This is a genomic window from Pseudomonas sp. COR18 (assembly GCF_048568395.1).
GTDB lineage: Bacteria > Pseudomonadota > Gammaproteobacteria > Pseudomonadales > Pseudomonadaceae > Aquipseudomonas > Aquipseudomonas fuscovaginae_B.
Genome location: NZ_CP183808.1, coordinates 4,616,164 through 4,731,506 on the forward strand (window position 1 = coordinate 4,616,164; position 115,343 = coordinate 4,731,506).

At 65.6% G+C, this 115,343-nt stretch carries 61 protein-coding genes (2 of these 61 only partly in view); 23 read left to right on the forward strand and 38 right to left on the reverse strand.

The window, feature by feature from the left end:
- The 4 genes from ACM62G_RS21385 to ACM62G_RS21400 all read right to left on the reverse strand — a co-directional run.
- Positions 1–382, reverse strand: partial view of a hypothetical protein gene (locus ACM62G_RS21385; protein ID WP_419735485.1) — the 5' portion only. The gene continues 350 nt to the left of window position 1, outside the view; only the first 382 of its 732 coding nucleotides appear in the window; its start codon is at positions 380–382; the stop codon falls past the left edge of the window.
- 40 nt (positions 383–422) lie between these two features.
- Positions 423–1,787, reverse strand: coding sequence for an addiction module component (locus tag ACM62G_RS21390; protein ID WP_419735486.1), 1,365 nt, complete (start codon positions 1,785–1,787; stop codon positions 423–425).
- A 578-nt stretch (positions 1,788–2,365) separates the two neighbouring features.
- Positions 2,366–4,264 carry a hypothetical protein gene (locus tag ACM62G_RS21395; RefSeq protein ID WP_419735487.1) on the reverse strand — a complete coding sequence of 633 codons (1,899 nt, stop codon included), beginning with the start codon at positions 4,262–4,264 and terminating at the stop codon, positions 2,366–2,368.
- A 426-nt stretch (positions 4,265–4,690) separates the two neighbouring features.
- On the reverse strand, positions 4,691–5,092 hold the full coding sequence (locus tag ACM62G_RS21400) for a hypothetical protein (protein WP_419737594.1): 402 nt from the start codon (positions 5,090–5,092) through the stop codon (positions 4,691–4,693).
- Here ACM62G_RS21400 and ACM62G_RS21405 point away from each other — a divergent pair.
- A complete protein-coding gene (locus tag ACM62G_RS21405; protein ID WP_419737544.1) occupies positions 4,992–6,863 on the forward strand; it encodes an autotransporter outer membrane beta-barrel domain-containing protein in 1,872 nt (623 codons plus the stop codon). The two genes, ACM62G_RS21400 and ACM62G_RS21405, sit on opposite strands and share 101 nt — an antisense overlap.
- 70 nt (positions 6,864–6,933) lie before the next feature.
- Here ACM62G_RS21405 and ACM62G_RS21410 read toward each other — a convergent pair whose 3' ends face one another.
- From ACM62G_RS21410 to acnA, 4 genes are all read right to left on the reverse strand, one after another.
- Positions 6,934–8,358 carry a hypothetical protein gene (locus ACM62G_RS21410; RefSeq protein WP_419735488.1) on the reverse strand — a complete coding sequence of 475 codons (1,425 nt, stop codon included), beginning with the start codon at positions 8,356–8,358 and terminating at the stop codon, positions 6,934–6,936.
- Between the two features lie 768 nt (positions 8,359–9,126).
- On the reverse strand, positions 9,127–10,692 hold the full coding sequence (locus tag ACM62G_RS21415) for a methyl-accepting chemotaxis protein (protein ID WP_054060390.1): 1,566 nt from the start codon (positions 10,690–10,692) through the stop codon (positions 9,127–9,129).
- Positions 10,693–10,863: 171 nt separating this feature from the next.
- Entirely contained in the window at positions 10,864–11,658 is a 795-nt protein-coding gene (locus ACM62G_RS21420; RefSeq protein ID WP_419735489.1) for a CPBP family intramembrane glutamic endopeptidase, read from the reverse strand.
- 120 nt (positions 11,659–11,778) lie between these two features.
- Entirely contained in the window at positions 11,779–14,520 is a 2,742-nt protein-coding gene (gene acnA / locus ACM62G_RS21425; RefSeq protein WP_419735490.1) for an aconitate hydratase AcnA, read from the reverse strand.
- A 219-nt stretch (positions 14,521–14,739) separates the two neighbouring features.
- Between acnA and rlmM the strand changes: the two genes are divergently transcribed.
- Positions 14,740–15,807 (forward strand): 23S rRNA (cytidine(2498)-2'-O)-methyltransferase RlmM, encoded by a 1,068-nt coding sequence (gene rlmM, locus ACM62G_RS21430; RefSeq protein WP_419735491.1) that lies wholly within the window; start codon positions 14,740–14,742, stop codon positions 15,805–15,807.
- Positions 15,808–15,833: 26 nt separating this feature from the next.
- Complete coding sequence (tusA, locus tag ACM62G_RS21435) at positions 15,834–16,085, forward strand: sulfurtransferase TusA (RefSeq protein ID WP_017905604.1); 252 nt, start codon at positions 15,834–15,836, stop codon at positions 16,083–16,085.
- Positions 16,086–16,254: 169 nt separating this feature from the next.
- Here tusA and ACM62G_RS21440 read toward each other — a convergent pair whose 3' ends face one another.
- Positions 16,255–17,649, reverse strand: a complete 1,395-nt coding sequence (locus ACM62G_RS21440; RefSeq protein WP_419735492.1) for an MATE family efflux transporter — start codon at positions 17,647–17,649, stop codon at positions 16,255–16,257.
- Positions 17,650–17,841: 192 nt separating this feature from the next.
- Here ACM62G_RS21440 and pdxB point away from each other — a divergent pair, with 192 nt between their 5' ends.
- The gene (gene pdxB / locus ACM62G_RS21445) at positions 17,842–18,984 is read left to right on the forward strand and encodes a 4-phosphoerythronate dehydrogenase PdxB (protein ID WP_054063117.1); all 1,143 of its coding nucleotides are present in this window, start codon (positions 17,842–17,844) and stop codon (positions 18,982–18,984) included.
- A gap of 95 nt (positions 18,985–19,079) precedes the next feature.
- Here the strand turns inward: pdxB and ACM62G_RS21450 are convergent, their stop codons facing one another.
- Complete coding sequence (locus ACM62G_RS21450; RefSeq protein WP_054060385.1) at positions 19,080–19,256, reverse strand: PA1571 family protein; 177 nt, start codon at positions 19,254–19,256, stop codon at positions 19,080–19,082.
- Positions 19,257–19,495: 239 nt separating this feature from the next.
- Between ACM62G_RS21450 and ACM62G_RS21455 the strand changes: the two genes are divergently transcribed.
- Positions 19,496–21,289 (forward strand): ABC transporter transmembrane domain-containing protein, encoded by a 1,794-nt coding sequence (locus tag ACM62G_RS21455; RefSeq protein WP_419737545.1) that lies wholly within the window; start codon positions 19,496–19,498, stop codon positions 21,287–21,289.
- 59 nt (positions 21,290–21,348) lie between these two features.
- Here the strand turns inward: ACM62G_RS21455 and ACM62G_RS21460 are convergent, their stop codons facing one another.
- The 8 genes from ACM62G_RS21460 to ACM62G_RS21495 form a co-directional block, all read right to left on the reverse strand.
- Positions 21,349–21,630, reverse strand: a complete 282-nt coding sequence (locus ACM62G_RS21460) for a pyrimidine/purine nucleoside phosphorylase (RefSeq protein WP_054058295.1) — start codon at positions 21,628–21,630, stop codon at positions 21,349–21,351.
- Between the two features lie 234 nt (positions 21,631–21,864).
- Positions 21,865–22,407 carry an exonuclease domain-containing protein gene (locus tag ACM62G_RS21465; RefSeq protein ID WP_273825432.1) on the reverse strand — a complete coding sequence of 181 codons (543 nt, stop codon included), beginning with the start codon at positions 22,405–22,407 and terminating at the stop codon, positions 21,865–21,867.
- 69 nt (positions 22,408–22,476) lie between these two features.
- Positions 22,477–24,438 carry an acetyl/propionyl/methylcrotonyl-CoA carboxylase subunit alpha gene (locus ACM62G_RS21470; RefSeq protein WP_419735493.1) on the reverse strand — a complete coding sequence of 654 codons (1,962 nt, stop codon included), beginning with the start codon at positions 24,436–24,438 and terminating at the stop codon, positions 22,477–22,479.
- A 134-nt stretch (positions 24,439–24,572) separates the two neighbouring features.
- Positions 24,573–25,364, reverse strand: coding sequence for an enoyl-CoA hydratase/isomerase family protein (locus ACM62G_RS21475; RefSeq protein ID WP_419735494.1), 792 nt, complete (start codon positions 25,362–25,364; stop codon positions 24,573–24,575).
- Positions 25,361–26,518, reverse strand: a complete 1,158-nt coding sequence (gene atuD, locus ACM62G_RS21480; protein WP_273825411.1) for a citronellyl-CoA dehydrogenase — start codon at positions 26,516–26,518, stop codon at positions 25,361–25,363. Before atuD ends, ACM62G_RS21475 begins: the two co-directional genes overlap by 4 nt.
- Positions 26,519–26,540: 22 nt before the next feature.
- The gene (gene atuC, locus ACM62G_RS21485) at positions 26,541–28,157 is read right to left on the reverse strand and encodes a geranyl-CoA carboxylase subunit beta (protein WP_273826453.1); all 1,617 of its coding nucleotides are present in this window, start codon (positions 28,155–28,157) and stop codon (positions 26,541–26,543) included.
- 3 nt (positions 28,158–28,160) lie between these two features.
- Complete coding sequence (locus ACM62G_RS21490; protein ID WP_419735495.1) at positions 28,161–29,030, reverse strand: SDR family oxidoreductase; 870 nt, start codon at positions 29,028–29,030, stop codon at positions 28,161–28,163.
- A 12-nt stretch (positions 29,031–29,042) separates the two neighbouring features.
- Positions 29,043–30,833, reverse strand: a complete 1,791-nt coding sequence (locus tag ACM62G_RS21495; RefSeq protein WP_419735496.1) for an acyclic terpene utilization AtuA family protein — start codon at positions 30,831–30,833, stop codon at positions 29,043–29,045.
- Between the two features lie 166 nt (positions 30,834–30,999).
- Here ACM62G_RS21495 and ACM62G_RS21500 point away from each other — a divergent pair, with 166 nt between their 5' ends.
- Together ACM62G_RS21500 and ACM62G_RS21505 are read left to right on the forward strand one after the other, a co-directional pair.
- Complete coding sequence (locus tag ACM62G_RS21500) at positions 31,000–31,623, forward strand: TetR/AcrR family transcriptional regulator (protein ID WP_419735497.1); 624 nt, start codon at positions 31,000–31,002, stop codon at positions 31,621–31,623.
- 164 nt (positions 31,624–31,787) lie between these two features.
- Positions 31,788–32,540: a substrate-binding periplasmic protein gene (locus ACM62G_RS21505; RefSeq protein WP_192842677.1), complete on the forward strand. Its 753-nt coding sequence runs from the start codon at positions 31,788–31,790 to the stop codon at positions 32,538–32,540.
- Between the two features lie 33 nt (positions 32,541–32,573).
- Here the strand turns inward: ACM62G_RS21505 and ACM62G_RS21510 are convergent, their stop codons facing one another.
- Positions 32,574–33,122, reverse strand: a complete 549-nt coding sequence (locus ACM62G_RS21510) for an RNA polymerase factor sigma-70 (protein ID WP_054057587.1) — start codon at positions 33,120–33,122, stop codon at positions 32,574–32,576.
- A gap of 306 nt (positions 33,123–33,428) precedes the next feature.
- On the opposite strand from ACM62G_RS21510, the gene ACM62G_RS21515 reads away from it, so the two are divergent.
- Both ACM62G_RS21515 and ACM62G_RS21520 read left to right on the forward strand, forming a co-directional pair.
- Positions 33,429–34,187: a thioesterase II family protein gene (locus ACM62G_RS21515; RefSeq protein ID WP_419735498.1), complete on the forward strand. Its 759-nt coding sequence runs from the start codon at positions 33,429–33,431 to the stop codon at positions 34,185–34,187.
- A 211-nt stretch (positions 34,188–34,398) separates the two neighbouring features.
- Positions 34,399–47,412 carry a non-ribosomal peptide synthetase gene (locus ACM62G_RS21520; RefSeq protein ID WP_419735499.1) on the forward strand — a complete coding sequence of 4,338 codons (13,014 nt, stop codon included), beginning with the start codon at positions 34,399–34,401 and terminating at the stop codon, positions 47,410–47,412.
- A gap of 212 nt (positions 47,413–47,624) precedes the next feature.
- Here ACM62G_RS21520 and dsbG read toward each other — a convergent pair whose 3' ends face one another.
- From dsbG to dsbD, 3 genes are read right to left on the reverse strand one after another with little or no spacing between them, the layout of a single operon-like run.
- Positions 47,625–48,401, reverse strand: coding sequence for a thiol:disulfide interchange protein DsbG (gene dsbG / locus ACM62G_RS21525; protein ID WP_054060501.1), 777 nt, complete (start codon positions 48,399–48,401; stop codon positions 47,625–47,627).
- Entirely contained in the window at positions 48,377–49,246 is an 870-nt protein-coding gene (locus tag ACM62G_RS21530; protein ID WP_273826427.1) for a TlpA disulfide reductase family protein, read from the reverse strand. Before ACM62G_RS21530 ends, dsbG begins: the two co-directional genes overlap by 25 nt.
- Positions 49,246–50,997, reverse strand: a complete 1,752-nt coding sequence (dsbD, locus tag ACM62G_RS21535; RefSeq protein WP_054062869.1) for a protein-disulfide reductase DsbD — start codon at positions 50,995–50,997, stop codon at positions 49,246–49,248. Before dsbD ends, ACM62G_RS21530 begins: the two co-directional genes overlap by 1 nt.
- 180 nt (positions 50,998–51,177) lie before the next feature.
- Here dsbD and ACM62G_RS21540 point away from each other — a divergent pair, with 180 nt between their 5' ends.
- The 5 genes from ACM62G_RS21540 (at position 51,178) to ACM62G_RS21560 (ending at position 55,676) form a co-directional block, all read left to right on the forward strand.
- Positions 51,178–51,852: a response regulator transcription factor gene (locus tag ACM62G_RS21540; RefSeq protein ID WP_054060514.1), complete on the forward strand. Its 675-nt coding sequence runs from the start codon at positions 51,178–51,180 to the stop codon at positions 51,850–51,852.
- Complete coding sequence (locus ACM62G_RS21545; protein WP_192842781.1) at positions 51,849–53,174, forward strand: sensor histidine kinase; 1,326 nt, start codon at positions 51,849–51,851, stop codon at positions 53,172–53,174. The genes ACM62G_RS21540 and ACM62G_RS21545 overlap by 4 nt, the downstream gene beginning before the upstream one ends.
- 98 nt (positions 53,175–53,272) lie before the next feature.
- The gene (locus ACM62G_RS21550; RefSeq protein ID WP_419735500.1) at positions 53,273–53,749 is read left to right on the forward strand and encodes a GNAT family N-acetyltransferase; all 477 of its coding nucleotides are present in this window, start codon (positions 53,273–53,275) and stop codon (positions 53,747–53,749) included.
- 212 nt (positions 53,750–53,961) lie between these two features.
- On the forward strand, positions 53,962–55,374 hold the full coding sequence (locus ACM62G_RS21555; protein WP_054060511.1) for an aspartate aminotransferase family protein: 1,413 nt from the start codon (positions 53,962–53,964) through the stop codon (positions 55,372–55,374).
- 83 nt (positions 55,375–55,457) lie between these two features.
- Positions 55,458–55,676, forward strand: coding sequence for an MbtH family protein (locus ACM62G_RS21560; protein WP_017905458.1), 219 nt, complete (start codon positions 55,458–55,460; stop codon positions 55,674–55,676).
- Positions 55,677–55,878: 202 nt separating this feature from the next.
- Here the strand turns inward: ACM62G_RS21560 and ACM62G_RS21565 are convergent, their stop codons facing one another.
- From ACM62G_RS21565 to ACM62G_RS21600, 8 genes are read right to left on the reverse strand one after another with little or no spacing between them, the layout of a single operon-like run.
- Positions 55,879–56,841 carry a metal ABC transporter substrate-binding protein gene (locus ACM62G_RS21565; protein ID WP_419735501.1) on the reverse strand — a complete coding sequence of 321 codons (963 nt, stop codon included), beginning with the start codon at positions 56,839–56,841 and terminating at the stop codon, positions 55,879–55,881.
- Positions 56,842–57,741 (reverse strand): metal ABC transporter permease, encoded by a 900-nt coding sequence (locus tag ACM62G_RS21570; RefSeq protein WP_054060509.1) that lies wholly within the window; start codon positions 57,739–57,741, stop codon positions 56,842–56,844.
- On the reverse strand, positions 57,738–58,490 hold the full coding sequence (locus ACM62G_RS21575; protein ID WP_419735502.1) for a metal ABC transporter ATP-binding protein: 753 nt from the start codon (positions 58,488–58,490) through the stop codon (positions 57,738–57,740). Before ACM62G_RS21575 ends, ACM62G_RS21570 begins: the two co-directional genes overlap by 4 nt.
- Positions 58,487–59,416, reverse strand: coding sequence for a metal ABC transporter substrate-binding protein (locus ACM62G_RS21580; RefSeq protein ID WP_054060507.1), 930 nt, complete (start codon positions 59,414–59,416; stop codon positions 58,487–58,489). The genes ACM62G_RS21575 and ACM62G_RS21580 overlap by 4 nt, the downstream gene beginning before the upstream one ends.
- Before the next feature lie 41 nt (positions 59,417–59,457).
- Complete coding sequence (locus tag ACM62G_RS21585) at positions 59,458–60,033, reverse strand: DUF6162 family protein (RefSeq protein WP_419735503.1); 576 nt, start codon at positions 60,031–60,033, stop codon at positions 59,458–59,460.
- Positions 60,030–60,386 (reverse strand): hypothetical protein, encoded by a 357-nt coding sequence (locus tag ACM62G_RS21590; RefSeq protein ID WP_054060505.1) that lies wholly within the window; start codon positions 60,384–60,386, stop codon positions 60,030–60,032. The genes ACM62G_RS21585 and ACM62G_RS21590 overlap by 4 nt, the downstream gene beginning before the upstream one ends.
- A complete protein-coding gene (locus ACM62G_RS21595; protein ID WP_419735504.1) occupies positions 60,383–60,922 on the reverse strand; it encodes a thiamine pyrophosphate-binding protein in 540 nt (179 codons plus the stop codon). The genes ACM62G_RS21590 and ACM62G_RS21595 overlap by 4 nt, the downstream gene beginning before the upstream one ends.
- The gene (locus ACM62G_RS21600) at positions 60,919–62,127 is read right to left on the reverse strand and encodes a PepSY-associated TM helix domain-containing protein (protein ID WP_419735505.1); all 1,209 of its coding nucleotides are present in this window, start codon (positions 62,125–62,127) and stop codon (positions 60,919–60,921) included. The genes ACM62G_RS21595 and ACM62G_RS21600 overlap by 4 nt, the downstream gene beginning before the upstream one ends.
- A 288-nt stretch (positions 62,128–62,415) precedes the next feature.
- Here ACM62G_RS21600 and ACM62G_RS21605 point away from each other — a divergent pair, with 288 nt between their 5' ends.
- The 7 genes from ACM62G_RS21605 (at position 62,416) to ACM62G_RS21635 (ending at position 99,921) form a co-directional block, all read left to right on the forward strand.
- A complete protein-coding gene (locus tag ACM62G_RS21605) occupies positions 62,416–63,399 on the forward strand; it encodes a TauD/TfdA family dioxygenase (RefSeq protein ID WP_054060502.1) in 984 nt (327 codons plus the stop codon).
- Positions 63,400–63,566: 167 nt separating this feature from the next.
- On the forward strand, positions 63,567–66,980 hold the full coding sequence (locus tag ACM62G_RS21610) for an amino acid adenylation domain-containing protein (protein ID WP_419735506.1): 3,414 nt from the start codon (positions 63,567–63,569) through the stop codon (positions 66,978–66,980).
- Positions 66,977–74,809: an amino acid adenylation domain-containing protein gene (locus ACM62G_RS21615; RefSeq protein WP_419735507.1), complete on the forward strand. Its 7,833-nt coding sequence runs from the start codon at positions 66,977–66,979 to the stop codon at positions 74,807–74,809. Before ACM62G_RS21610 ends, ACM62G_RS21615 begins: the two co-directional genes overlap by 4 nt.
- A gap of 38 nt (positions 74,810–74,847) precedes the next feature.
- A complete protein-coding gene (locus tag ACM62G_RS21620; RefSeq protein WP_419735508.1) occupies positions 74,848–78,258 on the forward strand; it encodes an amino acid adenylation domain-containing protein in 3,411 nt (1,136 codons plus the stop codon).
- Entirely contained in the window at positions 78,165–81,404 is a 3,240-nt protein-coding gene (locus tag ACM62G_RS21625; RefSeq protein ID WP_419735509.1) for an amino acid adenylation domain-containing protein, read from the forward strand. Before ACM62G_RS21620 ends, ACM62G_RS21625 begins: the two co-directional genes overlap by 94 nt.
- A 1-nt stretch (position 81,405) precedes the next feature.
- Positions 81,406–89,343 carry an amino acid adenylation domain-containing protein gene (locus tag ACM62G_RS21630; RefSeq protein WP_419735510.1) on the forward strand — a complete coding sequence of 2,646 codons (7,938 nt, stop codon included), beginning with the start codon at positions 81,406–81,408 and terminating at the stop codon, positions 89,341–89,343.
- A gap of 15 nt (positions 89,344–89,358) precedes the next feature.
- Positions 89,359–99,921, forward strand: coding sequence for an amino acid adenylation domain-containing protein (locus ACM62G_RS21635; RefSeq protein ID WP_419735511.1), 10,563 nt, complete (start codon positions 89,359–89,361; stop codon positions 99,919–99,921).
- A gap of 293 nt (positions 99,922–100,214) precedes the next feature.
- Here the strand turns inward: ACM62G_RS21635 and ACM62G_RS21640 are convergent, their stop codons facing one another.
- From ACM62G_RS21640 to pvdM, 5 genes are all read right to left on the reverse strand, one after another.
- The gene (locus ACM62G_RS21640; protein WP_419735512.1) at positions 100,215–102,713 is read right to left on the reverse strand and encodes a TonB-dependent siderophore receptor; all 2,499 of its coding nucleotides are present in this window, start codon (positions 102,711–102,713) and stop codon (positions 100,215–100,217) included.
- A gap of 248 nt (positions 102,714–102,961) precedes the next feature.
- Positions 102,962–104,626 carry a cyclic peptide export ABC transporter gene (locus tag ACM62G_RS21645; protein ID WP_419735513.1) on the reverse strand — a complete coding sequence of 555 codons (1,665 nt, stop codon included), beginning with the start codon at positions 104,624–104,626 and terminating at the stop codon, positions 102,962–102,964.
- Positions 104,627–104,708: 82 nt separating this feature from the next.
- Positions 104,709–105,608 (reverse strand): formylglycine-generating enzyme family protein, encoded by a 900-nt coding sequence (locus tag ACM62G_RS21650; protein ID WP_419735514.1) that lies wholly within the window; start codon positions 105,606–105,608, stop codon positions 104,709–104,711.
- A 56-nt stretch (positions 105,609–105,664) separates the two neighbouring features.
- Positions 105,665–106,954: an aminotransferase class V-fold PLP-dependent enzyme gene (locus ACM62G_RS21655; RefSeq protein WP_273822571.1), complete on the reverse strand. Its 1,290-nt coding sequence runs from the start codon at positions 106,952–106,954 to the stop codon at positions 105,665–105,667.
- A gap of 89 nt (positions 106,955–107,043) precedes the next feature.
- Positions 107,044–108,375 carry a pyoverdine-tailoring dipeptidase-like protein PvdM gene (gene pvdM, locus ACM62G_RS21660; protein ID WP_054060704.1) on the reverse strand — a complete coding sequence of 444 codons (1,332 nt, stop codon included), beginning with the start codon at positions 108,373–108,375 and terminating at the stop codon, positions 107,044–107,046.
- A gap of 179 nt (positions 108,376–108,554) precedes the next feature.
- On the opposite strand from pvdM, the gene ACM62G_RS21665 reads away from it, so the two are divergent.
- Positions 108,555–110,174 (forward strand): hypothetical protein, encoded by a 1,620-nt coding sequence (locus tag ACM62G_RS21665; RefSeq protein WP_054062857.1) that lies wholly within the window; start codon positions 108,555–108,557, stop codon positions 110,172–110,174.
- A gap of 159 nt (positions 110,175–110,333) precedes the next feature.
- Here ACM62G_RS21665 and ACM62G_RS21670 read toward each other — a convergent pair whose 3' ends face one another.
- The 3 genes from ACM62G_RS21670 to ACM62G_RS21680 are packed head-to-tail and all read right to left on the reverse strand — an operon-like array spanning position 110,334 to position 114,864.
- Positions 110,334–111,707 (reverse strand): efflux transporter outer membrane subunit, encoded by a 1,374-nt coding sequence (locus tag ACM62G_RS21670; RefSeq protein ID WP_419735515.1) that lies wholly within the window; start codon positions 111,705–111,707, stop codon positions 110,334–110,336.
- Positions 111,708–111,714: 7 nt separating this feature from the next.
- The gene (locus ACM62G_RS21675) at positions 111,715–113,688 is read right to left on the reverse strand and encodes a MacB family efflux pump subunit (RefSeq protein WP_054062855.1); all 1,974 of its coding nucleotides are present in this window, start codon (positions 113,686–113,688) and stop codon (positions 111,715–111,717) included.
- On the reverse strand, positions 113,689–114,864 hold the full coding sequence (locus tag ACM62G_RS21680) for an efflux RND transporter periplasmic adaptor subunit (RefSeq protein WP_419735516.1): 1,176 nt from the start codon (positions 114,862–114,864) through the stop codon (positions 113,689–113,691).
- A 280-nt stretch (positions 114,865–115,144) separates the two neighbouring features.
- Here ACM62G_RS21680 and ACM62G_RS21685 point away from each other — a divergent pair, with 280 nt between their 5' ends.
- Positions 115,145–115,343: the beginning of a sigma-70 family RNA polymerase sigma factor gene (locus tag ACM62G_RS21685; protein ID WP_273822595.1), read on the forward strand. 281 nt of this gene lie beyond the right edge of the window; 199 of the gene's 480 nt are visible here — the first part of the coding sequence; the start codon lies at positions 115,145–115,147; its stop codon lies beyond the right edge, outside the window.

A 115,343-nucleotide genomic window follows, 5' to 3' on the forward strand; every position in this document is an offset into this window, starting at 1 on the left:
TACCGCCGGGGATCTCCAGTTTTACCCGGATTTGGGTGATGTCGGAGTCTTGCCAGGCTCCGCCCGGAAACGGTGTGAAGCGAAACCAGACGGGTATGGGCTCCCTGCCGGACTGGATATCCCGGATGTCCACCGCCAGGGTGACGAAGTCGCTGATCGGTGGCTCGTCCATGGGGTGTTCGTAGGTGCTGACGGGACGGGCGGCATCTTTCCAGTACAGGTCGATGCGATCCCCGGGCTCGAGGTCCAGGGGGCCAGCCAGCACTGGCAGCGGTTTCGCCGGATCCTGTGTGTCGACTGTACCGACACCGCCTGGATTGGCGCTGAGTACGACCGGTTGATCGAATTTTTTCAGATTTTGCGGGTTGATGTTCACGGACATGATCGTGTCTCCGTAAGTGATGGAATAGTGAGTCAGGGGCTCAGGCACCTGTCGGGCAGGCACCGCTCACGCGCATGTCCACGTAGGCGCTCTGGCGTTGCGAATGGCCGGTTCCGGTGATGCTGTCGACGCTGAAGGTGGCCTCGGCGTGGCCGTAGCAATGGTTGTCCAGCACTGCCCTGGGCACGCGCAGGTCATAGCCGTTGCGGACCTGCTCCTCGGTCAGCGGGTTGGAGGTGTGCGGCCACCGGATCTTCCTGTTGCCGCCCACCAGACGGTCGAAACCTTCGTAGAGAAAGTGGATGACATCGCCCTGCCTGATATTGAGATAGGGGGCGATATGCACCGGTGCGCCGTCACGGCCGTTCACCGTATTGATGGCGCCGTGTTCGTTCAGGTCGGTGAACTCCGGCGCGTCGGGCCCCGGCCGGCCACCGGGCAGTTCATCCCAGTTGCGCACGATGATGCCTTGCTCGGCGGATCTGGAGGTGTTCGGATTGCCGGCCTGGACGATGCTGTAGTGGACACGGATATCGGTGCCGGTGCCCAGTGGCCGGAAACGTTCGCCGGGCACCGTCAGGTTCAGGTCACGGCCGGCGCTGACATCGCTGGCGGTGATGCGATAGGCAGGCTCGAACATCGCCTGTCCGCGCCAGTACAGCTGCAGTTCCTGTCCTTCGATGAAACCGGTGTTCCAGGTAATGACGGCCTTGGCATCGCGCTCGAAATCGTCCGGGGAAATGAGGTTGTCCTCCCCATCGGGCGAGGCACCACGGATCAGCGGCTTGCGCAGCTCACCGGGCACCGGCAGTCGGGCCTTGACCACGATATCCTTTGGCCGCGAGTAGCCCATCACATGTCCCTCGCGACTGAGCTCATACTCCAGGCGGATATCCCCATCGCCGGCTTGCTCGATGCTTTCGAAAGGCACGTCGATGTGCAGGATGATCGGTTGTCCAAAGGCATCGAGGGGGAAGGGACCCAGCTCCACGCTGCCCCAGTGCAGGAGAATCCGGTCATCGGCCTGGACCGGTTCCGAGGTAGGAATCGTCACTTCGACACCGGCTTGTGCCTGTTCGTGGTCGATAGGCTCGAAGTAGCCGTCGATGATCGGTGCCGGCAGGTCGGTGACCGGCTCGTTGAGCAGCAAGCGGACGTTGACCGCGACCGAGTCCCTGGAGAGGTTTCCGGCCCGGTCGGTGACGCTGTAGTGCACCGGTCCGTTGAAGTCTCCCAGGGATTCGAGAAAGGTGCGGGGAAACTCGACGATCACCTGCCGAGGTTCCATGTCATCGTCCTCGACCTGGGCATCGGGACCCTCGGTGGCTCCCCAGAAGGTTCTAACCCGGTCGCCGATGGCGAAGCCGGTGTAACCGTGGACGGTGCCCGGTAGTACATCATCCATGTCGGTCAGCTCTTCGGAGGTGAGGCCATCGCGGACCTCGGGCGGGAACTCCAGGGGGGCGAGGGAGGGGAGGCCGGGGGCGGTGGTGTCGATTTCAATCGAGGTAGGAAAAGATGAGGTCGTACTATTGTTGTCGGTATTACGTACCAGATAGGTAAGTTGATATTTTCCTTCTTCCAGTGCGTCGACTGGAAGATAGAGCGTGAGTATCTTTCCGGGGACGTCATCTTCCTTGATCGGAGTTGGTTTGCCTATGGGGGTATCGTTCCAGTATAGCTGATAGTCCTCTTTCGTATCGGCGTTATCCCATACCGGGAAGTTTACAGGAACAGGTGCGTTCAGGACGTCTATGGGCAAGAGGCCTTCACCGTCGTCAAGTGCGGATTCGACCCTGGGTTTTTCCAAGGCTGGTTCAATGGTTTTCTGATCGGATGGATTATTCATATCATTTTATCCTGAGTGGTTTTTGATCAAGTACTGCGTGGTGCAGGCACGGGCAGGTTACGAAACCTGCCGCGTACTCTTGATGGTTCTTTATTTAAGAAAACGGCTGTTCTAGATAACTTGCTGTCTGGCCGTTATCGACAGCCGAGACCTGGGCGGCTCATGTCTACTCGCACGTCGGCAACCGCGGAAGTTGCAGGTCCCTGATTGTGCTCCGGCTTGGGCTCGACACGGAAAATGGCTTCTGCCCGACCTACGCAAAGAGCGCGCAATATTGTGTCTGGTATCTGGAAGCTATAACCGTTGACGATGTCCCATTGGTCCAGTTCGCGTTGAGCGGTATGGTGAGCTTCCGGAATCGGGTTATTGCTCTTGTCATAACCGTCAAAGGTCATGTGGATCGTGTGCCCCTGCTTGATGTTGTCATAAGGGTCGACGTGCAATGGCGTACCATCCGGGTTCTCGATAGGGCCCACGACACCGCCAGGGGTTGTCCGGGTGAAGCGAGGAGGCGGCAGCCCGAGTTCTCCGCCGGGTTGTTCGAGTTTTGAACGCACTGCCACGTTTTGCGTGGGCGCCCCGGCGGGGTTCGGATTGCCAGTGCGGGTCACGGTGTAGCTGACGGGAATGGCGGGGCCGGTGCCCTGATCCTTGAGTATCTGGTTGAGAACCGGGATAGTGAAGTCCACTCCAGCGTCGAAGTCGGACTGCTTGATTTCATACCAGCGCAGAACCTCCTGCTCTCCCCATTTCAGGTTGAGGTAGTCCCCGGCACGTAAACCCGTTACCCAGCGGAAGATGGCTCGCGCATCGAATTCGTAATCATCCGGGTCGATCAGGTTGTCCTCGACATCAGGGTTGCCGCTGGTGCCCTGGATGGTCAGTGGCCGAAGGTTTTCCTCTGGCACAGGCAAGGTCAGGAATACCTCCACCTGCTTGGTGAGAGAGGTTCCCACCAGTTCGTTCTCGCGACGGACCTCGTACATGACGTTGACCTGTCCTTCCGGAATCAGGTTGATCACATCGAACTGCAGAACGGGCTCCAGAACCGGATCATTGTTTTCGTCGCCCTGGCGCAGTTCCAGTTCCGGCAACGGGTTGCCATCGCCCCAGAACAGCCTGATCCGGTCACCCGGAGCAGCCCCGTCGTAGTGTGGAATGCCTACGGTTACGCCAGTCTTGGCGTCCTGGTAATCAATCAGACCGTCGTCGGCCTGTGCCACAATCGGAGCTGGCAGGTCGTCCGGGATGTCGGCCAGCAGGAGCCTGATATAGGAAGGTTCGGAACGAGGGGAGATATTCAGCGCGCGGTCGGTCACGAAGTAGGTTACTTCGGCTTCGTTGCTGCCAATCTGGGCTTCGACCTGTTCGAGAAAGGCACGGGTGAAGGACAGGGTGACCCGTTCATCTTGCACATCGGCCCAGCGCACCAGGACGCTGGGGCCCTCGATATTGCCCCACCAGGTCTGGATGGTATCGCCGTCGGCCATGGTGCTGTAGCTGGTGACCAGAACGTCCAGCTTGTTGCCCAGTGCGGTCAGCTCTGCGGAGGTCAGCCCACCTTCCACTTCCCGCGGAAAGATCATCGGGCCGTGGAAAGGCAAGCCAGGTGCGGTCTGGTCGATCTCCAGCAGGTATTCAAAAGAGGGCTCGGCTAGACCGTTATCGTTGTTCTTGAATTCATATGCCAACCTGTATTTTTTGTCGGTCGGGTTGAACGGATCTCTTTTTTCTACCAGGTATTCCTGTGGGACTTGCAACTTCAAACGTCTTGTTGGGTTGTTAAGGTCATCTTGCGTTACATCTTCCCATTCATCGGTCAGTTCTTTGCCATCCCACAGCAATCTATAGGAATAGTGTAGTCCTGCATCGTCTGGAAGCGGGAAAGTGACATCCAGCGGAGAGTTCAAGGCAGTGATTGGTAACAGGCCATCCGTAAATGCCAGCGGTACGTCTGGTTGCGGATATCGTTCGAGTTCGCTTCTGGTATAGCCATCGAGGTTCAGGCTGATATGGGTCTTTGTATTGCACATTTTATGTTTCCTTATTAAATGGAAAAGATTTAATTTTTTGAGCGAAGTCGTGCCGCCCGCCGTAGGTGAGGTTTTTAGGCTTTCCGCAGGTGAGCGGACTTCTCGATGGAGTAAGTAAGTGGGCTCTATGTGGTTTTGAAGTAATCGATTTTTTTGAGTGGTGTCAATGATTTTTTTGCAGAGGGGTGGGTATTTTTATATGAGGATTTTCTGTAGGAACTTGCTTATGTGTTTTCGGGAATTTGCTTGTGAAGTGTGGGGAGAGGTTTCGTGTTAACGCTGTTTTTCCCTGAGCAGAATGCTTCTCTCCAAACTCATGCGAGGGAAGTATATGTTGTATCGGAGAAAAATGAGCACGGGCTTTATTCATAAAACCGGATTGAGGGTCATAGGGTTGTCCTGTGGTGCAAGCCTGAGCTTTCAGGTTCACGCGACCCAAATCGACAATAGCAATGGAACAGACGGTACGGTAAGCAATCGCATTGAAACCCTGAATGCCTCCAGCCCGGTTGAGTCCTGGCAGGTAATCAACCGTGGCGTGTTGCAGATATTCGATGGCGCGGTTACCAACTCGGTCAGCGTCACGGGAAATAGCAGCGGGTTCTCCGATGTCCAGATCAATAATGGGACGGTGAATGGAGCATTATCGTTGTCCCATGGCCGGGCGACGATCGTCAATGGGACGATCAACAATGCCAATGGCAGGGCATTGCAGGTCGGTACCATCATGAATGGTGGATCGCCACTGAGTTCCAGGGCGAGTCTGCGGGACAGCAGCGTCTCCGGCATGGGAATCGGTGCGATCGTATCTCCTCTGGGTGAACTCACGCTGGATCACTCAACGGTGACTGCCGTGGCCGGGGCAGGGAATGATGGCGAGGCTATCAGGCTGGCGGGCAGTACATTGCAGATGACCAATGGCAGCTATGGGCGAGGGGAGTCGGTTGGCCTGCACATCATAGGTGATACCAGCGGCCCTGGAGCACCGATACCGATTGATGCGACATCCCAGGTTGTCCTCGACAATTCAACGCTGGAGGGGCTGATCGGGCCGGCCATCCGGGTCGTCGATGGGGCGGAAGCAGAGATCGTTGTCCAGAACGGTTCCAGTCTGCTGGCCGGAAACGGCCTATTGCTGGATGTCAGGGAGAACAGCACCGTCGGTTTCAGTGTTGGCAATTCAGTCCTGAGCGGCGACCTGGTCGCCGATGACACCAGCACCCTGGACGTTACCCTGCAGAACAACGCCCAGCTCACCGGCAATCTGGTCAACACCAACAGCGTGGCCATCAACAGTGGCGCGAACTGGACCCTGGTCGCCGATGCCGAGGTCAAGTCGTTGTCCCTGGGCGGCGGTAGCGTGACCCTGGGTTCGGCCGACCAGTTCCGCACTCTGTCCCTGGGCGAGCTGTCGGGGACCGGCATGTTCAACATGCACGTCAACCTGCTGGACAATACCGGCGACCTGCTGAGTGTCAATGGCCAGGCCAATGGCGAGTTCCTGCTCAATATCGAGAACACCGGCCAGGAGCCGAACTCGCCGGAGATCACGCCATTGCATGTGGTGCATACCGAAGGCGGCGATGCCTGGTTCGATGTGGTCGGCGGCAGTGTCGACCTGGGCGCCTATTCCTACCTGCTGGAAAGGCAGGGCGACGATTGGTTCATCGTTGGCTCAGGCAAGACCATCAGCCCTTCGAGCCAGGCGGCTCTGGGACTGTTCAGCGTCGGACCGACGATCTGGTATGGCGAATTGGCGACCTTGCGCAGCCGCATGGGGGAAATTCGTACCAGCGGCGAGGGCGGCGGCTGGATCCGCGGTTACGGTAACCAGTACAACATCACCGCGGATGCAGGGTTCGGTTACAAGCAGCGTCAGAAGGGCTTGTCCCTCGGCTTCGACCTGCCCGTGCCGGTCAGCAACGGGCAACTGCTGGTCGGTGCCATGGTCGGTCACAGCGAGTCCGACCTCAGTCTCAGCCGGGGGACCGCCGGTTCGGTGGACAGCGGTTATATCGGGGCCTATGGCACCTGGTTGATGGACGAGGATTATTACCTGGATGCCGTCGCCAAGTTGAACCGCTTGCGCAACAAGGCGGATGTGGCGATGACCAACGGCGTCAAGGCCAAGGGCAGCTACGACAACTTTGCCTATGGCGGCTCGCTGGAGTTCGGTAAACACATCAAGCTGCAGCAGGATGTGTTCATCGAACCCTATGCGCAACTATCGACGGTCATGGTCAAGGGAGAGCGTTATACCCTGGACAACGGCCTGAGAGCGCAGAACGATCATACCCAGTCGGTACTCGGCAAGGCGGGAGCGACGCTGGGGCGTAACCTGCAACTGGCGGATGGCGGCTTGTTGCAGCCCTATCTCAAGGCAGCCCTGGTCCATGAGTTTTCCCGTAGTGGCAATACCGTGAAGATCAACGACGTGTCGTTCGACAACAGCCTGTTCGGCAGCCGCGCCGAGCTGGGGACGGGTGTTTCCGCCGCCTTGTCGAAGAACCTGCAATTGCATGCTCATGTCGACTACATGAAGGGCGAGCACATCGAGCAGCCTTGGGGGGTGAGCGTCGGCGTGCGCTACGGATTCTGATTCCTGGCCTCTCCTGACCCATGAAAAACCCTCGACGACGCCTCGTCGAGGGTTTTTTCATGGCCGACGCTCAGCGCACCTTGACCGGCGTGCGGGACGAGATATACACATCAGCCGGCAACGAGGTGGCTCGTCCCAGGCTGTTGCTCACCTCGTAATGGGCCCGGCCACGGCCGTGCTCCACGGCCATCAGGCGTGCCAGCGGCACCCGGAAGCGATAGCCGTAGCGCAGGTCGCGGCCGGTGACCACGTGTTCGCTGGTGTAGGTGGCCTTGTCGATCGGATTACCGCCCGTCAGGGCATCGAAACCGCAGAAACGCAGGAGGATACGGTCACCTTCCTTCATGTTGCGGTAGGGTGCGACGTGTACCACGGTGCCTTCCGGATCCTTGCGCGGGTCGACCACATTCAACACGCTGGCACCGCTGAACACCGGTTCCATCAGCCCCTCCTCACCGCCCGGCAACTGGATCTGGAAGATCACCGCCACCAACTGCTTGGGGGAATAGGAGGTATTCGGGTTGCCCTCGCGGGTCACAGTGTATTGCACACGGATATCCACCCCGCAGCCCTGCTCGACGATCAGGCTGTTCGGCACGTTGATCACCAGGTAGCAGCCGCTGTTGACGTCCTGCTGGGTGATGGGGCGAACCAGCGGATGTTCCGCCTTGCCCCAGAACAGGTTGATCCGGTCACCGGCCCGGAAGGCGTCGCGCCAGGCGATGACGACGTCGGCGGCCAAGTGTGCACTGTCTTCGTCCAGGTAGTTGTCCAGGGTCTGGACGTCCGGATTCTTGCTCTTGACCACCGGTGCGGCCAGGGCCTCGTTGACCAGGGTCTTGGGCGTCGGGTCCTGGGGGCCGGGCAGTTGCAAAAAAACCTCGAGCTCCAGGTCCGGGGAGACGAAGGTCTCGCCATTGCGGCAGACTTGGTAGGTCACCCTGGCCGGACCATCGCCGTGGCGGGAAATGGACAGGTAGGTGACCATGACGTTGAGCAGCAACGGCTTGCCCAGCTCATGGACGCTGATTATCCGCTTGCCGCCGACCGGTTCGCCATTCCACAGCACGCGGATTTCGTCGCCGATGGCGACATGGTCATAGGTCGGCACGCCGATCTTCACCCCCAGGCGCGCATGCAGGTCGTGAACCTGGCCGTCCTCGATCTTCAGCGGTACGGGGGCCGCCAGGTTGGCCGGCAACTCTTGCAGTTGCAGCTTGAGCAGCACCGATTGCGAACGTACCGAAACGTTCCCGGCCCGGTCGCGAACGCTGTAGCTGATGGCGAACTCGCCGTTGCCCAGTTGCTCGAGGAAGTTTCGCTCGACGGTGAGTTGAACTTTTCCGCTACCGAGTTCCTCGGGCTGGACCGTGTGGCTGGGACCGGCATGTTCGCCCCAATAGCTGTGTATGACATCTCCCCACTTCATATCGAAGTAGCCCGGGACAGTGGCGGTGAGTTGGTCGCCAAGTTCGATCAGTTCGCTGTTGGTCAAGCCATCGAGAGCGATACTGGGTAGGATGACTGATGCAAGAAGTTCACCTCCGGGCGGTGTGCGGTCTATAAGGATCGGAGTGATATGAGAGTCACTTGATAGCTCGCTATAAATATCATACGCCCTATACTGAAGCTCGTTTCTACCCTCTTCGGACAGGTATTCACTTGGTAATGCCAAGGTGAGTTTGTCGCCTGTCTGGTAACCGGGCAGAGGGGTAGGGGTTCCAACCAGCACCCCGTTCCAGATCAATTGGCAGGTTTCGTCGGCACTGACATCGTTCCAGAGAGTCACCGTGACCGCCAGCGGTTTGTCCAGGTCCGTTGCCTGCAAGAGTCCGTCTTCGGGGGCCGCAGCTTCCACATATGGAGCTTGCAGAAAAATGGGTGAGCTTTGAATCTCCAAGTCCTTCATTAGGATAGTCCTTTTATCTGATTGAGTGTTGTCAGGCATTTCCCACGATCAGACGCGTTACAGATTGTTTTGAGAGTTCTGCGCCGATACGTGTGCTTTTGGCAAATAATGCATTCAGGTCTGAAACGCTATCAGTTGGTTATGCGATATAGTGCCAGGTACTCAACGAATATTAAGTCTTGGGTGTTGTCAAGAGTTTTGAATTTTTTGTTTGATATGTAGTTTTTCTGTAAGTGCCAAGTTTGTTTCTTTGAGGAAATTTCTTACTTATAAAAGAGAACTATTTAATGTTATTGCGGGCAATAAAAAACCCGATGCCTTTCGGTCATCGGGTTTTCTCTGTTTTACTTGAAACTATCGGTTGAAACGCTCTACCAGCGAATATTGCGTATGGGCCGTGTGGGTCAGTTCCTCGCTCAGTTGCGCCGAGTTGTGCGCCTGCTCCGAAGTCTGGTCCGCCAGTTGCGCGATGGTGCTGATGTTGCGGCTGATCTCCTCGGCCACCGAGCTCTGCTCCTCGGTCGCGGCGGCGATCTGGGTGGTCATGTCGGTGATATTGGCCACCGCTTCGCTGATCCCCACCAGTGCCTCGTCAGCTTCCAGTACCCGTGCCACGCCTTCCTGGGCCTGGCGATGGCCGGCGTCCATGGTCTGCACGGCGGTGTTGGCGGTCTGTTGCAGCTTGGCGATCAGGGCGTGGATCTGCCCGGTGGATTCGCTGGTGCGTTGCGCCAGTTGGCGTACCTCGTCGGCCACCACCGCGAAACCGCGGCCCATCTCGCCGGCACGGGCCGCTTCGATGGCAGCGTTCAGTGCCAGCAGGTTGGTCTGGTCGGCTATGCCCTTGATCACGTCGACCACGCCACCGATTTCATCGCTGTCCTTGGCCAGTTGGGTCACGGTGCCGCCGGTTTCACCGACCACCACCGACAACCGCTCGATGGCTTCGCGGGTTTCCCCGGCGATATCGCGGCCGCGACTGGTCAGGCGGTTGGCTTCCTGGGTGGCGTCGGCCGTGCGCTGGACGTGGCTGGCGACTTCCTGGGTGGTGGCCGCCATCTGGTTGACGGCGGTCGCCACCTGCTCGGTTTCCTGGCGCTGGCGATCGAGGCCGCTGGAGCTCTTCTGGGCCAGGTCGTCGGACTGCCTGGCCTGGGCGTTGAGGTGCTCGGCGGTGTCCTGCAGGCGGGTCAGGCAGGTTTTCAGACGCGCTTCCTGGCTGAGGATCGACATTTCCAGGCGAGCCTGGGCGCCGCGGCTGTCGGTGTACATCTGGGCGATCAGCGGGTCCGAGGTGGTCTGCTCGGCCAGGCGCAGCAGGCGCTTGAGGCCGCGTTGCTGCCAGCTCAGGCCCAGCAGGCCGAGCGGTACCGAGAGCGCGGCGGCAAGAGCGAAGCCCCAGTGGGAGTTGAGCCACACGCCGATCAGGAAGCTGACCTGGCTGACCAGGATGAAGGGCAGCCAGTCCTGGACGATCGGCAGCCACTTGTCCCGGCGTGGAATCGCCGACTTGCCCTGGTTGATGCGCAGGTACAGCGCTTCGGCCCGGCGGACCTGTTCGGCGGTGGGCTTGACCCGCACCGATTCGTAGCCAACCACCTGGTTGCCTTCGAAGACGGGTGTCACATAGGCGTTGACCCAGTAATGGTCACCGCTCTTGCAGCGATTCTTGACAATGCCCATCCATGGCAGGCCTTGTTTCAGAGTGTTCCACATGTGCTCGAACACCGCCGTCGGAACATCCGGGTGCCGCACCAGGTTGTGCGGGGCGCCGATCAGTTCGTCACGGGAGAACCCACTGATTTCGACGAACGCGTCGTTGCAGTAGGTGATCACGCCTTTGGCATTGGTAGTGGAAATCAACCGTTGCTGAGCGGGAAAGGTGCGTTCACGTTGGGTAATGGGTTGGTTATTCCGCATGGTTTTTCAATCCGCAAGGCTTTGACAGGTTGTCGGCATGACAGGGGAAATATTAAATATATTTTTCAACTTTCATGACCGTTTCACAATTTGGCTCTTGCGTACTCGCACTCGTCCTTGAATACGAGTCGAACACGCTGGAGATTAACGAGTTCAGCCGTTCATCCGGCTTTAGAACGGTTGCAACATCGGATAAGTAAAGAATACGAAGTGCACGGTATTAAGCGCGACATGGGCCAGGACGGCTGCGGCCAGGCCCCCATAGCGATAGGCCAGACCATAGCCGATGCCAGCCAGTGTCGCCAGCAGCACCCATTGCCAGCCCGCACCGGCGTGCGCCAGCCCGAAAATCAGCGCAGCCCCCGGTAAGGCCAGGGTTTCGCCCCGTGGAAAGGATTTGAAACAGCGGCTCAGCCCGCCCTGAATATAGCCACGAAACAGGATTTCCTCGACCAGGCTCACCAGCAGCAGGTTGTTCAGCAGCCACCAGCCACCTTGCTCGGGCCATTTCGGCGCCCAGTTGACGATGCCCAACAGGCAGGCGCACCCCAGGGCGAGCAGCGAGTTCATGGCCCAGGCGCTGGTCGCACTGAGCAGCACGCGTCCCGGCGTACGGCGATTGACCAGCCAGGGACAGACCAGCAGCAGCCAGAAGCCGATCAGCGGTTTATCCAGATTGAGGTACAGGGTGAACGGCACGGCGTCCGGGGTCAGGCGCAGGGCGCTGATCACCCGGCCGTTCTGGAAGCCCGGCAGCCAGTGCAGGGCCAGGGCGACAGCCAGCAGTACGAACAGACCATGGCCCAGATAGCGACCCACGCGGCTGCGAGGTTGCAGGACGGCTGCGGCACTGATCAGCAGCAGGGCGAAAGCGAGGAGGCTGGGCAGGCCCAATTGGCCAACGCTCAGCGCCAGCGCATAACCCAGGGAAAGCAGGGCCAGATAAGGCCAGGGTAGGACGGACATGCGGCTCCTTGGAGAATCAGGCGGACAAGGCGGAGCATGATAACCCGCCCTCCAGTCCCCCTGACCAATGAAAAAACACTGGCCAGGCCAGTGTTTTTCCACGTGTTGCCTTCGCAGTCCTCAGGCGGCGATCAACTGCCGCAGAACGTAATGCAGGATGCCTCCCGACTTGAAGTATTCGACCTCATTGAGCGTGTCGATGCGGCACAGCACTTCGATCTCGCGCGACCGGCCATCTTCACCCTTGATGACCAGCCTGAGGTTCATGCGCGGTTGCAACGGGGCGCCGCCCAGGCCTTCGATACTCAGGGTTTCCTTGCCGGTCAGTTGCAAGGTCTTGCGGTTTTGCCCGGCCGGAAACTGCAGCGGCAGCACACCCATGCCCACCAGGTTGGAACGGTGGATGCGTTCGAAGCTCTCGGCGATCACTGCCTTGACCCCCAGCAGGTTGGTACCCTTGGCCGCCCAGTCGCGGCTGGAGCCGGTGCCGTATTCCTGGCCGGCGATCACCACCAGCGGCGTACCCTCGGCCTGGTAGCGCATGGCGGCATCGTAGATCGCCAGCCTTTCCCCCGAAGGGATATGCAAGGTATTGCCGCCTTCCTCGCCGCCCAGCATCTCGTTGCGAATACGGATGTTGGCGAAGGTGCCACGCATCATCACCTCATGGTTGCCGCGCCGTGAGCCGTAGGAGTTGAAGTCCCGTGGCTCCACGCCCTGATCGCGCAGGTAGCGTCCGGCCGGGCTGTCGACCTTGATGTTGCCGGCGGGGGAGATGTGGTCGGTGGTCACCGAATCCCCCAGCAATGCCAGCACCCGGGCGCCCCGGATGTCCTCGATCAGCGGCAGCGGGCCGTCGATGCTGTCGAAGAACGGCGGGTGCTGGATATAGGTCGAATCGGCCTGCCAGGCATAGGTGGCGGCCTGCGGCACCTCGATGGCCTGCCACTGGGCGTCACCGGCGAACACTTCGGCGTATTCCTTGTGAAACATGTCGGTGTCGACCCGGGCCACGGCATCGGCGATTTCCTTCTGGCTCGGCCAGATATCGCGCAGGTACACCGGCTGGCCATCGCTGCCGGTGCCCAGCGGCTCACGGCTGAGATCGATGCGCACGCTGCCGGCCAGGGCGTAGGCCACCACCAGCGGTGGCGAGGCCAGCCAGTTGGTCTTGACCAGCGGATGCACCCGGCCCTCGAAGTTGCGGTTGCCCGAGAGCACCGAGGCGACGGTCAGGTCCGATTGCTGGATGGCCTTCTCGATCGGGTCCGGCAGCGGCCCGGAGTTGCCGATGCAGGTGGTGCAGCCGTAGCCGACCAGCGCGAAACCCAGCTCATCGAGGTAGCGGCTCAGGCCGGCGGCCTGGTAGTAATCGGTCACCACCTTGGAGCCGGGTGCCAGGGAACTCTTGACCCAGGGTTGGCGCTTGAGGCCCTTTTCCACGGCTTTTTTCGCCAGCAACCCGGCGGCCATCATCACGCTGGGGTTGGAGGTGTTGGTGCAGGAAGTGATGGCGGCGATCACCACGGCACCGTCCTTGAGGCGATGGGTCCGGCCTTCGTAGCTATAGTCCACGCCGCCGACCAGGTCGGCATTGCCGACCGCCACGCCACCGCCGCCCTCGCTTTCCAGGCGGCCCTCCTCCTTGCTGGCCGGCTTGAGCTGCAGGCCGATGAAGTCGCTGAAGGCCTGTGCCACCTTGGGCAGCGGTACCCGGTCCTGCGGGCGCTTGGGCCCGGCCAGGCTGGCTTCGACGCTGCCCATGTCCAGTTCCAGGCTGTCGCTGAACAGCGGTTCCTGACCCGGCAGGCGCCACAGCCCCTGGGCCTTGCTGTAGGCCTCCACCAGATCGACGGTAGCGGCGGGGCGGCCGGACAGGCGCAGGTACTCCAGGGTGACCTCGTCGACCGGGAAGAAACCGCAGGTGGCCCCGTATTCCGGGGCCATGTTGGCGATGGTCGCCCGGTCCGCCAGAGGCAGTTCGGCCAGGCCGTCGCCGTAGAATTCGACGAACTTGCCGACCACGCCCTTCTTGCGCAGCATCTGGGTGACGGTCAATACCAGGTCGGTGGCGGTGATACCTTCCTTGAGCTTGCCGGTCAGCTTGAAGCCGATCACCTCGGGAATCAGCATCGACACCGGCTGGCCGAGCATCGCCGCCTCCGCCTCGATGCCACCCACGCCCCAGCCGAGTACACCGAGGCCGTTGATCATGGTGGTGTGGGAGTCGGTGCCGACCAGGGTGTCGGGGAAGGCATAGGTGCGGCCGTCCTCGTCACGGGTCCAGACCGTGCGGCCGAGGTATTCGAGGTTCACCTGGTGGCAGATCCCGGTGCCCGGCGGCACCACGCTGAAATTGTCGAAGGCGTTCTGGCCCCAGCGCAGGAAGGCGTAACGCTCGCCGTTGCGCTGCATCTCGATATCGACGTTCTCGCCGAAGGCCGCGGGGCTGGCGAACCGGTCGACCATCACCGAGTGGTCGATCACCAGGTCGACCGGCGACAGCGGGTTGATCCGCTGCGGATCGCCGCCGGCCTTGGCCACGGCGGCGCGCATGGCGGCCAGGTCGACCACTGCTGGCACGCCGGTGAAGTCCTGCATCAGCACCCGGGCCGGGCGGTACTGGATTTCCCGATCGGAACCGCGCGTCTGCAGCCAGGCGGCGAGGGCCTTGATGTCTGTGTCGGTGACGGTCTTGCCGTCCTCCCAGCGCAGCAGGTTTTCCAGCAGGACCTTGAGCGACATCGGCAGCCTGTCCAGGTCGCCCAGTGCGCGGGCGGCCTCCGGCAGGCTGAAATAGTGGTAGGTCTTGGCGCCCACCTGCAGGGTTCTAAGGGTTTTCAGGCTATCGAGAGATGACATGAATGACTCCTTGAGGCCCGCACGGCACGGGCCGGGTGGTACAAGCAGAGCCTTGAATCTAGCCCTGTTCGAGTGATCTGGCTAATCACTGGACTGTCGGGGGGAGTCCAAGGTTCCAAACTCGGCTATCATGCGCGGGTTTGCAGGCGCCGTCGTGCGGCATCCGGGCCTGCCGATCGCCAGGCCTCCTCGTTACAGTTGTCCAGCTCAGGAATTTTTGTGAACACCCTCTTCATGCACTGCCGGCCCGGCTTCGAAGGCGAAGTCTGTTCCGAAATCGCCGAACAGGCCGCGCGCCTCGATGTGGCCGGTTATGCCAAGGCCAAGCCGAACAGCGCCTGCGCCGAATTCGTCTGCGCCGACGCCGCCGGCGCGGCCCGGCTGATGGCCGGCCTGCGCTTTGCCGAACTGATCTTCCCGCGCCAGTGGGCCCGTGGCCGTTTCCTCGATCTGCCGGAAACCGACCGGATCAGCGTGATCCTGGAAAACCTGGCGGACTATCCGGTGTGTGGCAGCCTTTGGCTGGAAGTGCTCGATACCAACGACGGCAAGGAGTTGTCGAATTTCTGCAAGAAGTTCGAGGCACCGCTGCGCAAGGCCCTGCTCAAGGCCGGCCGGTTGCTGGAGGACGCCGGCAAGCCGCGCCTGCTGCTGACCTTCAAGAGTGGCCGGGAAGTCTTCCTCGGCATGGCCGACGCCGGCAATTCGGCGATGTGGCCCATGGGCATTCCGCGCCTGAAGTTCCCCAAGGATGCGCCAAGCCGCTCGACCCTCAAGCTGGAGGAGGCCTGGCACCACTTCATTCCCCGTGACCAGTGGGAAGAGCGCCTCAACGGCGACATGACCGGCGTCGACCTCGGTGCGGCGCCTGGCGGCTGGACCTGGCAGCTGGTCAACCGCGGCATGCTGGTGACCGCCATCGACAACGGCCCGATGGCCGAAAGCCTGATGGACACCGGCCTGGTCCAGCACCTGATGGCCGACGGTTTCACCTACAAGCCGAAGCAGCCGGTGGACTGGATGGTCTGCGACATCGTCGAGAAACCGGCGCGCACCGCGGCCATGCTGGAAAGCTGGGTCGGCGAGGGGCACTGCCGGGAAGCGGTGGTCAACCTCAAGCTGCCGATGAAGCAGCGTTATGCCGAGGTCCGTCGCCTGCTGGACCGCATCGACGAAGGCTTCAGGGCCCGCAGGATCAAGGTGGCGGTCGGCTGCAAGCAGTTGTACCACGACCGCGAGGAAGTGACCTGCCATCTGCGTCGACTGGACGTGAAAAAGCCGCGATAATGCCGCATCGGTTTCAGGAGTTAAGAATGACCCAGCCTTACGACCCCAACGTTGACGGCACCCTCGACGCCACCGGGCTCAACTGCCCCGAGCCGGTGATGATGCTGCACCAGCATATCCGCGACCTGCAGCCTGGCGGCCTGCTCAAGGTGATCGCCACCGACCCGTCGACCCGCCGCGACATCCCCAAGTTCTGTGTGTTTCTCGACCATGAACTGGTGGAACAGCGGGAAGAGGCGGGCACCTACCTGTACTGGATTCGCAAGAAGGCCGAATGACCCCTGGCCGCTGTGCAGGCGTGAAACCTGCGCAGACCCTTGTAGGAGCCTGGCTTGCCAGCGAAGCCTTCAGCGCCCTTGAGGCCGCGTTCGCTGGCAAGCCAGGCTCCTACAAGGACCGCGCCAGACCGTTGGCTCCCCGTCACAGGTCCTGTGGCGGCCCCGGCAGCTACGCCCGGCTCACCCTGATCCGCTTGCGCGAACTGCGCGCCAGGCGAATCGACAGCATCACTGCCGCACACGACAGCCCGACGATCAGGCCTTCCCACAACCCGCTCGGGCCACTCGGCGCGCCGAACCAGTCGGTCAATCCCAGTGCATAACCCACCGGCAGGCCGATGCCCCAGTAGGCGAACAGGGTCAGGATCATCGTCACCCGGGTGTCCTGGTAGCCGCGCAACGCCCCGGCCGCCGTGACCTGGATCACGTCGGAGAACTGGAACAGCGCCGAATACACGATCAGCATGGTCGCCACCTGGATCACCACCGGATCGCTGGTATAGATGGTCGCGATATGCTCGCGAAACAGCAGCATCAGGCTCGCGGACACGCAGCCATAGGCCAATGCCGTCGCCACCCCGACCCCGGCGGTGAAGCGTGCCGCGCGCGGTTGCTCGCGGCCCAGGGCCTGGCCGACGCGAACGGTGATCGCCATGCCCAGGGAGTAGGGGACCATGAACACCAGCGAACTGATGTTCAGGGCGATCTGGTGTCCGGCCACTACATGGGCACCGAGGCTGCCGATCAGCAGGGCGATCACCGCGAAGATGCTCGATTCGGCGAACACCGCGATACCGATCGGCAGGCCGATGCCCAGCAGGCGCTTGATCACCGTCCAATCCGGCCAGTCGAAACGGCTGAACACCTGGCTTGGCCGATAGACCTCGGCCCAGCGCACCCAGCCGGCCATACCCAGCAGCATCACCCACATCACGATTGCCGTGGCCCAGCCGCAGCCGGGACCGCCGAGGGCCGGTACGCCGAGATGGCCATAGATGAACACGTAGTTCAGCGGAATGTTCAGCGCCAGCCCACACAGGCCCAGGACCATGCTCGGCCGGGTGCGACCCATGCCGTCGCTGCAGCAGCGCAGCACATGGTAGAGCGCCACTGTCGGCAGGCCGGTGCCGATGCCGCGCAGGTAGTCCATGCACGGCCCGATCAGTTCCGGGTCGACCTTCATCAGGTGCAGGATCGGCTCGGCGTTGTACAGGACCGCCCCGGCGCCGAGGCCGACCACCACGGCCAGCCACAGCGCCTGGCGCACGATCGGGCCGATCTGCTCCGGCGTCCCGGCGCCGTAGCGCTGGGCGACCTTGGGCGTGGTGGCGAGCAGGATGCCGGTCATCAGCAGGAACACCGGTACCCAGATCGAGTTGCCCAGCGCCACCGCGGCCAGATCCCGCGGGCCGACGCGGCCGGCCATCACCGCATCGACGAAGCCCATGGCGGTGTGGGCCAGTTGGCCAATGATGATCGGCAGGGCCAGTCCCAGCAGGTTGCGCATTTCCAGCAGGGCTTGTGCCGGGCGGCCGAGGGCAGGGGTATCGGTAACGGTGCTCACCAGTGATGTATCCAAGTATTGCGGGGAAAACCGCGGAGTTTACGCCTTGACGCAACGGTCAGGAAATTTCCTCTGTAGGGCATTTGTAATGACGCTGGCCGTAAGCCGGGATTTTCTCTGCCGATGATCGCCCACCGACTGGTGGCGGCGGGCGATCTGCGCCAAACTGCCGGCCTGCCAAAGGAGCCCGCCATGCTGATTGTTGCCGACGAGAATATTCCCCTGATCGATGCGTTCTTTGCCGGTTTCGGCGAGATCCGCCGTTATCCGGGGCGCGCCATCGATCGCGCGGCGGTGGCCGAGGCCGATGTGCTGCTGGTGCGTTCGGTGACGCCGGTCAGCCGCGAACTGCTCGAAGGCAGCCGGGTGCGCTTCGTCGGTACCTGCACCATCGGCACCGACCACCTGGACCTGGCGTACTTCGACGAGGCCGGCATTCACTGGTCCAGTGCGCCCGGTTGCAACGCCCGCGGGGTGGTCGACTACGTCTTGGGCAGCCTGCTGACCCTGGCGGAAATCGAGGGTCTTCCTTTGGCCAGCCGCACCTATGGCGTCATCGGCGCCGGCGAGGTCGGTGGGCGCCTGGTCAAGGTGCTGCGTGGCCTGGGCTGGAAGGTGCTGGTCTGCGACCCGCCACGCCAGGCGGCCGAAGGTGGCGATTATGTCGACCTGGAGCAGATCCTCGAACACTGCGACGTGATCAGCCTGCACACCCCGCTGACCCGTACCGGTGATCTGGCGACCTGGCACCTGCTCGACCGGGAACGCCTGCAGCGACTGCGCCAGGGGGCCTGGCTGATCAACGCCGCCCGCGGTCCGGTGGTGGACAATGAGGCCCTGCGCGAGGTGCTGCTGGACCGCGAGGACCTGCAGGCGGTCCTCGACGTGTGGGAGGCCGAGCCGCAGGTGGATGTCGAGCTGGCCGCGCTCTGCGTGCTCGGTTCGCCGCATATCGGCGGCTACAGCCTGGATGGCAAGCAGCGTGGCACGGCGCAGATCTACCAGGCCTACTGCGCCTTCAGCGGCCAGCCGCCGGTGGTTCGCCTGGAGGACCTGCTGCCCGCACCGGGCCTGGCGCAAGTCACCCTCAACGCCGACAGCGACCCGGCCTGGGCCATGGCGATGATCTGTCGGGCGGTGTACGACCCGCGCCGCGACGACGCGGATTTCCGCCGCAGCCTGGTCGGCAGCGTCGCCGAACAGCGGGCGGCGTTCGACCTGTTGCGCAAGCATTACCCGCAGCGTCGCGAGATCGAGGGGCTGGCGGTCAGGATCAACGGCGAATCCGAGGAACTGCGGCGCATGGTGCTGGCGCTGGGCGCCGTGCTCGTCTGATCTTGCCCACGACCCCGGAGCGCGGTGCATCTCACCGCCAGGCAGGCAGAAAAAACCCGGCCTCAGGGCCGGGTCGATAAAAAGAGTTCGGGCTATCAGTCTTGCTGCGCAGGCTTGACCAATCGCTGTTCCAGTTCGCGGCAGGCGTTCTGGATCATTTCCTCGGTGATCGGGACTTCACGTCCGGCCGCGTCGATAATCGCACAGCCCAGTGCCTCGGGCTTGGGATGACGAATCACCGGGATCTGGTTAGTGCTGTGTTGCAAGTCCATGGCCTGTCTCCTCATCAGGTGCCTATCGAGTTTATATCCGCGGCATGACCAGGCTGTGACACCGTCGACAACAGCGGGCCGCGTGATTTCAGTGCAACAGAAACCACAGGTTCCCGCCAGCCGCACGTTAGACCGATCGTCTCTAGGCCCTAGTATTCCCGGTCATAATTAACCTGACTGATTGCGTTTCACGAAAGTTCACTCGAACTTGGGTGTAGGCTCTGTGCATCGCACAACGGATTCCCATCATGCTTTCTGCTCGTCAACGCCGGGCCATGCGCCTGGCCAGCCAGTTCGTCGCCCCCTATCGCTGGCAGACGGTGGCGGCGCTGCTGGCGCTGATCGTCACCGCCGGCATCACCCTGTCCATGGGCCAGGGCATCCGCCTGCTGGTGGACAAGGGCTTCATGACCCAGTCGCCGCACCTGCTCAACCAGTCCATCGGGCTGTTCCTGTTGCTGGTGCTGGGGCTGGCGGTGGGCACCTTCACCCGGTTCTACCTGGTGTCGTGGATCGGCGAACGGGTGGTCGCCGATATCCGCCGCCAGGTGTTCAACCACCTGATCTACCTGCATCCGGGCTTCTACGAGAACAACCGCAGTTCGGAGATCCAGTCGCGGCTGACCGCCGACACCACCCTGCTGCAATCGGTGATCGGCTCCTCCCTGTCGCTGTTCCTGCGCAATGCGTTGATGGTGATCGGCGGCGTGGTGCTGCTGTTCGTCACCAACCCCAAGCTGACGAGCATCGTGGTGATCGCCCTGCCGCTGGTGCTGGCACCGATCCTGATCTTCGGCCGGCGGGTGCGCAGCCTGTCACGCCAGAGCCAGGACCGCATCGCCGATGTCGGCAGCTATGTGGCCGAGACCCTCGGCCAGATCAAGACCGTGCAGGCCTACAACCACCAGGCGCAGGATGAACAGCGCTTCGCCGCGACCGTCGAACAGGCCTTCCAGACCGCCCGCAAGCGTATCGTCCAGCGCGCCTGGCTGATCACCCTGGTGATCGTGCTGGTGCTCGGCGCGGTGGGGGTGATGCTCTGGGTGGGCGGCATGGACGTGATCGCCGGGAAGATTTCCGGCGGTGAACTGGCGGCCTTCGTGTTCTACAGCCTGATCGTCGGCAGTGCCTTCGGCACCCTGAGCGAGGTCATCGGCGAACTGCAACGGGCGGCGGGTGCCGCCGAGCGGATTGCCGAGCTGCTGCAGTCGAGCAATGCCATCACGGCCCCCGCCGACGGCGGCGTACGCCTGGCCGAGCGGGTCGCCGGCAACCTGGTGCTGGAAAACCTGCGCTTCAGCTACCCGTCGCGTCCGGACAGCCATGCCATCGACGGCCTCGATCTGAGCGTCAGGGCTGGCGAAACCCTGGCGCTGGTCGGGCCGTCGGGGGCAGGCAAGTCGACCCTGTTCGACCTGCTGCTGCGCTTCTACGACCCGCAACAGGGCCGCCTGCTGCTCGACGGTCAGCCGCTGACCCAACTCGACCCGCTGGACCTGCGCCGCTGTTTCGCCCTGGTGTCGCAGAGCCCGGCGCTGTTCTTCGGCAGCGTCGAGGAGAACATCCGCTACGGCAACCCGACGGCCAGCGACGGGCAGGTCCGCGAGGCGGCGCGGATCGCCCATGCCCACGACTTCATCATGCAGATGCCCCAGGGCTACCAGACCCATCTGGGTGATGCCGGCCTCGGCCTGTCCGGCGGCCAGCGCCAGCGCCTGGCGATCGCCCGGGCGTTGCTGGTGGATGCGCCGATCCTGCTGCTGGACGAGGCCACCAGTGCCCTCGACGCCCAGAGCGAACACCTGATCCAGCAGGCGCTGCCGAGCCTGATGCAGGGCCGCACCACCCTGGTGATCGCCCATCGCCTGGCCACGGTGCAGAACGCCGATCGTATCGCGGTGATGGATCAGGGCCGGCTGGTAGCGATCGGTACCCATGCCGAACTGATTGCCAGCAACCCGCTGTATGCGCGGCTGGCGGCGTTGCAGTTCAATGCCCGGGGCACTGAGCCGGGCGTGGTGACCACGCCGTAGCTGAAACCTCCATGAAAAACGGCGCCCGTGGGCGCCGTTTGGGTATTACCCGCCAGAACTCAGCGGTACTCGCACAGGTAGGCGGTTTCCACGGCGACCTTCAGCTGGAACTTGCTGTTGGCCGGTACATTGAACTGGCTGCCGCTGGCGAAGGTTTCCCACTCGTTGCTGTCAGGCAGCTTGACGGTCAGGGCGCCGGAGACCACGTGCATGATTTCGCGCTGGGCGGTGCCGAACTCGTATTCGCCCGGAGCCATGACGCCGATGGTGGCCGCGCCTTCGGCTTGTGCGAAGGCAATCGACTTGACGGTGCCGTCGAAGTACTCGTTGACTTTAAACATGGGCGATTCCTCGAAATGAGCTGAAAAATGGGGCCGGCCAGTATGCCCAAGCCGCCTGCTCCCGTCACCTGCTGCCGATCCGATTGAGCCCTGCGAGCAGGGCTTGTCGGGGCGCCGAACCGCCTGCTCCTACAGGGTGTGTCGTGCGTGAAATGTATATACGCCGCCACCCTGTAGGAGCAGGCGGTGCGGCGACCCGACTTGCCGGCGAACCGCCAACGGCGGCCATTCTCCTCAAACCGGCAGAATCAATGGCAGCAACCGCGCAGTATTACGCGCATCCTCCAGCGCCCGATGCTGTTGCCCGCTGAACTGCAGCCCCGCCAGTTGCAAGGCACCGTTGAGCCCCAGTGGTTTCTGCAACTTGCGCGCCTTGGCGAAACGCTGCTTGAGGTTGGCATGGGGCAGCCCGCTCAACAGGCTGGTCACTTGCAGTTGCCGCCAGTCCTGTTCCAGTTGCCGGCGATCGTAGTCGCCCCAACTGGCCCAGCCCTCCAGCCGTGCCTGATGCTGGCCGAGCCAGCGCTCGAAGGCCTCCCAGACCTCGGCCAGGGGCGCAGCGGCGTCGATATTGGCCTGGCTGATATGCGTCAGCTCACGGCAGAAGGGGGTCAGCAGCGGCCGGCGCAACGGCCGTACAAAACGCTGGAAGTGGTCCAGCTCCCGGCCCTCGCGGTTGACCAGGGTGGCACCGATTTCGATGATTTCCATCTCCGCCAGTGGCCAGCCTCCATCATCCGTCGTGGCCTCCAGATCAATCACCAGCCAGTGAGGCATCTCGAGCTCCGAAGACAGCATCCTAGTCCGCCTCAAGCGTAGCCAATGCCAGCCAATCCGCCTAGCCGCTCATTCGACCACCAGCAGAATCTGCCGGCTTTTCACCTGGTCTCCCCGGTTGGCCTGGACCCGCCGCACCACGCCGTCGATAGCGGCCTTCAGCGGATGTTCCATCTTCATCGCCTCCAGCACCATCAGCAATTGGCCCTTGCTGACCGTGCTGCCTTCGCTGACCAGCACGTCGACGATCGCCCCGTCCATCGGTGCCTTCACGGTGCCCGAGCTTGCCGCGGCCTGGCCTTGCGTGACCGCCAGGCTCAGGTCGCGCAGCAGCAGGTTGCCCGGGCGGGTGAACAGCCAGAGCTGTTCGCCGTCCAGCCGATACGCGTGGCGTCGCCTCACGCCGTCGAGTTCGGCCGTGACCCAACGACCGTCGCATTCCAGCAGCCGGACTTCGACCTGCTGCCCGGCGTGGCTGACCAGCAGCGATGTGTCGTGCCGGGCGAGCAGTTGCAGGTCGATTGCGGTCTCGCCCAGCGCCAGGCGATAGCATCGTGGGACACCGGCATTGTTGCGCCAGCCGCCGAGCCTGGCGCCATGTGGCACGGCCCCGGCCTGGTAGAACAGCGCGGTGGCCAGAGCCAGTTCACGGCTCGACGGCTGATAGGCTTGCAGGCTCGGGTCGGCATCCAAGTGCTCGACGATGAACGCGGTGCTGAAGTCGCCGGCGGCGAACGATGGATGGCGCAGCAGGCTCGCCAGCAGCCGCTGATTGCTCGCAAGACCCAGCAGCACGCAATCCTCGACCGCACGCAGCAGCCGGCGCCGGGCTTCCTCGCGGGTTGCGCCATGGGCGATCAGCTTGGCCAGCAGCGGGTCGTAGAACGGGCTGACCGCCTGGCCCTCGAGCAGGCCATGATCGATCCGCACGCCTTCCGAGCGGGGCGGCTCCCAGCCCAGCACCTGGCCGGTCTGCGGCAGGAAGCCATGGGTCGGGTCTTCGGCGTACAGGCGCACCTCGATGGCATGGCCCTGGAGCGTGACCTGTTCCTGGCGCAGGGGCAGCGGCAGCCCTGCCGCGATGTCGAGCTGCCAGGCCACCAGGTCCAGCCCGGTGATCAGCTCGGTGACCGGATGTTCCACCTGCAGGCGGGTGTTCATCTCCAGGAAATAGAAGCGCCCGGAGGTATCGAGCAGGAATTCGACGGTCCCGGCGCCGACGTAGTTCACCGCCCGCCCGGCCTGCAACGCCGCCTCGCCCATGGCCTGGCGCAGTTCGGCGGTCATGATCGGGCAGGGCGCTTCCTCGACGATCTTCTGGTGACGGCGCTGGATCGAGCAGTCGCGTTCGCCGAGGTACAACAGGTTGCCATGGCTGTCGCCGAACAGCTGGATCTCCACATGGCGCGGTTCGATCAGTGCCTGTTCAAGAATCAGCTCGTCGCTGCCAAAGGCGTGCAGCGCTTCGGAACGGGCGGTGCGCAGTTGTTCGGCCAGTTGTTCGGGCCCGTGGACCAGGCGCATGCCGCGGCCACCCCCACCGGCGCTGGCCTTGATCATCAGCGGGTAGCCTATCCGTTGCGCCTCGCGGGTGAGCGTCGCTTCATCCTGGGCGGCACCCTGGTAGCCGTCGATACAGGGTACGCCGGCGGCGAGCATGGCGATTTTCGACTGGCGCTTGCTGCCCATCAGCTCGATGGCCGCGGCGTCGGGACCGATGAAGACGATTCCGGCCTGCTGGCAGGCGCGGGCGAAGTCGGCGTTTTCCGAGAGAAAGCCGTAGCCGGGGTGGATCGCATCGGCACCGCAGCGGTGGGCGGCGTCGAGCAGGGCCTGGCTGTTGAGGTAGGACTCGGACACCTGCGGCGCGCCGATGCACAAGGCTTCGTCGGCCAGTTGCACGTGGCGGGCAGCGGCGTCGGCCTGGCTGTAGACGGCGACGGTGCGATAGCCCTGGGCCTGGGCGGTGCGGATGATCCGGCAGGCGATTTCGCCGCGATTGGCGATCAGGATCTTGTTGAAGGCGGGCATGGCGGCGGTCCTTTGGTTAGGTGTTGAACATTCGGGCCTTTTCGCGGGCAAGCCCTGCTCCTACACGAGTGGAGTTGCCCATGACTTTCGGGTACACCCAGACCTCGTAGGAGCAGGGCTTGCCCGCGAAAGCGTCAACCGGCCCACCGCGGCTCGCGCTTCTGCACGAAGGCCAATGTCCCCTCGACGCCTTCCGCCCCGGTCACCGCCTCCGCGAACCAGCGCGCCGCCTGGTCGAGCGACGCCCCCAGCGGCTGTTCATCCAGCAGCAGCGCCTTGGTCGCCGCGTTGGCCCCTGGCGCGCAGCGCAGCACTTGGGCCAGCACTTCAGCAAGGCGCTCCTCCAGCCCCTGGGCATCGCGCTCGACAACATGGACCAGCCCCAACCGCGCCGCCTCGTTACCGTCGAAACGCGCCGCGGTCAGTGCCAGGCGCCGGGCCTGGGTCAGGCCGATGCGCCGCACCACGAACGGCGCGATCTGCGCCGGCAGCAGGCCGAGGCTGGTCTCCGGCAGGCCGAACCGGGCGTCATGGGTGGCCAGTGCGATATCGCTGACACAGGCCAGGCCAAGGCCACCCCCCAGCACCGCGCCCTCCAGCAGTGCGATCACCACCTGTGGCTGGCGCTGGGTTTCTTCCAGCAACGCCCCGAAGGCCCGGTTCAGCTCCGCGTAGGCCTGCGTCCCCTGGGCCCGGGCCTCGGCCATGTCCCGGATATCTCCACCGGAACAGAAATGGCCGCCGGCCCCGCGCAGCACCAAGGCGCGTACGCCGCGGTCCTCGCGCACCGCGGCCAGCACGCGGCGCAACTCGGCGACCATCCGCAGGCTCATTGCATTGCGACTGTCCGGGCGGTCGAGGGTTATCTGCAGCACGCCGCCACGAACCTCCAGGCGCAGGGTCTGGCAGTCGGGCAGGGTACTCATGATTTTTTCCCCGGCAGGATGCCCATCAGCTTGCAGATGATGCCCAGCATGATCTCGTCGGCACCACCACCGATCGACACCAGGCGCACGTCGCGATAGGCGCGGGCCACCGGGTTGTCCCACATGAAACCCATGCCGCCCCAGTACTGCAGGCAACTGTCGGTGACTTCCCGGCCCAGCCGCCCGGCCTTGAGCTTGGCCATCGACGCCAGGCGGGTGACGTCGCGACCCTTGATGTACTGCTCGGTGGCCTGGTAGACCAGTGCCCGCAGGCACTCGATCTCGGTGGACAGTTCGGCGAGACGGAAATGGATGACCTGGTTGTCGATCAGCGGGCTGCCGAAGGTCCGGCGCTCCCTGCAGTAGGCGATGGTGCTGTCGACGCAGTACTCCAGGCCCTTGATCATGTTCGCCGCGCCGAACAGCCGTTCCTCCTGGAACTGCAGCATCTGCATCATGAACCCGGCGCCTTCCTGGCCGATGCGGTTGCGCTGCGGCACGCGCACGTCGTCGAAGAACACCTGGGCGGTTTCCGAGCTGCGCATGCCGAGCTTGTCCAGATGCGGGCTGAGGCTGATACCGGGACTGTTCATCGGTACCATGATCAGCGACTTGTTCACATGCGGCTTGTCGTCCGAGGTGTTGGCCAGCAGGCAGATGAAATCGGCACTCGGCGAGTTGGTGATCCACATCTTGCTGCCGTTGATCACGTAGTCGTCGCCGTCCTTGCGCGCCTGGGTCTTGAGCCCGGCGACGTCGGAGCCGGCACCGACCTCGGAGACGCCGATGCAGCCGACCTGCTCGCCGCTGATGGCCGGGCGCAGGAATTCCTCGCGCAGTTCATCGGAGCCGAAGCGGGCCAGGGCCGGGGTGCACATGTCGGTCTGTACGCCGATGGACATGGGAATGCCACCGCAATGCACGGTGCCGAACTCTTCGGCGGCGACGATCGAATAGCTGTAGTCCAGGCCCATGCCGCCGAACTTCTCCGGCTTGGAAATGCCCAGCAGGCCGAGTGCGCCGGCCTTGCGAAAGATCTCGTGGATCGGAAAGCGCCCGGCCTTTTCCCATTCCTCGACGTGGGGGTTGATCTCATGGTCGACGAACTGGCGAACGGTACGGCGCAACGCTTCATGTTCCTGGGTAAAGATCATGGTTGTCGTTCTCCTGTGAGCGTTAGAAGCGCGCCACGCCAAAGCTGTTGGCCTGCAACGGCCTGACCTCGGCCTCGTGGCAGATATCCAGCAGATAGCCCAGCAGTGTGCGGCTGTCTCGTGGGTCGATCAGGCCGTCGTCCCACAGGTTGGCGGTGCCATAGAGGGCGGTGGACTGGCTGTCGAGTTTCTGGGCGGTCATCTGTTCGAGCATGTCGAGCATCTTTCCCTCGACGGCCTGGCCTTCCTTGAGCTGCCGGGCCTCGGTGACGATTCGCAGCACCTTGCCGGCCTGGGCTGCGCCCATCACCGCGGTGCGGCTGTTGGGCCAGGCGAAGATGAAGCGCGGGTCGAGGCCGCGGCCGCACATGGCATAGTTGCCGGCGCCATAGGAGCCGCCGACGACGAGGGTGAGCTTGGGCACCCGGGCATTGGCCACCGCCTGGATCATCTTCGCGCCATGCTTGATCACGCCCTGTTGCTCGGATTCGGTGCCGACCATGAAACCGGTGGTGTTGTGCAGGAACAGCAAGGGCGTGTGGCTCTGGTCGCATAGCTGGATGAACTGCGCCGCCTTGGCCGCGCCCTGTGGAGTGATCGGGCCGTTGTTGCCGATCACCCCACAGGGGCGGCCGTGGATCTGCAGGTGGCCGCAGACGGTCTGCGCATCGAACTCGCCCTTGAATTCCAGGAACCGCGAGCCATCGGCCAGGCGGGCGAGAATCTCGCGCACGTCATAGGGCTTTTTCGGGTCATCGGGAATCAGCCCCAGCAGGTCGTCGATCGGGTAGAGCGGTTCGGCGAAAGCCGGTGCGGGCGCCTGCGGCAGCCGCGCATTCCACGGCAGCGCGGCGACGATCTCGCGGGCCAGGCGAATGCCGTCGGCATCGTCCTCGGCCAGGTATTCGGCCGTGCCGGCCAACTGGGCATGCATCTGGGCGCCACCCAGCTCCTCGTCGGTGGCGATTTCGCCGGTGGCGGCCTTGAGCAGTGGCGGCCCGGCGAGGAACAGCCTGGCCTTGCCGCGCACCACCACCACGTAGTCCGACAGCCCCGGCTGGTAGGCGCCGCCAGCGGTCGCCGAGCCGTGGACCACGGTGATCTGCGGCAGGCCCATGGCCGACATCCGGGCCTGGTTGGCGAAGCAGCGCGCACCCTCGACGAAAATCTCCGCCGCATAGTTCAGGTTGGCACCGCCGCTTTCGGCCAGGGTGATCACCGGCAGCCGGTTTTCCATGGCGATCTGTTGCAGGCGCAGGGTCTTCTTCAGGCCGCTGGGGGAAATGGTTCCGCCCTTGATCGCACTGTTGTTGGCCACCACCAGCAGACGTACGCCGCAGACGTAGCCGATCCCGGCGATCAGGCCGCCACCGGCCTGGCTGCCGTCCTTGTCGTCATGCAGTTTGTAGCCGGCCAGGCTGGCCAGTTCGAGGAACGGCGCACCGGGGTCGAGCAGCAGGTTCAGGCGTTCACGCGGCAGCAACTGCCCGCGGCTGGCGAACTTGTCGCGGGCCTGTTCGGCCTTGTCCAGCAGCTTTCGCTCCAGTTGGCGGAGCTGTTCGAGGCTGGCAAGCAGGGCGTCGCGGTGGCGGGCGAAATCGGCGCTGTGACGGTCGAGCTGGGATTCGATCACCGGCATGGTTCACTCCTTGTCCTTGAGCACATCCGGCAGGTAGGCCCGATGGAAACCGTTGTACGACTCGCTGTTGCGCGCCGGTGACAAGGGCCAGGCACGGCTGCCGAGGCTGGCGGCGCCGTCGATGCGCAGGGTGGTGCCGCTGATGAAGGCGGCCGCCGGGCTGAGCAGGAAGACGATCGCCGCGCTGACTTCCGATTCGGTGCCGATGCGCTTGAGTGGCACATGCTCGCGCAGGGTCGGGATGATCTGCCTGAACGCTCCCTCGTAGGTGTCCATGCCGCTTGAGGCGATCCAGCCCGGCGCGACGGCATTGACCCGCACCCCGGCGTGGCCCCACTCGAAGGCGGCGGTCTTGGTGAAATTGTCCATGCCGGCGCGGGCGGCACCGGAGTGGCCCATGCCGGGCATGCCGCCCCACATGTCGGCGAGCATGTTCACAATGCTGCCACCCTGGCGGCTCATGGACTGGTTGAAGACCTCCCGGGCCACCAGGAAGCCGCCGACCAGGTTGGTGCGCAGCACGGTCTCGAAGCCTTTCTGGTTGATCGAGGCCAGGGGTGCCGGGTATTGGCCGCCGGCATTGTTGACCAGCCCATGGATCGGGCCATGTTCGGAAATCATCTCGGCGACCAACTGCTTCACGGCGTCCTCGTCACGGATATCACAGTTTTGCCAGGCCGCGCTGCCGCCATCTTCGACGATCTCGGCAGCGACCTGTTGCAGTTTTTCCGCCCTGCGCCCCACCAGCAGCACGCGGGCGCCGAGGGCCGCCAGTTCGTGGGCGGTGCAGCGGCCGATACCGCTGCCGCCACCGGTGACCAGGATCGTCTGGCCCTTGAATAGATCGGGTTTGAACACGGAAGCATAGGCCACGGTCACGGTCCCTCAGGCAAGTTGGTCGGCAAGCTGTTGCGGTACGGCGATCGGGTATTCCAGCAGTTGCTGGGCAAAGGCCTTGCCCTGCGGGTCGATGCGCAGGCTGGCGACTCCGCCACCGCCCAGGGCGTTTTCCAGGAGGAAATTCAGGCTGTGGCTGCCGGGCAGGTACCAGCGTTCGACGCGCCCGAGCAGAGGGTCGAGCACGTGGCCCATCCAGTCGACGACCGCGGCCGGGGTCAGCGCCGCGGCAATCCACGGCAGGTATTCCGGGCGCCGGGCCATGACGCCGATGTTGCTGTGATTGCCCTTGTCGCCGGAGCGGGCCACCGCCAGCCGGACCAGCGGCACGCTGGCCTCGGCCGGGCCTTGCGGCAGGGGCGGCGGGAGATCTTCGGCAATTCCGGACGGCTCGAAGGCCGGCAGCACGGGCAGGGCGCACGGGTGCGTCTGTTCACCGATACGCACGCCCAGCTCGCAGATCTGCTTGTCGACCAGGAACGAAAACAGCCGGATCAGCGGGTACACCGTCGGCCGGCCACCGACGATCCCGGTCAGGCCCGGCGCCATGCCCGTGGCAGCCTGGGCGATTTCCCGGGAGAACAGGATCAGCGCCTGCTTGCTCGGATGGCGCACGGCGAGCTTGATCACCACTTCGCGGCTGTCCTGGCGTTGGCCATGGGGGCCGTAGCTGGCCTCGCTGCCCAGCAGTTCGATGTTCACCTCGCTGTAGGGGGCCCAACCGCGTAGCTGGAACATCTGCGAGGTCTTGTCGATGATTGCCTGGCTGACGCGGCGGGCCTTGTCCACGGCATCGATGCCGGCGATCAGGCAACTGGCGGTGCAGCGGAAACCATCGGCCCAGGTGGCGCTGACCTTGTACTGCCCGGTGGGCGGCAGGCCCCTGGCACCCTGTACGGCGACGACGTTCTCGGCCCGCTGGACCAGGCTCACCCGGGTGAAGTCGCAGATCACATCCGGCAGCCGGTAGGCCCGTGGGTCGCCGATTTCGTACAGCAGTTGCTCGCCGACGCTCAGCGGTGAAACCAGTCCGCCGGAGCCCTCCGGCTTGCTCACCAGAAAGTCGCCATCGGCACCAACCTCGACGATCGGGAAACCGATATGTTCGTAGTCCGGCACGTCGCGCCAGTCGGTGAAGTTGCCGCCGGTACATTGGGCGCCGCATTCGATGATATGCCCGGCCAGCGCCGCCTGGGCCAGCTTGTCGTAGTCGTCCCAGGCCCAGCCGAATTCATGCACCAGAGCCGCGCTGACCACTGCGCTGTCCACCACCCGTCCGGTGATCACGATGTCCGCGCCCAGGCGCAGGGCCTCGACGATGCCCGGTGCGCCCAGGTAGGCGTTGATGGAGACGCACATCGTTGGCAGGGGCGCGCCGCTGAACATTTCGGTGATGCCATCGGCGGCCAGTTGCCGGGATTTCGGTTGCAGGTCGTCACCCAGCAGCACGGCGATCTTCAAGGGCACACCGGCCCTGTCACAGGCCTGCTGCAACGCGGCGGCGCAGGCCTGCGGGTTGACCCCGCCAGCGTTGCTGATGACGCGGATCCCCTGTCGGGCGATATCTCCGAGCAGCGGTTCGAGCACCTCGACGAAGTCCGTGGCGTAACCGGCCTGGGGATCCTTCATGCGTGCCCCGGCCAGGATCGACATGGTGATCTCCGCCAGGTAGTCGAACACCAGGTAGTCCAGCCTGCCGTGCTCCACCAGTGGCTGCGCGGCGGTGGAGGTATCGCCCCAGAAGGCACTGGCACAACCGACACGAACCGTTCTGTTCATTCGCACGATCTCCGCAAGAGGTGGAGCGAGGCTACCAAGCAAGCGCTTGGTTTGTAAACCCCGTTCGCCAGTTTGCCCCAAGCGCTTGCTTGGGCGCCTCTGTCGGCTTAAATTGCGCGCGCAACCTCCCGGTTTCCGGGCGTGTACCAGAATTGAGGAGAATGCCGTGAACGAGCAACAAGCCCAGCAGGTCATGGGGGATCTGGTGCAGGCGGGGCAACTGACCGATCCGGACAGCGCCCGTGGCAAGCTGCTGCAAACCGCCGCGCATCTGTTTCGCAACAAGGGTTACGAGCGCACCACGGTGCGTGACCTGGCCAGTGCCATCGGCATCCAGTCCGGCAGCATCTTTCATCACTTCAAGAGCAAGGACGAGATCCTGCGGGCTGTGATGGAGGAAACCATCCTCTACAACACCGCGCTGATGCGGGCGTCCCTGGCCGAGGCCGGCACCGTGCGCGAGCGGGTCCTGGCGCTGATCCGCTGCGAGTTGCAGTCGATCATGGGCGGTACCGGCGAGGCCATGGCGGTGCTGGTCTACGAGTGGCGCTCACTCTCGCCGCTGGCCCAGGCCAAGGTCCTGGCGCTGCGCGATATCTATGAGCAGATCTGGCTGCAGGTGCTCGGCGAGGCCCGCGATGCCGGCTATATCAAGGGTGATGTGTTCATTGTCCGGCGCTTTCTGACCGGCGCCCTGTCCTGGACCACCACCTGGTTTCGCCCCCAGGGCAGCCTGACCCTGGACCAGCTGGCCGATGAGGCTTTGGCATTGATTCTCAAGGACAGCTAAGTGCGTGTTGTGCAAGTGATTAATTCACCGGCGTGAAGTTGTCTAAGTGAACAAAAGCGCCTAGCTTAGTGATAACAACGATATTTATTCCGAGGTGGTTGGTCTTGAAGCTTTCGCCAGTACGGACGGCGTTCCGGGTTCTAGGGTTGGCGCTGGGCTTGCTGATGGTCCAGCCGGTCTCGGCGGCGCAGGAAGTCAGGATCGGCGCCGCCCACTTCCCTCCCTATACCATTCGACCTGAGCAGGGCGTCGATACTGGCGCGCTGCCACTTCTGGCCGAAGCCCTCAATGCCCTGCAGAGTGACTATCACTTCGTGCTGGTGCCGACCTCGATTCCCCGGCGCTTTCGCGATTTCGAGGATGGCCGCACCGACATGGCGATCTTCGAGAATCCGGAGTGGGGCTGGAAGGACATCGCCCATGTCAATGTCGACATGGGTCTGGAGGATGCCGAGGTGTTCGTCGCCCAGCGCAGGCCGGATCGCGGCCAGGGCTATTTCGCCGATCTCAAGGGCAAGCGGCTGGCGTTGTTCAGTGGCTATCACTACGAGTTCGCGCAGTTCAATGCCGATCCCAAGTACCTGGCCGAGACCTACAATGCGACGTTGACCTACTCGCACGACAGCAACCTGTTGATGGTGTTGCGCGGGCGCGCGGACATCGCACTGGTGACGCGCTCGTATCTGTTCGACTACCTGAGCCGCAATCCGGGCACGGCCAAGGAGTTGCTGATTTCCGACCGGATCGATCAGGTCTACCACCACTATGCGTTGTTGCGGCCGAAGGCGCCGATCAGTGGCGAGGCGTTCAGCCAGTTGCTGGAACGCCTGCGCGGCAATGGGGAGTTGCTGAAGATCTTCCAGCCCTATCGGATCGAGGTGATGCCCACGACCAATGCGGTCAATCGCCACCTCTGATGAGGTGGGACTCCCGGGCCGTGGTGGCGCGGGTCAGCGCCGGGCGAGGTGGTCGCTGCGGTGGGCCGAGACCTTGCGGCAATGCACCAGCGCATCGCGAATCATGAAGTTCACCAGGGTTGGCGAGACGCCCAGTTCCTTGGCGATGTCCTTCTGCGGCACGCCGTGCAGGCGATACATCTCGAACGCGTAGCGGGTGCGCTGCGGCAGCTCGGTCAGCGCGTCGGCGATGTGTTCCAGCGTCGAGAAGTTGATGTGCGAGGTTTCTGGCGAAGCACCGTGGATGACCACATTCAAGCCTTCCTCTTCCGGGCCCGCATACTTCAGTTCCAGAGCCTGCTTGCGATAGTGGTCGATCGCCAGGTTGCGCACGATCTGGAACAGGTAGCTGAGCTGGGCCTTGAACGACGACGTGATCTGCGGTGCGGACTGCAGGCGGAAAAACGCGTCCTGTACCACGTCTTCGGCGCGCGACCGGCAGCCGGTGATGCGCGCGGCGATCTTGACCAGAATCAGGCGGTTGTCGACAAACGCCTGGAGTAACGGTGAATCACACCTGCTTGTGGATACTTGTTCCGTCATGGAAATCACCTTGTTTCGAATAGGTCGTAGGCCGAGCGCCTGTAGGCGTCTGGCTACACATCGAGCGACAAATTATGCTTAATGATAATGATTGTCAATTGAGAAGTAGAACTAATGATGCCTCGTAGTGCGTTACTGGATCATGACGCACTTTTTCGGCCCTGACGTACTCGTCGTCGGCGCAACGCCGGGGACTAATTATTTGCCATTGCCATCCGTTCTCAGTTGACAGGCCGGGCGAGCGACCCGGTCAAGGATCGAGACCCGTGAGGAGGGCGCAATGGTTAATCGCAACGGTGGCTGGGCATGAGCACCTCCCTGAGCCTTCGCCTGTTCTGTCTGCCTTATTCCGGCGCCAGTGCCATGGTCTACAGCCGCTGGCGCCGTCATATGCCGCAGTGGCTGCAGATACGGCCGCTGGAGTTGCCCGGTCGCGGCATGCGCATGAACGAACCACTGCAGAGCGACATCGTGCGGCTGGCCAACCAGTTGGCGGATGAAATCGCCGCGGAACTGGAGGGTCCCTATGCGTTGTTCGGCCATAGCCTGGGCGGCCTGCTGGCCTTCGAACTGGCTCACGTGCTGCGTTCACGTGGGTTGCCGGCGCCACTGTCGCTGTTCACTTCGGCCACTGCCGGGCCCTCGCGGCGCGATGTCAGCGAATACGCCCAGGCCAGGACCGACGAGCAACTGATGGCGCGCTTGCGCGAGCTCAAGGGGACGACCGAAGAGACGCTGGCCAACCACGACCTGATGCAACTGATGCTGCCGATCTTGCGCGCCGACTTCCTGTTGTGCGGCAGTTTCCGGTACGGCACCCGCGAACCGCTGGCGATGCCGATCCACGTGTTCGGCGGCAGGCAGGACAGTGTGCGGACCGACGAACTGCTCGACTGGCAGGTGGAAACCACCACCGGTTTTTCCCTGGACATGTTCGAGGGGCACCACTTCTACCTGATCGATCAGGAAACCGCCCTGTTGCGTCACCTGCGCCGCTATGCCGATGGGCACCTGTCGCGCTGGCGCAACAGTGCGGCCCGCCAGTTGGCCCAGGCCGCCAGCTGACGCCCCTGCTGCGCCGCGGGCGCAGCCTTTTCCACGAATCCCATTTGCTAGGGCCTGTGGGAAATGTTTTCGAGTGAAGGCCAGGCAAGGCGAAAACCGGCGAGCGCAATTGACTGGAGTCAATGAACACTCCGAGCCGGTTTTCAACGCAGCCTGGGTGAGCGCAGATACATTTCGTACAGAGCCTGGCCGACTCCAGGCAGGAATCCCCATGATTGACGCGTTCGAACTCCCCAACACCCTGGCCCAGGCCCTTCAGCGCCGTGCACTGCAGACCCCGGACCGACTGGCGCTGCGGTTTCTCGCCGAAGACAAGGAGCAGGGCGCGGTCCTCAGTTACCGCGACCTCGACCTGCGGGCACGGACCATCGCCGCCGCCCTGCAGGCCAATGCGCAACTGGGGGATCGGGCGGTCCTGTTGTTTCCCAGCGGCCCGGACTATGTCGCGGCGTTCTTCGGTTGCCTGTACGCCGGAGTGATCGCCGTGCCGGCCTATCCGCCGGAGTCGAGCCGTCGTCATCACCAGGAGCGGCTGCTGTCGATCATCGCCGATGCCGAGCCGCGCCTGGTGCTGACCAGCGCCGACCTGCGCGAACCGTTGCTGCAGATGGACGAGCTGTCGGCCGCCGATGCGCCACGCCTGCTGTGCGTCGACACCCTCGACAGCGCGCTGGCCGACAACTGGCGTGACGCCGGCGTGCAGCCGGACGACATCGCTTTCCTGCAGTACACCTCCGGTTCCACCGCGATGCCCAAGGGCGTGCAGGTCAGCCACGGCAACCTGGTCGCCAACGAGGTGCTGATCCGCCATGGCTTCGGCATCGACCTCAATCCCGACGACGTGATCGTCAGCTGGCTGCCGCTGTACCACGACATGGGCCTGATCGGCGGGCTGCTGCAGCCGATCTTCAGCGGCGTGCCGTGCGTATTGATGTCGCCGGCCTACTTCCTTGGTCGACCGCTGCGCTGGCTGGAGGCGATCAGCGAATACGGCGGCACCATCAGCGGCGGCCCGGACTTCGCCTACCGCCTGTGCAGCGAGCGGGTCAGCGAAACCGCCCTGGCGCGGCTCGACCTCAGCGGCTGGCGGGTGGCGTACTCCGGCTCCGAGCCGATCCGCCTCGATACCCTGGAGCGTTTCGCCGAGAAGTTCGCCCCCTGTGGCTTCAGCGAGCAGAGTTACTTCGCTTCCTACGGCCTGGCCGAAGCCACCCTGTTCGTCGCCGGTGGCCAGCGTGGCCAGGGCATTCCCGCGCTGCGGGTCGATGAAGCGGCGCTGGCGCAGAACCGTGTGCAACCGGGCGATGGCAGCCCGATCATGAGTTGCGGCAGCAGCCAGCCCGAGCATGCGGTGCGGGTGGTCGAACCGGGCAGCCTGCAGGTGCTCGGCGAAAACGCCGTCGGCGAAGTCTGGGCCGCCGGCCCGAGTATCGCCCACGGCTACTGGCGCAACCCCGAGGCCTCGGCCAAGACCTTCGTCCAGCACGAGGGGCGGACCTGGCTGCGCACCGGTGACCTTGGCTTCATGCGCGAGGGCGAGCTGTTCATCACCGGACGTCTGAAGGACATGCTGATCGTGCGTGGGCACAACCTGTACCCCCAGGACATCGAGCAGACCATCGAACGTGAGGTGGACGTGGTGCGCAAGGGCCGCGTCGCCGCTTTTGCCGTGACCCGCGATGGCCAGGACGGCATCGGCATCGCCGCGGAAATCAGCCGCAGCGTGCAGAAGATTCTGCCCGCCGACGCGTTGATCAAGCTCATCCGTCAGGCGGTGGCCGAGGCCTACCAGGAAGCGCCGAGTGTGGTGGTCCTGCTCAATCCGGGCGCCTTGCCGAAAACCTCCAGTGGCAAGCTGCAGCGTTCGGCCTGCCGCAACCGGCTGGCTGACGGCAGCCTCGACAGCTACGCACTGTTTCCCGACCAGGCTGCTGCGTCGGACGAAGTTTCCGAGACCGTGGTCGATGAGCTGCAGGCGCTGATCGGGCGGATCTGGCAGGAACAGCTGCAAGTGGACAAGGTCGCGGCCGACGACCATTTCTTCCTGCTGGGCGGCAACTCGATCCTCGCCACCCAGGTGGTCGCTCGCCTGCGTGAAGCGCTGGGCATCGAGCTGAACCTGCGCCTGCTGTTCGAGGCGCCGACCCTGGGGGCCTTTGCCGCCCAGGTGGCCCGCCAGCAACAGGATGGCGGCGCGGCCCAAGGTACCATCGTGCAACTGTCGCGCAGCCAGGAGCTGCCGCAGTCCCTGGCGCAGAACCGCCTGTGGTTCCTCTGGCAACTGGACCCGCAGAGCAGCGCCTACACCATTCCCGGTGCCCTGCGCCTGCGTGGCGAGCTGGATGAGGCGGCGCTGCGCAGCAGCTTCGAGCGACTGATCGAACGCCACGAGTCCCTGCGTACCCGCTTCTACGAGCACGATGGCCAGGCCATGCAGCGCATCGACGCCAGCGCCACGTTCGACCTGCAACTGATCGACCTCGGCGACCTGCCGGCGGACCAGCGCGAAGCCCGTGCCCGGCAGATCCGCGAGGATGAGGCGCGTACCCAATTCGACCTGGAGAAGGGCCCGCTGTTGTGGGTGACCCTGGTTCGCCTGGACGACCAGGAGCACCAGTTGCTGGTGACGATGCACCACATCATCGCCGACGGCTGGTCGCTGAATATCCTGATTGACGAATTTGCCCGACTGTACGCGGCCGCAGCCCAGGGCCAGGTGGCCGAACTGGCCCCGTTGCCGTTGCAATACGCCGACTATGGCAGTTGGCAGCGCCAGTGGCTGGCCCAGGGCGAAAGCCGGCGGCAACTGGCGTACTGGAAAGAGCAACTGGACGGTGAGTTGCCGCGCCTCGACCTGGCTACCGACCACCCGCGTTCGGCACAGAAGCGTCACAGTGCAGCGCGCCTGAACCTGCGCCTGGATGCCGCCCTCAGCGCGGCGGTGTGCCAGACCGCCCAGGCCTGCGAGTCGACGCCTTTCATGCTGCTGCTGTCGGCGTTCCAGAGCCTGCTGTTCCGCTACAGCGGCCATCGCGACATCCGCATCGGTGTGCCGAGCGCCAACCGTCCGCGCCTGGAAACCCAGGGGCTGATCGGTTTCTTCATCAATACCCTGGTACTGCGCGCCGGGCTGGAGGCGCGGTTGCCGTTCGTCGAACTGCTAGCGCAGACCCGCCAGGCCACCCTCGACGCCCAGGCCAACCAGGACCTGCCGTTCGAGCAACTGCTCGAAGCCTTCCCCGAGGCGCGCGAGCAGGGCCTGTTCCAGGTCATGTTCAACCACCAGCAGCGCGACCTGGGCGCCTTGCGTCGGTTGCCGGGGCTGCTCGCCGACGAGTTGCCGTGGCACAGCCGCGAAGCCAAGTTCGACCTGCAACTGCACAGCGAGGAAGATCGCAGCGGCCGCCTGAGCCTGGCCTTCGACTACGCCGACGAGTTGTTCGACGAGGCGACCATCGCCCGTCTGGCCGAGCATTTTGTCAGCCTGCTGCAACAGGTCACCCGCCAGCCGGAGCAGGCTATCGGTGACCTGCAACTGTTGACCGCCACTGAGCGTGAGCAGCAGGCCGCGTGGGGTGTCGCTCCCTGCACCCCGGCCGTCGAGTGGCTGCCGGAACTGCTCAACCGCCAGGCACAACTGACCCCGCAGCGTACCGCCCTGGTCTGGGACGGAGGCCGCCTCGACTTCGCCGAACTGCATGCCCAGGCCAACCGCCTGGCCCACTACCTTCGCGACAAGGGCGTCGGCCCGGATGTGCGGGTGGCCATCGCCGCCGAGCGTTCGCCGCAACTGCTGATCGGCCTGCTGGCGATCATCAAGGCTGGCGGTGCCTATGTGCCGCTGGACCCGGACTACCCGCGCGAGCGCCTGGCCTACATGCTCGCCGACAGCGGCGTCGAACTGCTGCTGACCCAGAGCCACCTGCTTGACAGCCTGCCGGTGGCGGCGGGTGTCAGCGCGGTGGCGATGGACCTGCTCAAGCTCGACAACTGGCCGAGCCAGGCGCCGGGCCTGCACCTGCACGGCGACAACCTCGCCTACGTGATCTACACCTCCGGTTCCACCGGCCAGCCCAAGGGCGTCGGCAATACCCACGCGGCATTGGCCGAGCGCTTGCAATGGATGCAGGCGACCTACGCCCTGGACGCCGGCGACGTGCTGATGCAGAAGGCGCCGATCAGTTTCGACGTCTCGGTCTGGGAGTGCTTCTGGCCGCTGATCACCGGTTGCCAACTGGTCATCGCCGGCCCGGGCGAACATCGCGATCCCTATCGCATCGCGCAACTGGTGCAGACCTTCGGCGTAACCACGCTGCACTTCGTGCCGCCGCTGCTGCAACTGTTCATCAACGAGCCGCAGGTGGCCCGGTGCGCCAGCCTGCGCCGGCTGTTCTGCGGTGGCGAGGCGCTGCCGGCCGAGCTGCGCAACCGGGTACTGGAGCAGTTGCCACAGGTTCAACTGCACAACCGCTATGGCCCGACCGAAACCGCGATCAACGTCACTCACTGGCACTGCCAGGCGAGCGATGGCGAGCGTTCGCCGATCGGCCGGCCGCTGGGCAACGTGACCTGCCGGGTGCTCGATGCCGAACTGAATCCGCTGCCCAACGGTGTGCCGGGCGAACTGTGCATCGGCGGGATCGGCCTGGCCCGTGGCTACCTGGGTCGCGCCGGGCTGACCGCCGAGCGTTTCGTCGCCGATCCGCTGGGCGCTGCCGGCGAACGCCTGTACCGCACCGGCGACCGCGCGCGCTGGGCCGCCGATGGCGTGCTGGAATACCTCGGCCGCCTCGACCAGCAGGTCAAGCTGCGCGGTTTCCGTGTCGAGCCCGAGGAAATCGAGGCGCGCCTGCTGGCGCTGGAAGGCGTGACCCAGGCCGTGGTGCTGGTACGCGACACGCTGGCCGGTGCCCAACTGATCGGCTACTACACCAGCCCGGGCAGCAGGGTGGCTGAACAGCAGCAGAGTGCTGCGCTCAAGGCTGCCCTGGCCGCCGAGCTGCCGGAGTACATGGTGCCGGCGCAACTGCTGCGCCTGGATGAAATGCCCCTGAGCCCCAGCGGCAAGCTGGACCGCAAGGCCCTGCCGGAACCGCAGTGGCAGGTGCGCGAACACATCGAGCCGGTGACTGCGCTGCAGCAGCAGATCGCTGCGATCTGGCGCGAAGTGCTGGGCCAGCCGCAGGTCGGTCTGGGCGACGATTTTTTTGCCCTTGGCGGTCATTCGCTACTGGCCACCCAGATCATTTCCCGTACCCGCCAGGCCTGCGATGTCGAGCTGCCGCTGCGGGTGCTGTTCGAGGCACCGGAGTTGGCCGCGTTCGCCGAGCAGGTGCAACAGCTCCAGGCATCCGGCCGCCGCAACCAGCAGGCGGCCATCGGCCTGGTCGATCGCAGCCAGACGGTGCCGCTGTCCTACTCCCAGCAACGCATGTGGTTCCTCTGGCAGATGGAGCCGGACAGCCCGGCCTACAACGTCGGCGGTATGGCGCGCTTCACCGGCGTGCTCGATGTTGCCTGCTTCGAGGCCGCGTTGCAGGCGCTGATCCAGCGCCATGAAACCCTGCGCACCACCTTCCCCAGCCGCAACGGTGTGGCCCACCAGCAGGTTTCGGCCGAAACCGCGGTACGCCTGGCCTGGAAGGACTTCTCCGCCCTCGACCGTGAAGCGCGTGAGCAACGCCTGCAACAGCTGGCCGACAGCGAGGCGCACCAGCCGTTCAACCTGGAGACCGGGCCACTGCTGCGGGCCTGCCTGGTCAAGGCCGCAGAGCAGGAGCACTATTTCGTCCTGACCCTGCACCATATCGTCACCGAAGGCTGGGCGATGGACATCTTCGCCCGTGAACTGAGCGCGCTCTACGAGGCCTTCATCGACCAACGCCCGTCGCCGCTGCCACCGTTGCCGGTGCAGTACCTGGACTACAGCGTCTGGCAACGGCAGTGGCTGGAGTCCGGCGAGCGCCAGCGTCAGCTGGACTACTGGACTGCGCAACTGGGCAACGAACACCCGCTGCTCGAACTGCCGAGCGACCGCCCACGGCCGCCAGTGCAAAGCCACCGTGGCGAGCTGTACCGCTTCGACCTCAGCGACGAGCTGGCCGCCCGGGTACGTGCCTTCAACACGCAGCAGGGTCTGACCCTGTTCATGACCATGACCGCTGCGCTGTCGGTGCTGCTCTACCGCTACAGCGGCCAGACTGACCTGCGCATCGGCGCGCCGGTGGCCAACCGCATCCGTCCGGAAAGCGAAGGGCTGATCGGCGCCTTCCTCAACACCCAGGTGCTGCGCTGCCAGCTCGACGGGCAGATGAGCGTCGGCGAGTTGCTCGAACAGGTCCGGCACACCGTGATCGAAGGCCAGTCCCACCAGGACCTGCCGTTCGACCACCTGGTGGAGGCCCTGCAGCCGCCGCGCAGTGCCGCCTACAACCCGCTGTTCCAGGTGATGTGCAACGTCCAGCGCTGGGAGTTCCAGCAGAGCCGGACCCTGGGCGAGATGCGCGTCGAGTACCTGGTCAACGATGCCCGGGCGACCAAGTTCGACCTCAACCTGGAAGTCACCGACCTCGACCATCGCCTGGGCTGCTGCTTGACCTACAGCACCGACCTGTTCGACGAGCCGCGCATTGCCCGCATGGCCGCCCACTGGCGCAACCTGCTGGAGGCGCTGATCGGTGACCCGCAGCAGCGCCTGAGCGAGTTGCCGCTGTTGCAGGCCGACGAGCAGCAGGCGCTGTTCGCCAGCCTGGGGGCGGAAGCCGGCGAGCAGCGGCTCGACCAGTGCATCCATCAGTTGTTCCGGCAACAGGCCGAGGCTCGTCCCGACGCGCCGGCACTGACTTTTGCCGGCCAGACCCTCAGCTATGCCGAGCTCAATGCCCAGGCCAACCGCCTGGCCTGGCGCCTGCGTGAGCAAGGCGTAGGCCCACAGGTGCGGGTCGGCCTGGCGCTGGAGCGCTCGCTGGAGATGGTGGTCGGCCTGCTGGCGATCCTCAAGGCCGGTGGCGCCTATGTGCCGCTGGACCCGGAATACCCGCTGGACCGCCTGCACTACATGATCGCGGACAGCGGCGTCGGCCTGCTGTTGAGCCACCGTGCGCTGCTGGAGGCCCTGGGGCCGCTGCCGGCCGGTGTCGCGCAGTGGTGCCTGGAGGAGGATGGCCCGGCGTTGGCCGGCTATCCGGCCGAGGAACCACCGTTCATCAGCCTGCCGCAGCACCAGGCCTACCTGATCTACACCTCCGGCTCCACCGGCAAGCCCAAGGGCGTGGTGGTATCCCATGGCGAAATCGCCATGCACTGCCAGGCGGTGATCCGTCGTTTCGACATGCAACCGGACGACTGCGAACTGCATTTCTATTCGATCAACTTCGACGCCGCCACCGAGCGCCTGCTGGTACCGTTGCTCAGCGGCGCCCGGGTGGTGCTGCGGGCCCAGGGCCAGTGGGACGCCGAGGAAATCTGCCAACTGATCCGCCAGCAGCAGGTCAACATCCTCGGTTTCACCCCGAGCTACGGCAGCCAACTGGCCCAATGGCTGGCGACCCAGGGGCAGATCCTGCCGGTACGCATGTGCATCACCGGCGGCGAGGCGCTGACCGGCGAACACCTGCAACGCATTCGCGCGGCGTTCCAGCCGAGCCTGTTTTTCAACGCCTACGGGCCGACCGAGACCGTGGTCATGCCACTGGCCAGTCTGGCACCGCAGCAGTTGGAAGAGGGCGCGGGCAGCGTGCCGATCGGTACGGTGGTCGGTGCGCGGGTGGCTTACATCCTCGACGCCGACCTGGCCCTGGTCCCGCAGGGGGCCACCGGTGAACTGTATGTGGGCGGGGCCGGCCTGGCCGTCGGTTATCACCAGCGTCCGGCGATCACCGCCGAGCGTTTCGTCGCCGATCCGTTCGGTGCCGAGGGCGCGCGCCTGTATCGCACCGGTGACCTGGTGCGCCAGCGGGCCGATGGCCTGGTGGAATACATGGGCCGGATCGACCACCAGGTGAAGATCCGTGGTTTCCGTATCGAGCTGGGGGAAATCGAAAACCGCCTGCTGGAGCACGCGGCGATTCGCGAGGCGGTGGTGCTGGCGCTGGACGCGCCGGGCGGCAGGCAACTGGCCGCCTACCTGGTCAGCGACGTTGCGGCGCAGGATGATGCGCAACAGTTGCAACTGCGCGAAGCGCTCAAGGCGCACCTCAAGAGCCAGTTGCCGGACTACATGGTACCGGCTCACCTGATCCTCCTGGAAAGCATGCCGCTGACCGCCAACGGCAAGCTCGACCGTCGGGCACTGCCAGCACCGGACCCCGAGCTGAACCGCCAGCAGTACGTGGCGCCGAGCAACGAGCTGGAGCAGCACCTGGCCGGTATCTGGCGTGATGTGCTGAACGTCGGCCAGGTCGGTCTGAATGACAACTTCTTCGAACTGGGCGGCGACTCGATCCTGTCGATCCAGGTGGTCAGCCGTGCGCGGCAACTGGGCATTCACTTCAGCCCACGCGATCTGTTCCAGCACCAGACCGTGCAAAGCCTGGCGGCGGTGGCGACCTACAGCGAGCGCATCACGGCCGAACAGGGCCTGCTCGGCGGCGAGTCGAGCCTGACGCCGATCCAGCACTGGTTCCTCGACAGCGACATCCCCGAACGCCAGCACTGGAACCAGGCGCTGGTGCTGGAGCCGGTCCGTGCCCTCGAACCCCGTGCCCTGGAGCAGGCTCTGGCGGCCCTGCTGGAGCATCATGATGCGCTGCGCCTGGGCTTCACCGTCGAGGCGGGCCAATGGCGTGCCGAATACCGCGTGCCGGACCAGGCCACTCTGCTGCAACAGGTGCAGGTCACGGCGCTGAGTCAGTGCACGGCGCTGTTCACCGAGGTGCAACGCAGCCTCGACCTGCAACACGGGCCGCTGTTGCGCGCGTTGCTGGTGGAGGGCCCGCAGGGCGAGCAACGTCTGCTCCTGGCGATTCACCACCTGGTGGTCGACGGTGTGTCCTGGCGCGTGCTGCTGGAAGACCTGCAGAACGCCTACCGCCAGGTACTGGCTGGCGAAGCGGTGCAACTGCCGGCGAAAACCAGCTCCCTGCGCGACTGGGCGAACCGCCTGCAGGCTTATGCCGGCAGTGAATCGCTGCGTGAGGAGCTGGCGCTGTGGCAGGCGCAGTTGGCCGGTCCGGCCCTCGACCTGCCGTGCGAACGCCCTGAGGGCGGCCGGCAGAATCGACATGCCGAAACCGTCAGCGTGCGTCTCGATGCGACGCGCACCCGGGCCCTGCTGCAACAGGCGCCGAGCGCCTACCGTACCCAGGTCAACGACCTGCTGCTGACCGCCCTGGCGCGGGTTATCTGCCGCTGGACCGGCCAGCCTTCGGCCCTGGTACAACTGGAAGGCCACGGCCGCGAGACCCTGTTCGACGAAATCGATCTGACCCGCACCGTCGGCTGGTTCACCAGCGCCTACCCGGTGCGCCTGACGCCGCTGAACATCGAGGAAGCGGCCGGGCAGGGCGACTCGATCAAGGCGATCAAGGAGCAACTGCGCGGCGTGCCGCACAAGGGCCTGGGCTACGGCGTGCTACGCTACCTGGCCGAGCCGTCGCTGCGTGAGGCGATGGCGAGCCTGCCGCTGGCGCCAGTCACTTTCAACTACCTGGGACAGTTCGACCAGAGTTTTGGCGACGAGGCGCTGTTCCGGCCGCTGGAAGAGTCGGCGGGCGAAGCCCATGGCGCCGAGGCACCCCTGCCCAACGAACTGAGCATCGACAGCCAGGTCTACGGCGGTGAGCTGGTGCTGCGCTGGACCTTCAGCCGCGAGCGCTTCGACAATGCGACCATCGCCGAACTGGCCGAGGCCTACCTGGGCGAACTGGGCAGCCTGGTCGAACACTGCCTGCGCGACGACGCCGGCGGCCTGACTCCGTCCGACTTCCCGCTGGCCCGCCTGACCCAGGCGCAGCTGGATACGCTGCCGGTGGCCGCCGCGCAGATCGAGGACGTCTACCCGCTGACGCCGATGCAGGAAGGCCTGCTGCTGCACACCCTGCTGGAGCCGGGGACCGGCCTGTACTACATGCAGGACCGCTACCGGATCAACAGCGAACTCGACCCGCAGCGTTTCGCCCAGGCCTGGCAGGCGGTGATCGCCCGCCATGAAGCCTTGCGTGCGTCGTTCTGCTGGAACGTCGGCGAGGACATGCTGCAGGTTATCCACAAGCCCGGCGGCACGCCGTTCGAATACCTGGACTGGAGCGCCGAGGCCGAGCAACGGCAGGAGCCGCGCCTGCAGCAACTGCTCAAGAGCGAACGCGAGGCCGGTTTCGATCTGCTGCGCGAGGCGCCCTTCCACCTGCGCCTGATCAAGGTCGGGGAGGCGCGCTACTGGTTCATGATGAGCAACCACCATATCCTGATCGATGCCTGGTGCCGTTCGCTGCTGATGAACGACTTCTTCGAGATCTATACCGCCCTGGGCGAAGGTCGTGAAGCGCAGCTGGCACCGCCGCCGCGCTACCGCGACTACATCGGCTGGCTGCAGCACCGCGACCTGGCCGAGGCCCGGCGCTGGTGGAAAGGCAACCTGCAGGGCTTCGAGCGTGCCACCCCGATCCCGAGCGACCGACCGTTCCTGCGTGAACACGCCGGCGACAGCGGCGGCATGGTGGTGGGCGACCGCTACACTCGTCTCGACCCGCGTGACGGCGCGCGCCTGCGGGAACTGGCGCAGCAGCACCAGTTGACAGTCAACACCTTCGCCCAGGCGGCCTGGGCCCTGGTCCTGCGCCGGTTCAGCGGCGATCGCGACGTACTGTTCGGCGTCACCGTGGCCGGGCGTCCGGTGGAGATGCCGCAGATGCAGCGCACCGTCGGCCTGTTCATCAACAGCATCGCGCTGCGGGTGAAGTTGCCGGAGGAGGGTGCCGGCTGCAGCGTGCGCGACTGGTTGCACGGACTGCTGGAGCGCAACATGGAGCTGCGCGAATACGAATACCTGCCGCTGGTGACCATCCAGGAGCAGAGCGAGCTGCCCAAGGGCCAGCCGCTGTTCGACAGCCTGTTCGTGTTCGAGAACGCGCCGGTGGAAGTCTCGGTGCTGGACCGGGCGCAGAGCCTCAACGCCACCTCTGACTCGGGGCGTACCCACACCAACTTCCCGTTGACCGCGGTCTGCTACCCGGGCGACGACCTGGGGCTGCACCTGTCCTACGACCAGCGTTACTTCGAGGCCGAAAGCGTCGAACGCCTGCTGGGCGAGTTCAAGCGCCTGCTGCTGGCGCTGGTGGAGGGTTTCCATGGCGACATGGACGAGTTGCCGCTGTTGGGGGCCGAGGAGCGCGAGTTCCTGCTCGAGGGTTGCAACCAGAGTGCCCGTGAGTACCCGTTGGAGCACAGCTATGTGGCGTTGTTCGAGGCGCAGGTCGCCGCGCACCCGCAACGCATTGCCGCGACCTGTCTCGACCGGCAGCTCAGCTACGAGCAGTTGAACCAGGCCGCCAACCGCCTGGGCCATGCCCTGATGGCCGCCGGGGTCGCGCTCGACCAGCCGGTGGCGCTGCTGGCCGAGCGCGGTCTGGATCTGCTGGGGATGATCGTCGGCAGCTTCAAGGCCGGCGCCGGCTACCTGCCGCTGGACCCGGGCCTGCCGAGCCAGCGCCTGAGCCGGATCATCGAGCTGAGCCGCACGCCGTTGCTGGTCTGCACGGCAGCCTGCCGTGCCCAGGCCGAGGCGCTGCTACAGGAACTGAACGGCGAACGGCCACGACTGCTGGTCTGGGAAGACGTGCAGCAGGGTGCGTACCCGCTGGTCAACCCGGGCATCCACAGTGGGCCGGACAACCTCGCCTACGTGATCTACACCTCGGGTTCGACCGGCCTGCCCAAGGGCGTGATGGTCGAGCAGCGTGGCATGCTCAACAACCAGTTGAGCAAGGTGCCGTACCTGCAACTGGCCCCGTCGGACGTGATTGCCCAGACCGCTTCGCAGAGTTTCGACATCTCGGTCTGGCAGTTCCTCGCCGCACCGCTGTTCGGGGCGCGGGTGGACATCGTGCCGAATGCGATTGCCCATGATCCGCAAGGGTTGCTCGAGCATGTCCGGCAGCAACGGATCACCGTGCTGGAAAGCGTGCCGTCACTGATCCAGGGCATGCTGGCCCTGGACCACATCAGCCTCGACGGCCTGCGCTGGATGCTGCCGACCGGCGAAGCGATGCCGCCGGAACTGGCGCATCAGTGGCTGCTGCGTTATCCACAGGTCGGGCTGGTCAATGCCTACGGCCCGGCGGAGTGTTCGGACGACGTGGCATTCTTCCGCGTCGACCTGGCCTCGACCCGTGGCAGCTACCTGCCGATCGGCACGCCGACCGACAACAACCGCCTGTACCTGCTCGACGGTGCCGATGAACTGGTACCGCTGGGGGCGGTGGGTGAGTTGTGCGTGGCCGGCACCGGTGTCGGTCGCGGTTATGTCGGCGATCCGCTGCGCACGGCTCAGGCGTTCATCCCGAACCCGTTCGGTGCGCCGGGCGAGCGGCTGTACCGCACCGGCGACCTGGCACGTCGGCGTAGCGATGGCGTGCTGGAGTACGTCGGCCGGATCGACCATCAGGTGAAGATCCGTGGTTATCGGATCGAGCTGGGGGAAATCGAGGCGCGTCTGCACGAGCAGCCGGAAGTTCGCGAAGCGGCGGTGGGTGTCCAGGAGGGCGTCAACGGCAAGCATCTGGTCGGCTACCTGGTGGCGACCGACTCGGCGCTGGGCCAGGCCGACAGCCTCGACCGGATCAAGCAGCGCCTGCGCGCCGAACTGCCGGAATACATGGTGCCGCTGCACTGGCTATGGTTGGAGCGCCTGCCGCTCAACGCCAACGGCAAGCTCGACCGCAGGTTGTTGCCGGCGCTGGAGATCGGCCAGTTGCAGGGCCAGGACTACCTGGCACCGCGCAACGAGCTGGAGCAGACGCTGGCGGCGATCTGGGCCGAGGTGCTTAAGGTCGAACGGGTCGGTGTGCGGGACAACTTCTTCGAGCTGGGCGGGCATTCGCTGCTGGCTACGCAGATCGCGTCGCGGGTGCAAAAGACCCTGCAGCGCAATGTGCCGTTGCGGGCGATGTTCGAGTGCAGCACGGTGGAGGAATTGGCCGGCTATATCGACGGTTTGCAGGCCGATGGGATCAGCGAGGAGAAGGTCGATCGGCTGAGCGACCTGATGGCGGAGCTGGAGGGGCTGTAAAACCCTGAGACACTTGTCGATCGCTCCCATGCTCTGTGTGGGAGCGTCAACTGGCTGCATTCCCACGCGGGGCGTGGGAACGATCGATACTACTGGTTCGGTGCCTGTAGGAGCGTGGCTTGCCCGCGAAAGGGCCCTCGAGGCCGCCAAAAGCTTCGCGGGCAAGCCCTGCTCCGACAGGTGTGGGGTCGTGGCCGATATCGCCGGCAGGGTCACTTCGGCCCGAGAATCTTCACCAGCTTGTCCGGCGACGGCGCGCCCTGTTGCTGTTGCAGGTCGCCATTGGCGTCGAGGTAGAAGATCGACGGCGTGGCCGACAATTCCAGCTCATCCATCAGCTTCGTGTTGGCGTCGAGCTTGGCCTGGATATCCGCCGGAATCTTCGCCAGCGGCTTGAGCGAACTGCCCTTGCCGGCCTTCTCATGGTCGTGCAGGGCTTGTTGCGGGTCCTTGGCGGCGAACAGCGCGGCGGCCTTGGCCGGGCTGTCTTCACGGATGATTCCGACCATGATGTGCCGCAACTGCACCTTGCCGGACTCGACCCAGGGCCGGGCCTGCTCCCAGAACATGTTGCAGTAGGGGCAGTTCGGGTCGCTGAACAGATAGACGATGCGCGGTGCATCCGGCTTGCCGTCCTCGATCCAGTTGCTCTTTTCCATCTGGCCCCAGACCTGCCTGGACATCGGCCCGTACACCAGTTTCTGCAACGGCGCCTGGCTCAGGTCCTTGCCGTCGGCGTCATACAGGTTGCCGGCGATCACATGCTTGCCATCGGCCGTCAGGTACAGGGCCATGCCACGGTTCTGGTACTGGGCGGCATAGCCGCGCAGGCCGGCGGGTGCATCGAAGCTGCCGACGATTTTGGCGCCCTTGGCTTCAATGCTCCTGATCGGCGCGGGCAGTTCCTCGGCCCGGACGGGCGCCTGCAGCAGCAGGGCGCCGATGGCGCTGCCCAGGGTCAGGTTCAGCAGATGGCGGTGGAAGGGCATAGCGGGTTCCTTGCTGTGGCCGGAACGGCCTTGTTGGGGTGTGGCGGACCGAAGTTCTCCAGGGCGCGGGCCAGGCTGGCCTCGGACAATTCGCCCAGGTGGCTGCCGAGCAGTTGGCCTTCGGCGTTGTACATGAGGGTGGTGGGCAGGGCCATGGAACCGACGCTTTGTGCCAGTTGGCCGGTGCCATCGAACAGCACGTTGTCGAGGTTCAGGCCCTGGGTCATGAGGAAGGTGGTTACGCTTTGCATGCTCTCGGCCTGGTTGACGAACAGGAAGGTCACGTCCTGGCGCTCGCGCTGGGCCTTTTGCAATACCGGCATTTCCCGGCGGCAGGGTGGGCACCAGGTGGCCCAGAGGTTGATCACCAGGGGCCCGCCCTGGTAGTCGCTCAAACGCACTGTCTGGCCGTCGGCATTGAGCAGGGTAATGGCCGGCAGGCGGGAGCCTTGCTCGTAGAATGTCGTGGAGAAGCTCGCCAGCAGCCAGAACGCCAGGCCGCTACCCAGGCCGAAGCCCAGCGGCTTGCGCAGCGCCGGCCGGCGCCAGGCCCAGGCCACGGCGCCGAGCACGATCGCCAGCAGGCCGGGCCAGGGCAGGAAACCGCCGTCACGGATATCGAGGATCTGCAGCGGATCGTTGCGGAAGTAGCTCCAGTAGGCGATCACGAAACTGCCACGGGCAGCCAGCAGGCCCAGGATGAACAGGCTGAACAGCACCGACTCCGGGTTGTCGCCACCGCGTTTGGCCACCCACCAGCCGACCAGCGTCGCCAGGGCGAGGGCCAGCAGCAACAGCAGATGGTTGATCGACAGGGCGAAGGTTCCGAGGGTCAGGGTCAGCATTAGCGGGCATCCCGTGTGCTATTCCAGTTCTGCAGGAAACCGCCGGCGTCGATTTCGCCGGTGATGCGGCTGGCCCGGCGCTCGCTGCCGTCGGGGGCGATCCACAGCAGGGTCGGCGGGCCGGGCACTTCGAAGCGGCCCAGCAGTGCCTGGCTGGCGGCGTTGTCGTGGGTCACGTCCAGGCGCACCAGGTGCACATCGCGCAGCGCCGCGATCACCTCAGGCTTGCCGAACACCTGTTTCTCCATGACCTTGCACGACACGCACCAGTCGGCGTAGTAATCCACCAGCGTCCACCGCCCGCCGGCCTTGGCCGCGTCCAGTTCACGCTGCAGCGCGGCCGGCTCGCTGACGGTGACGAAGCTGGCAGGGTTCACCGCGCTCTGGCCGCTACCCCCGGTGTAGACCTGCAGCGGACGCCACAGGTCAGTGCCGCCACCGGCGGCGCCGATCACCAGCAGGCTGCCCCACAGGCCCAGCAGCAGGCTGAGGCAGGCAGCCGACAGCGCCAGGCGCCCGGGCTGCCGTGCCAGTACCCAGAGCGAGCGGGCCACCACCAGCGCCAATGCACCCCACAGGCCGAGCCACAGCGATTCGTGCACCACCGGCCGAATCATCACGATCGCGGTGCCGAGGAACAGGAAGCCGAACAGCGCCTTGACCCGGTCCATCCACAGTCCCGGCTTGGGCAGAAAGCGATTGCCCACGGTCACCAGCAGCAACAGTGGCAGGCCCATGCCGATGCCCAGGCTGAACAGCACCAGGCCGCCGAGCAGCACGTTGCCGCTCTGGGCGATGTACAGCAGGGCGCCGGCCAGCGGCGCGGTCATGCACGGACCGACCAGCAGCGCCGACAGCGCGCCGATGATCCCGGCACCGACCAGGCTGCCACCGCGACGACCCTGGCCGGCGCGTTCCAGGCGGTCGCGCACGGCCCCGGGCAACTGCAGTTCGAAGAAACCGAACATCGGCAAGGCCAGCACCACGAACAGGGTGGCAAAGCTGCCCAGCAACCAGGGCTGTTGCAGGAAGGCCTGCAGGTTGCCGCCGAGCAGCGCGGCGAGCACGCCCAGGCCGGCGTAGACCAGCGCCATGCTCAGCACATAGCTGCCGGCGAGGGCGAAACCGCGCCTTGGGCTGGCGCCGCTGCCGACCACGATGCCGGCGAGAATCGGCAACATCGGCAGGGTGCAGGGGGTAAAGGCCAGCAGCAGGCCGAGGCCGAAGAAGGCCAGCAGGCTCCAGCCCAGCGTCTGCTGGCTCAGGCTGCTGGCCAGGGACTGGTCCCGGGCTTGTGCCGGCTGGCTGGACGTTGCCGCTTTCTGTGGTGTTGTCGCCAGGTCGCCGAGATCGACCACCTGGGTCTGGGGCGGGTAACACAGCCCGGCATCGGCGCAACCCTGCCAGCCGACGTTGACCTTGCCACGGGCATCGGCCGGGATCAGCACTTCCAGTTCGGTGCGATACACCGGCTGGTCGCCAAAGAATTCATCGCTGTGCGCCAGGGCCTCGGGCAGCGCGGGGCGGTGCCCCGGGTCCAGGCCGTCGAATTTCAGGCGCTTCTGATACAGGTAGTAACCCTCGCTGATCTGCCAGTACAGGCGGGTCTGACCGGAGGCCAATTTCTCCGAATTGAAGACGAAAACCTGATTGGCCGGGGGGAACTCCGGCTTTTTCACCGCGAACGGATCGTTGCCGGCCTGGGCCAGGCTGGCGAAGATCAGGAAAAAAAGGGGCAACACCCAACGCATAAAAAAGTCCTTGGTGCACAAGCTTGTCCGGCCAAGAGTGCTGGCCAGCGATTAACCGATCATTAACCCGCCCCAGCGGTTGCTGTGGCGGGCGCGAACGTTACTATCTTTACGGAGTCACGGCATAATCGCCGCTTAATCCGTCCGGGTTTCAATGGACATATTTGCACAGGTAACCCCATGCACGTACTGGTTTGCGAAGACGATGAGTTGATTGCCAGCGGCATCGTCGCCGGCCTTGCCGCCCAGGGCATGACCGTGGAGCATGTCGCCACGGCGGCCGCGGCGCGGGCGATGCTGCGTGCGGCGCAGTTCGACGTGATGGTGCTCGATCTCGGCCTGCCCGACGAGGACGGCCTGCGGCTGCTGACCCAGTTGCGCAGCAAGGGGCTGGAACTGCCGGTGCTGATCCTCACTGCCCGCGATTCGGTGACCGACCGGGTCGATGGACTGCAGGCCGGTGCCGACGACTACCTGCTCAAGCCGTTCGACCTGCGTGAACTGTTCGCCCGGCTGCAGACCCTGCTGCGCCGGGTCGCCGGGCGCAGCGTCAACCTCATCGAGCACGGCCCGCTCAGCTACGACCCGAGCAGCCGGGTGACCACATTGAATGGCCAGTCGGTGGACCTCTCGCGCCGCGAGCAGGCGCTGTTGCAGGCGCTGTTGCACAACCGTGGCCGCGTGCTGTCCAGCGAGCAGCTCAAGGACAGCGTCTATGGTTTCAGCGACGAGCTGGAAAGCAACGCTCTCAACGTGCATATCCATCATCTGCGCCGCAAGCTGGGCAACGGCATCGTCGAGACCGTACGCGGCCTGGGCTACCGCCTCGGGCCGGCGGGTGACGGAGAAGCATGATGAGCCTGCGGCTGCGCCTGAGCCTGACCATCGGTTCGGCGTTCATCCTGATCTGGGCCCTGGCCGCGACCTGGATGCTCAGCGACCTGCGCCACCAGATGATGTTCTCCCTCGACCAGCGCCTGGTGGCTTCGGCACGGATGGTGGCCGGGCTGATGGAGCAGTTGCCGATGATGTCGGGCAGGGGCGATGTCACGCATTTCAGTTCCGAGCAGCTCAATATCACCGGCGGCATGGCCTGCCAGGTCAGTTCCCTGCGGGGCGAAGTGCTGGCCCGCAGCCATAACAACCCCGAGCAGGCCCTGGAGGCCCACAGTGTCGGCTTCCATGACCAGATGATCGATGGCGCGCCTTGGCGTACCTTCACCCTGGTACGGGGCGATATCCACATCACCACCGCCGACCGTCAGGTCGAGCGCGAGGCTCTGAACCTGTCGGTGCTGCTGGCGGCCTCGGTGCCGGTGGGTGTTGCGCTGCTGGTCTGCCTGTTCCTGCTCTGGCTGGGGCTCGGCCAGGGGCTGGCGCCGCTCAAGCGCATGCGCGACGCGCTGAAGCGACGCAGCCCGGATTCCCTCGAGCCGTTGCAGATCCATCCGTTGCCCAGCGAGTTGAAACCCCTGCTGGAAACCCAGAACCAGCTCTTGCAGCGCATCGGCAAGGCCATCGAGCGCGAACGCCGGCTGACCGGCGATGCCGCCCATGAGCTGCGCAGTCCGCTGACGGCGATCAAGACCCACCTGCAGGTGGCGCGCATGACCGAAGGCGCGGCCCGCGACCAATCCCTGGCCCATGCCGAGGCGGGGGCCGACCGCCTGCATCGGACCCTGGAACAGTTGCTGCTGCTGGCCCGGGTCGAAGGCAGCCTGTCGTTCGACGACGGCGTGCAATGCACCGCCGAACAGGTGGCGCGCCTGGCGATCCAGGATTCGGCCAACGGCGACCGGCAGCGTATCGAGTTGCACCTGCAGGAGCCTTGTTCCTCGGCACCGCTGGAAATGCCGTCGACCCTGTCGATTGCCGCCTTGCGCAACCTGCTGGACAACGCCCTGCGCCACACGCCGGGGGATGCGCCGGTGGAGTTGAACGTGGAAACCACCGGCAATCGCGTGCGCTTCCAGGTGCGCGACCATGGTCCGGGTATCGCCGAGGATGACCTGCAGCACCTGACCCAGCGCTTCTGGCGTAACGGCAAGAGCACCGGTTGTGGCCTGGGCCTGGCGATCGTCCAGGCGATCGTCCAGCGCTGCGGTTGCGTGCTGCATTTCGACAGCCGGCCGGACGGCCTGCGGGTCGAACTGACCATGCCCCTGCAGGCCACATAGTGGCCTGAAAAATCCTGTCACCGCGCCCGGCTCGCCCGGGCGTGGCCCGTGGCAGTATCGTCTGACGCCTGTCGCTCAACGGATTGAGGTCATGCGCCATGGACACTGCTATCGACATTCGCCCGGCCGTCGCCGCCGATGCCGGGATCATCAGCCGGATACTCCTGCGCTCGATCCGGATCGGCTGTTCGCTTGACCATCGCAACGAGCCCGCGCGGGTCGAGGCCTGGACCCGCAGCCGCAGTATCGGGCATGTGCGGCCCTGGCTGGCCGATCCACGCCTGTACCTGAACCTGGCCCATCTGCGGGGCAGGCCGGCGGGCGTGGGCATGGCGCGTGACGATGGGCGCATCCTGTTGTGCTACGTGCAGCCGGAATGGTTTCGGCGTGGCGTCGGACGGGCGCTGGTGGCCGGGCTCGAAGCCTGGCTGGCGACGACAGGGCATGGCACGGCATGGCTCAACAGCACCCTGACCGCCGAGGGTTTCTACCGGCAACTGGGGTATCGGCAGACGGAGCGGGCGTTCAGTGCCATGGGGCTGACCGCGATTCCCATGCGCAAGCCGCTGGTTTGAGGGGCCTGTTCGCGGATTTATTCGAGAACAGGCCAGCAGCAACCCGAGGCAGGATATCTCCCCCAGCCGCTGCTTCGACCCACTCAAAAATCCCCCGGCAGGTGTAAATCCCTGCCTCGCTGGTGCGTTTCCAGAACATGCAATCCGCGCGCATGTGTCCGCGCGCGGATCAAGGTTTTGGCCACCCCACCCGCGTATTGAGGGATCGAGAGATGTCAGTCGCTACCAGCCTTATCGAAAAGCCGCCGGTCCATGCCGACCAGCCCACGGCGGAAACACTCTACCAGTTCGACGAATCGCCGCTGCTGGCCCGGCAGAGCCGCCAGGAGTCCAATGCGCGCAGCTACCCGCGGCGCATTCCCCTGGCACTCAAGCGGGCCAAGGGCCTGTATGTCGAGGATGTCGAAGGCCGTCGTTTCATCGATTGCCTGGCGGGTGCCGGCACCCTGGCGCTGGGGCACAACCATCCGGTGGTGATCGAGGCGATCCAGCAGGTGCTGGCCGATGAACTGCCCCTGCACACCCTCGACCTCACCACGCCGGTCAAGGACCAGTTCGTCCAGGACCTGTTCGGCCTGCTGCCCGAAGCCCTGGCCAGGGAAGCGAAGATCCAGTTCTGCGGTCCGACCGGTACCGATGCGGTGGAAGCCGCCCTCAAGCTGGTACGTACCGCCACCGGGCGCAGTACCGTGCTGTCGTTCCAGGGCGCCTACCACGGCATGAGCCAGGGCGCGCTGAGCCTGATGGGCAGCCTGGGCCCGAAGAAACCGCTGGGTGCGCTGCTGGGTAACGGTGTGCAGTTCCTGCCTTATCCGTACGACTACCGCTGTCCGTTCGGCCTCGGTGGTGCGGCCGGGGTCAAGGTCAACCTGCATTACCTGGAGAACCTGCTGAACGATCCCGAGGGTGGCGTGCAACTGCCGGCGGCGATCATCGTCGAAGCGGTGCAGGGCGAGGGTGGCATGATCCCGGCGGACCTCGACTGGCTGCGCGGCCTGCGTCGGATCACCGAGAAGGCCGGCGTGGCGCTGATCGTCGACGAGATCCAGAGCGGCTTCGGACGTACCGGCAAGATGTTCGCCTTCGAACATGCCGGTATCGTTCCGGACGTGGTAGTGATGTCCAAGGCTATCGGCGGTAGCCTGCCGCTGGCGGTGATGGTCTACCGTGACTGGCTCGACACCTGGGCACCCGGTGCCCATGCCGGGACGTTCCGTGGCAACCAGATGGCCATGGCCGCAGGTTCCGCGGTGATGCGTTATCTCAAGGAGCATGATCTGCCGGCTCACGCGGCGGCCATGGGTGAGCGCCTGGGCGAGCATCTGCGCCTGTTGCAGCGCGATTTCCCGCACCTGGGGGATATTCGTGGACGCGGGCTGATGATGGGGGTCGAACTGGTCGATCCGGATGGCACCCCGGATGCCCAGGGGCACCCACCGGCCTTGCCGCGTCTGGCGCCGTTGCTTCAGCGTGAGTGCCTCAGGCGTGGCCTGATTCTCGAACTGGGCGGGCGGCATGGCGGGGTGGTGCGTTTCCTGCCGCCGCTGGTGATCACTGCCGCCCAGGTCGACGAAGTGGCCCGGATCTTCGGGCAGGCCCTGGAGGCCGCTCTGCTCCAGCTCTAATTTTTTACCGGGGCCGAACGTCTTCAACTACACGAGTGCCACGCAACTGGCGCGGCCTCAACCCACTCTCATGGAGAACCGCAATGACTTCAGTATTCGACCGCGATGACATCGTCTTTCAGGTGGTGGTCAACCACGAGGAGCAGTATTCGATCTGGCCGGACTACAAGGCGATCCCCAATGGCTGGCGAGCCGTGGGCAAGAGCGGCTTCAAGAAGGAGTGCCTGGCCTACATCGAGGAAGTCTGGACGGACATGCGGCCCTTGAGCCTGCGCCAGAAGATGGACGCCCAGGTGGCCTGATTGCCACCCTCGAAAAAGGAAAGGCACCGGTGAAGGTGCCTTTTTTGTTGGGTGCGTGAACTGGCCCATTCGCGGGCAAGCCCGGCTCCTACAGGTTTGTGTCGTACACAAAACTTACATACGCCACAAGTCTGTAGGAGCCGGGCTTGCCCGCGAATGGGCCCTGCCTCCCCCCCCAAAAAAACTGACAGGCACCCACAGGCTAGATCGGCACCAAGGTATCCAGCACCTGCCTGATCGACTCTTCTAGCCCGGTCAACGGGTCGACGCTCTCGGTCTCGAGCACCAGCAGAGTACTACCGGCCTTGGCAATCGCCGCCTTCACCGTTTCCGGCGGCTGGCGGTGGTCCAGCACCAGCTTCACATCGGCGTCCTTGAGGGTTGCGCTCAGTTTCGCCAGGGCCTCGGGGGTCCACTGCTCGTCGCTGCGCGCATCGACCTGGATCAGTTCCAGGTTGAGCCCGCCCACCAGGTAGTTGAAGCGCTCGGAGAGGCTGAACACACTGAGGTTGTCGGCCTTGGCCAGGCGTGTCTCGCTGTCGGCGCTGAGCTTGAGCAGGCGCTGCTTGAAGGTCGCCAGGTTGCTCTCGATCCTTGGCTTGGCGGCGGGTGCCAGGCGCACCAGGTCGGCGGCGGTCACATCGGCCATGCGCCCCAGGTTGTTGCTCGACAGCCACGGCTGGCTGTTCAGACCGTCGGTGCCCTTGCCCGGCTGTACCGCGATGCCCGGCAGACCGCCGTCCACCGGACGTGCGGCGTCGACCTCGACAATGCGCACATTGCTGCGTCGGGCCATGATGTACAGCGGGTCGTCGGGCCACAGCGAGCGCAGGCCGATCACCGCGTCGGCCTGGTTGGCCAGCTTCTGCAGGGCCGGCGCGCCACGGCCGCTGAAGTAGGCGCTCTGGCGGCTGCCCGGCAGGTTGGCGTCGGCGGCACGCTGCAGCTCGACGCCACTGTCCTTGAGCAGGATTTCGCCCAGGCCATAGGTGACCGGCAGGCTGGCCAGAATGCGCACCGGCGGGTTTTCGCTACTGGCGTGCAGGGCTACCGTGCCCAGGCCGTGATTGGCGTTGATCGGCATCGGTGCCTGGCTGGAGAACGATACGCTGCTGTACAGGCCGCCCAGCAGCAGGGCCAGGACGAGGGGGCGAAAATTCGGCATTTATCCAATATTCCCTTTGAGGCTGGGCACGGTGCCACGAGCGATCGCCGCCAGGGCGAAGGCGATACCGGCCATCAGGATGATCGCCGCGCCGGACGGCACGGGCAGGTCGAACAGGATCGGCAGCAGGATGCCGCTCAGGGTGCTGACGGTGGCGATCGCCACGGAAATCCAGAAGAAGCCCTTGAGCGATTGGCTGAGCAGGCGGGCGGCAGCGGCCGGAATCACCAGCAGGGCACCGACCAGGATCGCGCCGATGACCTTGACCGCGGCTACGGTGATCAGGGTCACCAGCACCACGAACAGGTAGTCGAGGGCCTTCACCGCGACGCCGCGCACCGCCGCCAGTTGCGGGTTGAAGCTGGCCAGCATGATGCGGTTGTACAGCGGCAGGCTCAGGCCCAGCACCAGCGCGCCGACCACCAGCAGCACCAGCAGGTCGTTGCCGTTGACCGTCAGCACCGAACCGAACAGCACGTTTTCCAGGATGTGCACGTTGATCTTGCCGGCCAGCACCAGCAGCAGGCTGGCGCCGAGGGCCAGGGACACCGAGAGGAACACTCCGATCAGCGTGTCCGGGGCCAGCCCGGTGCGGTTGCGCAGGTAGTTGAGCAACACGCCGAACAGCAGGCAGTAGCCGAACAGGCTGCCGTAGGGGCCGGTGTAGGGCTCGCCGAGCAGGATACCGATGGCCACACCGGTCAGCGCCGCGTGGCCCACCGACTCGGAGAAGAACGCGAAACGCTTGACCACCACCAGGGTGCCGAGGCCGCCCAGCACCGGGCCGATCAGCAGGCCGGCGAGCAGCGCGTTGATCACGAAACCGTAGGCCAGCGCGGCTGGCAGCAGGCCGTCGGTGGCCCAGCCCTGGATCATCAGGCGAAAGGCTTCATAGCTCATGGTCGGACACCCTCGCTGCGTGGATGGGTGGAGAACAGCGTCAGCAGGCGCTCCGGGGTCAGTGCCTCGGCAGGGGTGGCATCGAACAGGATGCGCCGGTTGAGGCCGGTGACCCGGTCGGCCAGGCGCTTGACCGCCTCCAGGTCGTGTTCGATCCACAGCACGGTGATGCCGGCGCGGCGCCAGTCACCGAGCAGGCGCTCGAACACCTGAATGCCGGCTTCGTCCAGCGCCGACATCGGCTCGTCGAGCACCAGCAGTTGTGGCGGCGGGATCAAGCCCTGGGCCAGCAGCACCCGCTGGCGCTCGCCACCGGACAGGGCGCCCATGCGCCGCTTGCGCTTGTCCTGCATGCCGACCCGCTCAAGTGCCTTGCCGATGGCCCCGGCGAAATGCCGGGACAGGCCAAGGAATGCCGGGCGACGCTGGCACATGGCAGCCATGAAGTCGTCGACGGTCATCGGCAGGCCGCGGTCGAATTCCAGGGCCTGGGGAACGTAGCCGATGGTGCCCGGTGCGCCTTGCCATTGCAGGCTCAGGCGACCCTGGTGCGGCATCTGCCCGAGCAGGGTCTTGATCAGCGAGCTCTTGCCGCCGCCGTTGGGGCCGACCAGGGCGTGCACGTGGCCGGGACGGACCTGGAAGCTGACGTTGTCGAGAATGGTGGTGCGGCCCAGGGTCAGGCCGATCGTGTCGAAGTCCAGGGTCGGCCCGCTGGCGACGCGCTCGATGCTCTCGGCGGCGGTCATGCGCCAGCCTCCTGGATCGCCCGGACCACGGTGTCGAGGTTGTTGCGCATTTCCTTCTCGTACTTGTCGGCGGTGTAGTCGCCATAGGAAATGTGCGACAGCGGGTAGAGCTTCACCCCGGACTCGCGCTGGATGGTCTCGACATAGGTGGACGGGAAGTCCAGTTCCGAGAAGATCACCTTCACATCCAGCTCGCGCAGTTGGTCGATGGTCTTCTTCAACTGGCTCGGGCTCGGCTCGATGCCATGGGCCGGCTCGACCACCGCGGTGACCTCCAGGCCGAACTCGCGCAGCAGGTAGTCATAGGCCGCATGCACGGTGGCTACCCGCAGGTCGGCGTTGGGCGCCTGGGTCAGCTTGGCCAGGGCGTCGGCGCGCAGCTGGCGCAGGCGCTTGCCGTAGGCGCGGGCGTTGGCGGTATAGAATTTGGCGTTGTCCGGATCGAGCTTGCCCAGCTCGCGGGCGATGTTGTTGACCTGGGCGATGGAGGCGCTGATGGACAGGAAGGTGTGCGGGTTGACCACCTTGCCGGCGCCGCGGGCGGCGATGCCGGTGGCGGCCAGCAACGGCACGTTCTCGTTGGCCTCGATCAGCGGGATCTGCGGTTTTTCACTGGCCTCGATCATGCGGTCGGCAAAGTCGTCGTGACCGACTCCGTTGAGCACGATCACGTCCAGGGTACCGATACGCTTGATGTCCTCGGCCCGTGGCTCATAGGCATGGGGGTTGAAACCGGCTGGAATCAGCGGCACCACTTCGGCCTTGTCGCCGACGATGTTGGCGACGTAACTGTAGTAGGGGTGCAGGGTGATGCCGATGCGCAGGCGCTTGGCGGTGTCGGCGTGGACCTGGAAGGTCGACAGGAGCGGTGCGAGCAGCAGGGCCAGGAGCAGGCGACGGCGGCTGAACAGGGCTGAAATGGACATGAGAGGACGATCTTCTCCGGGTTAACGGTCTTTGGAGCGGCTCAGTGCCGGTGCTGGCGGGTCACGCCGGCGTCGAATTGCGCGACCACCTGCTGCCAGCCGGCGGCGATCAGGGCGCTGTCGGTGAGGTCGCCGGGCGCGGCCGGGCCGTTGCCGCGGCTGAGCCAGATATCCGGCGCGGCGTTGGTGTCGTTGCCCACCCGCATCAGGAACGAGCCGGCCGTCGTCGTGACCTGGCTCAGGCCGAGGTAGGCATGCTGCTCCAGCAACTGCCAGGTGTGGCCGCCGCGGCTGACCGAACTGGCATCCTGGACGAAGGGCGCAAAACCTTCTTCGGCCAGTTGTGCGGGGGAGGGCAGTTCCTGCTGGTCCTGCTGCAACAGGCGGATCTCGTCGAGGGTGACCCGCAGGTCGGCGTAGATGCCCTGTTCGCCCGGCGTGAGGTCACGGCGGGCGTCCAGTTGATGGGGCGCGAGCGCGGCGACATCCGGTTTCTCGCCGTGCAGCGCCACCACGGAACCGGCGACCAGCAGCACGATCAGGCAGAACAGCAGCACATAGAGGGTTTCATGGCCGGCACCGGCGGGGCGCACGACCTGGGTGGTGGATGTACTCATGGGGTTTCGATGTCCGCCTTGTCCACTTCCACGACGTGGCCGGGGCCGGCGTCGAACAGCACGTAGAAGTCGCCATCGGGTTTCTTGAAGGTCCGCGTCGAGTCATCGCCCAGCTTGCCGGGCAGCAGTACGGTTTCGTCATAGCCGATCACGTCCAGGGTGACGCCAGCGGCGCCGCTGCCATCGGAAAAACCGCCCTTGCACTGGATCTGCTCGGCGTCGATCTGCTTGCACTCGCACATCGGGTTGTGGGCCCAGGCATTCAGGCTGAAAGCGGCGGCTGCCAGCAGTGCGCTACCGGCCAACGACTGGCGCAGGACGCGTGGGGAGAGGAAGCGAGGTCGTGGGCTCATGGGCGGGTACCTTGTTTTTTCAGCCAGGCAATGGTTTGTGGCGAAGCCTTGCTCAGGGGGACGGAGGCCTGGTGTACCGAGCCGTCCCAGCCTTCGAGGGTGACCCACAGCTCGGCGTCGTCGGTGGTGTTCTGCGGGATCGGCACGACGGCGCCCATGCGGTAGGGGGTGCCGAAGAAAATCACCCCGGCTGCCCGCAGGCTGCGGGGCTTGCCGACGCGCAGGTAGGTGGCCTTGACCTGCCCGACGCACTGGGCGCAGAGCGTGGCATTGAAACTCTTGAAGTAGCCGGCGGGACCATCGCGGCGCGGCGCTTCATCCCACAGCTCGGCCAGTTGCAGGCTCCAGGGCCCGGCCTGCAGCTCGTGGACGTGCTGGCCCAGTCCGGTGTCGCCACGAAACAGCGCCGCGTCCGAGAAGTAGCGCGGCATGAAGCCCAGCGGGATCAGCACCAGCAGAATGTTCAGGTGAAAGCGCCACTTGTGCCAGAGGCGGTTCAGGGGCGAGATCGGATGTGCTGCTTCAGCCTTGCTCACAGGTTGACCTCCGGAGTTTCGGTGCCGAGGGCGCTACGGGGCCTGGCCTTTTCGGCCCGTTCGGCCTTGTTGCCGCGTTTGAGGGCATTGAGCGTGGCCAGGGCGGTACGCTTGCTCCAGATCAGCAGGCCGCTGAGCACCATCATGCTCAGCAGCAGGCCGAAGAAGAACCAGATCAGCTTGACCCACAACCCGCCGAAGTCACCGGTGTGCAGCGGGCGCATCGACTCGGTGACGAACTCCAGGCCCGTACGGTCCGACAGCAGGCGCGACTGCTCGATCTTGCCGGTGTAGGGGTTCAGTTCCAGGGTCTGGTACATCAGCGGGTACCAGCTGCGGCCGCCGACCTCGAAGGCACTGTAGGCATTGCCCGGCAGGCTGATGAAACTGGCGTCCAGCCCGGGAACCCGCTCCTGGGCGATACGCAGGGCCTCGTCGGCACCGAGCCGGGGTGCCGGTCTGCCATTGGGCATCAGTGGCGCACTGTCGTGGGAGATGATGGCCGGGATGGGCCGGGTGGCGATGCTGACCTGGTTGTCGGCGAGAATGGCCTGGATCAGGAACCAGGTGCCGGTGATGGAGATTACCGCGATGAACCAGATCGACCAGATACCGCTCAACCGATGGAAGTCACCCCAGAAGATCCGGGCCCCATGGTTGAAGCGCAGGGTCGGCTTGAAAAAGCCTTTCCAGAAGCGTTTGTACACCACCAGGCCGGTGATCAACGAAGCCAGCATCGGTATCCCCAGCAGCGACACCAGGTACCAGCCCCAGCTGTAGCCGTCGGTGAACGGCACCAGCCACCAGCCGTGCAGGGCGCGGGTGAAGTTCTTGAAGTTGAACGGCGGGCTGATGCCCTGGATCACCCCGGTATAGGGGTTGACGTAGACCGTCACCGAACGTCCGTCCGGGTAGCCGATATCGGCCAGCAGGGCGAAGTGGCTTTCGTCCGGGCGCTGGATCGACTGCACGATCAACTCGGGCTCATTCTTCTTGATGGCGGCCAGTACCTGGTCGTAACTGAGCAAGGGCGCGTCATCGCCAGGCTTGCTGGCGCGGATATCCGGGTTGGCCAGCCAGACGATCTCCTGGCTGACCACGGCCAGGGTGCCGGTGACGCAGACGATCAGGACAAAGAACCAGATGGGTAGCGCCAGCCAGCTATGGACCAGGAACCAGATTTTCGAACGTGACTTCTTGGACATGGAAAGCGGATTCTCGACATCGGAGGAGGGTGCGGGGCCTGAGAGGGAGCCGCGCACCCGAAAAAACCGGTCGTGGCTTTTGCCTACGCGAACGGCTGCATCTTGATGAGACGAATGAGCGGGCAAAAAACGCAGGGCTATATGAAAGTAAATGTTTCAGCGGCCGACAGCCGGCGTCCGGTACCGGCTAATTTTCCCCCTCGACCATCCGTTCCCTCCTGTGAAACCCGCTGTATCCCGCGTTCGGGCGTTGGGGCGGCGGCCGAGGATCAAGGGAGAAGAGTCGTCATGAACAATGCGTTGAGTTTGGATATCCGGCCGTTGCTGACCGGTTCGGGCACCTTGCCCATGCTGATCCAGGCGCCTGAGCCCGGGCTTGACCTGCGCGAGGCATTCGCCGAGTGCAAGGTGCTGATCGACCAGCACCTGTATCGGGCTGGTGGTGTGCTGCTGCGCGGTTTCGAGGTCGGCGGCGCCGAGGCCTTTCGCGAGTTCGCCGCAGCCTTCGGTCACCCGCTGCTCAACTATGAGTTCGGCTCGACTCCGCGCAGCAACGTGACCAAGGGGGTGTACACCTCCACCGAATACCCGGCGCACCAGAGCATCCCGCTGCACAACGAGCAGGCCTACACCCTCGAGTGGCCGATGAAGATCTGGTTCTACAGCATGATCGCGGCCCAGACCGGTGGCGAAACGCCGATCTGTGACAGTCGGGAAGTCTATCGCCGGGTGCCGGCACGGATTCGCGAACGGCTGGTCAGCAAGGGCCTGATGTACGTGCGCAACTACGGCAACGGCCTGGACGTGGACTGGAGCCAGGTGTTCAACACCGAGGACGAGGCGGTGGTCGAGGCCTACTGCCGGGCCCACGCCATCGAATGCGAGTGGAAGGATGACGGCGAGTTGCGTACCCGCCAGCGGTGCCAGGTGGTGGCGCATCACCCGGTGACCCGGGAAATGGTCTGGTTCAACCAGGCGCACCTGTTCCATGTTTCCAACCTGCAGCCCGAGGTGCGCGAGACGCTGCTCGATGTGGTGGACGAGGAGGACCTGCCGCGCAACGTCTACTACGGTGACGGCTCGGCCATCGAGGTCGACCTGCTCGACGAGGTGCGTGGGGTGCTGGACGAATGCACCATCAGCTTCCCCTGGCAGGAAAACGACGTGCTGATGCTCGACAACATGCTCGCCGCCCACGCCCGTTCGCCATTCACCGGCAAGCGCAAGGTGGTGGTGGCGATGGCCGAAGGCTATTCGCAACCCGCCGGTTGACGCCGCCCGTCCCGATTGCCGCATCGATCCGCAGATTTCTACCACTCTCCTTCGCCCTACCCGAGAAACCGCCGGCCGGCACGCTAAATCCTCGGGTTGGCGGTTCGTCCTTGTTGATACGACCAGGCCCCACCGGCCGTGCCGCCGATCAGCAAGGACCCTCTCACATGAAGCCCCAAGACGCACAGAAACTCGCTCGCCGTTTCATCGAGCTGCCCCAGGACAAGCGCAGTCTCTTCCTGGCTGCCATGGATCGGGAGGGGGTCGACTTTTCGCTGCTGCCCATCGCCGCCTGCGAGGGTGTCGCCGAGCGGGACGGCCTGTCCTACGCCCAGCAGCGCATGTGGTTTCTCTGGCAGCTCGATCCCCGCAGCGCGGCCTACAACCTGCCGATGGCGGTGCGCTTGCAGGGGCCGCTGGACCTGGCGGCGCTGGAGCAGGCCTTCAGTGCCCTGATCGCCCGGCACGAATGCCTGCGCACCACCTTCGGCCAGGACGGTGAGCGGGCGTTCCAGCGGGTCGCCCCGGCGAGGGCGGCGACGGTACGGGTTGACGATCTGCAGCAACTGGACGAGGCGCAGCGTCGTGTCCGTGCCCGGCAGATCATGGCCGACGAGGCCGGACAGGCGTTCGACCTGCAGCAGGGACCCCTGCTGAGCATCCGCCTGCTGCGCCTGGCCGAACAGGAACAGGTGTTATTGCTGACGCTGCACCACATCATCGCCGACGGCTGGTCGATGAACATCCTGATCGAGGAATTCAGCCGTTGCTACGACGCCTGCGTGGCCGGCTCCACGGCCGAGCTGCCGGCCCTGGCCGTGCACTACCGTGACTACGCACTGTGGCAGCGCAGCTGGCTCGAAGCCGGCGAGCAGGCGCGGCAACTGGCCTACTGGCGCGAGCACCTGGGGGAAGAGCATCCGGTGCTCGAACTGCCCACCGACCGGCCGCACCCGGCCCAGGCCAGCCATCGTGGTGCACGCCTGGAAGTACGGGTCGACAGCGACCTGCGCCAGCAGCTCAAGGCCCTGGCCCAGCGTCAGGGTGTGTCGCTGTTCGTGGTGCTGCTGGCCTCGTTCAAGAGCCTGCTGCATCGCTACAGCGGCCAGAGCGATATCCGCGTCGGTGGCCTGATCGCCAACCGCACCCGCAGCGAGACCGAGGGCCTGATCGGCTTTTTCGTCAACACCCAGGTGCTGCGCAGTGAAGTCCGTGGCCAGACCCCGTTCGTCGAGTTGCTGCACAGTCTGCGCCAGGCCGCTGCGGGCGCGCAGGCGCATCAGGAACTGCCGTTCGATGCGTTGATCGAGGCCCTGCAGCCGGCCCGTAGCCAGAGCCACAACCCGCTGTTCCAGGTGATGTTCAACCATCAGCCGCTGGTTACCGACGTACAGGGTCGGCAATTGGCGAGCGGGCTGCGGGTTGCCCTTCTGGACGAGGAACAGGGCGTCGGGCACGGCCGCCAGCATGCGGCTGCCAGCGACCTGATGCTGGAAACCCGCGAGGAGGGCGAGCAACTGTTTGCCGCGTTCACCTATGCCACCGATATTTTCGACGGCGCGACCATCGAACGCCTGGCCGGCCACTGGCGCAACCTGCTGGTCGCCGTGTGCCGCGATCCGCAGCAGCCGATCGGCCAGTTGCCGATGCTGGCGGCAGAGGAAGTCGCCGACCTGCTGGGCCGTGGTGACGAGAGGGAGGTACCCGCGGACAGCCCGTTGTCGATGGTGCAGTTGTTCGAGGCCCAGGCCCGCCGTACTCCCGACGCTACCGCGCTGATCCTGGCCGACGCTGCCCAGGCGCCGAGCCTGAGCTATGCCGAACTGAATCGCCGGGCCAACCGCCTGGCACACCTGCTGCGTGGTCACGGTGTCGGCCCGGAAGTGCTGGTGGGGCTGGCAATCGGCCGCACACTGGACCTGGCCGTGGCCATTCTGGCGGTGCTCAAGGCGGGCGGTGCCTATGTACCGCTGGACCCGCAGATGCCGCCGGCGCGTCTGGCCCATGTGCTGCAGGACAGTGGCCTGAAACTGCTGTTGACCCACAGCCAGTGGCTGGATGGGCTGCCACCGCTGGGCGATGTCGAGGCCCTGTGCCTGGACCGGATCAATGATGGCGGTTATGCCCAGGCCGATCTGGAACTGGCGCCGGCCCCGCAGTCGCTGGCCTATGTCATCTACACCTCGGGTTCCACCGGACGGCCCAAGGGCGTCGGTATCAGCCACCAGGCGCTGGCGGAATTCGTCGCCCGGGCTACGGAGTACAGTGAGTTGCTGGCGAGCGACCGGGTTCTACAGTTCGCCACCAGCAGTTTCGACGGTTTTGTCGAGCAGTTCTTCCCGCCGCTGAGCCTGGGCGCCTGCGTGGTGCTGCGTGATGAACGGTTGTGGGACAGCACCACGCTACACGAGGCGATCCTGCGCCATGGCATCACCCTGGCCGACCTGCCGGCCGCCTACTGGCACCTGCTGGTACAGGACTGGGCGGCCCGCCCACCCGCCGGTTATGGCGCCCTGCGCCAGATCCACATCGGCGGCGAGGCCATGGCCGTCGACGGCCTGCGTCTGTGGCCGCAGGCCGGGTTGGGCGGCGTGCGCCTGGTCAATACCTATGGCCCGACCGAGGCGACCGTGGTCTCCAGCACCTATGACTGCACCGGGCTGTCGGCCGAAGCGGTGTCCTGGCGCGGCGTGCCCATCGGTTTCGGCCTGGCCCGGCGGCGCCTGCTGGTGCTCGATGGCGACCTCGAACTGCTGCCCCGGGGTGCTGTCGGCGAGTTGTACATCGGCGGGCCGGGGTTGGCTCGCGGCTACCAGGGCCAGCCGGCCCTCAGTGCCGAGCGTTTCATCGCCGATCCCTTCACCCCGGGTGAACGGCTTTACCGCACCGGCGACCGCGCGCGCCTGCGCGAGGATGGCGCGGTGGAGTACATCGGGCGGGTCGACCATCAGGTCAAGGTCCGCGGTTTTCGTATCGAGCTGGGTGAAGTCGAGTCGCGCCTGCTGCAATGTCCCGGCGTGCGGGAAGCCGCGGTACTGGCTCTGCCTTTGGCCGGTGGCACGCAACTGGTCGGCTACCTGGTGCCCGACCAGGCCCTGGAACCGGCGCAGCAGAGCCTCTGGCGGCTTGAGGTCAAGGCCTCCCTGCAGGGCCGCCTGCCGGACTACATGATCCCCTCGCACCTGCTGGTGTTGCCGCGGATGCCGCTGACCCCCAGCGGCAAGCTGGACCGCAAGGCCCTGCCGGTGCCCGATCCGAGCCAGTTGCAGGCCAGCTACCGCGAGCCGCAGACCGAGACCGAACGTTGCCTGGCGACTATCTGGGAAGAGGTGCTGCAGGTACCCCAGGTCGGGCTCGACGACCACTTCTTCGAGTTGGGTGGCCATTCATTGCTCGCGGCCCAGGTGATCGCCCGGGTCAAGACCCGTCTGGAGGTCAGCCTGCCGCTGCGCAGCCTGTTCGAGAAACCCCTGCTGAGCGAACTGGCCGCCGAGCTGGCGACGCTGGCGCAGGGCGCTGCAGATAACGACTGGGCCGACATGGAACAGTTCATGAGTTCGTTGGAGGAGTTTGGAGCATGAGTGGCAACCCTGCGGTACGTATCGCCAAACGATTCATCGGCCTGCCCCTGGCGCAGCGTCGGCAGTTCCTGGCGAAGCTGAGCGAGGAGGGCAAGGATTTCAGCCTGTTGCCGATGCCGGTCAGCCGCCATGAGGTGGCGCGGATCCCCTTGTCCTATGCCCAGCAGCGCCTGCTGTTCCTCTGGCAGCTCGACCCCGGCAGCGCCGCCTACAACATGGCCGCCGGTCTGCGCCTGCAGGGTCGGCTTGACGAATCGGCCCTGCAGCGCGCCTTCGAGCATATCGCCTTGCGTCACGAAGTCCTGCGCACGGTGTTCCAGGTCGACGGCGAGCAACCCTGCCAGGTGATCCTCGGCCACCTGGGCGTGCCGCTGAGCAGGCTGGACCTGTCGGGTTGCGCCAGCGAGACACGTGAGGCCGAGCTGGCCGAGCGGGTGAGGGCGATCACCGCGCAACCCTTCGACCTGCTCAACGGACCATTGCTGCGGGCCAGCCTGATCCGGCTGGCCGCGGACGAGTGGGTGCTGGTGGTGAGCATGCACCACATCGTTTCCGATGGCTGGTCGATGGACGTGATGGTCAGGGAGTTCGTCCAGGCCTACCAGGCGTTCAGCCAGGGACGCGAGCCGGGCCTGGCGCCCCTGCCGTTGCAGTACGCCGACTATGCGATCTGGCAGCGCAGCTGGCTGGAGGCCGGCGAGGGCGAGCGGCAGTTGGACTACTGGCGTCGGCAACTGGGCGACGAGCAGCCGCTGCTGGACGTTGCCGCCGATTTCCCACGGCCGCCGGCGCAGAGTTTCGAGGGCCGGACCCTGAAGTTCGACTTCGGCGTCGAGCGCTCGCGGCAACTCAATGCCTTCGCCCGCGGCCAGGGCATCAGCCTGTTCATGCTGGTCCTGGGCGGTTATTCGCTGTTTCTTTCGCGCCAGTCCGGCCTGCGCGACATCCGTGTCGGCGTGCCGAACGCGAACCGCGGCCGCCCGGAAGTCGAAGGCCTGATCGGCTTTTTCGTCAACACCCAGGTGCTGCGTTGCGAGGTCGACGAGCGCCAGAGTTTCCTTGAACTGCTGGGCCACCTGCGCGAAAGCAGTTTCGGTGCCCAGGCGCACCAGGAGTTGCCGTTCGAGCAACTGGTGGATGCCCTGGCACCTGAGCGCAACCTGGATCACAACCCGCTGTTCCAGGCCAAGTTCAACCAGAACGTCGGCATGCAGAAGCAGCGCTCGATCCAGTTGCCGGGTCTGAGCGTGGCGGAATACCCACTGCACAAGGACGGTACGCACTTCGACCTGGCCCTGGATATCACCGATGACGGTACGCTGATCCATGGCGAGCTGACCTATGCCAGCGACCTCTACCGGCACGCGACGGTCGAGGGTTTCGTACCGGCGCTGCTGGCGCTGTTCGATGCCTTGCTGCAGGCGCCGCAGGCACCGCTGTTCAGCCTGAATCAGCCGGTTCCATCACTGCCGGCCGCCAGCCCGGAGCCCGCGCCGCTGGTGCTGCGGCACTGGGACGCCCAGGTTCGTCGCCAGCCCGAGGCGCTGGCGGCCCGTTGCCTGGAGCAGACCTTGAGTTTCGCCGAACTGGACCAGGCCGCCAACCGCCTGGCCCACCACCTGCGTGCGCGGGGTGTGGGCATTGGCGAGCCGGTCGCGGTGCTGATGGAGCGTTCGCTGGACTGGCTGACCAGCCTGCTGGCCATTCTCAAGACCGGTGCGGTGTACATGCCGCTCGACACCAAGGCCCCGGATACACGTCTGCGGCAGATGCTCGAACGGGCCGGGACACGTCTGCTGTTGTGCGCCGCAGGCGATGCACGGCTCGCCGGCCTGGTACCGTCCGGATGCGGCGCGCAGGCCTTCACCCCGGCGGACTGGGACGAACAGCCAGCCGCTGCGCCATCGCTGGAGTTGTCGGCGCAGTCCGCGGCCTACGTGATCCACACCTCCGGCTCCACCGGCCAGCCCAAGGGGGTGCTGGTCAGCCATGGCGCATTGGCCAGTTACGTCCAGGGCCTGACGCAACGCCTGGACCTGGCGCCAGGCGCCAGCATGGCACTGGTCTCGACCATCGCCGCCGACCTGGGGCACACCATGCTGTTCGGCGCCCTGTGCGGCGGTCGTACCCTGCATGTGCTGCCCGAGGCCCTGGGCTTTGACCCGGACGGCTTTGCCCAATACATGTGCGAACATCGGGTCGGCATCCTGAAAATCGTTCCCGGGCATCTGTCGGCCCTGCTGCAGGGCGGTCGGCCGGCGGACATCCTCCCCGAACATGCGCTGATCGTCGGTGGTGAGGCCTGCGCGCCGGCACTGGTGCGCCAGGTGCGCGAACTGAAGCCGGCCTGCCGCTTCATCAACCACTACGGGCCCAGTGAAACCACCGTGGGCGTGCTGACTCACGAAGTGCTCGCCGACGCGTCGCTGGAGCGTGGCATCGCCCTTGGCCAGCCGCTGCCCGCTGCCCGGACCCTGGTACTGGACGACGTGCTCAACATCGCCGCTGCGCAGGTACCGGGCGAGCTGTACATCGGTGGCGCCAGCGTTGCCCTGGGTTATCTCGGGCAGCCGGGGCTGACCGCCGAACGCTTCCTGCCGGATCCTTTTGGCGAGCCGGGCAGCCGGGCCTACCGCAGCGGTGACCGGGTGCGTTGCAACCGCCAGGGCCTGCTGGAGTTCATGGGGCGCAACGACGACCAGGTGAAGATCCGGGGTTACCGTGTCGAGCCCGGGGAAATCGCCCGGTTGCTGCAGGGCTTCGACGCCATCGCCCAGGCGGCGGTGCTGGCGCTGCCGATGGAAGACGACGCCACGCGCCTGCAACTGGTGGCCTACTGCGTGCCGGCGGCCGGCGTGGTGTTACAGGTCGAAGAGCTGCGCCAGCGTCTGCAGGCGTGCCTCAGCGACTACATGGTGCCGGCGCAGATCCTGCTGCTGGAACAGCTGCCGTTGACCGCCAACGGCAAGCTGGACAAGCGGGCGCTGCCCAAGCCGGGTCCGGTCAAGCAGCAATACGCTGCTCCGGAGGGGGAGATCGAGGAGAAACTGGCCGCGGTCTGGGCCGATGTGCTCAAGCTCGAGCGCGTCGGTCGCCACGACAACTTCTTCGAGCTGGGCGGCGACTCGATCCTCAGTCTGCAGATCATCGCCCGGGCCAAGCGCCAGGGGCTCAAGCTCAGTCCCAAGCAATTGTTCGAGAAGCAGACCATCGCGCAACTGGCAGCGGTGGCCAAATTGATCGAGAAGAAGACGGTTGCCGAGGCACCGCGGCGGATCAGTGGCGAACAGCCGTTGCTGCCGATCCAGGCGCGCTTCTTCGATATGGACATTGCCCAGCGCCAGCACTGGAACCAGTCGGTGATGCTCAAGCCATTGCAGGCACTGGAGGCCTCCCACCTGGAGGCGGCGCTGGCCAGTCTGCTGGAGCATCACGATGCCTTGCGCCTGAGCTTCGTCGAGCAGGCTGGACAATGGCAGGCGCGTTATCGCTCCACCGGCGCCAGTGTCCTGTGGTCGCGGGAGCTGGAGGATGTCGCCGGGCTCGGCGCCTTGGCCGATGAAGCCCAGCGCAGTCTCGACCTCGAAGACGGCCCGCTGTTGCGTGCACTGCTGGTGCACCTGCCCGAGGGGGAGCAACGCCTGCTGCTGGTGATCCATCACCTGGTGGTCGACGGCGTGTCCTGGCGGATACTGCTCGAGGATCTGCAGAGTGCCTACGCCGCCATCGCTACCGGTCGCGCCGTGCAACTGCCGGCCAAGAGCACTGCGTTCCAGCTCTGGGGCGAGCGCCTGCAGGCCCATGCGCGTAGCGAGGCGCTGGCGGCCGAGGCTGATTACTGGCTGGACAACCTGGACGGTGCCGCTGCGCAACTGCCCAACGACCATCTGGAGAACCCGCTCCCCGGCATCGGCCACGCCACCTCGCGGCTGAACAAGGCACTGACCCGGCAACTGCTCAGCGTTGCCCCGGCGGCCTACCGCACCCAGATCAACGACCTGCTGCTGGCCGCCCTGGCCCGGGTGCTTTGTGACTGGAGCCGGCAGCCGTCGGTGCTGATCCAGCTGGAAGGCCACGGTCGCGAGGACCTGTTCGACGACCTCGACCTGAGTCGCACGGTCGGCTGGTTCAGCAGTCTGTTTCCGGTCCGCCTGACCCCGCAGGCCGATCCGGGCGGTTCTATCCGTGCGATCAAGGAGCAACTGCGAGCGGTGCCGAACAAGGGCATTGGCCATGGCCTGCTGCGCTACCTGGCGGACACGGATTTCGCCCGCCAACTGCAGGCCCTGCCCGAAGCCCGGGTGACCTTCAACTACCTCGGCCAGTTCGACGGCAGCTTCGACCAGGCCGAAGGGGCGCTGTTCGTGCCCAGCGGCGAAAGCAGCGGCGCCAACCAGGCCGAGGAACGGCCGGCCAATTGGCTGAGCCTCAACGGCCAGGTGTTCGATGGCGAGCTGGAACTGGACTGGGGCTTCAGTCGTGCGCTGTACCAGCCGTCGACCATCGAGGCCCTGGCCCGGGCCTATGAGCAGGAACTGACGCGCCTGGTCGAGCATTGCAGCCAGGGCGGCCAATTGGGCGTGACGCCGTCCGACTTCCCGCTGTTGAAGCTGACTTCGGCGCAACTGCAGCGCCTGCCGGTGGCCATGGCGGATATCGAGGACATCTACCCGCTGTCGCCGATGCAGCAGGGCATCCTGTTCCATGCGCTCGACGAACCGGACGGCGCGGCCTACACCAACCAGTTGCGGGCCGATGTGCGGGGACTGGATGTCGAGTCGTTCCGCGCTGCCTGGCAGCAGGGCCTGGACAGCCATGAGGTATTGCGCTCGGTGTTCGTCTGGCCGCAGGAGTTGGCCGCCCCGTTGCAGATCGTGCGACGCCAGGTCGAAATGCCGCTGGTGGTGCATGACTGGCGCGAGCGCGGTGATCTGCCGGCGGCCCTCGATCAACTGGCGCAAGATGACCTGGCGACCGGTTTTGAACTGGGGCAGGCCCCCCTGTTGCGCGTGACCCTGGTGCGCACCAGTACCAGTGATTATCACCTGATCTACACCAGCCACCATATCCTGATGGACGGTTGGAGTACGTCGCAATTGTTCGGCGAGGTGCTTCAGCGTTATGCGGGAGCCACCATTAGCCGGGGTGCCGGCCGTTACCGTGACTACATCGAATGGCTCGGCCAGCGTGATGCCCGTGTCAGCCAGGCATTCTGGGCATCGGCGCTGGCCGACCTGCAGGAGCCGACCCGACTGGCCAATGCCGTCGTTAGCCGACAGACGCTGGCAGTTGGGCATGGCGAACACCAACATGGTTTCGGTACCGTGCTGACCGCCGACCTGAATCGTTTCGCCCGCGAGCACAAGGTCACCCTCAACACCCTGGTACAGGCCGCCTGGCTAGTGCTGCTGCAGCGTTACACCGGCCAGGACTGCGTGGCCTTCGGGGCCACCGTGGCCGGGCGGCCAACCGATCTGGCCGGGGTGGAGCAGCAGATCGGCCTGTTCATCAACACCCTGCCGGTGGCGGCCTCGCCCTCGGCGCAGATTCCGGTGGTGGCCTGGCTGCAACAGGTACAGGACCTCAACCTGGCGTTGCGTGAGCACGAGCATACGCCGCTGTACGATATCCAGCGCTGGGCCGGGCTCGGTGCGGGCGGGCTGTTCGACAGTCTGCTGGTGTTCGAGAACTACCCGATGGCCGAGGCGCTCGGCCAGGCTTCGGGGACGGGTCTTGCATTCTCGGCCATCAGCCGTCAGGAACAGACCAACTACCCACTGACGCTGGTGGCCGTGACCGGCACCGATCTGAACCTGGAACTGAGCTATGATCGGGCCTGCTTCGACGCACCGACCGTGGCGCGCCTGGGGCGTGAGCTCGAGCACCTGCTGCGGGCCTTCATGGCCGCGCCGCAGCAGGCACTGGGCAACCTGGAACTGTTGGCCGGCGAGCCACGCCAGGCGGTGCTGGACTGGGGCAAGGGTACCGTCACCGCGGTGGATTCGCGCGACGTGCTCACCCGGATCGATGCCCAGGTACTGGCCCAGCCGCAGGCGCCGGCGATCCTGTTCGCCGGGCGCGAACTGGACTACGCCAGCCTGGATCGCAGTGCCAATCGCCTGGCCCACAAGCTGCGCGAACTCGGCGTGGGGCCGGAAGTGCGGGTCGGTGTCTGCCTGAGCCGCACCCCGCGGATGATCGTCAGCCTGCTGGCGATCCTCAAGGCCGGCGGCGCCTATGTGCCACTGGACCCCGAGTATCCGCAGGAGCGTCTGTTGCACATGCTGGAGGACAGCCACGCGACGGTGCTCTTGAGCGAGCCGCGCCTGCTGCAATACCTGCCCCGGAATCTGTCGTCGCAGGTGCTGCTGGTGGAGGAGGGCGAGGACTGGCTGCAGGCCTATCCAGCCCAGGCTCCCGCCGTTTCGCTCCAGCCGCAGAACCTGGCCTATGTCATCTATACCTCCGGCTCCACCGGCAAGCCCAAGGGCGTGGCGATCAGTCACGGCAACCTGGCGGCGCTGATCCAGTGGTCCGTTGGGGTTTATGGCATCGAGCAGTTGCGTGGGGTGTTGGCCTCGACGTCGATCTGCTTCGACCTGTCGGTGTGGGAGATCTTCGTCGCCCTCGCCGCAGGCGGCTACCTGGTGCTGGCGGACAACGCCCTGGCCCTGGCCGACCTGCCGCAGCGCGAGCGGGTCAGGCTGATCAACACCGTGCCGTCGGCGATCGCCGCGCTGCAGCGTGCCGGGCAGATCCCTGCGTCGGTGCGCACCATCAACCTGGCCGGCGAGCCCCTGAAACAGACGCTGGTGGACAGCCTGTATGCCAGCACGGCGGTCAGCCAGGTCTACGACCTGTACGGGCCCTCGGAAGACACCACCTACTCGACCTTCACCCTGCGCAGCGCCCGGGGTTCGGCGAACATCGGCCGGCCGCTGGACAACACTGACGCCTACCTGCTCGACAGCCAGTTGCTGCCGGTGTCGGCAGGGGTGGCGGGGGAGTTGTACCTGGCCGGTGCCGGGGTGACCCGTGGCTACCTGATGCGGCCGGGGCTGACCGCCGAACGTTATGTGCCGAACCCGTTCGGCGCCGCTGGCGACCGTCTGTACCGCACCGGCGACCTGGTGCGCCAGGGCGAGCGGGAGCAGATCGAATACATCGGGCGGGCCGACCACCAGGTGAAGATCCGTGGCTTCCGTATCGAGCTGAGCGAAGTCGAGGCACGCCTGCTGCAACAGCCGGCAGTGCGCGAGGCGGTGGTCCTGGCCCAGGACGGTGCGGCGGGCAAGCACCTGCACGGCTACGTCGTGGCGACGCAGGCCGGTGATGATGCGCGAGCCTTTGTCGACGGCCTGCGCAATACGTTGGCCGGGCAATTGCCGGCGCACATGGTGCCGAGCCACCTGCACCTGATCGACGCCTTGCCGCTGACCCCCAACGGCAAACTCGATCGCCAGGCGCTGATCGCCCTGGGCGGCAACCCGTTGCAGACGCACTACCAGGCGCCGCAGACGGAACTGCAGCGCGAGGTCGCCAAGCTCTGGCAGGAGGTGCTGGAGGTCGAGCGGGTGGGCCTGGGCGACAACTTCTTCCAATTGGGTGGCCATTCGTTGCTGGCGACCCTGGTGGTGACGCGGATTGCCGAGCGCCTGGGTGACAAGGTCGCGCTCAAGGAGTTGTTCGCGGCGCAGACGCTACTTGCCTTCTGCGAACGCATCGAGGCCCTGCGCGGTGGTTTGTCGCCTGCTCAGGATGAATTGGCTAAATCGCTGGAGGCCCTCAAACGTCTATCCCTCGATGATCTGGAAAAACTGGTTTCCTGACCGGTTTCTTGACTGATTTTTGTAAGAGGGAACAACGCGTGCAGGAGTTAATCGAGTCGGTAGGGCAACTTTCGGCGATGCAGCGAAAGGGGTTGGCCGCTCTGCTCAGGCAGAAGGGCATCAACCTGTTCGAGATCGCGCCGGTGTTCAAGCGCGCGGCCGATGAGCCGCTGCGCCTGTCCTACGCTCAGCAGCGCCAGTGGTTCCTCTGGCAATGGGCGCCGCACAGTGCGGCGTACAACATTGCCATGGCCCTGCGCCTGCAGGGTCGGCTCGATGTGACGGCGCTGCAGGGCAGCCTGCAGGCCCTGGTGGCGCGTCACGAGCCCCTGCGCACGGTATTCACCGAGACCGACGGGCAGCCGCTGCAAGTGGTGCTGCCGGCCGGCACCTTCGAGTTGCCGGTCGAGCGCCTGGCGGCCGGCGCGGGCGACGCGCAGGTCCAGGCGTTCGTGCTCGAGCACGGCCATGCCCCCTTCGACCTGCGCAATGGCCCGCTGATGCGTGCCGCGTTGTTGCGGGTGGCGGACGACGAGCACGTGCTGGTGCTGACGTTGCACCACATCGTCGCCGATGGCTGGTCGCTGCAGGTGATGATCGAAGAACTGGTGCAGGGCTACCAGAGCCTCAGCCAGGGCTTGACCCTGGAGCTGCCGGCCCTGCCGATCCAGTATGCCGACTATGCGTTGTGGCAACGCCACTGGATGGAGGCGGGGGAGCAGGAGCGTCAACTGGCCTACTGGCAGCAGCAACTCGGTGGCGAACAGCCGGTGCTGGAGTTGCCGACCGATCATCCGCGTCCCGTGTCCCGCAGTTTTGCCGGGGCGAGCTGCAACCTGACCCTGGAACCGGCCCTCGGCGATGGGCTCAAGGCCCTGGCCCGACGCGAGAGCGTCAGCCTGTTCAGCGTGCTGCTCGCCTCGTTCCAGGCCCTGTTGCATCGTTACACCGGCCAGGCCGATATCCGGGTCGGCGTGCCGGTGGCCAATCGCGAGCGGCCGGAGATCGAGCGCCTGATCGGCTTCTTCGTCAACACCCAGGTGCTCAGGGCCGAGGTCGATGGGCAACAGACCTTCGAGCAGCTGCTGCGCCAGGTCTGGCAGACCGTGCAGCAGGCCCAGGCCCACCAGGACCTGCCCTTCGAACAACTGGTCGAGGCCCTGGAGCCGGGCCGCAACCTGAGCCACAGTCCACTGTTCCAGGTGATGTTCAATCACCAGGCGCAGAGTCGGCTCAAGTCCGGCACCGATCTGGACGGCCTGCGGATCGAGCCGCTGCAATGGCAGAGCCAGACCGCCCAGTTCGACCTGGTGCTCGACACCAGCGAGCAGGCCCATGGCATCGAGGCCGTGTTCAAGTACGCCACCGACCTGTTCAAGCCGGCGACCGTCGAGGCCTTGCTACAGCACTGGGCGAGCCTGCTGCGGGCGATCGTCAGCGATCCGCGCCAGCGCATCGCCGAATTGCCGCTGCTCGACGCGGCGCAACAGCAGCAGGTGCTGGCGCGCTGGAATCCGGCCCCGCAGGTGCATCCGGTCGGGCGCTGCCTGCATCAGTTGATCGAGGACCAGGCCGAGCGGCGTCCCGATGCGGTCGCCGTGGTCTGTGCCGGCGAGCGGCTGACCTATGCCGAACTCAATGCCCGGGCCAACCGCTGGGCCCATCGGCTGATCGCCCGTGGCGTGGGCGCCGACGTGCGGGTAGGCGTCGCGGCCGAGCGTTCGCTGGAAATGATCGTGGCCCTGCTCGCGGTGCTCAAGGCCGGTGGTGCCTATGTACCGCTGGACCCGGCCTATCCCGAGGAACGCCTGCGTCACATGATCGATGACAGCGGCCTGAAACTGCTGCTGGCCCAGGGGCATCTGCTGGAGCGTCTGCCGGTGCCGGCTGAGGTCGAGTGCCTGGATCTGGGAAGCGCCGAGGCGGATGGCTGCGAGGACAACCCGCAGGTCCGGGTCGATGTCGATAACCTGGCCTATGTGATCTACACCTCCGGTTCCACCGGCAAACCCAAGGGGGCGCTGCTGCCCCACAGCAACGTGCTGCGCCTGTTCGACGCCACCCGGCACTGGTTCGGCTTCGACAGCCAGGACAGCTGGACGCTGTTCCACTCCTACGCCTTCGACTTTTCGGTCTGGGAAATCTTCGGCGCCCTGCTCCATGGTGGCCGGCTGGTGGTGGTGCCGTACGCAATCAGCCGTTCGCCCGAGGCCTTCCATGCGTTGCTGTGCGACGAGCAAGTGACGGTGCTCAACCAGACCCCCTCGGCCTTCAAGTCGCTGATGGCGGTGGCGCTGGCGTCGCCGCGCGAACTGGCGCTGCGCCAGGTGATCTTCGGTGGCGAAGCCCTGGAGGTGCAGAGCCTGCGCCCCTGGTTCGAACGTTTTGGCGAGCGCGCGCCGACCCTGGTCAACATGTACGGCATCACCGAAACCACCGTGCACGTGACCTACCGGCCGTTGTCGCTGGCCGACCTAGACCAGTCGGCGGGCAGCCCGATCGGCGAGCCGATCGTCGACCTGTCCTGGTACCTGCTGGATGATGCCCTGAACCTGACACCGCCGGGTTGCATCGGCGAGCTGTATGTCGCCGGTGCCGGTCTGGCGCGTGGTTACCTGAATCAGGCGGGGCTGACGGCCACGCGTTTCGTCGCCAACCCTTTCGATCCGCAGGGAGGGCGGCTGTATCGCACCGGCGACCTGGCACGCCTGCGCAGCGACGGGGTGGTCGACTATATCGGCCGCCGCGACCAGCAGGTCAAGATCCGCGGCTTCCGCATCGAGCTGGGGGAAATCGAAGCGCGGTTGCAGGGGCATGATCAGGTCCGCGAGGCCGCGGTGCTGGCCCTGGACGGACAACTGGCGGCCTACCTGGTACCGAGCGATGCGACCCTGCTGGCCGATGCCGAGCGCCAGGCCGGGTGGCGAGGGACGCTGCGCGACTACCTGAAACGGCATCTGGCCGACTACATGGTCCCGGCCCACCTGATGCTGTTGCCGGCCTTGCCATTGACCGCCAACGGCAAGCTCGACCGCAAGGCCCTGCCGGCTCCCGACACCGCGCTGTTGCAGCAGGCCTATGTCGCGCCGCGCAGCCTGCTGGAGCAGCAACTGGCGGCGATCTGGAGCGAAGTGCTCAAGGTCGAACGGGTGGGGCTGGGCGACAACTTCTTCGAACTCGGCGGTCACTCGCTGCTGGCGACCCAGGTGATCGCCCGGGCACGGCAGGTGCTGGGTATCGACGTGGAACTGCGCAGCCTGTTCGAGACCCGTGACCTGGCCGCTTTCGCCGAGAGTGCCGGGCAGGGGGCGGCACCTCTGCGCCGGCGTTTGTCGCCGTCGATCGCCAGACGCCTTTGCGGCTGTCCTATGCCCAGCAGCGCCAGTGGTTCCTCTGGCAACTGGAGCCGGACAACAGCGCCTATCACATTCCGGCCGCCCTGGCCCTGAACGGTCGCCTCGACCCGCAGGCGCTGCGCCGCAGTTTCGAGGCGCTGGTCGAGCGGCACGAGAGCCTGCGCACCACCTTTGCCCAACGCGATGGCGAGGCGGTCCAGGTGGTGCATCCGGCAGCGGCCTTCGATCTGCCGGTCGAGGTGCTGGGCGATATCGATACCGCGGCCCTGATGACACGCATCGACCGTGAAGTGCTGACACCCTTCGACCTGCAGCAGGGGCCGTTGCTGCGTGCCCGGCTGCTGCGCCTTGGCGACGAACGCCATGTGCTGGTGGTGACCCTGCACCATATCGTCTCCGACGGCTGGTCGATGCCGATCATGGTCGATGAGCTGATCGAGGCCTATGTGGCCTTCAGCCAGGGCCAACGGCCGCAACCCAAGCCGTTGCCCTTCCAGTACGCCGACTATGCCCACTGGCAGCGCGACTGGATGGAAGCTGGCGAGCAGGCTCGGCAACTGGCCTACTGGAGCGATCAGCTAGGTAGTGAGCAGCCGGTGCTGGAACTGCCGACCGATCGGCCACGGCCATCGTTGCAGAGCCATGCCGGTGCCCGTACCCAGGTCGAACTGGATCGTGCGCTGGTCCAGGGGCTCAAGGGCATCGCCCGGCAGCAGGGCGTGACCCTGTTCATGTTGCTGCTGGCCTCGTTCCAGGCCGTGCTGCATCGGCATTCGGGGCAGAACGACATTCGCGTCGGCGTGCCGGTGGCCAACCGCGGCCGGGTGGAAACCGAAGGGCTGATCGGCTTCTTCGTCAACACCCAGGTACTGCGTGCCGAGTTCGACCTGCATACCCGCTTCGACCAGTTGCTGCAGCAGGTCAGGCAGGCGGTCCTGGGTGCCCAGGCTCACCAGGACCTGCCTTTCGAACACCTGGTGCAGGCCCTGCAGCCGGAGCGTAGCCTGAGCCACAGCCCGCTGTTCCAGGTGATGTACAACCACCAGACCGAACTCAAGGGCGCGGTGCGACCCTTGCCGGGCCTCGAGGTCGAGGCACTGGACAGCGGCAGCCATACCGCCCAGTTCGACCTGACCCTGGACACCTTCGAAAGCGAGGAGGGCCTGCGCGCATCGCTGACCTATGCCACCGCGCTGTTCGACGCGGGCACCATCGAGCGCCTGGCCGGCCATTGGCGCAACCTGTTGCAGGCCCTTGTCAGTGATGGTGTGGAGCAGGCGGTCGCCGAACTGCCGCTGCTCGATGCCCGGGAAACGCAGCGGGTGTTGCAGGACTGGAGCCGGATCGAGGGTCATTACCCGGCCGAGCAGTGCGTGCACCAACTGATCGAGGCCCAGGCAAAACGCACTCCCGAGGCGGTGGCGCTGGTTTTTGGCGAGCAGCAGTTGAGCTATCGCGAACTGGAAGGCCAGGCCAACCGCCTGGCCCGCAAGCTGCGGGACATGGGCGTCGGCCCGGAAGTGGCGGTGGGTATCGCGGTCGATCGCGGGCTGGACATGGTGGTCGGGCTGCTGGCGATCCTCAAGGCCGGCGGCGCCTATGTGCCCCTGGACCCGGAGTTCCCCGAGGATCGCCTGGCCTACATGATGCAGGACAGCGACATTCGCCTGCTGCTCAGCCACAGCCCGCTGCTGGCGAGGTTGCCGCTGCCGGCGGGGTTGCCGGTGCTGTGCCTGGACCAGGCCGGGGACTGGCTGCAGGGTTACGACGAGCAGCCGCTGGCGAGCCCGGCCCAACTGCACAACCTGGCCTATGTGATCTATACCTCCGGTTCCACCGGCAAGCCCAAGGGCGTGGCCATCGAACACCACGCCCTGAGCGCCCACTGCCAGGTGGCCATCGAGTACTTCCGCCTGGTGCCGCAGGACCGCGTGCTGCTGTTCTCCACCCTGAACTTCGACGGTTTCGTCGAGCAACTGTTCCCGGCCCTGTGCCGTGGGGCGGGTGTGGTGGTGCGTGGCAACGAGGTCTGGGACAGCACCACCTTCCAGCGCGAGGTGCTGCGTTCGGGCATCACCGTGGCCGACCTGAGCACCGCCTACTGGTACCTGCTGGCCCAGGACTTCTGTCGCCTGGGGCTGCGTGACTTCGGTGCGCTGCGCCAGGTCAGCGCCACCGGCGAGGCGATGCCGGCCGAGGGCATCGGCCTGTGGAAGCAGGCAGGCCTCGAACATATCCGCCTGCTCAACACCTATGGCCCGACCGAAACCACCATTACCGCCAGTTACCTGGAGTGCGGGCCCTACGTGCGCGGCGAGTTGCCCCGGCCGGTGCTGATGCCGATCGGCCGACCACTGGGCGCACGGCGCATGTACATCCTCGACGCGGCGTTCAATCCGGCAGTGCAGGGCGGCAGTGGCGAACTGCTGATCGGCGGAGCGCTGTTGGCTCGTGGTTACCACCAGCGTCCGGCGCTGACCGCCGAACGCTTCATCCCGGACCCGTTCGACGAGCAGGGTGGTGGTCGGCTGTACCGCACCGGCGATGTCACCCGTTATCGCGACGAGGGCCTGATCGAGTACGTGGGGCGTGTCGACCACCAGGTGAAGATCCGTGGCTTCCGCATCGAGCTGGGCGAGATCGAGGCGCGCCTGCAGGAGCATGTGCAGGTGCGCGAGGCCCTGGTGATCGACATCGACGGGCCGTCGGGCAAGCAGCTGGCGGCCTACCTGGTGCCCAACGACCCGGCGCTGGCCCTGGCCGACGCGGCCACCCAGCAGGTTCTGCGCGGGCAATTGCGCGACTACCTCAAGGCCGGCCTGCCGGACTACATGGTCCCGGCGCACCTGCTGGTGCTGGCGCAGATGCCCATGACCCCCAACGGCAAGCTCGACCGCAAGGCCCTGCCCAAGCCGGACCCGAGTCTCTGGCAGCAGGACTATGTGGCCCCACGCAGCGAGCGTGAGCAGCAACTGGCGGCGATCTGGGCCGAGGTGCTGCAGGTCGAGCGGGTGGGCCTGCACGACAACTTCTTCGAGCTGGGCGGCCATTCCCTGCTGGCGGCCCAGGTGATCTCCAGGATTCATTCGGGTCTTGGCATCGATATTCCTCTGCGACTTATTTTCGAGAAACCGCAATTGAACGAATTTTCCCAAGCATTTGAAGACGCGGGCCTGGCCTTGACCGATGACGGGCTGTCCGACATCGAACGCATGATGAACGAAATGGCGGAGGCCTGAGATGGACAAGACCACAGCACAACGGATTGCCCGGCGCTTCGTCGGCCTGCCGCTGGAACAGCGCCGCCAGATCCTGCAGAAAATGAGCGAGAGCGGGCAGAGCTTCAGGCTGCTGCCGATCACCGAAACCCGTCATGACGTTGCACGGATTCCACTGTCCTACGCACAGCAGCAGATGTTGATCCTCTGGCAACTGGACCCGGACAACAGCGCCTACAACGTGCCCATGGCGGTGCGCCTGAGCGGCCCCCTGGACGAGGCGGCAATGAGCCGCGCGCTGGCCCTGCTGGTGCATCGCCATGAAGCCCTGCGCACCCGTTTCGTCTCGGTCGAAGGCGAGTTCCACCAGGAGATTCTCGACGAGTCGCAGGTCGTCCTGCAGCGGGTGGACATCGCCGCGGAACCTGCCGGAAACCGTGAGGCGCGCCTGCAGGAGCGGGTGGCCGCCGAACTGGCGACACCATTCGACCTGTTGCAGGGGCCGTTGCTGCGGGTGCGGCTGTGGCGCCTGGACGAGGATGAGCACGTCCTCACCCTGTGCATGCACCACAGCGTCTCGGATGGCTGGTCGGGCGAGCTGCTGGTACAGGAATTCATCCGCTTCTACCTGGCCGAGGTGAACGGCAGCCCGGCGGGGCTGGCGCCGTTGCCGATCCAGTACGCCGACTACGCGATCTGGCAACGTGCCTGGCTGGAAGCCGGCGAGGGCGAGCGCCAACTGGCCTACTGGAAGCAGCAACTGGGCGAGGAACAGCCGCTGCTGGAGCTGCCGCTGGACCATGAACGTCCGGCGGTGGCCAGTCATCGGGGGGCCGTTGTCCGCACCAACCTGCCGCCGCAACTCTCGGCACAGCTCAAGGCCCGCGCCCGGCAGAACGGCCAGACCGTGTTCATGCAGGCCCTGGCGGCGCTGGCCGTGGTGCTGGCGCGCAGCAGCGGCCAGGCGGACATTCGCATCGGCGCGCCGAATGCCGGGCGCAACCGCGAGGAACTGGAAGGGCTGATCGGCTTCTTCATCAATACCCAGGTGCTGCGCATCCAGGTGGATGAACGCGACAGCCTCGAACAGTTGCTGGAACAGGTCAAGCAGGTGGTGAGCGGCGCGCAGTCCCATCAGGAACTGCCGTTCGAACAACTGGTCGATGCCCTGGCACCGGAACGCAGCCTGAGCCACAACCCGCTGTTCCAGGTCAAGATCAACCAGAACGTGCTGGCCGCGCGCAGCAACGCTGCCCCGGTTCAGTCGGCCTTGAGCGTCGAGGCATTCGCCATTGGCGTGGCCGATGCACGTTTCGACCTGGCCCTGGATTTCACCGATGCCCCGGAGGGCATCGAGGCCGAGTTCACCTACGCCACCGACCTGTTCGAGGCCGGCACGATCGAGCGTCTGGCCCGGGCCTGGCAACAGGTGCTGGAGCAGATGGTCGGCGCCGCCCAGGCGCCGCTGCTGGAGCAGCCGGGCGCGGCCGCCGAACACCCGGCTGCCGCCCAGGCACCGTTCCCCTGCGCGGACTTCCTCGCGCTCTGGCAGCAGGGCCTGCAGGTCGGGCGTGGCCAGCCGGCGCTGCGCTGCGGTACGCAACTGATCGACTATGACGAGCTGGAGCGCCGCTCCAACCAGCTGGCGCGTCTGCTGCTGGCCGAAGGTATCGGCGCCGGGGCTGTGGTTGCGCTGTGCCTGGAACGCTCCGTCGACTGGGTGGTGACCTTGCTGGCGGTGCTCAAGACCGGTGCGGTGTACCTGCCGCTGGATAACCGCCAGCCGGCCGAGCGCCTGCAACAATTGCTCAAGGACAGTGCAGCGGCGCTGCTGATCCATGCTCCGGGCGATAGCCTGGCGGCCGGCCTGGACGTGTGCCCGGCGCTGGCTCCGGTCGCGCAGCAATGGGCCGACCAGGACGCTTCGGCACTGGCGCTGCAGGTCGATCCCGAGCAGCCGGCCTACATCATCTACACCTCCGGTTCCACCGGGCAGCCCAAGGGCGTGCTGATCAGCCATCGCGGCCTGGCCAACTACGTGCAGGCGGTGTTGCAGCGCCTGCAACTGGCGCCCGGCGCGAGCCTGGCGCTGGTCTCGACCATTGCCGCGGACCTGGGCCATACCCAGCTGTTCGGGGCCCTGGCCAGCGGCCGACTGCTGCACCTGATGTCCCATGAACATGCCTTCGACCCGGACAGCTTCGCCGCCTACATGCACGAACACCAGGTCGATGTGCTGAAGATCGTCCCCAGCCACCTGCAGGGGCTGTTGCAGGCCGCTCGTGCGGCTGATGTGCTGCCACGGCAACTGCTGATCCTCGGTGGCGAGGCCAGCAGTTGGGCGTTGATCGAACAGGTCCGCCAGCTGGCGCCGGATTGCCGGATCATCAACCACTACGGCCCGACCGAGACCACCGTCGGGATCCTCACCCATGAAGTGCGCGAGCGCCTGGACGGCTGCCGCACGGTGCCGGTCGGCCAGCCGCTGGCCAACGACCGGGCGCAGGTGCTGGACGCCTACCTGAACCCGGTGGCCGAGCGTGTGCCGGGCGAGCTGTACCTGGGCGGTGCCGGCCTGGCCCTGGGGTACCTGGGGCAGGCGGCGCTGACCGCCGAGCGTTTCGTGCCCGATCCCGCGGCGCAGCAGGGCGAACGCCTGTACCGGGCCGGCGACCGTGCGCGCTGGGTCGATGGTCGGGTGGAATACCTGGGGCGTGCCGATGACCAGGTGAAGATTCGTGGCTACCGGGTCGAGCCGGGCGAAGTCGCCCAGCTGTTGCTGGGGCTCGACGGCGTGGCTGAGGCGGTGGTGCTCGCGCTGCCTCTGGAGAGCGATGCCACGCGCCTGCAACTGGTGGCCTACTGCGTGGTCACGCAAGGCCTCACCCTGCAAGGCGAGGCGTTGCGCCAGCAACTGCAGGCAGGGTTGCCGGAATACCTGGTACCGGCGCACATCGTGGTGCTGGAGCGCCTGCCGCTGACCGCGAATGGAAAGCTGGACAAGCGCGCCTTTCCCGTGCCGGGCGCGACCCAGCAACGTTATGTCGCACCGGTGGGCGAGATCGAGGAGAAACTGGCCGCGGTCTGGGCCGATGTGCTCAAGCTGGAACGGGTCGGCAGCACGGACAACTTCTTCGAACTCGGTGGCGACTCGATTCTCAGCCTGCAGATCATCGCCCGGGCCAAGCGCCAGGGGCTCAAGCTCAGTCCAAAACAACTATTCGAGAAGCAGACCATCGCGCAACTGGCGACGGTGGCCAAGCTGATCGAGAAGAAGACGGCCGTCGAGGTGCCGCAGCAGGTCAGCGGCGAGCAGCCGTTGCTGCCGATCCAGGTGCGTTTCTTCGAAACGGCTATCCCCGAGCGGCATCACTGGAACCAGTCGGTGTTGCTCAAGGCCCGCGAAACCCTGCAGGCCGCTCATGTCGAGCGGGCACTGGCGACGCTGGTCGAGCAGCACGACGGCCTGCGCCTGAGCTTCGAGGCGCAGGCTGATGGCTGGCGGGCCCGCTACCGGTTGGAGCAGCCGGCCGGGACGTTGTGGGTACGCGATCTGTCGTCGACTGCCGAGCTGGCCGCACTGCTGGACGAGGCACAACGCAGTCTAAACCTGACACAGGGGCCGCTGCTGCGTGCGGTGCTGGTCAACCTGCCGGCGGGCGGGCAGCGCCTGCTGCTGGTGATCCACCACCTGGTGGTCGATGGCGTGTCCTGGCGTGTGTTGCTGGAGGACCTGCAATCGGCCTACGTGGCGATCGCCCAGGGCCAGGCGCCGGCCCTGGCGGTCCGCGGCAGTTCGCTCAAGACCTGGGCCGAGCATTTGCACCAACATGCGCAGAGTCCGCTGATGGAGCAGGAACTGGCCTACTGGCAGGAGCAGTTGCGCGGCGTCAGCGACGCCTTGCCCTGTGACCGCCCGGAAGGCGGGCAGCAGCGGCGCCATGCCGCCTCCGTACAGACCCGCCTGGGGAGCGAACTGACCCGGCAGTTGCTCCAGCAGGCACCCGCCGCCTATCGGACGCAGATCAACGACCTGCTGCTCACCGCCCTGGCGCGGGTCATCGGCCGCTGGACCGGGCAGCCCGACACGCTGATCCGTCTTGAAGGGCACGGCCGTGAAGACCTTTTCGACGGACTGGACCTGAGCCGCACCAGCGGCTGGTTCAGCACCCTCTATCCGGTCCGGCTGAGCCCCGAGGATTCGCTGGGCGGTTCGATCATGGCGATCAAGGAGCAACTGCGTGCGGTGCCGAACAAGGGCATCGGCTACGGCCTGCTGCGCTACCTCGGCACGCCGGCGGCGCGCCAGGCCCTGCAGGGCCTGGCCGAAGGCAGCATCGTCTTCAACTACCTGGGGCAGGTCGAGCAGGGTGTCGACAAGGACAACGGCCTGTTCCAGCTCGCCGGCGAGGACAGCGGCCAGGGCCAGGACGTGGCGGCGCCACTGGGCAGCCTGATCAGCATCAATGGCCAGGTGCAGGACGGCGAGCTGGCATTGTACTGGGAGTTCAGCCGCGAGGTGTTCGACACGTCGACCCTGCAGCGCCTGGCCGACGAGTATGCCCGGGAGCTGGAGGCGCTGATCGTTCACTGTGCCGCGGGCGCCGGCCAGGGCGTGACCCCATCGGACTTCCCGCTGGTTCGCCTGAGCCGCGAGCAATTGCAGCGCCTGCCGGTGGCGGCGCAGGACATTGCCGATATCTATCCGCTGTCGCCGATGCAGGAGGGCCTGCTGCTGCACACCCTGCGTGAAGCCGGCTCGGGTATCTACCTGATGCAGTACTGCTACCTGATCGACCACGATATCGACCGGCAGGCCTTCACCCGGGCCTGGCGCACGGTGGTCGAGCGGCATGAGGTACTGCGCACCTCGTTCTGCTGGGATGTCGGCGACACCCTCGTGCAGATCGTCCGGCGCACGGTCGCCCCGGATATCCGTTTCATGGATTGGCAGGGCGTGGATGCTGCCGACTACGAAGCCCGCCTGAACGCGCAGCTGAGCGCCGAGCTGCAACAGGGCTTTGACCTGGCCGGTGAGGTGCCGTTCCGCCTGCGGTTGATCCAGCTGGGGCCGCAACGCTATGGCTTCGTCCTGAGCAATCACCATATCCTGCTCGATGCCTGGTGCCGCATGGGGATCGTGGCGGAGTTCTTCGAACTGTACGCTGCCGAGGTGGAAGGGCGCACCATGCAACTGCCGCTGCCACCGCGCTATCGGGACTTCATCGCCTGGCTGCAGGGGCACGACGAGCAGGTTTCCACGACGTTCTGGGAGCGTGAGCTTGCGGGTTTCGAACAGCCGACCGCCTTGCCGTTCGACCGCCTGATCAGCCGCGATGCCGGTACTTCGTCGACCGGCGACTGCCTGACCCGCCTCGGCAGCGAACAGACGCAGCAATTGTCCCGCATCGCCCAGTCCAGCCAGTTGACCCTCAATACGCTGGTGCAGGCGGCCTGGTCGGTGGTGCTGCACCGCTACAGCGGCGAGCGCGACGTGCTGTTCGGTGTCACGGTTTCCGGGCGTCCGGTCGAGCTCCCCGAAATGCAGGCCACGGTCGGGCTGTTCATCAACAGCATTCCGTTGCGCGTACGGATTCCCGGCGCGCACGATCCGCAGACGGTCAAGGCCTGGCTGCAGGGGGTGCAGGCGCACAACCTCGAGCTGCGCGAGCATGAGCATCTGCATCTGGTGACCATCCAGGGGCGCAGCGAGGTCGGCAAGGGCCAGGCGCTGTTCGACAGTCTGTTCGTGTTCGAGAACGCGCCGATCGAAGACAGCATCGGCGAACAGGCCGATAGCCTGAAGATCGAGTCCGGCTCCTCGCGGACCCACACCAACTATCCGCTCACTGTGGTGATCTACCCGGGCTCCAGCCTGGGGCTGCACCTGTCCTATGACCAGCGCCTGTTCGAGCAGGCCACGGTCGAACGCCTGCTGGGCGACCTGCGCGAAGTGCTCCAGGCGTTTGCCGAGGGCATCGACCGGGACTTCCAGGACCTGGTGGCGACCTTGCAGGCGCCGCTGGCGCTGGGCCGCGATACCGGCGATGCGCCTGGTGCCGACCTCGACCAGGGTTATGCGCAACTGTTCCGCCGCACCGTACAGCGGGTTCCACAGCAGGTGGCGGCGACTTGCCAGGGGCAGGGCTGGACCTACGTCGAGCTGGATCGGCACAGCGACCGCCTGGCGGTGGCGCTGCAGGCCAGCGGGGTGGCGGCCGACGACCTGGTGGCGGTGCTCGGTGAGCGCGGCCTGCCGCTGCTGGGCATGGTGGTCGCCGGGTTCAAGGCCGGTGCCGGCTACCTGGGCCTGGACCCCTCGCTGCCGGCACAACGACTGGCAGATATCCTCACTCTCAGCGGCAGCCGCGTGCTGGTTTGTAGCAGCGCCTGCCGGGCGTTGGCCGAGCAGTTGCTGGCGCGTATCGACGAAGCGGCCCGGCCGCGGCTGCTGGTCTGGGAGCAGGTGCTGGAGCAGCCGGCATCCGCTGCGTTGCCGACGGCCCTGCCGGCGATCACTGCCCGCCACCTGGCCTACGTGATCTTCACCTCGGGTTCCACCGGCCTGCCCAAGGGCGTGATGGTGGAACAGGGCGGTATGCTCAACAACCAGTTGAGCAAAGTGCCCTACCTGGGGCTGACCGAACAGGATGTGATCGCCCAGACCGCTTCGCAGAGCTTCGACATTTCCGTATGGCAACTGCTGACCGCCGCACTTTGCGGGGCCCGCGTCGAGATCGTGCCCTCGGTCATCGTCCAGGACCCGGCCGCGTTGCTCAGGCATGTGGAACAGACCGGCATCACCGTCCTTGAAGTGGTGCCGGCGCTGATCCAGGGGCTGCTCGACCAGCCGGTGGCGCGACTGGCGAGCCTGCGTTACCTGCTGACCACGGGCGAGGCGATGGCCCCGGCGCTGGCTGAGCGCTGGTTGCGCCAGTACCCGGACATTCCCTTGATCAACGCCTATGGTCCGGCCGAATGTTCCGATGACGTGGCCCTGCACCGGGTGCAGTTGCAGGACCGCGAGCGCGCCTATCTGCCGATCGGCCTGGACACCGATCACAACCGGCTGAGTGTGCTCAACGATCTGCTCGAACCGATGCCGGAGCGTGCCACGGGCGAACTGCATATCGCCGGCCTGGGGGTTGGCCGCGGCTACCTGGGCGACCCGAAACGTACAGCCCTGAGCTTCGTGCCCAACCCGTTCGGCCAGACGCCGGGCGAGCGGCTGTACCGCACCGGCGACCTGGTTCGGCGCCGGGCTGCCGACGGCGTGCTGGAGTACGTCGGGCGTACGGACTACCAGGTGAAGATCCGTGGCTTCCGTATCGAGCTGGGCGAGATCGAGGTGCGCCTGCAGCAGCATGCCGCGGTGCGCGAGGCGGTGGTGGTCGACATCGATGGCCCGGGCGGCCGGCAACTGGCGGCGTACCTGGTGCCCAGGGACAGCGGCTGGACGGCGGACGATGTCCCGGCCTTGCGTGATGGGCTCAAGGCACACCTCAGGGAGCACCTGCCGGAGTACATGGTGCCGACACACCTGGTGGTGCTGGAGCGGATGCCGCTGACCGCCAACGGCAAGCTCGACCGCCGGGCCTTGCCCAAGCCGGACGCCAGCCAGCTGCAGCATCGCTATGTGGCGCCGCAGACCGAGCAGGAGCGGCAGTTGGCCGATATCTGGGCCGATGTGCTGAAGGTCGAGCGGGTGGGGATGGATGACCACTTCTTCGAGCTGGGCGGGCATTCGCTGCTGGTCATGCAGGTGATGGTGCGCATCCGTGACCAGTTGCAGATCGAGGTGTCGCTCAACGAGTTGTTCGAGCTGCCGGTGCTGGCGGACTTCAGTCGCGCGGTCCGGCAGAAAACCGGCCATAGTGGCCAGGCCCAGGATGAATTGGCTAAATCGCTGGCCGCCCTCAAACGTCTTACTGCGGAGGAAATCGATAATTTGATCGCATAGCGGGAGAACATCAAAGTGCAAGAGCTGCTCGACTCCGTAAAATCGCTGTCCATCCGCGAGCGCAAGGCGCTCTCGGCGTTGCTCAAGCGACAAGGGGTGAACCTCTACGGGGTGACCCCGATTTTCAGACGGGAGTCAGAGTCGTCTTCGGCGCTGTCCTACGCCCAGCAACGCCAGTGGATTCTCTGGCAACTGGAACCGGGCAGCGCCGCCTACAACCTCCCCACGGCCTTGCGCCTTAAGGGCAGCCTGGACACCGAAGCCCTGCGCCGCAGTTTCGAGGCGCTGATCCGGCGCCACGAAACCTTGCGCACCACCTTGCGCGAGGACGCCGGGCAGGTGCTGCAGGTGATCCACCCGGCCGATGTTTTCACGCTGGCGCCGGAGCGCCTGGCGTCCCCGCTTTCCGACGATCCCGATGAACAGATCCGCGCCTGCGTGGAGGACGAGGTGCAGCGGCCCTTCGACCTCGAGCGCGGGCCGCTGATGCGGGTTCGCCTGCTGCGGATCGCCGAGCAGGACCATGTGCTGATCCTGACCGTGCACCACATCGTTTCCGATGGCTGGTCGATGCCGATCATGGTCGACGAGCTGGTCCGCCTCTACGACGGTTTCCGCCAGGGCCGCGAGGTCGAACTCCCAGCCCTGCCGATCCAGTACGCCGACTATGCCCAGTGGCAGCGCGACTGGATGGAGGCGGGCGAACAGGAACGCCAGCTCGGCTACTGGAAGGGCCAGCTGGGTGGCGAGCAACCCGTGCTGGAACTGCCCGTCGACCGACCACGTCCGACCCAGCCGAGCCTGGCCGGACAGAGCCTGGCCATCGACCTGCCACCGGCACTGGCCCAGTCCCTCAAGGCGGTTGCCCGGCAGCAGGGCGTAACCCTGTTCATGCTGTTGCTGGCCTCCTTCCAGACCCTGCTGCACCGTTACTGCGGCCAGACCGACATCCGCGTCGGGGTGGCCATCGCCAACCGTAGCCGCGTGGAAACGGAAGGGCTGATCGGTTTCTTCGTCAACACTCAGGTCCTGCGGGCCGAGATCGACGCCCAGGCCCCCTTCGCCCAGTTGCTGCAGCAGGTGAAGAAAACCGCGCTCGACGCCCAGGCCCACCAGGACCTGCCGTTCGAGCAACTGGTGGAGGCCTTGCAGCCCGAGCGCAGCCTGAACCGCACGCCGTTGTTCCAGGTGATGTTCAACCACCAGACCCAGGTCCGAGGCGAGGCGCGCGAGCTGGCCGGCCTGCGTGTCGAGGGCCTGGCCTGGGAGAAACGCACCGCCCAGTTCGACCTGACCCTGGACACCTTCGAAAGCGATGAGGGCCTGGGGGCGGCGTTCACCTACGCGAGTGACCTGTTCGAGCCCGCCACCATCGAGCGCCTGGCCAGGCATTGGCGCAGCCTGCTGGCAGCCATCGGCGCGGACCCGCAACAACGTATCGCCGCGTTGCCGATGCTGGACCCGGCGGAGCGGCAACGCACCCTCCTTGCCTGGAACCCGGCACCGGCGGCGCACCCCGCCACGGCCTGTGCCCATGAGCTGATCGAAGCCCAGGCCCTGCAGGCACCGGATGCGCTGGCGGTGACCCATGGCACCCGCAGCCTGACCTATGGCGAGCTGAACCGCCGGGCCAACCAGCTGGCGTACCATCTGCGCGCCTGTGGCGTCGGCCCGGACGTGCTGGTGGGCCTGGCGGTGGACCGCGGCCTGGAGATGCTGGTCGGCCTGCTGGCGATCCTCAAGGCCGGCGGTGCCTACGTACCGCTGGACCCGGATTACCCCGAGGACCGCCTGGCGTACATGATCCAGGACAGCCACATCCGCCTGCTGCTGACGCAGAGCCACCTGGCGGGCCGCCTGCCGGTTCCCGACAGCGTGCGCAGCCTGTGCCTGGACCAGGAAGGCGACTGGCTGGAAGGTTATCCACAGCAGAACCTGCCGACGCTGACCGACCCCGACAACCTCGCCTATGTGATCTATACCTCCGGCTCCACTGGCAAGCCCAAGGGTACGCTGCTGCCGCACCGCAATATTCTCCGGCTGTTCCAGGCCACTGACGAATGGTTCGGGTTCGGGCCCCAGGACGTCTGGACGATGTTCCACTCCTATGCGTTCGACTTCTCGGTCTGGGAGATCTTCGGGGCGCTGATGCACGGCGGTCGCCTGGTCATCGTGCCGCGCGATGTCAGCCGTTCGCCGCAGGACTTCTACCCGCTGCTGCTCAGTGAGGGAGTCACGGTACTGAACCAGACGCCTTCGGCGTTCAAGCAACTGGCACGGGTGGCCTGCGAGGCGCCGCCGTCGTCTGCGCCGCTGGCCCTGCGCTACGTGGTGTTTGGTGGCGAAGCCCTGGACGTCGGCAGCCTGCAACCCTGGTTCGAGCGCTTTGGCGATCGCTCGCCGCAATTGGTCAACATGTACGGCATCACCGAAACCACGGTGCACGTGACGTACCGGCCGATCGGCCGCGAGGACCTGCTGCAGGCGGGCGTCAGCCCGATTGGCGAGGTTATCCCCGACCTGTCCTGGTATGTGCTGGATGCCGATTTCAACCCCGTCGCCCAGGGCTGCAGCGGTGAGCTGCATGTTGGCCGCGCGGGCCTGGCGCGCGGTTATCACCAGCGTCCGGCGCTGACCGCCGAGCGCTTCGTGCCCGATCCGTTCGACGAGCAGGGCGGTGGCCGCCTGTACCGCGCTGGCGACCTGGCCCGTTATCGGGCCGAGGGCTGTATCGAATACATCGGGCGTCTGGATCATCAGGTGAAGATTCGCGGTTTTCGCATCGAACTGGGCGAAATCGATGCCCGGCTGCGCGAGCAGGTTGCCGTCCAGGAAGTCAGCGTCATCGATATCGACGGCCCGGGCGGCAAGCAACTGGTGGCCTACCTGGTGCCCAGCGACCCGACGCTGCTGGAGGCCGATCCGCAGGTCCAGGGGCAATGGCGGCGTGAGCTGCGCGAGCACCTCAAGGCCGTGCTGCCCGACTACATGGTACCGGCCCACTGGGTCCTGCTGCGCCAGATGCCGCTGACCGCCAACGGCAAGCTGGACCGCCGGGCCTTGCCGGCACCGGATGCCGCGCAGGCGCAGAGAAGCCATGTCGCCCCGGTGACCGCCGTGCAGCAGCAGGTGGCGCAGATCTGGGCCGAGGTGCTGAAGATCGAGCGGGTCGGGCTGGACGACAACTTCTTCGAACTGGGTGGGCACTCGCTGCTGGCGACCCAGGTCATCTCGCGGATTCGCCAGAGCCTCGAACTGGAGCTGTCGTTGCGTGACCTGTTCGAAGCCCAGGATTTGGCGGCATTCGTGCGCAAGGCCGAGGGCGGTGCCGCCCCGACGCCGGTCGCGGCCATCGAGCCGGCCGATCGGACGCAACCGCTGCTGCTCTCCCATGCCCAGCAGCGCCAGTGGTTTCTCTGGCAACTGGAGCCGGACAGTGCCGCCTACAATATCCCGGCGGCCCTGCAACTGCGCGGCACACTGGACGTCGAGGCCCTGCGGCGCAGCTTCGAAACGCTGATTGCCCGTCATGAAACCCTGCGCTGCACCTTCCGCGAGGAGGGCGAACTGACCGTCCAGGTCATTCATCCGGCCACCACCTTCGACTTGCCCGTGGAGCGCCTGGCGGACATCCCGGCGGTCGGGCGCGAGGCGGCCGTCCGCGCCTACGTCGAGCGTGAGGCCGCCCAGGCGTTCGACCTGGTGCAGGGCCCCCTGCTGCGGGTGCGTCTGTTGCAGGTTGAAGACACCGAGCATGTGCTGGTGCTGACCGTCCACCATATCGTCTCCGATGGCTGGTCCACGCCGATCATGGTCGACGAACTGGTGCGCCTGTACAGCGCCTACCACCAGGGCGTGGCCGTCGATCTGCCGGCCCTGCCGGTGCAATACGCCGATTACGCCCAGTGGCAACGGCGCTGGATGGCCGAGGGCGAGCAGGCCCGCCAGCTGGACTACTGGATCGGACAACTGGGTGGCGAGCAGCCGGTGCTCGAATTGCCCACCGACCGGCCGCGCCCGACGATTCGCAGCCATGCCGGCGAGCGCCTGGCCATCGAGCTGCCGCCGGGGCTGGCCGATGGCCTCAGGACCGCGGCCCGACAGCAGGGCGTGACCCTGTTCGTGTTGCTGCTGGCCTCGTTCCAGACCCTGTTGCATCGTTACAGCGGTCAGGCCGATATCCGTGTCGGGGTGCCGATCGCCAACCGCAACCGGGTCGAAACCGAACGCCTGATCGGCTTCTTCGTCAATACCCAGGTGCTGCGTGCCGGGTTCACCTCGAGCCTGACCTTCAGCGAATTGCTGCAACAGGTCCGGCAGGCGGCCCTGGAGGCCCAGGCGCACCAGGACCTGCCGTTCGAGCAGTTGGTGGAGGCGTTGCAGCCCGAGCGCAGCCTGAGCCACAGCCCGTTGTTCCAGGTCATGTACAACCACCAGGCCGAAGGGCCTGGCGAGTTGCACACGTTGCCCGGCCTGACGGTCCAGGGGCTGGCCTGGGACAGCCATGTCGCCCAGTTCGACCTGGCCCTGGACACCCATGAGAACGTCGACGGGCTGAGTGCCGCCCTGACGTACTCCAGCGCGCTGTTCGACCCCTCGACCATCGAGCGCATGGCCGGCCACTGGCGCAACCTGCTGGCGGCGATTGCCAGCGGCGCCCATCGCCGCGTGGTCGAACTGCCGATGCTCGACGATGACGAGCGCCAGCGGATCGTCGTCGACTGGAACCGCAGCGAGGCCGACTACCCGGCAGGCCGCTGCATTCATGAGCTGATTGCCGAACAGAGCCGCCTGACGCCGCAGGCGACGGCCCTGCTGTTCGATGATGCGGACATGAGTTACCAGCAACTGGACCGGCATTCCAACCACCTGGCCCACAAGCTGCGGGAATTGGGCGTGGGGCCGGATGTGCTGGTCGGCGTGGCCGTGGAGCGTGGCCCGCAGATGCTGGTGGGCCTGCTGGCGATCCTCAAGGCCGGTGGCGCCTATGTGCCGCTGGACCCGGACTTCCCGGCCGATCGCCTGGCGTACATGGTGCAGGACAGCGGGCTGGCGTTGTTGTTGACCGAGAGTCACTTGAGTATCCACCAGGCCCTTGGCGCCGAAGTGCGCAGCCTGTTCCTCGACCAGTCGCAGGACTGGCTGCACGGGGTCGACGAGGCACCGCTGGCCAACCTGGCGCAGCCGGACAACCTGGCCTACGTGATCTACACCTCCGGCTCCACCGGCAAGCCCAAGGGCGTGGCGGTGCCGCACGGGGCGCTGGTGAACTTCCTCTTCAGCATGGCCGAGCAGCCGGGTGTCGAGCCTTCGGACCGGGTGCTGTCGTTGACCTCGCTGTCCTTCGACATCGCCGGGCTAGAGCTGTACCTGACGCTGATGCACGGCGCGGCGGTGGTACTGCTGCGCCAACAGCAGAACAAGGATCCGCAGGCCCTGCTGGAGATCATCGGCCGACGCCAGGTCACGGTGATCCAGGCGACGCCGTCGACCTGGCGCATGCTGCTCGACAGCGCGCCGCCGGGCCTGCTGGCCGGCTGCAAGGTGCTCTGCGGGGGGGAAGCCCTGGGCGCCGAGCTGGCGCAGCGGCTGATCGAGCAGGCCGGGCATGTCTGGAACGTCTATGGCCCGACCGAAACCACCATCTGGTCGGCGCGACACTACCTGACCTCGAGCGACGACATCCGGCTCGGCCGGCCGATCGCCAACACCCGCCTGCATATCCTCAGCGACGACTTCGACGTGCTGCCGCCGGGCGCCCGTGGCGAACTGCTGATCGGCGGCGAGGGCCTGGCGCGGGGTTATCACCAGCGTCCGGGGCTGACCGCCGAACGCTTCATTCCGGATCCGTTCGACCGCAAGGGCGGTGGCCGCCTGTACCGTACCGGCGACCTGACCCGCTACCATGGCGACGGCGTGATCGAGTACGCCGGACGCCTGGACCACCAGGTGAAGATCCGCGGTTTCCGCATCGAACTGGGCGAAATCGAGGCGCGGCTGCAGGAGCATGGCGGCGTCCGCGAAGCCGTGGTCATCGATATCGACGGCCCGGCGGGCAAGCAACTGGCCGCGTACCTGGTGGCCGAGCAGGCGGGCCAGGATACCGAAGCGGCAAGGGAAGCGTTGCGGCGCGAGCTGAGGGAGTGGTTGAAGGCCGGCCTGCCGGACTACATGGTGCCGTCTCACCTGATCCTGCTGGAGCGACTGCCGCTGACCCCGAACGGCAAGGTCGATCGCAAGGCCCTGCCGGCTCCGCAGGCCAATCTCGCGCAGTTCGAGTATCGGGCCCCGCAGACCGCGCTGGAACAAGCCCTGGCCGGGATCTGGCAGGAGGTGCTGAAGGTCGACCGGGTCGGTCTGGGCGACAACTTCTTCGACCTGGGCGGGCATTCGCTGATGGCGACCCAGGTGATTTCCCGGGTGCGCCAAGGGCTCGATGTCGAGTTGCCCCTGCGTACGCTGTTCGAGGCCGACAACCTGGCCGAGTTCGCCGAACGGGTCGCCCAGGGTACGCTCAACCGGGCGCCGGCGCTGCTGCCGATCGGGCGTGACCAGCCGCTGGCGTTGTCCTATGCCCAGCAGCGCCAGTGGTTCCTCTGGCAACTGGAGCCGGACAGTGCCGCCTACAACATCCCGGCTGCCCTGCGGCTTGAGGGGGCCCTGGATGTCGAGGCGCTGCGGCGCAGCTTCGAGGCCCTGTGCGCTCGTCACGAAGTGCTGCGTACCACCTTCCGCCAGGACGGCGAGCGGGCGGTGCAGGTCATTCATCCGGCAACGGCGTTCACGCTGACGGTCGATGCCTGTGCGCAGTCCGCCGGCGAGGCGGAGATCGCCCACTACATCGACGAGGAAATCCGCCAGCCATTCGATCTGGAGCAGGGGCCACTGTTGCGGGTGAAGCTGCTGCACCTGGCGCCGCAGGCCCATGTCCTGGTCCTGACCGTGCACCATATCGTTGCCGATGGCTGGTCGATGCCGGTCATGGTCGACGAACTGGTGCAGTTGTATGAAGCCGGCAGCCAGGGGCGCGCGGCCGAACTGCCGGCGCTGCCGATCCAGTATGCCGACTATGCCGTGTGGCAGCGGCAATGGATGGAGGCGGGAGAACAGCGTCGCCAGCTGGATTACTGGCAGGCCGAACTGGGCGGCGAGCAGCCGGTCCTCGAATTGCCACTGGACCGGCCGCGGCCGACCCAGCAGAGCCATGCCGGCGATCGGCTGTCGGTCGAACTGGATTCGCAACTGGTGCAGGCCCTGAAAACCACGGCCCGCGAGCAGGGCGTCACCCTGTTCATGCTCTTGCTGGCCTCGTTCCAGACCTTGCTGCAGCGTTACTCCGGGCAGGCCGATATCCGCGTGGGCGTTCCCGTCGCCAACCGGACGCGGGTCGAGACCGAACGCCTGATCGGCTTCTTCGTCAACACCCAGGTGCTCAAGGCCGAATTCCATGCGGCGCTGACCTTCACCCAACTGCTGCAACAGGTGAAGAGAACCGCCCTGCAGGCCCAGGGTCACCAGGACCTGCCATTCGAACAACTGGTGGAGGCCTTGCAGCCGGAGCGTAGCCTGAGCCACAGCCCGCTGTTCCAGGTGATGTACAACCACCAGAGCCAGGTCAGTGGCGAAGGCCATCAACTGTCCGGGCTGCGGGTGCAGGGCCTGGTGCCGGCCAGCCATACCGCGCAGTTCGACCTGACCCTGGACACCAGCGAGCATGAGCAGGGCCTGGGGGCGACCCTGACCTATGCCACCGCGCTGTTCGACCGCGGCACGATCGAGCGCATGGCGCGTCATTGGCGGGCGTTGCTGGTGGCGATCAGCCGCGATGCGAGCCAGCGGGTTGCCGACCTGCCGTTGCTGAGCGACAGCGAGCGGCAGCAGATCGAGCGGGAATGGAACCGGACCGAGGCGGCCTACCCGGTCCAGGCCTGCGTGCATGGCCTGATCGAGGCCCAGGCCGGGCGGACGCCCGAGGATACGGCGCTGATCTGGCACGAGGGGCGCATGAGCTACCGGCAGTTGGACCAGCGTTCCAACCAGCTGGCGCAGACCTTGCGCCAGGCGGGCGTGGGGCCTGACGTGCTGGTGGGGATCGCGGTCGAGCGCGGGCCGGACATGCTGCTGGGCCTGCTGGCGATCCTCAAGGCCGGCGGTGCCTATGTGCCGCTGGACCCGGATTTCCCCGAGGACCGGCTGGCCTACATGATGCAGGACAGCGGCCTGCAACTGCTGCTGACCCAGAGCCCGTTGCTGGAGCGCCTGCCGCTCCCCGAGGGCGTGCGCAGCCTGTGCCTGGACCGCGAGCAGCAGTGGCGTGATGGTGTGGATGAGGCTGCGCTGGCGAACCTGGCACAACCGGACAACCTGGCCTATGTGATCTACACCTCGGGTTCCACCGGCAAGCCCAAGGGCGTCGCGGTGCGCCACGAAGGTTTGAGCAACTTCCTCTTCAGCATGGCTGAACAGCCGGGGATCGATGCCCGCGACCGGGTGCTGTCGCTGACTTCGCTGTCATTCGATATCGCCGGTCTGGAGCTGTACCTGCCATTGATGTGTGGCGCTGCGGTGGTCTTGCTGGACAAGGGCGACAACAAGGACCCGCAACGGCTGGTCGAGTCGATCAAGCGTCACGCGGTCAGCCTGGTCCAGGCAACCCCATCGACCTGGCGCATGCTGCTCGACCAGGCCCCGGCCGGTCTCCTGGCCGGGCGCAAGGTCCTCTGCGGCGGCGAGGCGTTGAGTGCCGAACTGGCGCAGCGGCTGATCGAGCAGGCCGGGCATGTCTGGAACGTCTACGGCCCGACCGAGACGACGATCTGGTCCGCCGCCCACTACCTGACCGCCAGCGACGATGTCTGGCTGGGGCGTCCGATCGCCAATACCCGCCTGCATATCCTCGGGGATGACTTCGATACCCTGCCGCTGGGCGCGCGCGGGGAGCTGCTGATCGGCGGTCACGGCCTGGCCCGCGGCTACCATCAACGCCCGGGATTGACCGCCGAGCGTTTCGTCCCCGATCCGTTCGATGAGCAGGGTGGTGGGCGCCTGTACCGCACGGGGGATCTGACCCGTTATCGCGAACAGGGCGTGATCGAGTACGTCAGTCGTCTCGACCATCAGGTGAAGATCCGCGGCTTCCGTATCGAACTGGGTGAAATCGAGGCCCGCCTGCAGGAACATGCCGCCGTCCGCGAAAGCAGTGTGATCGACCTCGATGGGCCGACCGGCAAGCAGCTGGCCGCCTACCTGGTGCTCAGCGAGGCGGGCGTCGAGCAGCCCTGGGAGTCACTGCACGCACAACTCAGGTCGCACCTGAAGGCCGGCCTGCCGGACTACATGGTGCCTGCGCACCTGGTGGTGCTGGAGCGGATGCCGCTGACGCCGAACGGCAAGCTGGACCGCAAGGCGCTGCCACTGCCGGATGCCAACGCGGTACAGCGCAGCCATGTCGCCCCGCGGACCGAACTGGAACAGCGCCTGGCCGATATCTGGGCCGAGTTGCTGAAGGTCGAGACGGTCGGCCTGAACGATAACTTCTTCGAGCTGGGCGGACATTCGCTGCTGGTGATCTCTCTGGTCGGCCGGCTGCGTGAGGCCTTCGGTGTGACGATCAAGCTGCACGACTTCCTGCTGATGGAGACACTGGCCGACCTCGCCGACTTCATGCGCGAAGGCGAGGCGAAGGTGAAGACGCCGGTCATCAGCATGAACGGGTGCCACGCGGATAATGCTCCGCTGTTCTGCCTGCCACCGGGCGGCGGCGGCACCTACTCCTACTATCCGTTGGCGGGGCAACTGAAGGACGAACGACGGGTCTACGGGCTGGTCAACAAGAGCTATGTGGTGCCGGGCTGGTTCGACCGTTCCTGGGAAGAGATGGTCGGCTACTACGTCCAGCAGATCCGGCAGACCCAGCCCGAGGGGCCATACAACCTGCTGGGCTGGTCCCTGGGCGGGGCCCTGGCGATCGAAGTGGCCCATGTACTGGAGCAGAGCGGCGACCAGGTGAGTTTCCTCGGCCTGGTGGACACCAGCCTGCCGGCGGCACTGGAGGTCTTTGCGCCCGAGCAGGAGCCGGTGCCGGACGCCGCGGCGCCGGAGCAGAGCCTGTTCGCGAATCTGGTGGGCAGCCTCCTGGCCTTCGTCCCCGGCGTCGAGGAGCAGACCATCGTCGGGCTGATCGAGCAGGCGCGGGCGCAGTGGGACGATGAGCAGGTGATTGCCGACTGGGTCATCGACCAGGTTGCGTTGGTCGGCGGTGTCAGCGCCGAGGGCCTGCGTGAGGTCTACCGCGATATCGCCGTGCAGGACGAAATCGAGACCGGCTACCGCCTGTTGCGCACCAACGCGATCCTCAGCGAGGCCTTCACGCTCAAGCCGTTGCAGGTCAAGCCGGATTGCTGGTGGGCGGGGGCGAGCAAGACCGCCGAGGAAATCGGCGCGGCGCAGGCCGTGCTGGTGGAGCAGTGCTCGCGTAATGGGCTGGCCACCTCGATGGCGCTGGAGGAGAACCATGACAGCATCATTCTCTCCCAGGCGTTGTTGACGGCGGTACTGGAGCGTCTGAAGTCAGTCTGACTGAGCCGGCGGGAAATGAAAAAGCCAGGGCCCGCGCCCTGGCTTTTTCATTCCGCGAATCCACGGTTCAGCTACTGCATTCCTGTTCCGGGTGACTGATCGTTTGGCGAGCGGGGTTGCCCGCGCTGGGGCGTGTAGCGGCCCCTGGGCACCCGGCGTATCAGATGAGCCGAGTGCTGCGGTTCCAGGGCCGCTTCGCAGCCGAGCGTGGGCAGCCCGCTCTCCATCGAAACAGTCGCCCATAAAAAAACCAAGGGTCGCCCCTTGGTTCTTTTGACGCCAACCTTGTGCGATCAGAAGTCACCGCGCAGGGTGACCATGAAGTTGCGGGGTTCGCCGTAGTAGCTGCCGCGACGCAGTTCGCCGGTCGCCTCGTAGTACTTCTTGTCGAAGACGTTCTTCAGGTCGAACGACAGTTTCCAGTGGTCGTCCAGCTTGTATTGCGTGCGTGCATCCCAGATGGCCCGGCCCGGGTTGGGAATATCCTGGTCGTTGAAGTGCGATACGTAACCACTCTGGGTCGATACGCCGCCGCCCACGCTCAGGCGATTCAGGTCGCCTTGCAGGTTGTACATGGTGGAAACACGCAGCATGTGTTTCGGCGTTTCCGAGTCGATTGAAGAGCCGTCGTCGTTGCGGGTGATGTTGTAGGTGTAGCCGGCGCTCATCTGCCAGCCGGTGGCGACTTCGCCGCTGGCTTCCAGCTCTACGCCCTTGCTGGTGCTGGGTGGACCGTTTACATAGCAGGAGCCGCTGCTGGGGTTGTTTCGCTGGCAGGCATCGGGGTTTGCGGCGGTCGTGGCGTCGTCTGTCTGGAACAGGTCTTTCTGTTTGATGTAGAACACCGCGGCAGAGACATTCAGGCGGCCATCATACAGCGCGCCCTTGATGCCGGTTTCATAGTTCGATCCCAGGGTCGGTTTCAGGCTCTTGCCGGTTTCGGTCCGGTAATTGCTCTGCGGGCGGAAGATATCGGCATAGCTGGCGTACCACGACCACTGTTCATCCAGGTCGTAGATAAGCCCGGCGAAGGGTGTGAATTTTTTGTCTTCACGGTAGTCGTTGGGGGTGGCCCTGGTGGCCGTTATACCCGTGATGTCGCTGGGATAGTCGTATCGAGTGTTGTCGTTCTTGTACCAGCTCAGTCGGCCACCGAGTACCAGGCTCAAAGGCTCGGCCAGGCGCAGGCGCAAGGTGCTGTAGAGGCCATACTGGCGCTGGGTGATATCGTCCAGGCTCTGCCAGGACGGTTGCTGCGGCTTGGAGATAAGATGGTGGTTGGGGTCGAAGACGTCGATCGGCAGGTCGATCGGTAACAGTGACTGCTTGCTCAGGATATGTTGCTGCGACCAGTTGGCGCCGACCATCAACTCGTGGGTCAGGCCAAAGGCGTCGAAGTTGCCCGAAACATGACCATCGATCCCCTTGCTGGTGACGTATTCACGGCGGAACTGGGTGTTGGAGAGAAAGGTTCCGCTCTGAGTCGCAGGGTCCAAGGCACCCTGTGAATAGGCCACACGCTGGTTGAACATGCTCTGCGACTGGGTCACCGAGACCTTGCTGGTCCAGTTGTCGTTGAGATGGTGTTCCAGGTCGGCGAAGACTTCGTTGACTTCGATTTCGTGGCGGTTCCAGTCCTGGCCCAGCGAGGTGGAGCGTGAAACGTCAATCTCTCGACCGTTGTTGTAGCGCGGCAGGCCGAAAATCGTGTAGCCCTGGTAGAGCGTGCGTTGATGGCGCAGGCCGACGGCCAGGGTCGTGGAGTCGTTCAGATCGGCTTCGACGATGCCGTACAGCAATGGGGTCTGGGAGTTGAGCCCATCCTGGAAATAGCCACGATCCTCATAGGCGACCACGGCACGACCGCGCAGGGTGCCTTGCTCATTGAGCCGGCCGCTGCCGTCCAGGTCCATGCGGTAATTGTCCCAGGAGCCGGCACTGGTGCTGATCGAGAAGCGCGGATCGGAAGTCGGACGCTTGCGCACCAGGTTGACCGCACCACCGGGGTTGCCGGCACCGACCAACAGGCCGGAAGCGCCGCGCAGGACCTCGACGCGATCGAATACCGCCATGTCGGGCCGGATCCAGCCGGTGAGGTTGTAGGCCAACCCTGGAACGCCATCGATCATGTAACTGTCGTCTTCCAGGGTAAAGCCGCGGGAGTTGAACACGTTACCGCCGAAGTTGCGATTGGAGCGGGTGATACCGGTGGTCTGGGCCATCACCTCGTCGAGCTTGGTGAGGTTCTTGTCATCCATCTGCTGGCGGGTCACCACCGTGACCGACTGCGGTGTTTCCCGCAGCGAATGCGCGGTCTTGCCGATGGTCACCACGCCGGTGGTGTAGGAGCCGGTGCCGTCGGTGCTGGTGCCCAGGGTCTGGGCCTGCCCGCTGATGGTGGTGGCCGCCAGGTTCAGGCCCGAGCTGGTGGTGGCCGGGGCACTGCTCAGGGTCAGGGTGTCGCCCTGGAAGCTGTAGTTCACACCGGTGTTCTTCAGCAACTCGCTGGCCGCCTGGCCCGGGGTGAGCTTGCCCTTGACCGCTGCCCCCTGCAGGCCCTGCACCCGCTCCGGGTTGTACAGCACCTGGATATTGCCCTGGCGCCCCAGTTCCTGCAGGGCCGCCGCCAGTGGCTGGGCGGCGATGTTGAATTCGAACTCCTGGGCCTGTACCTGTGCAGCCATCGGCAGTGCCAGCGCCATCCCCATGGCGCCGAGCGTGACAGGCGAGCGCAGCATCTTGCGAACCAGCAAGGCCTTGCTCAAGGGGGTCAGTCGATGTGTTGTCGGCATTCTTTCAGCTCTTTCTAAGTGTGGAAAAGCGAGTAGGAATTGTTCTTACTTGAGAAGAAGACGCACCAGCCCGACAAAATCGGAAAACAAAGCGGAAAAATTTCGGTGAGGGGGCGTTCTTCCATGGGCGTTGTGCGCGCAACGCAATGCCGGAGGGACTGTCGGGTCGCTGGCTATAGGAAGAACGAAGTGGCGGCGGGGTAATTTAGGCGGGTTCACCCCGCGCCTTGCGCGCGGGGTGGTGGGGGTCAGGCGGGTACGGCCTCGCGTTGCACGCGTTCGACCTGGATCTGCCCGGCCTGCATGCGCACCAGTTGGTCGGCCACCGGGAAATAACGGTCATCGTGGGAGATGACGATGATGGTCTTGCCCTGGTCGCGCAGCTCGGGCAGCAGCTCGGTGTAGAACACCCGGCGAAACGCCGGATCCTGGTCGGCGGCCCATTCGTCGAACACCAGCACCGGGCGTTGTTCCAGCCAGGCATTGAGCAGCGCCAGGCGCTTGCGCTGGCCGGTGGACAGATCGGTGGTGCTGAAGCTGCCGTCGCGGATGCTGACCTTGTGGGCGATGTCCAGGCGTTCCAGGTACTTGATCGACTCCGGTGGCAGCGGTGTGCCGCCCTGCGCCACTTCGTCGAACAGGTAGTAGTCGGCGAAGATGGTGGTGAACAGCTGGCGATAGTCGTCCAGGCCCTGGGCGCTGACCGGGCTGCCATTGAGGCGGACCTCTCCCTGTTGTGGTGTGTACAGGCCCAGCAGCAGCTTGATCAGGGTGGTCTTACCGCAACCGTTCTCGCCGACGATGAAGACGATTTCGCCCTGGCGGATGGTCAGGTCGACCGGGCCCAGGTGAAACGGCGGAACGCCGTCGACCGGCGGATAGTCGTAGCGCAACTGGCGCAGCTCGATGCTCTGCAGCGGCGTCGGCTCGATGTCCCGGTCGCTCACCAGCAGGTGCGGTTCCGGCGAGGAGAAGCGCCACGACAGCTCGGCGATGCGGCGGAAGGCGATCTCGGCGCGGCTGATGCTTGGGATGGTGGTGACCAGTCGTTCCAGCGGCCCCTTCATGTACAGCATGACCAGTACGAAGCCGCCGAGTACGGTCTTGTCGGTGTTCGGCCAGAACGCCTGGAAGGTGATGGCGATGCCGATCACCGCGAAGAACAGCATGGAGCCGAACGTCTCGGCACTGACGAAGATGTTCGCCGCCCGGATGTTGGCCTGGCTGATGCGTTCGGTGGTGCCGTGGATCTGCTGGTCGTGCATGAACTGGCGGCGCTGGCGCTGGATGCGCAGTTCCTTGGCCCCGGCGGAAATCGCCTGGTAGTGCTTCTGCAACTCGTCTTCGCCGTCCCGCGCCCGCAGGATGCTGCGCATGCCGACGCGGTGGGCGAGCCACTGCGCGCCGCTGCCGATGATCACGGTCAACAGGGTCAGGGCCAGAATCTGCCAGGACAGCGCGGCCAGGTAGGCCAGGCAGCCGACGGTGACGGTGAAGGCGATCACCATCGGGGCCACCGACAGGGCGAAGGTGCTGATGGTGCTGACGTCGTTGAGCAGCACCGGGATCAGCCGGTGGGCACGGTAACGTTCCAGTTGCTCGATGGGCGCCACCAGCACCTTGGCGGCCAGTTCCTGCCGCAGCCGGGCGACCACCCGCTGGCCGACGTAGTTGGTCAGCAGGTTGGAAAGGGTCGAGCAGGCCAGGGTCAGCACGCACAGACCGCCAAACAGCAGGGCGATACGGGTGTCCGGGCCACCGCTCGCATTCATGGCGTCGTTGATGGTCGCCAGCAGGGCGGTGACGCTCAGGCCACTGACAACCCCCAGGGCGGCCGAGAGGACCACCAGCAGCCAGAAGGGCTTGAGGATCCTCAGGGTTTCCTGGGCGAGGCTTTGTGCTTGGAGAGGCATGGGGGCTACTCGTGAAGGTCTTCGGAAGCAGGCGCCGCGCACGGCGCCCTGAACTCTTTAGACGAGCGTTTCGGGGTGGGATTTAGAGTTCGCGCACGACACGAAAACCCAGCCAGTCGCCGCGGGTGTACTCGCTGCGCTCGTTGCGGTTGGCGGAGCGGGAGAAGACCGGCGCTTCGGTCCAGTCATTGCCGCGGATCGAACGGCGGTCCTCGCATTCATGGCTGTCCAGGCGCGGGCTGCCGTCGGTCGGTGCCCCCTGGTAGGTGTCGACATAGCAGTCGGCGGTCCATTCCCAGACATTGCCGTGGCCGTCATAGACGCCGAAGGCGTTGGGCGGGAAGCTGCCGGCCGGCGAGGTGTAGCTGAAACCGTCCGCCGGGCCGTAGGTGTTGGCGTGTTTGGCGATGCTGTATTCCTTGCCCTCGTCGAAGGGGAACGGGAAGGGGCCCTTGGTGCCCCCGCGCACGGCGTATTCACGCTGGGCCTCGCTGACCAGGTGATAGGCCTTGCCGGTTTTCTTCGACAGCCACTTCGTATAGGCCTCGGCCTCACGCCAGTCCATGCAGACCGCCGGCTGCCGGTCGCTCATGGGGTAGCGCGGCTCGCCGGCCAGGCACTCGCGGCCCGGGCGGGTATCACCGTCCGGCATCTTGTAGCCGGTGCTGTGCAGGTAGGCTTTCCATTCGCCGGCCAGTACCTGGAAGCGGCTGATGGCGAAGGCCTTCTTGAAGGTGACCTCATGCATCGGCCCTTCGTCCGGCTCGCGGCCGATCTCGTCCTCGGGGCTGCCCATGGTGAAGGTGCCGGCGGGCAGCACCACCATTTCCGGGCAGTCCTTGCAGTCCTTGAACACCTTGCCCGGCAGCGGCGCGCTGGCGGCGAAGGCATTGCCGCACAGCCCGCTGGCGAACAGGGCGGCGAGGGTCAGGGCCGACCGGAGGCCGACACGGGAGCGTGTGCAGGTGGATTGTGCTGTCATGGGATCTCTCGCAGGCAGAAGTCTGAAAACGGTGGGTCGTACCGCCGGGCAGCGGTTCATAGCTGCTGGCCGAGCAGGGTCATGAAGCGGTCCAGTTCGGCTTCGGTATTGAGCAGGCCGGGAGCCGTGCGCACCACTGGACCGACGTCCCGGTCCACCGCATCGACCACCACCTTGTTCTTGAGCAGGCGGGCGGCGACCTGGTCGCTGTCCTGGCCCTTGACCCGGAAGAAGCTGAAGCCGGCCGACAGTTCCGGGCTCATGGGCGTGACCAGTTCGATGCGTGAGTCGGCCTGCAGACGTTGCTTGAGCTCGCTGTTGAGGGCGTGGATCCGCGCCTGCACATCGGCCTTGCCCAGTTCCAGGTGCAGTTCGAAGGCCTGGTCCAGGGCCCAGCGGTGTTCGAAGGCGTGGTAACCGCCCGGGCTCATCGAGGTGGCGAAGTTGGTGTCCTCGGAAAAGGTCGGTTCCAGCGGCGTGACGTCCCTGACCTCCTCCGAACGGGCGCAGACGATACCGGTGCCGCGTGGGCCGAACATCCACTTGTGGGTGCCGGCGATGAAGAAGTCGCAGTGCATGTCCGGGAAGTCGAGGTTGTCGACACCGAAGCCGTGGACCCCATCGACCACGTAGAGAATGCGGTCCTTGTCGTCACGATTGCGGTTGTGTTCCTTCACCAGCTTGCCGATCTCGCCGATCGGCAGCTTGACTCCGCTGCCGGACTGTACCCAGGTCATGCCCAGTACCCGGGTTTGCGGCTGGATGGCGCGGGCAATGTTGCCCAGCACTTCATCGGCCGAGACCCGGTGAGGGTTCTCGAACAGGCTGATCTTGCGCACGCGGGTGCCTTCGCGTTCGGTGCGCAACCGCAGGGTATTGCGGGTCGAGTAATGCTCGTGCTCGGTGGTCAGGATTTCCTGATCGGGGCGTACATGGATACCGCCGTAGATCATCGCCAGGCCTTCGGTGGTACTGCCGGTCAGGGCGATCTGGCCCGGCTGGGCCTTCAGGTAGCGCCCGGCGGCATGGCGCACCTGGCTTTCGCGTTTCCAGGTTTCGGCCAGGTCCCAGTCCATCGCCAGGCCCGGGTTGCGGTCGAGGGCCGCGCGGTAGCGCTCGATGGCGTCGCGTACCGGCTTGGGGTGGCTGGTGACCAGGAAGTTCGAGAAGTGCAGGTAGTCCGGGTCCTGGTCGAACAGTTGGCGCAGTTGCGCCCATTTGTCGCCACCCTGGGCAGCTTTGGCGGTCGCTGCGGGAGCAGCGGCGGCCAGGTCCAGGCTGGCCCCGAGCGGTAGGCTGGCAGCGAGCAGGCCGGCCTGTTTGAGAAAGGTTCTGCGGTCAGTCATGAAGGATCACTTGGACGGTCTGGATAATGGATCGGTGCTCAACGGGAACGGTCAAGACCGTTTCCCGTATCAAGAAGGACCGGGGATGCTCAGTGCTTGGCCGCCTTCTGCACCTGGTCCCAGACCCGCAGGAAGTTGCCGCCCCAGAGCTTGGCGATATCGGCTTCGGAATAGCCGCGCTGGAGCAGTTCGGCGGTCACGTTGCGTGCCTCGCTGACGTCCTTGAAACCGTCGATACCGCCGCCGTCGTTGAAGTCCGAGCTGATGCCGACGTGGTCGATGCCGATTTTCTTCACCGCATAGTCGATGGCGTTGCCGAAGTCCTTGAGGTCGGCCTTGGGCTCCTGGTCGAGGATCGCGTACAGCTCGCTGGCGTACTCGCCGAAGCGCTGTTCCGGCCAGACGGTGATGATCGGATCGCCAGGCATCAGCGCCATCGCCTGGTTGGGCAGCGGCGGCAGGTCGAAGCGCTTGCGCAGGGCGTTGAGCTTGTCCTGGGTCGGTTGGCTCAAGGGCCGCAGGTAGGCTGGGAAGGCGACGATCTGGACCACGCCACCGCTGTTCTTGATCAGTTGCATTTCCTGGTCGCTGAGGTTGCGCGGGATATCCACCAGCGCGCGGGGGGCCGAGTGCGACGCGACCATCGGCGTGCGGCTCAACTGGCTGACCTGTTCCAGGGCCTTGGTCGACATCTGCGAGACGTCGATGATCACCCCCAGGTCATTGAGACGATGCACCGCCTGCTTGCCGATATCCGACAAGCCGCCCAGGGCGTCGGGGGTATCGTTGAGAAACGGCAGCGGGCGGGACGAGTCGGCCCAGTCGTTGTTGCCCACGTAGCTGAAGCCGAACATGCGCATGCCGCGCGCGGTCCAGGTGTCCAGCAGGCTGAGGTCGTGGCCCAGCGGGTAGGCGTTGAGCATGCTGATGAAGATCGCGAACTTGCCTTCGCCATGCAGCCGGCGCATGTCATCGGGGGTGTAGGCGATGCCGACGCGGTTGGGGAAGTCGCGGACCATGCCGGTGATGATCTTGTAGCGCACTTCCTGCTGCTTGCGCGCCTCGTCGACGAAGCCCGCTGTCGGGCGATGGGGTGCGTTCGGCCCGTTCCAGATCTCCGGCCAGCCGAACACGGTCAGCGCGGCGGCGGACAGGCGCCCGCGGTCGGCCTTGACCAGGTCGAACTGGCCGGAGCCGTCCTTGTCCGCCTCGCGGCCTTCGGCGCCGAAGGTCAGTGGCACGGTGATGTGGCTGTCGAACGAGATGATCCGTTCCTGCAGTTCGTCCGCCTGCTTGACGATATTCAGCGGGTATCCCTGGTTGGGCCAGTACTGCCAGCCCAGCCAGGCCGAGGCGGCGCCGATGGCCAGGGCCAGGGGCAGACCGATGTAGAGAGCCTTTTTCGAACGCGGTTTTGTCATTGCCATCTCATTCTGGTTCGCAGGTCACAGGCAGCCACAAGGGCTTTCGCTATCTGGGAAGAACGAGCGCAGGTGTCGGGAATTTAGCGCTTTCGGGGTTCGCGACAGGCTAAATTTCCCCCGCGGTTCAACGTCCTAGCTGGGATAAGGCCTGCTTCAGGGCCGACACAGGTAGGGCGATGACGATTTCTCGACGAGGATTCATAGCGGGCCTGGCGCTTACCGGCGCCGCCATCCCCGCGGCTTATTACGCACACCGTGAACTGACGCGCGAGGACGAGCCGATCACGCCGGGCGAGGCCACGGTCGATCTGCTCGACACGGCAGGCCAACGCCTGGCCGACAACTTGCGCGGTGTCTGGAACATTCGTTTCGAGGGCCGCGATGCCGGTCTGGCCGGCCTGCCCCTGGAAGGTGTGCAGGTGTTGCTCGACATTGCTCCGCGTGGCCGGGCGGTCTGCGGTTTCATCGACACGGCCGAGGGCCTGCGTGGCGCGGCCGAACCGCGCCTGCGGGTGGTCGGCGACCTGGCGGTGGCCGATGGTGCACGGCTGTTCTGGCGGCTGTTCCGCGGCACCGAGGTGTTCCCCGAATACGAGCTGAGCATGGTCCTCGACGAGGTCTGGGGCACCTATGGCAATGCTGGCAGCGGCACCCTCACCGGACGTATCGAGCGCCTTGACCGGCCACTGGCGCTGACCCAACTGGACAGTCGCTTCGTCGCCACCAAGCACACCTTTCCCGAAGCCCGCGACCGCATCGGCCTGAGCGCGCCGCTGCTGGCCTGGCTGGTGTCGCCCGAGCATCGGTTGTTCCACCAGCTCTGGCACGCCACCCGGGACAAGTGGCACACCCTGCCCGAAGACAAGCGTGACGGCCTGCGCGGCATCGGCTGGCAGCCCGGACCCCGGAACAAGGAGCGCGATGCCCGTGGGCCGCGCAAGGACCGCAATGGTTCGGGAATCGACTTCTTCTTCATGCATAGGCACATGCTGCAGGCGGCGCGCGCGATCCAGCCGTTGCCGTCCTGGCGCCGCTTCCCGCCGCCGCAGCCGGAACTGGAGCGTGATCGCCAGGGCTTTGTCCGCTACTTCGACAACCATGACGGCTGGGCCGTGCCGCCGACCTGGCTGGCCGAGGACGATGACGACTACAGTCAATGGGTCAGCGACATCAAGAGCAGCGAGACCTACCACAGCAACTTCCAGGTCTGGGAGTCGCAGTACACCGACCCGCGTTACCTGTCGAAGCTGACCCTGGGCCAGTTCGGCTCGGAACTCGAGCTGGGCCTGCACGACTGGCTGCACATGCGCTGGGCCGCGGTGCCCCGCGATCCGTCCAACGATGCACCGGTGCCGATGGCCCGCGAGTTCACCGATTTCGCCCCGCGCTGGTTCCGGCCGGAAAACGATTTTCTCGGCGACCCGTTCTCCTCCCATGTGCACCCGGTGTTCTGGCTGTTCCATGGCTGGATCGACGATCGGATCGAGGACTGGTTCCGTGCCCACGAGCGTTTTCATCCAGGCCAGGTCACCCGCCTGCAGGTCAATGGCGTGCCGTGGTTCGCCCCCGGGCGCTGGGTCGAGGTGGATGATCCGTGGCTGGGGCCGAGTACCCATGGCTGCAGTACCACGCCGGGCCTGAGTGTCGGCAAGTCGGTGGAGATGGACCCGGAGACCATGAAGTTGGCGCTGCGTATCACCTTCGCCGACGACAAGGGGCTGTCCGACCTGTTGAAGCGCGTGCCGCGACGCCCGTGGTATGCCCGCCACCTGTCGCTGAAAGATCGTTTCTTCTAAGGTTCCTGTGAATGGGCGCGGCGCGCCCTGCGAGGCGTTCCCACGCGGAGCGTGGGAACGTCGATGGCTATTCGCGAGTGGGCCTGGAGCGTCCGGGGCGGGCGCTGGATCGTGGGAATGCAGCCGATGACGCTGGGCGTCACCGTCAGCGGAACAACATCAGAACTCGCTCCAGCCCCCACCCACGGCCTTGTACAGGGCGATACTCGCCTGCAGGCGGCTCAGCCGCAATTGCACGCTCAGGTCTTCGGCGGCGTACAGCGTACGTTGGGTTTCCAGCACGGTCAGCAGGTCGGCGGCGCCCGCCCGGTAGCGGCTCTGGGACAGTTCGAAAGCCGCCTTGGCCTGCCGCAGTTCCTCTTCCTGCCACTGGCGTTGCTGGTCCAGGCGCTCGATGCTGTTGAGCGCCTTCTCGACATCGGCAAAGCCATTGATGATCGCCCCGCGATAGCTTTCCAGCAGTTCCTCTTCACGGGCCGTGGCCTTGTCCCGTTGCGCCCGCAGGCGACCGTGGTTGAACACCGGTGCGACCAGTCCGGCGGTCAGGTTGTAGAACGGCGTGCGCAGGGCCTCGGAGGCTTCGCTCGACTCCGAGCCCAGGCGGGCGCTCAAGGTCAGCTTCGGCAGCAGCGCCGCCCGGGCCACCTTGACGTCGGCCTGGGCCGCCGCCAACTGGGCCTCGGCGCGGGCGATGTCCGGACGGCGGCTGAGCAGCTCGCTGGGCAGGCCGGCATCGATCCGCGGCCAGCCCAGGCTGGAGAAGGGCTGGCTGCCGATCTTCAGGGCCTGCACCGGTTGGCCGAGCAGGGCGGCCAGGCTGATCAGCGATTCCCCGGCCTGTTGCTGGATCAGCGGCAACTGGCGCTGCTGGGCGGCAACCAGGCTTTTCTGCTGGGCCAACTCCAGGGCGGTGGCCGAGCCTGAGTCGTAACGGGTCTGCACCAGCTTGAGCACGCTCTGGGCATTGACCAGGTTCAGTTCGGCGATGCGCAGCTGCTCGCGGGCGGACAGGGTGCGGGCGTACTGGTCGGCGACGCCGCCGAGCAGGGTCAGTTCCACCGTGGCCCGGTCGAACTCGCTGGCGCGCAGGCTCTGCAGGGCGCTGTCGCGGCTGGCGGCCAGCCCGCCCCAGAAGTCCACCTCGTAGGTGGCGCTGAGGCCGGCACCGAAGCTCTTGCTGTTGTTGTCGCTGTCGGCGGTGCCGTGCAGCAGCTTGTTGCGGCTGGCGTCCAGGTTCAGGTCGACCTGTGGCAGCAGCGGGGCGCCGGCGATCACCGCGCTGGCCCGGGCCTGGCGCACCCGTGCCGCGGCGGCGGCGATGTCGTGGCTGCCCAGGCGCGCCTGGTCGATCAGTTGGTCGAGTTCGGGGCTGCCAAACTGTCGCCACCATTGGCGATGATCCTGTTGCAGTGCCGGGCGTTGGGCGAACTGCCAGGCGGCGGGCGGCACCAGGCCGCTGTCCGGATGGGGCGCGGGGCCGCTGCAGGCATTGAGCAGCAGGCACACCGTAAGTAGGGAGAGTTGCGGCTTCATAGATCGATCATTCACTGGTAAGGGCTGCCACCGGATCGAGCCGGGCGGCTTTGCGGGCCGGCATGAAGCCGAAGATCACCCCGGTAACCAGGGCACAGGCGAAGGCTCCGGTCACGGCGGCCAGGGAGAAGGCCACGGCGACCTTGCTCAGTATCAGGATGCCGCCGACGCCCAGGGCCAGCACCACGCCGGCCAGGCCGCCGACTACCGAGAGCATCACCGCTTCGGTGAGGAACTGGCGCAGGATGTCGCGCTGGCGGGCGCCGGTGGCCATGCGAATGCCGATTTCCCGGGTGCGTTCGCGGACGGTCATGAGCATGATGTTCATCACGCCGATCCCGCCCACCAGCAACGAGATGGCGGCAATCGAGCCGAGCATCAGCGACAGGGTGTTCTGGGTCCGGGCTTCGGCCTGGATCATTGCCGCGTTATTGGTCAGGCGGAAGTCGCGGCGGCCGTTGTGCAGGGTCATCATCACCTGGTCGATGGCGCGCTCGGCGTCCCTGACGTTGCGTCCGTCGCTGGTGGCGATGGCCACGTACTCCGGGTTGCGGGTGCCGAACAGGCGGACGCTGGCGGCGGAGTAGGGAATCGCCACCCGCTCGTCGCTGTCGGTCTCGCCGGAGGTGGCGCCTTTTTCCTGGAGCACGCCCACCACCTGGAACGGTACGTTCTCGATCAGCAGGTACTGGCCGATGGGTGTGGGCAGGTGGGCGAACAGCTTTTCGCGAATCTTGTGGCCGATCACCGCCACCGCCGCGCCGCTTCTGGCATCGTCCTGGGTGAAATAGCTGCCTTCGACCACCGGCCAGTTGAAGATCGCCGGGAACTGGGTGTCGTTGCCGCCGACATAGGCGTTGTGGTCCAGATTGCCGAAACGGACCGTGGCGTCATTGCCGTTGACCGGCATGATCATTTTCACCTGGGGCAGCGCCGACAGCGCCGCCACGTCGTCCAGGGTGATGATGCCCAGTGGCGCACGGGGCGCGGGAGCGGAACCGCTCAGGTAGATGATGTTGGAGCCGAAGGCGCCCATCTGGGCGATGACCTGGCGCTTGCTGCCTTCGCCCACCGCCAGCATGACCACCACCGAGGCGACGCCGATGACGATGCCGAGCAGGGTCAGGGCCGTGCGGAAGCGGTTGATCCACATCACCCGCCAGGCGGCCTGCACAGCCTCGAGCAGTTCGCTTTTCCAGGCACCGTTGTACTCGCTGCCGTCGCTCAGGCGCTGGCGCAGGTCCACGGCCTGCAGGGAGCCGGGGGTGGCAGTGGCTGGGGTGGCGTCGGCCTGGGTGGCGCTGTCGCTGATGATCAGGCCGTCGCGGATTTCGATGATGCGCTTGGCGCGGGCGGCGACCTCCCGGTCGTGGGTGATCAGGATCACCACGTGGCCCTGGCTCGCCAGTTCGTCGAGCAGGGTCATCACCTCGGCCCCGCTATGGCTGTCGAGGGCGCCGGTGGGTTCGTCGGCGAGAATGATATGGCCGCCGTTCATCAGGGCACGGGCGATCGACACCCGTTGCTGCTGGCCGCCGGACAACTGATGCGGGCGATTGCCGCGGCGGCTGGCCAGGCCCAGGCGGTCGAGCAGGGCGGCGGCCCGGGCATGGCGCTCGGCCGCCGGAGTGCCCGCGTAGATGGCCGGCATCTCGACGTTTTCCTGGGCCGAGCCGGAGGGGATCAGGTGATAGCCCTGGAACACGAAGCCGAAGGCCTCGCGGCGCAGCCAGGCCAGTTCGTCGGTGTCGAGTTCGGCCACCGGCTCGCCGGCGAAGCGGTAGCTGCCGGAGGTGGGGCGGTCGAGGCAGCCGAGAATGTTCATCAGGGTCGACTTGCCCGAGCCCGAGGCACCCACGATGGCGACGAACTCGCCGGCATGGATCGACAGGTCGATGCCGCGCAATACGTCCACCCGTGGGCTGTCTTCGCCACCGTAGGATTTACGGATGTCCTGCAGTTCGATCAGTGGCGTTTGCATTCAGCCTCCGCTACCGACGGCCGGGCCGATCAGCAGATGGTCGCCCTCGGCCAGGCCGTCGAGCACCTGTATGCGCAGGCGGTCGCTGATGCCGGTGCGCACTTCACGGGTCTCGATCCGGCCCTCCGGGGTGACGACCCTGGCGGTCTGCCGGTGGGGCTCGTCGCCACCCTGCAGGGCGGCGATCGGTGCGGTGAGGACGTTCTGCGCGCGATCGGCGACGAAGAATACCTGGGTGGTCATTTCCGCCATCAGGGCCTGGTCGGCATTATCGACATCCAGCAGCACGGTATACAGCACCACCCGTGCGGCACCGCTCTTGCTGCTGCCACTGGGGCTGTTGCTGCCGCTCTGGCTGGACTGTTCCAGGGGCTTGGGCGGTACCGGCAGGATCTGTCGCACGGTGCTGCTCCAGCGCCGGTTGCCACCGCTGAGGGTGGTGAAGTAGGCGTTCATGCCCGGTTTGACGTGAGCGATGTCGGCTTCGGAGACTTCGGCCCAGACGGTCATCGGCGACAGCTTGGCGATGCGCAGGATCAGCGGCGTCTGCTGCTGGGCATTGAGGGTCTGGCCCTCGCGGGCATCGAGGGCGACCACGGTGCCGGCCATGGGGGCGTAGATGCGGGTGTAGCCCAGTTCCGCCTCGGCACTGCGCAGGCTGGCCTGGGCCTGGAGGATCTGCGCCTGGAACATGTCGATGCGCGCCTGGGTGGTGCGCATCTCGGCCTGGGCGCTCTGGATGTCCTCGACCCGGGTGGCGCCGCCGGCATTGAGCTGCAACTGGCGCTGGTATTTCTGCCGGGCCAGATCATGCAGGGCACGCTGCTCCTGGAGCTGGGCCCTGAGGTTTTCGATGGAGTAGCGGCCCGCGTCGAGCTTGGCCTTCTGCGTTGATGGATCGATCTCGACCAGCAACTGGCCCTCCTTGACCGGGTCGCCGACCTCGACGTGAATCTTGTGGATCTGCCCGGAGGCCTGGGCGCCGACATCGACGTAACGGCGCGGTTGCAGGGTGCCAAGGGCGGTCACACTGCTTTCTATGTCACCACGATTGACCGTGACGGTGGCGAAACTGTCGCGCCCCGGCGGCAGGATCTGCCAGGTGGCGAAGGCAATGACAGGGATCAGGCAGAGCGAGACAAGCAGGGCGCGTCGGGTGCGTCGAGGACGTTTCATGCAGGGTTCCAGCCGATGGAAGATCGATCCGTGATCACGCCAGCGGGCTGTTTCCGGCTGCTGGAAGGGACACGGGAGATTTCAGTTAGACGAGAAGCCCTGGTGCGAATTTAAGCCTTTGTCCGGCGCTGTTTTTCCAGACATTTCAGGCTTTTGCCCGGGAACACTTTAAATCTATATGAGAATTACTATAAATTACATCTTTTCAAACTGCCATCATCGAGCCCTGGCCGCCGATGGCTCAGGGACAGGCCCGCCGAGCGTGCGGACAGGAGTCATGTTGGAAAACTACTACCGCGAGCTGGTGTGTTTCCTCAATGCGAGACTGGGCAACCGTCAGGTTGTCGAGGATGTGGTGCATGATGCCTATTTACGCGTGCTGGAGCGCTCCAGCGATACTCCGATCGAACAGCCGCGGGCCTTCCTCTATCGCACGGCGATGAACCTGATGATCGACGACCATCGGCGCAATGCCGTGC

Bases quoted from the DNA above. Each gene is read 5' to 3' on its own strand.
- ACM62G_RS21390 (WP_419735486.1), bottom strand. From the start codon at position 1,787: ATGGATGATGTACTACCGGGCACCGTCCACGGTTACACCGGCTTCGCC.
- ACM62G_RS21395 (WP_419735487.1), bottom strand. From the start codon at position 4,264: ATGTGCAATACAAAGACCCATATCAGCCTGAACCTCGATGGCTATACC.
- ACM62G_RS21405 (WP_419737544.1), top strand. From the start codon at position 4,992: ATGAATGGTGGATCGCCACTGAGTTCCAGGGCGAGTCTGCGGGACAGC.
- ACM62G_RS21415 (WP_054060390.1), bottom strand. From the start codon at position 10,692: ATGCGGAATAACCAACCCATTACCCAACGTGAACGCACCTTTCCCGCT.
- ACM62G_RS21420 (WP_419735489.1), bottom strand. From the start codon at position 11,658: ATGTCCGTCCTACCCTGGCCTTATCTGGCCCTGCTTTCCCTGGGTTAT.
- acnA (WP_419735490.1), bottom strand. From the start codon at position 14,520: ATGTCATCTCTCGATAGCCTGAAAACCCTTAGAACCCTGCAGGTGGGC.
- tusA (WP_017905604.1), top strand. From the start codon at position 15,834: ATGACCCAGCCTTACGACCCCAACGTTGACGGCACCCTCGACGCCACC.
- pdxB (WP_054063117.1), top strand. From the start codon at position 17,842: ATGCTGATTGTTGCCGACGAGAATATTCCCCTGATCGATGCGTTCTTT.
- ACM62G_RS21450 (WP_054060385.1), bottom strand. From the start codon at position 19,256: ATGGACTTGCAACACAGCACTAACCAGATCCCGGTGATTCGTCATCCC.
- ACM62G_RS21460 (WP_054058295.1), bottom strand. From the start codon at position 21,630: ATGTTTAAAGTCAACGAGTACTTCGACGGCACCGTCAAGTCGATTGCC.
- ACM62G_RS21465 (WP_273825432.1), bottom strand. From the start codon at position 22,407: ATGCCTCACTGGCTGGTGATTGATCTGGAGGCCACGACGGATGATGGA.
- ACM62G_RS21470 (WP_419735493.1), bottom strand. From the start codon at position 24,438: ATGCCCGCCTTCAACAAGATCCTGATCGCCAATCGCGGCGAAATCGCC.
- ACM62G_RS21475 (WP_419735494.1), bottom strand. From the start codon at position 25,364: ATGAGTACCCTGCCCGACTGCCAGACCCTGCGCCTGGAGGTTCGTGGC.
- atuD (WP_273825411.1), bottom strand. From the start codon at position 26,518: ATGATCTTTACCCAGGAACATGAAGCGTTGCGCCGTACCGTTCGCCAG.
- atuC (WP_273826453.1), bottom strand. From the start codon at position 28,157: ATGCCGGTGATCGAATCCCAGCTCGACCGTCACAGCGCCGATTTCGCC.
- ACM62G_RS21495 (WP_419735496.1), bottom strand. From the start codon at position 30,833: ATGAACAGAACGGTTCGTGTCGGTTGTGCCAGTGCCTTCTGGGGCGAT.
- ACM62G_RS21505 (WP_192842677.1), top strand. From the start codon at position 31,788: ATGGTCCAGCCGGTCTCGGCGGCGCAGGAAGTCAGGATCGGCGCCGCC.
- ACM62G_RS21510 (WP_054057587.1), bottom strand. From the start codon at position 33,122: ATGACGGAACAAGTATCCACAAGCAGGTGTGATTCACCGTTACTCCAG.
- ACM62G_RS21515 (WP_419735498.1), top strand. From the start codon at position 33,429: ATGAGCACCTCCCTGAGCCTTCGCCTGTTCTGTCTGCCTTATTCCGGC.
- ACM62G_RS21520 (WP_419735499.1), top strand. From the start codon at position 34,399: ATGATTGACGCGTTCGAACTCCCCAACACCCTGGCCCAGGCCCTTCAG.
- dsbG (WP_054060501.1), bottom strand. From the start codon at position 48,401: ATGCCCTTCCACCGCCATCTGCTGAACCTGACCCTGGGCAGCGCCATC.
- ACM62G_RS21530 (WP_273826427.1), bottom strand. From the start codon at position 49,246: ATGCTGACCCTGACCCTCGGAACCTTCGCCCTGTCGATCAACCATCTG.
- dsbD (WP_054062869.1), bottom strand. From the start codon at position 50,997: ATGCGTTGGGTGTTGCCCCTTTTTTTCCTGATCTTCGCCAGCCTGGCC.
- ACM62G_RS21540 (WP_054060514.1), top strand. From the start codon at position 51,178: ATGCACGTACTGGTTTGCGAAGACGATGAGTTGATTGCCAGCGGCATC.
- ACM62G_RS21545 (WP_192842781.1), top strand. From the start codon at position 51,849: ATGATGAGCCTGCGGCTGCGCCTGAGCCTGACCATCGGTTCGGCGTTC.
- ACM62G_RS21550 (WP_419735500.1), top strand. From the start codon at position 53,273: ATGGACACTGCTATCGACATTCGCCCGGCCGTCGCCGCCGATGCCGGG.
- ACM62G_RS21555 (WP_054060511.1), top strand. From the start codon at position 53,962: ATGTCAGTCGCTACCAGCCTTATCGAAAAGCCGCCGGTCCATGCCGAC.
- ACM62G_RS21560 (WP_017905458.1), top strand. From the start codon at position 55,458: ATGACTTCAGTATTCGACCGCGATGACATCGTCTTTCAGGTGGTGGTC.
- ACM62G_RS21565 (WP_419735501.1), bottom strand. From the start codon at position 56,841: ATGCCGAATTTTCGCCCCCTCGTCCTGGCCCTGCTGCTGGGCGGCCTG.
- ACM62G_RS21570 (WP_054060509.1), bottom strand. From the start codon at position 57,741: ATGAGCTATGAAGCCTTTCGCCTGATGATCCAGGGCTGGGCCACCGAC.
- ACM62G_RS21575 (WP_419735502.1), bottom strand. From the start codon at position 58,490: ATGACCGCCGCCGAGAGCATCGAGCGCGTCGCCAGCGGGCCGACCCTG.
- ACM62G_RS21580 (WP_054060507.1), bottom strand. From the start codon at position 59,416: ATGTCCATTTCAGCCCTGTTCAGCCGCCGTCGCCTGCTCCTGGCCCTG.
- ACM62G_RS21585 (WP_419735503.1), bottom strand. From the start codon at position 60,033: ATGAGTACATCCACCACCCAGGTCGTGCGCCCCGCCGGTGCCGGCCAT.
- ACM62G_RS21590 (WP_054060505.1), bottom strand. From the start codon at position 60,386: ATGAGCCCACGACCTCGCTTCCTCTCCCCACGCGTCCTGCGCCAGTCG.
- ACM62G_RS21600 (WP_419735505.1), bottom strand. From the start codon at position 62,127: ATGTCCAAGAAGTCACGTTCGAAAATCTGGTTCCTGGTCCATAGCTGG.
- ACM62G_RS21605 (WP_054060502.1), top strand. From the start codon at position 62,416: ATGAACAATGCGTTGAGTTTGGATATCCGGCCGTTGCTGACCGGTTCG.
- ACM62G_RS21610 (WP_419735506.1), top strand. From the start codon at position 63,567: ATGAAGCCCCAAGACGCACAGAAACTCGCTCGCCGTTTCATCGAGCTG.
- ACM62G_RS21615 (WP_419735507.1), top strand. From the start codon at position 66,977: ATGAGTGGCAACCCTGCGGTACGTATCGCCAAACGATTCATCGGCCTG.
- ACM62G_RS21630 (WP_419735510.1), top strand. From the start codon at position 81,406: ATGGACAAGACCACAGCACAACGGATTGCCCGGCGCTTCGTCGGCCTG.
- ACM62G_RS21640 (WP_419735512.1), bottom strand. From the start codon at position 102,713: ATGCCGACAACACATCGACTGACCCCCTTGAGCAAGGCCTTGCTGGTT.
- ACM62G_RS21645 (WP_419735513.1), bottom strand. From the start codon at position 104,626: ATGCCTCTCCAAGCACAAAGCCTCGCCCAGGAAACCCTGAGGATCCTC.
- ACM62G_RS21650 (WP_419735514.1), bottom strand. From the start codon at position 105,608: ATGACAGCACAATCCACCTGCACACGCTCCCGTGTCGGCCTCCGGTCG.
- ACM62G_RS21655 (WP_273822571.1), bottom strand. From the start codon at position 106,954: ATGACTGACCGCAGAACCTTTCTCAAACAGGCCGGCCTGCTCGCTGCC.
- pvdM (WP_054060704.1), bottom strand. From the start codon at position 108,375: ATGACAAAACCGCGTTCGAAAAAGGCTCTCTACATCGGTCTGCCCCTG.
- ACM62G_RS21665 (WP_054062857.1), top strand. From the start codon at position 108,555: ATGACGATTTCTCGACGAGGATTCATAGCGGGCCTGGCGCTTACCGGC.
- ACM62G_RS21670 (WP_419735515.1), bottom strand. From the start codon at position 111,707: ATGAAGCCGCAACTCTCCCTACTTACGGTGTGCCTGCTGCTCAATGCC.
- ACM62G_RS21675 (WP_054062855.1), bottom strand. From the start codon at position 113,688: ATGCAAACGCCACTGATCGAACTGCAGGACATCCGTAAATCCTACGGT.
- ACM62G_RS21680 (WP_419735516.1), bottom strand. From the start codon at position 114,864: ATGAAACGTCCTCGACGCACCCGACGCGCCCTGCTTGTCTCGCTCTGC.